Origin of the sequence: Pseudomonas californiensis, assembly GCF_021147775.1 — a bacterium.
In the GTDB taxonomy this organism is placed as follows: Bacteria; Pseudomonadota; Gammaproteobacteria; order Pseudomonadales; family Pseudomonadaceae; genus Aquipseudomonas; species Aquipseudomonas californiensis.
Map to the genome: position 1 here is coordinate 1 of NZ_JAGTPK010000018.1, position 115,343 is coordinate 115,343.

Below are 115,343 nucleotides of genomic sequence, written 5' to 3' on the forward strand. Positions count from 1 at the left end.
CCTCGACGCGCAGAAGAACAGCGCAGCGTATCGAGTGCTGGGATCCACCGGGTTTTGTCTGGCGGTATTGATGCTGGAGGCTTGGAATGTGAGTTCTGAGGCTGAAGGGTTGGATATGACAACTCGAGATAAAGATCGCATGAGGGCATCCGCAGGCATCATTTCTGCAGTTCTCGATTTGGTCATAGCAACAGAAGCATTAGCCTTCAAACTTTCCGACAACCATTCCAAGATCCTGACTAGGAAGGTCATTCTAGTTTTTTCAGATGAGACCTTGACCAAATGGTTGGGCACAACGATCGGCTCGATATTGACCAAAGAGCTTTCTAGTCGCCTCGTTGCGCAATTGCTGTCAGCAGGTTTTTTAACAGTATTAAATCTTTATGACTCTTGGCACGCTTGGCAATGGAACGATCAAGCGGTGTACGGCTATCTTCTGATGTCTGTAGGAGGACTGTCAGCTGCCCTGAGCTCTGCATTGACTGGAATGCAGTTATTCGCTGGCTTGAACCCAATTGGCTGGGCGGCTTTACTGTTACTTATAAGCGGAGCCGGTTTAATATTCTGGTTAAGCAGTACGCCTTTTGAGTCTTGGCTAGCAAATGGCCCATTTGGTCAAAACAATACTTTAGACAGCCACCTAAAGAGCCCGCCGGAGGCATTATATAGACTCATAGGCCTGCTCGCTGGAATAACTATTACCATCAAAAAAAAACCCAGTTTACGAGCCACATGCCAAATTCGACTTTCGTGCCCAAATACCTTATGAAATACGCAGCGCAAATACAATTATCCGCTTAGAGAGCAGACTACCTGGACTAATTGACAGCTTTGACAGCCTTAACATTCAGACCGAGTGCAGATTGTGCCGGATAATCGAAAGATCGAACAACCAAGGTATCCCATACAGGGCCAGTACCGAGATACCGGAAAAACCGACATCGCCCAAGGCGCAGCGTACTTACGCAAATGCACTTGAACTCTTTTTCTTTACTCCCAACGGCAGCGTCAGAACGTCTGAGTGGAGCACTACCCAACATTTCAGCTGGGCAGTAAGAGCCCAATTCATTTTCACAAGGAGCAAAGAAAATTATTATTTTCCTGCACCCTCTATCAAAGACCCTACGAAGTTTAGTCAGCAGTGGGCAAAGCCTGACTTCTCAGCAGTAAACCAACCCTTCTGGGCCGACGAAATCACTCATAAAAATTTATCCAATGAACAGATCTAAAGCACACACTTACTATGGCGCTCGGGCTTTTGCGCAGGCATATATACCTGCACAAGCCCCATCGCTGCGTCAAAAGTCGTTTGGGTCACTCTCGGTACGTCTGCCGTGGGGCTCAACCCAGAACATAATACCCACTCGACTTATGGAAGAGTTAAAGCCTAGAAGCATGAGGTATCGGAAAACATTAGAAAAACAAAAAGAAATACAAAAAGCGAACCACACCTATGTGCCTGCGCCCTTTGAAGGTATCGAATTCCACAACAAACAGAATCACGAAATTTTCAAGCACGCTCCGCTTCCATTTAGATCGCAATTCTGGGTGGTGATGCTACAACTTGGGTTGATCTCTACCATATTACTTACTCCCCTTACGATGTTGGCACACATGATTTTGCTCTCGAACACGCGTGATTCCTGGCAAGTCGTCACCATCGACATGGTGCTCCATGTATATCCAATATTCGTGGGCATACCCATTTTTTGCTGGCTAATCGGACACATAGTCGTCAACCACTTCCCTCGCATCTGGCTTCGTCCACCCAAAGGCCCATCGTGGGAGCTGAACCGTCGAACAGGCCTGGTGACGATATTCGGCTACAAAAACTTCAAGAAAACGGGTGTGATTGATGAGTTTGTAGCACCGTTCTATGAATTTGACGCCTACATGATCAAAGCAGTGGATCGCCACGGCCCTTCGTATGGGCTGTGGCTTCGCCACCGCTACGAAGATCAGAAGATCAATTTCCACATACTAGTAAGTTCTGATGAATCCAAACAACGCCCTTGTGCCTGGTGGGATTTCTTCCAGAACTACATGGACGTCAGCCTTCCTCTTCCAGACATCCCGCTGTTCGAACCCCATCGGCATCTGGACCCGGTGACCGCGAAATACGACAAGGAAAACGGCCGTAATCCGCGTTACTGGATCGACATGGACGACGACGTATTCAAGGCCGAAGTGAGCGCAATGTGGAAACGCATCTATGACATCAACACGTTCAGACGGGCAAATCTGATGGCTCGGTACGTGACTTATAACGACTGAAAAAAAGCGCCTTGTCGGCCTGTTGCCAGTAGACCAGACGCGGTTCGGCATGCCGAACCGCGTCTCCGTAATAACGCCGTCAGGCCGTTACTGAAGAGCCGAGACCAGTGCTTTGTTGAATCCTGTTGGATCTTCCATTTGGGGGGCGTGCCCCATGCCTTTGAATTCCACCAGTTTGGCGCCCGGAATCATTTCGGTGACCTGCTTGCCAAGCACTTCGTACTTGCCGATTTTGGCTTTTACGTCCGGCGGCGCGATGTCACTGCCGATGGCGGTGGTGTCTTTGTTACCGATCATCAGAACAGTCGGCACTTGCAGGTTGGCGAACTCGTAAAATACCGGCTGAGTGAAGATCATGTCGTAGATCAGTGCCGAGTTCCAGGCAACGATTTTCTGGCCCGGGCCCTTGTTCAGTCCTGCCAGCATATCGACCCACTTGTCGTACTCCGGCTTCCAGCGGCCGTCGTAATAGGTCTTCTTTTCGTACTCGCGAATGCCCTCGGCGGTGGTTTTCAACTCCCGCCCGTACCATTGATCAATGGTCCTGTAAGGCACGCCGAGTGCTTTCCAGTCTTCCAGGCCAATCGGATTGACCATCACCAGCCTGTCGGTCTGTTTGGGGTACATCAGCGCGTAACGGGTGGCCAGCATACCGCCGGTTGAATGGCCCACTACCGACACCTTGTCGATGCCCAGTTTTTCGAGCAGCGCGTGGGTATTCAACGATAGCTGCTGAAAGCTGTACTGGTAGTTTTCAGGCTTGGTAGAGGTGCAAAAACCGATCTGGTCAGGCGTTATGACTCTATAGCCTGCCGCGCTGAGCCCTTTTATCGTGTCTTCCCAGGTTGCAGCGCAGAAGTTCTTGCCATGCATCAGCACGGCGGTACGGCCGTTGGCCTTGCCGGTCGGCGCGACGTCCATGTAGCCCATCTCCAGTGACTTGCCCTGGGACTGGAAGCTGAATTTCTTGAGCGCATGCGGGTAAGTGAAGCCCTCCAGTTGCTGACCGTAACTGGGCGTTTCGGCCAGTGCGGTAAAAGGCAGCGTCAACGTCATCAACATACCGGCAATCTTTGCAGCCCGCATACGGGGCACCTCCTCTAGGGTTCAGGTTGAAGTCTGCGGCTTTTCGGTCGCACGCCGCAGGCCTGCAAGTAGACCCCAATTCGTACCGCAGATTCGCCCTTTTCCTACCTGGAAAAACGTAAGAAGACGTTTCCCGAAGGCCCTCCCAAGCGCCGCCTGACGGGGCAAAATGCTGGACGCCCATGGCCTGGCTTCCCTAGACTGAGCCCTACTGTATGGGCGCCATCCGGGTGATATGTCTGATGCCAAGGAATCACAATGAATCGCAATGAACTGCGCAAGGCTGACATCAATCTGATGGTGGTCTTCGAGACCTTGATGCAAGAGCGTAACGTCACCCGCGCAGCTGAAAAGCTGTTCCTCGGTCAGCCCACCATCAGCGCAGCACTTAGCCGACTCCGCACGCTACTCAACGACCCGCTGTTTATTCGGGTAGGGCATCGCATGGAGCCAACGGCCCGTGCTCATGAGATTCTCAAACATCTGACCCCTGCTCTGGACGCCATGTCCACAGCGCTAAGCCTGTCTACCGATTTCGATCCGTCGGTCAGCAAGATGACCTTTCGCATCGGCATGTCAGATGACGTCGAGTATGGTTTGCTGCCCGCCATGCTCAAGGCCATTCGCAAGGAAGCACCAGGTGTCGTGATCGTAGTCAAGCACGTCGACTACCTCAGTGTTTCCGAGGTGCTGATGTCCGGCAACATTACTGTCGCGATCTGTCTGACCCGAGAATTGCCCGCCAATGCCAAACGCAAGTTGTTGCGCAACATTCAGCCGCGATTGATAAGGGCCGACAAGCCGACAGCGCCCATGACAATAGACGAGTACTGCGCGCGCCCGCATGTAGTGGTTTCGCACGTCGCCAGCGTCAGCAGTTTCGCCGATGAATGGCTGACCGCCGTAGGCCGCAAGCGGCATGTGGTGTTGTCGGTGCCGCAGTTCACCACCCTGCCCGCCTTGATGGCCGGTACCGATATGATTTCCGGGTTGTCTGACTATGTAGCGAGTGCCATGAGTGCGCTGGGGTTGGTGTACGACGAACCCATGCCGTTCACGACACCTGGGCTGGACCTGTCGATGACATGGCTGAGTGTGATGGATAACGACCCTGCCGAGCGATGGCTGCGCAGCAAGATCGAAGAGTATATGGGCGAGCACCGGGAGGCGCCCGCCCTGGCTGGCTGATCAGCCGAAACGACCGGTGATGTAGTCTTCGGTCTGGGTCTTGGAGGGCTTGGTGAAAATGGTGTCGGTGTCGCCATGCTCGATCAGCTCACCCATGAACATGAACGCGGTGTAGTCCGAGCAACGTGCTGCCTGCTGCATGTTGTGCGTCACAATGATCACAGTGAACTGCTCTTTCAGCTCGGTAATCAGCTGTTCGATACGACCGGTAGAGATCGGGTCAAGGGCAGACGTTGGCTCATCGAGTAACAGGACCTGCGGGCGCAGTGCGATGGTGCGAGCGATGCACAGACGCTGTTGCTGACCGCCGGACAGGCCAGTGGCGCTCTGCTTGAGCTTGTCCTTGACCTCGTCCCACAATGCAGCGCCACGCAAGGCCTGCTCGACGCGGTCTTCCATCTCACGACGTGACAGTTTTTCGTGATGTTTGATGGCGTAGGAGATGTTGTCGTAGATAGACATGGGGAACGGCACTGGCTTCTGGAACACCATGCCCACGTGGCTGCGCAGACGGTTCATCGAATAGCCCGGCGCCAGGATATTTTCGCCATTGAGCAGCACTTCGCCGCGCGCTTCCTGTTTCGGGTACATCGCGTAGATACGGTTGAACACACGCAACAGGGTCGACTTGCCACAACCCGATGGACCGATGATCGCGGTAATGCGCTTCTCGGGAATGGTCATGTCGATGGACTTCAGCGACTTCTGGTTGTTATAGAAAAACTCCAGACCGCGCACTTGAATCTTGGTTTTTTCGTTGGCCAGGGAAAGATTGTTCATCAGGACGCCCTATTGCGCAGAAGAATTAAGCGAGAAAGCAGACTCAGTATCAGTACGAACAACGTCATGACCAGCGCACCGGCCCATGCCAGGGAATGCCAGTCTTCGAACGGGCTCATGGCGTACTGGAAGACCACCACCGGAACACTGGCGATCGGTTTGAGCAGATCACTGCTCCAGAACTGGTTGCCGAATGCGGTAAACAACAGCGGCGCGGTTTCGCCGGTGATGCGCGCCAATGCCAGCAGCACACCGGTAACCACACCCGCTTTGGCGGCGCGCAGAACGATTTGCAGGGTCAGCTTCCATTGCGGAACACCCAGTGCCAGCGCAGCTTCGCGCATGGTAGAGGGTTGCAGCTGCATCATTTCATCGGTGGTGCGAACCACTACCGGAATCACCAGCAACGCCAGGGCCAACGCACCGGCCAACGCAGAGAAGCCAACCTGGTGCCCGGTGACTGCGTTGAGCGGCAGCACCACAACGGTGTACACGAACAACCCGAGTACGATCGAGGGCGCCGACAGCAGGATGTCGTTGATGAAGCGCACGGCGTTACCAAGCTTGGTGTAACGGGCGAACTCTGCCAGCCAGATACCGGCCATCAGACCGATCGGCGTACCGATCAACAGGCCGATGCCGGACATCAGCACGCTGCCGTAAAACGCGTTGGCCAGGCCGCCTTCGGTACCAGGCGGCGGAGTCATGCCGGTGAACAACTGCAGGTTCAGGGCGTCGATGCCCTTGATGATGGTGGTCAGCAGAATCCAGACCAGCCACAACAGACCGAATGCCGTGGCGCCGCAACTGAGCACCATCGCCACTTTGTTCTTTAGGTTACGAACCCGGTAAAGGTGCTCGCTGCCTGTCACGTCCTTACTCATAACCCCTCCTTGCGCGACAGTCGCGACAACATCAAACGTGCAAGAGCCAGCACGATGAAAGTGACGACGAACAACAGGAAGCCCAGTGCTATAAGCGCCGAACGGTGCAGATCGGTGTAGGCCTCGTTGAATTCGTTGGCGATGACCGAAGCAATGGAACTGCTTGGCATCATCAGCGACGCCGAGAACTGGTGCGCGTTGCCGAGCACGAAGGTCACTGCCATGGTTTCACCCAGCGCACGACCCAGCCCCAGGAACACACCGCCCACGACGGCCGAACGGGTGTAGGGCAGGACGATGTCCCAGACCACTTCCCAGGTCGTGCCGCCCAATGCGTAGGCCGACTCTTTGAGGGTGGTAGGCACAGTGCGGAAAACTTCCTGCATGACCGAGGTAATGAACGGCGTGATCATGATGGCCAGCACGATACCGGCCGTCAGCATGCCGATACCCAACGGCGGCCCCTGGAACATCGGCCCGACAAGCGGCAGGCTGCCAAGGTTTTCAGTGATCCAGGGTGAAAGGTGTTCTGCCATGAACGGGCCGAACACAAACAGCCCCCACATGCCATAAATGATCGAAGGAATCCCCGCCAGCAGTTCGATGGCCGAGGCGATCGGCATACGCAACCAGGGCGGAGCCACTTCCGTCAAAAAGATCGCGATGCCGAAACTCACCGGAACGGCGATCAGCAACGCCAGAAAAGAGGTAACCAGGGTGCCGTAGATCGGAACCAGAGCGCCAAACTTGCCGGCGTTGACGTCCCACTCGGTACTGGTCAGAAACTCAAACCCGAAAGTTTGAAAGGCCAGACTGCCACCCCAGAGGGTCGACAGGGCAATACAACCCAGCAACGCAAGCACCAGCATCGCCGCCGCCTGCAATGAACGCTTGAACCACAGATCGTGCCGATGATCCCGCTTGGCGCGTTTCTCGCCTTCGGTCTCGACAGTGTTGGCGGTAGCGGACAGATATTGGGTGTTTTCAGTCATGGTGAGTCCACTCGCAAGGAAAAGCCCCTGCCATCCGACCGATATCGCGGTCGATGACAGGGGTGATACAGGCCTTGAATCACTTACTTAGTGAATTCAGTTTTCCAGTAGTTTTCTACGCGATCGACCAGCGATTTCGGCAACGCTACATAGTCCAGGGACTCGGCCTGTTTCTGGCCGTTTTCCAGGGACCACTTGAAGAAGTCAAAAGCTGCCGCGCTTTTCTCTTCGTTCTTGGCTTTCTTGTACATGATGATCCAGGTGGTCGCGGTGATCGGCCATGCACCTTCGCCCGGAGCGTTGGTCATGATCAGGCCGAAGTCCTTGGCGTTTGCCCAGTCAGCAGTGTCAGCAGCAGCCGCGAACGCCTTGGCTGTCGGCTCGATGAACTTGCCAGCAGCGTTTTTAAGCTGGGTGTAAGAAAGCTTGTTGGTTACAGCGTACGAATACTCGACGTAGCCGATCGAACCCTTGATCTGCTTCACGTAGGCAGAAACACCTTCGTTGCCCTTGCCGCCTACGCCCGCTGGCCACTGAACCGTCGAACCGAACTTCAACTTCTCGTTCCACTCAGGGCTGACTTTGCTCAGGTAGTTGGTGAAGTTGTAAGTGGTGCCCGAGCCGTCCGAACGGTGAACAACGGTGATGGCGGTTTCTGGCAGCTTGACGCCTGGGTTAAGCGCGACGATGGCTGGGTCATTCCACTTCTTGATGTCGCCCATGAAGATCTTGGCGATGGCGTCGCCATCCAGCTTCAACTTGCCGCTTTCAATGCCTTCCACGTTGATGATCGGAACAATACCGCCGATCACACTCGGGAACTGGCCAAGACCGGCAGCCTGCAGGTCTTCAGCAGACATCGGGGCGTCGGAAGCGCCGAAGTCAACGGTCGCTGCCTTGATCTGGGCAATGCCGCCACCCGAACCGATGGACTGATAGTTGATGCGGTGCGGGGCAGTCTTGCTGTAGTCCTGGGACCACTTGGAAATAACCGGGAAGACGAAACTCGAACCAGCGCCCGTTACGTCAGTCGCGTGGGCTACACCGCTGAGGCACAGCGAAGCGATCAGAAGCGACAAGCGTTTTTTATTCAGCAGAATCACGTTAATACCTCAGTCCAGGAGATTGTGTGGTGGTCCACTTAAGGAGGCCCGAGGCGGATTTAAAACCTGAAATGTTTCTGTTTAATGACAAACAGTTGAACTGAGGCAGATTCAGCCGTTTTTTGTGGGCTATTTCTTACATCCATCACTCAACCATTTCTCCCAAACCCCAATGTTTACTGGGGCCAATGCCAAGAAACAGGCGAGTAGCCAACTGCCATCTAAACACAGGTGGCGCAGGGCCATCTGCGTTACATAAATGTAAGAATTTGTTCCATGTAAGACTCAGATGAGCCTGCATGCCTACCCTGCTATAACCAAATGACCTGAAAACTAACGCCGCGTCTCTCTTGATGACGCTTTTGTGTCTGGCGCGGATCACCGGTTAACGATGCGCGGATAAATGGGGTGGTATTAATATCTTGCTTCCTCAGCTACCGTTCGTCGGGATCAGCGGCACCTATGGCCACTGGCCAATGACCAACGTGGGTACTTAATCAGTATTCAAAAAAACGGAGTAAGCATCATGATCAAGACCAAACTGACTGCCCTGACACTTGCGGGCCTGATGGCAGTTGCTTCAGGTGCTGCATTTGCCGAGTCGACCACTACCCCTGCCACCCCAATCAACAAGAATGCGATGAAGCTGCCGGGCAGCGACGCCCCGCCGGCTGACCGCAACTCTTCGAACACGCCGGGCGCGCAGACCACCCAACAGAACGGTACCGGTTCGAAGTCGATGACGCATGACAAGAACACTCACGGTCAGTCACATGACAACAGTGGCGTCACCGAAAAACCAAAGACCAACTAAGGGTCTTCGCAGGTAGATCAGCGATACGGGACCAAACGTCTCGTCCGCTGGTCGGACCGACCGCACCTCTGTCTGCAATCACCACCCAATGACTGTTATTTGCACACTCATATGAGGTTTGCACCATGACACGAAATCGAATGCAAAGCCTGACTCTCGCCATGCTGTTGGCCGTTGCCAGCACCAGTGCACTGGCAGGGTCGACTGGCCCGACCAACCCTGCGACTGGCGGCCCTAAAGTGCCAGGCACCGGTCTTGAGAAAAACACCGACGGCACCACTCCAGGCGCTCCTGGAACCAGCCCAGGCGTCAAAGGCATGGACCCTGCTCCTGCCGCGCCGACCGGTAATGAAACTCTGCGAGACAAGAAGCACGAAGCTGGCAAGGCTGGCATGGGTCGCAACACAGACCAGGATGACGACGACGATACCGCGCCTTGAGCCATGGCGTGACCATGAAGTGATCGGCAAGATCGCGAGGCGGTTTGTTCCAGCATCAGCAACGCAGTCAGAGCCAGAACCGCCCCGCAACTGATTCAACTCCCTGGTGAACAGCAAAGTCAGGCTTGAGCCATGACCCCGTTCACTGCTACAGCTTCACCCTCGCCGTCTATTGCCCACTGCACGTAACAAACCTCGACAGGCATACCGTGTTCGGCGCAAAAATCCAGCCAGCGCAGTTGGTTGTCCTGTAGCCGATCACCCGGCCCCTTCACCTCAACCATTCGATAGCGGCGCTCTTCTGGGAAAAACTGGATCAGGTCCGGCATCCCCGTGCGGTTGGCCTTGATGTCCTGCAACAGACGTCGGAACCAGTGGCGCAGATGCTCGGCAGGCAGGCAGTCAAGTGCCTGCTCCAGTAACGGCTCGCTCACTGCGCCCCAGAATACAAAGGGTGACTGAAGGCCGTATTTACTGGAGTAGTGTTGGCGAATGGTGGTCAGGTAGGCGTCTGAATCCAGCTGAGCCAGGCAGTCGTCAAACAGGGGCGCACGGCGCTGGTAGAAGTCCGGGCTGTAGAGGTCGCTCGGCGCGCTGTGAAACGGGTGAAAGAACGCGCCCGGTACCGGCGCGAAGATCGCTGGCCAGCAAAGCAGCCCGAACAATGAATTGATCAATGTGTTCTCGACGTAGTGCACCTCCCCGCCTTCTTCTTGCAACTGAAGACGAATCAGTTGCTCGACGCCAAGGCCCGGCAGTTGCGGCACCTGCAGGTCCAGGCGCGAAACCACGCGCGCTGGCCGCTTGCGCTCGGTGGCCAGTCCCAGTTTACGTTGCAGACGGGGCAGCACTCGTGACAGATGCTGCACCTCGGCATCGCTTTCCGGCGCCAGTCTCGCTTGCTCCAGCAGTACCATGGCTTCGACGTACTCGGCGTTGCGCTCCAGTACCCGGATCTGCCGGGAACGGGCACCGGGATAACTCGATTGGCGATACACCGACAGCGCCAGGGCCCAATCCTGCAAGCGCTCGGCCTGCTGTCCGATACGAAACAGCAACTTGGCGCGGCGCATCTGCAGCCAAGGGTTAAGGCACTCAATGGCTATCGCCCGAGCAGCCAGGTCATGCAGCTCGGTGCTGGTTTCCAGCGCTTCCCGGCATGCGTGCAATTGCACGCAGACATCGATATCGGCGCGCTGACTGATGCCACGCGAATCCAGCGAGAACTCGACTTTTTCGTAACGATAAATACCCAGATCAGCCAGAACGAACTCCGACCACTCTTGGTAGAGGTTGCCGAAATACAGCAGCCGCAAGCGGTCGCATAACGGCATGATCGTCAGACAAAACGCCGCATCTGGCAGCTCTGGATGCCATTCGTCCAAGGGCAAAGCAGACTCATAAAGCGGCTGCAGGCGCTCAAACCACTCGTGTTTACGCTCAGGCCCCTTGACCCGGTGAGCACTGAAGCAGTGGCCAAGCTCGTCCTTGCGCAGCAATTGAAACAGCTCATCGAGCCTGAGCGCAGGCCGGGCGTCGACCCACCCCGATTCAAGCAATGGCAGCACTGCCTGGTGGGGGTCTCCAATTTCTTCATAGCTAAGCTTGCTGGCCCGAAATAACGAACCTTTGCGCATCACCATGCGCACCAGCAAGCCTTGTGAAGAGACGGGCAACCGCGCGAACGCTTCGATAAACGCGTGCTCGGATTCATCCAGCAGATCGTCATAACGCTGGGCGATCCAGCCAAGCACCTGCCGGAAGTTTTCCAGATAGTAAAAAGGATTGTCGAGAGGTGAGGTATTCAAGGCCAACGGTCACACGGCAAATAGGCAGACTGAGCAAGGATACTGTCTATCCGTACAGATTCCAGCCTGAATGTACACTTTACGTCCGTGCGCCGATCAATGGTGCTGTTGGCCCGCAGGCTCTAGACTTGATGGCTGCACTCTGCCCTGAAACCTCGACAGGAGAAACGACATGCACGCGCCACTGGTTTATCTCGCAGGCTTCGATGTATTGCGCAAGGATGCCGTGGACTACGGACACTACCTCAAGGCACTTTGCACGGCCCACGGGCTGGAGGGCCTGTACCCGTTCGACAACGAGGTCCCGCAAGGCCTTGCGCCCCAGGAAACGGCCAGGCTGATCTGCACCATGAACATCGCCATGATCCAGCGCTGCAGTGCCGTGCTCGCCAACCTGAATGTGTTTCGCGGATTGGAGCCAGACTCGGGAACTGCCTTTGAGATCGGCATGGCAGTGGCGCTCAACAAACCGGTGTGGGCCTATTTCGAGCCAGCGACCTCACTGCGCGAACTGGTTCCACACGACATCGACGGCTTCGATCCTGAAGGTTTTCTGGTCGAGGACTTCCAACTGCCGCGCAACCTGATGCTGGCCTGCACATGGGCCGGGACCAGCTCCACCGTCGAACTGGGCGCCGAGGCTCTGGCTCGGCATCTGAAGGGAGACTGAGCCGGCTCTGCAGTTCTGCGCCAGCCACGTCGATCAACCCAGCGTTGATGAGCCGATGTCGCTCGTCAGTGTTGGATCAAGCTTGTCCGCGTCGACGAAGTCATCCAGTCCGAGGATGTCGAGATCCAGATAGGCTTCCGGGTCGCGGTCCTCATCGGCATCGGAGTCATTGAGGGGCGACTGGTCACCGCCAGACAAGTGCGTATGACACTGAAGATGTTGCGTCCGGCTGGCAGTAGACTCAAAAAGTAGCGATATTTGCATGAAGGAGGCTCCTGTGGCGTTCATCAAGACCGGACACATTCCGCGTGCCCACTGACTCAAGGCTAACTCAGCCCGGTATAAAAGCGAGCAGGTTCAGTCGCAAAAACCTAGGCCCACACCAGAAAGTCGCCGCCGTTGTCTCGCAACATCTGCACCATGCCCTGCGCCGCTGGCGACAGATAACCACCACTGCGTAGCGTCACACCGACCGTGCGCTTCATGGTGGTCTGTTCGAGCGGGACTTCGCGCAGATGCTGCATGGTCTTGCCGAACTCCAGAGACTCGCGCGCCACGAAGCTCAGCAGGTTGCTCTGAGCGATCAATCCCGGCAGCAGCGATATCGAATTGGCCTCGATCTGTACCGTAGGCAAGGGCAACCCATGCGCGGCGAAGGTCGCGTCCAGCCATTTGCGGGAGGACACGCTGACGGGCGGCAGCACCCAGCGATAGGCGCACAGGTCGCTCATCTGCAGCGGCGTGTTGAAGATGGGGTGCTGTTTGCTGGCGATCACGACCGCCTCGTCCTCCAGTACAGCAAAACTGGTGACGCCTTCGCTGTCCGGCGCAAGCCCGCAGATAATCATGTCCAGTTGCCCGGAACGCAGCGACTCCCGAAGCAGGTCGTCCTGGCCGATCACCAGCTTGAAGGTGACATCAGGGGTGCGCTGCAGCAACGCCGAGGTGAGCTTGGGCATAAGGTATTCAGCCATCGTGGCAGCGCAACCCACCCTGATGTTGCCCACCATGCCGCTGGCAAAATCACGTACTTCTCGCTGAGTCTGGGCGATGCTTTGCTGCAGTTCTTTACCGCGAGCCTGAAGCAACTCACCCACCGGCGTCAGCTTGATACGCCGCCCATCGCGCTGAAAAAGACGCGTGCCAAACGACTCCTCCAGGCGCTGAATACTTTTGGTCAGGGCTGGCTGGCTGCGGTTGAGCTTTTGCGCAGCTCTTCCGAGATGACCGAGTTCGGCGATGGTTTCAAAGTAGTTCAGGTCACGCAGGTCCATATTCATCAACCAAAGTTATCAATTCATGATTATTAGAAAATAGACTTGATGGGTTTCGATGTCGATAATTAATGGCATCCGATTCGGCCTGCTGGCCGAAGCAATATCCGGGAGAACCTCCTTGTCTCGTGTTTCAAGCATGTCGCTCACCACCCTTCCCCCCCTCGCCCAGTGGGCCGCACTGATTGTGATCGCCGGTACCGCTGGGCAACTTCTCAAACTGCTCAACATGCCCGCCGCACTTTTTCTGGGGCCGATGCTGGTTGCGATCGGCTTCGGTGTTTCGGGGGCGACGATCCGCATGAACAAGCGAGCCTTTCAACTCGGTCAAGGCACAGTAGGCGTGTTGATCGCTCACGCCATGTCAGTGAGCGTTCTGCTGACCGCGTTGCAGTCCTGGCACGTCATGCTGCTGGCCACATTGCTGACGGTAATATTAAGCGCTGCGGTCGGGCTGATGCTGGTGCGCTTTGCGGGTATCCCGAGCAACACAGCGGCCTGGGGCACATCGCCCGGTGCGGCCTCGGCAATGGTCGCCATGTCGGAGGACTACGGCGCCGACTCGCGGATCGTCGCGACCATGCAGTATGTACGAGTGGTCTGTGTGGTCGTGATCGGTGCGCTGGTCAGTCATTTCATCGGCTCCACGGGCAGCGGCGCCGAAGTGCACAGCCAGGATGCGCTGAACGAGAGCCTGAGCATCCCTGATCTGGCGCTCAGCCTGGCAGTGATCGTGGTGGGCGTTGTGTTGGGGGCGCGGCTTCCGGCAGGTGCATTGCTGGTGCCGTTATTGCTGGGTGGCGCGTTACAACTGAGCGGTCTGTTGCAGATCACCATACCCGACTGGTTGTTGCCGCTGGGCTACGGTGCCATTGGCTGCTATGTGGGCCTGCGCTTTGACCGGCCAACCGTGTTGTATGTCTGGAAAAGGCTGCCGATGATGATTCTGGCATCGCTGCTGCTGATCGTGCTCTGCGCACTGTCTGCCGGGTTGATCGCGCTGCTGATGGACAAGGACTACCTCTCGGTTTATCTCGCCACTAGCCCCGGCGGGCTTGATACCATGGCAATCATTGCCATTGATACTCACGCCGATGTCGGTTTCGTGCTGGCGATGCAGACCCTGCGCCTGTTTGGCGTGATCCTGACCGGCAGCTTCCTGGCCCGGCAGATTATCCGCCTGACCGACAAAAGCGTGCCGTCACACTAAGCCTCGACGCACATCAGGAACTCGCCCTTGAATAAGGGCAAGTCTGCTTCAGCCCATATCAGCCAAGCCACTCGCCAGGCTTACATCCAGCGGCAGCACCGGCAGCAGGGTCGCCTGGTAGGCGTGATACAAGTCCGGTTTACCCGGCCAGATATCCTCGCTGGGTACGTTGTGTTCATTCAACTCGTGTCGCCAGCTGCCATGTTCATGGTCGATGAACAGGGTCTCGTTGAACTCCCAGAAGCAGCGGTACCAGTCTTCGTATTGCTGCTCGCCAGTACGCTGCAATAGCGAGGCGGCCGCCGCAGCGGCTTCGCAGTGGGTCCAGTGCAGACGATGACGAACCACCGGGTTGTTCTCCCAGTCGAGCGTGTAGACGATACCCGGCGCACCATCGACGTCCCAGCCAAACCGGCAGGCATTGGCGAACAACTGCCGGGCATCATCCAGTAGCCAGGACGGGCTGGAGCGACCTGCCCGACGGCGCGCCGCTTCGAGGTGCAGCACCAGACGCGCCCACTCGAACGCATGCCCGGGGGTCGTGCCAAACGGACGAAACCCGTCGGCCGGGTTTTCGCGGTTGTAATCGGGCAGCGGTTGCCAGTCCTGCGTAAAGTGCTCGACGACCTGAAACTGATTGGCCCCGGCATGCTGATGAATGACCCGCTCGACAATGCTCAACGCCCGATCGAGCCACTGCGCATCGCCGGTCACGTCCGCCAGGGCGAGAAACGCTTCGGTACTGTGCATGTTGCTGTTGGCGCCCCGATAGGACTCTTCACCGCTCCAGTCACGGGCAAAGGATTCGCGCATGGCGTTTTCCTGCTCGCTCCAGAAGTGGCCTTGAATGACCTGGATCACATCAGACAGCAGCGCCTGCGCGCCAGGTCGGCCAGCGACCACGGCTGAACTCGCCGCCAGCGCGACGAAGGCATGCAGGTAGGCTTGTTTGTCTGTACTGCCACCGTCTTCCAGTGCGGCGCTGAACCAGCCGCCGTGCTCTATGTCGCGCAGCGGGCCGCTGAGCGCTTCGATGCCGTGGTCGACCAGCGCGGCGCAGCCTGGAATACCCTGTATATGAGCCATGGCGAAACAATGGGTCATGCGCGCGGTGTTCATGGTTTCGGCGGTTGCACCCACCATGAGACGACCGTAATCGTCGAGGCTGCCAAAACCGTTTTGCAGTTTGGCCGCTTTGGCGAAGGTCAACAGACGCCTGCCCTCCTGAGCCAGCCACTGATGGTGTGAGGGCGAGCGCAGCCAACTGCTGAAGGGTTGCTTTTTATTGTCCATGACGTGATGCCGCCTCCATCGATAAGGAGTTTATCCAGTCTGTATCGGAGGTCATTCCGACCGGGGGCAATAATGCGCGCCCGGTCGGTCAACGGCAAGCGAACCCAAGCGCTATTGACGAGCGTTATTCAGACTTGAAAGCGTGCCACTACCTGGTTCAGATCAGCCGCCAGACGAGACAATTCATGGCTGGATGCGCTGATCTGGTTGGCGCCCTGGGTCGATTGCATGGACAGATCACGAATGTTGACGATATTGCGGTCGACTTCGCGTGACACTTGCGCCTGTTCTTCTGCGGCGCTTGCGATCACCAGGTTGCGTTCGGAAATCTGATTGATCGACGAGGTGATTTCATTCAGCGATTCGCCTGCGCCCTTGGCCAGCGACAAGGTGGAGGTCGCACGGTCACGGCTGGTGGTCATCGACTCCAGCGCCTGAGCCGAACCCGTGCGCATGGCCCCGACCATCGAGTCGATCTCAAGCGTCGACTGTTGGGTACGGTGCGCCAGTGCGCGCACCTCATCGGCCACCACTGCAAAGCCCCGGCCCGATTCACCCGCACGTGCAGCCTCGATGGCAGCGTTGAGGGCCAGCAGGTTGGTCTGCTCGGCAATCGAGCGGATCACGTCCAGCACTTTGCCAATGTCCTGCGAACGGTCAGCCAGGTTCTGCACCAGCGCAGACGTTGCCTGGACGTTGTCGGTCAGTGTCTGGATCGATTCAACGGTTTCAATCACGCGAGCAGCACCGGCTTTTGCCGACGAGCTGGAATGATTGGATGCATCGGACGTGGACACCGCGTTGCGCGCAACTTCTTCCACCGCCGAAGTCATCTCGTTGATAGCCGTAGCTGCCTGGTCGATTTCGGCGTTCTGCTGGTGCAGACCACGGTAGCTGTCTTCGGTGACCGAATTGAGCTCGGTGGCCGCCGAGGCCAGTTGGGTCGCGGAGCTGCCAATGTGGCGCATGGCATCACGCAGGTTGCCCTGCATCAGTTCCAGTGCGCGCAACAGACGAGTGACTTCATCCTCGCCATCCACTTCAATGCGGTGAGTCAGGTCGCCCTGAGCCACGTGCTCGGCGGCGGTAACGGCGCGCTGCAACGGACGCACGATGCTGCGCGTGAGCCACCAGGCCAGGCCGATGGTTGCCAGCGCAGCGAGAATCACGAAAATCATTACGATACTGCGCGAGTTGTAATACTGAGTTTCTGCAGCCTTGCCCTCGGCGTCGACCTGAGTAACGTAGAAATCAGCCAGATCACTGAGTTGTTTACCGGAACCGTCGACGATCTGCTTCATGTCAGCCAGCAGCAGTTTGTTCAGACCAGCGCTGTCTTTCTGGGCAGCAAGCACGAAAGAACGGTCCAGGGCATTGCGATATTGGCCCATGGTCACGAGAAACTGATCGGCCAGAACTTTTTCCTGAGGGGTGTCGACAAACGTATTGAGCACTTCCAGTTTTTTACTCAGGTCGCCAAGGCGTACGTCCATCTGTCCACGATAGGTCGCAATGTTCGCGGGATCAGGGTCCAGGGCCATGCGCAGGGAAATGGTGCGAATGCGCAGCATGATTTCCCGGACGTCATTGACCACTCGCATGCTCGGTAACCAGTTGGTCTCGACGGCCACTTCGCTCTGGCGAATGGCCGACATCTGTACCAACGCGAACCAGCCCAATAATGCCACCAGCAGAGAAATCAAGGTAAAACCCAATCCCGCACGACGGGCAATAGTGAGTTTGCGTAAATTCATGGCCAAGGCTCTTTTATAGTTGGAGTGCAGTGCCGACAGTTGTCAGACAACCCTCAGCGTATCGACATTGTCCAACAATTCTTTAGGCGCTTTCTTCTCGACCTTCCGCCCGTCGTGATTGCGACCCGCTGATATGCGTAAAACCCGCCACTGACTTGTCTACACCTGCATTGCACACGTATCAGGCTTGCACAGCCGTGGAGGTTTGCCATGCATCTGGAAGGTTCCTGTCATTGCGGCGCCGTTGAGTTCAGCCTCACCAGCGCGCACCCCTGTCCCTATCAACGCTGCTATTGCTCGATCTGTCGCAAGACTCAGGGCTCCGGCGGCTACGCCATCAACCTGAGCGGCGATGCCAGGAGCATGAAGGTCAACGGTCGGGAAAACATCTCTATCTATCACGCGAAAATGCGCAAAGACCACCATGTCGACATCAGCAGCGCCGAGCGGCATTTCTGCAAACACTGCGGCAGCGGTCTGTGGTTGTTCAGCCCGGACTGGCCGGAGCTGATTCATCCGTTCGCCTCGGCCATTGATACGCCGCTGCCCACCGCGCCCGAGCACACTCACATGTTGCTGGACTCGAAAGCGTCATGGGTGGAAGTGGACAAACGCGAAGGGGATCAGCAGTACGACGGTTTCCCTGAAGAGTCGATTGCCGACTGGCATGAACGGCTGAGGTTGGTGCGCTGACCCAGCTCGTGTTCGCGGGCGGATAACCCGCCCGTGAACAGTGGATGAGTAATCCGGGACCGGCTCAGCGTGCCGCCAGTTGCCAGACCCGCGCCACGTCCCGTGCCCGATCATGTAACAGTTGGCTGGCGTTGCGGCAGGCCTGATCAAGGTTCATCGGGCCACTGGTCAGCGCAAAAGCGGCGCTGATGCCATGTTGATACAACTGCTCGTAACCCTCACCGAGCGTCCCGGCGAGCACAATGACCGGGACGCCTTGACGTTGCGCTACCCGCGCAACACCCAGCGGCGTTTTACCGCGCAAGGTCTGGGCGTCGAAGCGCCCTTCTCCGGTGATCACAAGGTCTGCGCCAACCAAGGCTTGTTCCAGACCGGTCAGGTCGGCGACCACCTCGACGCCCGCCCGGAACGAAGCATTCAGATAAGCTTTCGCCGCAAAGCCCATGCCGCCCGCCGCGCCACTGCCCGGGCTGTCACGCAAATCGCGTCCTAGCGTTCGTGCAGAGTGATCGGCGAAATGCCCCAATGCGGCATCAAGCGTCAGCACCTGGTCGGGCGATGCGCCTTTTTGCGGGCCGAAGATATGAGAGGCTCCATTGGGACCGCACAACGGGTTATCGACATCGGCAGCGATTTCTACCCTGGCGTCCGCCAGTCGTGGATCAAACCCGCTCAGGTCAATACGCGCCAGATTGGCCAGTGCCAGGCCGCCGGGCGGCAATGGCTGCCCGTCGGCATCCAGAAAGCGCGCGCCCAATGCTGACAGCATGCCGCTGCCTGCATCGTTGGTCGCGCTGCCGCCGATTGCCAGAATGACCCGCTGCGCACCCGCGTCCAGTGCAGCGAGTATAAGTTGCCCCGTGCCTTCGGTGCTGGTCAGGCAGGCATCGCGCTGTTCAAGGGTAAGCAGTTGCAAACCGCTGGCCATGGCCATTTCGATGATTGCCGTTCGGCTGGGGGCCAGCCAGCCCCAGTGGGCCTGAACAGCAACGCCCAGCGGCCCGCTGACATGTGCTGTCATCAATTGTCCGTCACACGCATCGAGCAACGCTTCGATAGTGCCTTCACCGCCGTCGGCCATAGGGCACTTGACCAGCTCGGCATCAGGCCAGACTTCAGCAAGCCCCGTCGCGATGGCATCGGCAACTGCCTGAGCGCTCAGGCTGTCTTTGAAAGAATCGGGGGCGATGACTATTTTCATTGTTGTTCTCCATATCCGATACCGGATGTTCTCATCCCGCACCGGCTTTGCCGCCTGCCCTTCGCACAATGTTTGGTTCGGGTTATCGGGCATTTGAACAAAAACAGTCGGTCAACCGGAACGCGCCAGCATCTGCACGCCGAGGTACAAGCGCAGCAGATCGTCGGTCTTGTACGGATCGCACCCTGTCAATTGCGCAACCTTTTCCAGCCGATAGCGCAGGCTGTTGCGGTGGATGCCCAGTGCCTCGGCACAGGCCTGACTTTCGCCGCTGTAGTCGAACCATTTGCACAGCGTGTCGAGCAATTGGGCGTTGTTGTGCAAACGGCCAACGGGCTCGGCGACTTCTGCGGCGAGCCAGTCATGACGGTAACGCCAGAAAAGCACTGGCAAACGGAACGTCGCCAGGCGCAGCAGCTTTTGCTCGGGGCGGGCCTGACTGGCGTAATCCAGCAGATCCCGTGCCGCTGCACAGGCGTGGCGCAGCGCAGGCAGGTCCGCCGATTGCTCGACAGTGGCCATGCGCATTACGGGCCAGCCATTCTCCACGAACTGTTTGAGCAACTGCGTATCGTCGCGCTCCTTGCCGACCGCACGGCACCAATACAACAGCGTTGGCTCACGCAGCACGCACCAGCTATCGGCGTAGCGCGCATTCAACCAGACGGCAATCTGGCTGACCGCGACGGCTTGCACATCAAGCTGGATCAGCACCACCTGACGCGGCAACTGCGGTTGCAGCCCGAGCTGTCGCGCTTCCTCAACAAGACTGTCCGGGCAGTCTGACAACAGCAAGCGAGCCAGAAGGTCTTCGCTGCGCTGTAGACGCCATTGCCGATCTGCCTGCTGGCGCCGGTGCTCCATCAGCATCTCGGCGGTCATTTTCACCAGTTCGCCATAGACCCTGACTTCGTCCGGCTCACCCGTAATGCCGAGCACACCCACCAGTTGGTGATCGAGCATCAGCGGCAGATTGACTCCAGGCTTGACGCCGCCCAGGCGCAATGCGGCCTGCGAATCGATCTCCACCACCCTGCTGTCGGCCAGGACCAGCTGCGCGCCTTCGTGGCGGGTGCACAAACGCTCGGGATCACCGCTGCCAATGATGATGCCCAGATAATCCATGACATTGACGTTGTAAGGGAGAATGGCCATCGCGCGGTCGACGATGTCCTGAGCCAGTGCCCGGTCAAGTGCGAACATCGAAGCCTCCCGGCGCAGCGAAAGACGTGGAAAAGGTCGGCATGCGGATACATTTTGTTGAAGTTATTGAGCGTCCGAGTGTGCCTGAAAGTGGTAGTCAGTGCGATGCGCGTCGCACATTGCTCGCTTGCGACGGTCCCACACCGTAGAGGTGAAGTGGGTGGATGCCTGCATGATCGCTTACTCAGCCGCTCCATCAGCCAACAAGGCCTTTGAACTTGATCAGATCGCGACTCGCCAGCCTGCTTTCATTGTTGACCCTGCAAGCCTGCACCTCGATGGCCGAGGGTGAAAAACCCGAAAACAGCTTCGAGATTTACCGTCAACAGACGGTAGCCATGATGCGCGAAAAGCGCGCCTTTCAGACGCCGGACACTGAAACCGAACTGGGCTGGAACGCACCACGACAGTGGAACCCGAGCGGCGCCGTCAAAGGGGGCGTTCTGCTGGTGCACGGCCTTGGGGATTCGCCGTGGTCATTCAACGACGTGGGCCAGCGGCTGGCCGATCAGGGGTTTCTGGTCAGGACAGTGTTGCTGCCCGGTCACGGTACCCGGCCTGAGGATATGCTCGACGTCCGCCTGGAAGAGTGGCAACGCGTGGTGCGCGAGCAGGCGCAATTGCTCAGTCGCGAGGTGCCCGAAGTCTATCTGGGCGGCTTTTCGACCGGTGCCAATCTGGTGCTGGATTACGCCTACCAACACGACGACATTGCCGGGCTGCTGCTGTTCTCGCCGGCCTTTCGCTCCGACAGCATTTACGCATGGCTGACGCCGTGGATCGGCTGGGCTCGTCCATGGCTGGCCGCACCCAATGACGGTCTGCGCCCGATGCAGACCCCTGTGCGCTACATGAATATGCCCACCAACGGTTTCGCCCAGTTCTATCGCAGCAGCGTGCTGGCCCAGGACCGGCTGAGTGAGCGCAAATACGAAAAGCCGGTGTTTGTCGCCATCGCTCGGCACGACTCAGTAGTGGACACGGCTTACGTGCTGGAAAATTTCCAACAGCGCTTCAGCCATCCGGCCAGCCGATTGATCTGGTACGGCGACCTGCCGGCCAAAGCTGCCGATAACGCGCGTATCGAGGTGCGCAAGGACTATCTGCCTGAATACCGTATCAGCCGCTTTTCGCACATGGGCCTTTTGTTTGCGCCCGGCAATCCGCTGTACGGCGTGGCAGGCAGCCAGCGCATCTGCTGGAACGGCCAGTCGACTCCGGACACGGCAAAATGCATGGCTGGCGAGCCGGTATGGTATTCAGACTGGGGCTACAACGAGCCGGGCAAGATCCATGCACGACTGACCTTCAACCCCTACTTCGAATGGCAGACGCAGGTCATGCTGGGCGTCATGGGCCAGGCGCAATAAAGCGCGGCTGCCGAACGCGCGGATTATTCGAGCGGCACCAGTCGCTCCCGGCTGTTGCTCAAGTGGGTCCACATGGCTGCACGTGCAGCGTCCGGATCCTTGCGACGGATAGCGCTGAGCAGGGCCTCGTGTTCCAGATTGGCCAGATAACCGTGATGCGCGAGGTTATTGCCGGCCCGCTCGCTCGAAGCGATGCGGCTGCGCGGAATGACCGCGCTGCCCAGATGCTGCATGATCTCCAGAAAATACGGATTGCCCGTGGCTTCTGCGATCAGCATGTGGAAGCGCTTGTCGGCCTCGACGCAGCTGTCTTCGTTGGCCAGCAGGTCCTGATAGTCATCCAGCGCCTGGCGCATCGCCGCCAGTTGCTCATCAGTCCGGCGCACCGCAGCCAGCGCGACCGCCTGGGTTTCCAGGCCAATACGCAGTTCGATGATGTCACGCACCCGCGAGACGGTTTCGACCTTCAGCCGCAGGCCTGTCTGGTCGCGACGCTCCAGCACGAATGTACCGATGCCATGCCGGGTCGCCACCAGCCCTGAGGCCTGCAGCTTGGAAATGGCCTCACGCACCACTGTCCTGCTGACACCGTGCTCCCGGACGATCTCGTTTTCCGAAGGCAGCTTCTGGCCCGGTGCAATCTTGCCCAACAGAATACGCTGACTCAACTCCGTCACCAGGTCCGTGGCGAGGCTGTGCCGGCGGAGTTTCGGCGCTGCGCTGTCGGGTGTCTGCATGGGGTGGCCGTCCTGAGGTTCAACTTGTCTGAATACGCGGCGCTTTGGTGCCGCGACGGCGCGATCATAGCACTGGAGCCGCAGCAGGCCTGCGTTGGGCAAGCCAACAACTTGTCCAGCTTGTAATACAAGTTGTTTTGGATCGTCAATCGCCGGCTCGAACCACAGTGTTTTTTTCGATGCTGCACTGAGAAAGGAATCCCCCGAAGAACCGGTTCAGCACGAACGAAATTTCTTATATTCCCTTTATAAAACAGATAAATGGGATCATTTCCAGGTATTCGCTCCGGGCCACCAACCGCGACGCCTTTTGTCGTACGCCGCAAAAAAAGACCTTTTTGGCGCATATCAAAGGGCTTGCGCGGACCTTTTTTACTTGTATGATGACCGACAATGCGAGGGACACACCTCGCTCATACCCGCATAAAAACAACGAGTGGGAGTTCCAATTGTGAGCACATCCAGTTCCGGGATGGCGAACGGCGCAGATTCGGTTTTGAGTTCAGCCGTTTCCAAAGTCAAACGTCATGTCCTGCCGCTTTTCGTCATCATGTTTATCGTCAACTACATCGACCGGGTGAACATCGGCTTCGTGCGCTCGCACATGGAGCACGACCTGGGCATCGGGGCGGCTGCTTATGGCCTGGGTGCCGGGTTGTTCTTCATCGGCTATGCACTGTTTGAAGTACCGTCCAACATCCTTCTGCAGAAAGTCGGCGCACGTATCTGGCTGACACGCATCATGCTGACCTGGGGTCTGGTGGCCGCCTGCATGGCGTTCATCCAGAACGAAACCCACTTCTATATCCTGCGTTTTCTGCTCGGCGTCGCCGAAGCTGGCTTCTTCCCCGGTGTGATCTACTACTTCACTCGCTGGCTACCGGGCGTAGAGCGTGGCAAAGCCATCGCCATCTTCCTCAGTGGCTCGGCCATCGCGTCGCTGATCTCGGGTCCGCTGTCGGGGTTGCTGCTGCAAATCACAGGCTTTGGTTTGAAAGGCTGGCAGTGGATGTACTTCATCGAAGGCATGTTTTCGGTCGGCCTGTGCTTCTTCGTCTGGTTCTGGCTGGACTCCAAACCACACGATGCCAAATGGCTGACCCGCGAAGAACAGGATGCCCTGGTCAATGCCATTGATGCCGAACAGGCTGCACGTGAAGCGGCAACGCCGGTCAAGGCGTCCATTGGCCAGTTGCTCAAGGACAGCCAGATCATTCTGTTTTGCCTGATCTACTTCTTTATTCAACTGACGATCTACGCAGCAACGTTCTGGTTGCCCAGCATCATCCGGAAGATGGGCAGCATGACCGACTTCGAAGTCGGCATGTTCAACTCGATCCCTTGGCTGCTGTCGATCATCGGCATGTACGCATTCGCCTCGCTTTCGGCCAAATGGAAACGCCAACAGGCGTGGGTGGCCGTCGCTCTGCTGATCGCTGCCGCCGGGATGTTCATGTCCACCACCGGCAGCCCGATCTTCGCCTTCGTGGCTATCTGTTTCGCGGCACTGGGCTTCAAATCGGCCTCCTCGCTGTTCTGGCCTATTCCGCAGGCGTATCTGGACGCACGCATCGCCGCTGCGGTGATCGCGCTGATCAATTCGGTGGGCAACCTCGGCGGCTTCGTGGCGCCCACCACGTTCGGCCTGCTTGAAGAACACACCGGCTCGATTCAGGGCGGCCTGTATGGGCTGACGGCCACGTCAATCCTCGCTGCGATCATCGTCTTCGCCGCCCGCAATAAGCCCAAACCCGGCGCGACACCTGTGGCTGCTGTGCAAACGCTAGCCGCCCACTGACCCACGCCCGTTAAATTTTTTTCAAGGCTATTTTTGAAGGATCTGATCATGAATACTCAGCACTCCAACATCACCGGCAAGGCCCCGATCATCACTGAAATGCAGGTGGTTCCGGTCGCTGGCCATGACGACATGCTGCTTAACCTGAGCGGCGCACACGGCCCCTACTTCACCCGCAATATCGTGATACTCAAGGACAACGCCGGTCACACCGGCGTCGGTGAGGTGCCCGGCGGCGATCTGATTCGTCAGACCCTGGAAGACGCGCGCTCGCTGGTTGTGGGTAGCAGCATCGGTACGTACCAGAGCATCCTGAACCAGGTGCGCAAAGCGTTTGCCGAGCGCGACTCGGGCGGCCGTGGCCAGCAGACCTTCGACCTGCGCATCACCATTCACGCCGTCACTGCACTGGAAGCTGCGCTGCTCGACCTGCTCGGCCAGCACCTGGACGTTCCCGTCGCCGCGCTGCTCGGCGAGGGTCAGCAACGCGATCAGGTCGAAATGCTCGGTTACCTGTTCTATGTCGGCGATCAGGGCAAGACCAACCTGCCCTATCGCCGTGAACCGGATGCCGACAACGACTGGTTTCGCGTGCGCCATGAGGTCGCGCTGACACCCGAAGCCGTGGTCCGTCTGGCCGAAGCAGCTCATCAGCGCTACGGCTTTCAAGACTTCAAGCTGAAAGGCGGTGTGCTGTCAGGTGATGACGAGATACAGGCCGTTACCGCATTGGCGGAGCGCTTTCCCGAGGCCCGCATCACACTGGATCCCAATGGAGCCTGGTCTTTGAAAGAAGCCATTCGTCTGTGCCGTGACCAGCACCATGTGCTGGCCTACGCCGAAGACCCGTGTGGCGCAGAAAACGGTTTCTCCGGTCGGGAAGTGATGGCCGAATTCCGTCGAGCCACAGGCCTGAAAACCGCCACCAACATGATCGCCACCGACTGGCGTGAAATGGGTCATGCCATTCAGTTGCAATCCGTGGACATCCCATTGGCCGACCCCCACTTCTGGACCATGCAGGGCTCGGTGCGCGTCGCACAGATGTGCAACGAGTGGGGCCTGACCTGGGGTTCGCATTCCAACAACCATTTCGACATCTCGCTGGCAATGTTTACCCATGTCGCGGCTGCCGCACCGGGCAACATTACGGCCATCGACACCCACTGGATCTGGCAGGACGGCCAGCGCCTCACCAAAGCACCGTTGCAGATTGTCGGTGGCAAGGTCGCGGTGCCGAAGAAACCGGGGCTGGGCGTAGAACTGGACACCGATCAATTGGCCAAGGCCCACGAGCTCTACAAAGGCATGGGCCTCGGGGCGCGTAACGATGCCGTCGCCATGCAATTTCTGATTTCAGACTGGAAGTTCAACAACAAGCAGCCTTGCCTGGTGCGTTGAGTCTGCAGTCGACAACATTGAACACTCGCCACACCGTTGGCACACGGCGCACAACCCCCTTGTGCGCCGTTTTTTCAAAGCGCATCAGGGCATGCTACTGTCTGGCAACACTTGGTAACGACTAGCCCGCATGCGCCATATCGCTCACACGCATCCTCGTTTGACTGTCTCGGCGCTGGTAGGCCTGCTGGTTGGCTGTGCATCGGTGTGGTTGATCCCCACTGCCTCTGTTACTCAGCATCTGCTGATTGGCTGGGACCTGGGCGTCTGGCTGTATCTGGTGCTGATCTTTATTCGTACGTTGCATAGCACCGCCGATGACGTGCGGCGGGTAGCGCTGATGGAAGACGAAAAAGCTGGCGGTATCCTGCTGACCGTGTGCATTGCAGCACTGGCCAGCCTGGCAGCTATTATTCTGGAAATCGCTGGCAGCAAGGGTCTGTCGCCCCATCAGCAGCTCCTGCATCACGCGTTTACCGGTGCCACCGTCATTGGCTCATGGCTGATGATCGGCGTGATCTTCAGCCTGCACTACGCCCATCTGTTCTACACCTCCAAAGGCAAGGAACCCCCATTGACCTTTACCGGTGGCGAGAAGCACCCCGACTACTGGGACTTTCTGTACTTTTCCTTCACCCTGAGCGTTGCGGTGCAGACCTCCGATGTCGGTGTGGGCACGCGCGAAATGCGCAAGATTGTGCTCGCGCAATCCTTGATCTGCTTTGTGTTCAATACCGCCATTCTAGGGCTTTCAATCAATATCGCAGCCAGCCTGTTCAACTGACGGAAACGAAGCCCTTCCAACCCGACACGAGGAGACCCACGCTCATGACTCAACTGAAAATCGCAGTGCTCGACGACTGGCAGAACGTAGCCAGCGGCGTTGTCGACTGGTCTGCACTCGACGCCGTAGGGACGGTCAGTTTTCTGCATGATTTTCCGGCCGACACCGCAACCATGGTCGAGCGACTGCAACACTTCCAGGTGATATGCGTGATGCGTGAGCGAACCCTGTTCGATGATGCGCTGCTCAGTCAGTTGCCAGCGTTGAAACTGTTGGTGACCGGCGGCATGCGCAACGCTGCTATTGATGTGCCTGCTGCGAAACGACTGGGTATCGTGGTATGCGGCACGGAGAGCTACAAGCATGCGGCACCGGAGCTGACCTGGGCACTGATAATGGGTGTAACCCGCAATCTGGTGGCGGAGGCCAACGCCTTGCGTGACGGCAAATGGCAGGTAGGGCTGGGCAGCGACCTGCATGGTAAAACGCTGGGCATTCTGGGGTTGGGCAGCATTGGCAAGTGGATTGCCCGTTACGGCCAGGCGTTCGGCATGAAGGTCATCGCCTGGAGCCAGAGCCTCACACCTGAGGCCGCTGCTGAATCAGGCGTTACCTACGTCAGCAAACAGGCCCTGTTCGAACAGGCAGACGTGCTGTCGGTGCATCTGGTGCTCAGTGACCGAAGCCGCGGACTGGTAGACGCTCAGGCGCTGGGCTGGATGAAGCCGAGCGCGTATCTGATCAACTCATCACGCGGCCCGATCATCGACGAGGCCGCGCTGATTGCAACCCTGCAACAAGGCCGGATCGCAGGCGCGGCACTGGACGTCTTCGACACCGAGCCATTGCCTGCGGATCACCCGTTCCGTTCGCTGGACAATGTGCTGGCGACCCCGCACATCGGCTATGTCACCGAGAACAACTACCGCACCTTCTTCAGTCAGATGATCGAAGACATTCAGGCGTGGCACGCGGGGTCGCCCGTTCGGGTCTTCGCCTGACACTACAAGGTGTAGGCAATCCCTACCTGTACCGTACGAGGCGCGCCGGGGTACGCATAGACGTTGCCGAACGCGCCTTCTTCGTACTCGGTGTCAAAAACGTTCTTCAAGTCGAGGTTGAGCTTCACGTGCTCGTTGACCTTGTAGAAGGCCAACAGATCGAACACGGTGTAACTGTCCATCGAAAATGCCACATTGGCAGTCTGCCCGGCACGCTGGTCGACATAACGACCACCGGCGCCAAGACCAAGGCCGCGCAAGGCACCGTCCTGGAATTCATACACGTTCAACAGACTGAAGGTCTGCTCCGGGATATTCAGCAGGCGCGTGCCAGAACGCAACGTGTTGTCTTTGGTAACCTGCGCATCGACGTAGGCGTAGCTGCCCATCACGCGCCACTCCGGCGTCAGGTTGCCGACCACGTTCAAGTCCAGCCCGCGACTGCGGACTTCGCCCGCCGCAACGCTGAAGGTCGAATCGACCGGGTCGGTGGTCAGTACATTCTGTTTCTCGATCTGATACAGAGCAGCATCGACGCTCAACTGGCGGTCCAGCGCTTCCCACTTGACGCCGACTTCGTAGGACTTGCCCTCTTCCGGTTTGAAGCCGCCGCCCAGACGGCTGGCGCCGGTATTGGGCTTGAACGAGCGTGCGGCATTGGCGTAAACCGCCACGGTGTCGGTCAGGTCGTAGATCAGGCCCAGACGAGGTGTAGCCGCGTTGTCGCTGTTGGTGAACGGTACGCCGATCCCGAAGGTGTCGTAGTCATGCTCGAAGCGCTCGAAACGCACACCCGCCAGCACCTTGAGGCGTTCGGTCAGGGCCACCTGATCCTGCACAAAGGCTGCATAGGTCTTGAGGTTTTCCTTGTCGTTGGTTGTAGTGCGCGTCAACGCCGGGCGAGCCTGACCGTACACCGGATCGAAGATGTCGATCGTATAAGCGCTTGCCGCACCACTCGAACGCTGAATGATCGACTTGTAGTCGTAATCCTCATACTCGACCCCCGCAAGCAGCGTGTGATCAAACCCGCCCGTGGAGAAATGCCCGGTGACGTTCAATTGCACGTCTCGGTCGGTCCATTCCAGCTTGCGGTAATTGAAGTTGCGCCCCAGCGTACGCCCATCGGCGGCCAACCCATTGGCCTCTATCGCATCGCCCTTGAGGCTGCCGTCGAGAAACTGCCCGCCACCGCCGAGCTTCCAGTCGGCGTTCAGGTCATGATCAAAGCGCACTTGCGCCATATTGTTATCGTTGTGCAGTTTGCCCACGTCTTTTTCACCGAAAAACGTATCCCGCGAAGCGGTGCGGGTCTGAGCGGCATAGCGCGTCAGGCCCCTGTCCAGCGGCGCGTTATTGCGCATGAAATCACCCTCGAAGGTGATGCGTGTGGCGTCATCCACCTGCCAGCTCAACACTGGTGCAACCCCGTAACGCTCGGTCTCGACGTGATCCCGGAAGGTATCGCCGCCCTCGCCCACCAGGTTAAGGCGATAGGCAAAGCGCCCGTCATCGTCCAGCGGACCCGACGCATCCAGGGTGCCACGCTTCATACCCTGATCGTTGAGCTGGCTGCCCAGCGTGACCAAACGCTCGGCCAGCGGCTGTTTGGAAACCACGTTGAACGTGCCGCCCGGGTCGCCACGGCCGTATAGCGTAGTTGCCGGACCACGCAGTACTTCAAGACGCTCGATGGTGTTGGCGTCAGGCATGTTGGGATAACCACGGTTGATGGGAAAGCCGTTTCGGTAGAACTCACCCGTGGTAAAGCCGCGTACGGTAAAAGTGGTCAGACCCTGGCCACCGAAGTTATTGGCGCGCCCGACGCCGCCTGCGTAATCAAGGGCGTCCTGCAAGCGCGTCGCACCGATGTCTTCGACCGCTTCGCGGGTGACCACACTGACTGACTGTGGCGTTTCATGCAGGGATGTGTCGGTACGGGTCGCGCTGGCGGAGCGCGTCGCACGGTAACCCTGAACAGGCCCAAATGCAGTCTCGACAGTGGCAGCGCCCTGAATATCAATATTCTGCAATTCTATAGAGGGTTTTTCGGCAGTAACCTGTTCAGCCCAGGCAGCCTGGGAGATGGCTTGAATAACGCAAAGAGAAACAAAAGTACGACGCATCGACGTGCAGCCCTTGTCAGAAACCAGACCTCTTGGGACCCGGCAGGATTTTTCGCGAATAGTACAGATTCTTATTTATGTTTGATACAAATTCCCAAATACACCGCTGAGCACGCATAGCACTTGCTGGCCGCAGCCAGGAAAACGCTGTCTGTCATCACTATGGACCGGGACCAGAGCACCTATTTGTCGGGATGAAGACTTCGTTTTGCCAACCCGTTCCTACAATGCTCAATAGGCTGCCGAGACGGCGAACGACGGCGCAACGCGCCTGTCTGAACCATCGGACCGGTGGGTCCACCTCATCTCTGGCGCGAAGGAAGTTGTATGGACAACGAAGCAGATGGCAAGACCCCCGGCCTGTCAGCCGAGGAAGAGCGCGAGATCGATGAGAAGCAACCGCCCCGTGCGGCGGTCCTGCATGAAACCATTCGAATCCAGGGCGACCATGAGCTGGAGCGCAGCGTTGCTGCCCTGTGGTGGTCAGCGCTGGCAGCCGGTTTGACCATGGGCCTGTCATTGATGGCGATGGGGCTGTTCAAATCTCGCCTCGAAGGCATCCCTGGCGCCCATGTGATTACCAGCCTGGGTTACTCGGCAGGTTTTCTGGCTGTGATCCTGGCGCGCCAGCAACTGTTTACCGAAAACACCATCACCGCAGTGCTGCCGGTCATGAGCAAACTGAACCTGGCCAACATCTGGCGTTTGCTGCGTCTATGGGGCGTGGTGCTTGCAGGCAATCTCGCAGGCACGCTGCTGGTGGCATATGTGATGCTGCACCTGCCGATTTTCGATACCAAGACCGACGAGGCCTTTCTGGAGATAGGTCGTAAAGTCATGGAAAATGATGTCAGCCAGATGTTTTCCAAAGGCATCGTGTCAGGCTGGATGATCGCGACCATGGTCTGGATGATCGCCTCTATGGAAAACGCCAAGATCGCGATCATTGTGCTGATCACCTACCTGATGGCGCTGGGTGATTTCACCCACATTGTGGTCGGATCAGCGGAGGTGTCCTATCTTGTATTCGCAGGCGAGCTGGGCTGGAAAGAGTTCTGGTTCATATTCGCCGGACCGACGCTGGCAGGCAACATCATCGGCGGCAGCTTCATTTTCGCCCTGATCAGCCATGCACAGATCCGCAGCGAAAAAGACACCACGGCCAAGATCGAGCGGGACAAGAAAAACAGGGCCGAAAAACTGCGCCTCGAAAGAGAGCAGAAGCTCAAGGACGAAGACGCTGAGGCACAGAAAGACATATGATCTCCATCATTAAACTTTCTTTCAGGAAGCGAGCCAGCGTTTAGATGCAAACTACTGCTTTGACTGCACCCACTCAGGCAGGGACCATGACTCGAATTCTGGCAATCGAAGATGATGCCATCACCGCAAAGGAAATTGTCGCGGAGCTCAGCAGCCACGGCTTGGAAGTGGACTGGGTAGACAACGGCCGTGATGGCTTGGCGCGTGCGGTCAGTGGCGACTATGACCTGATCACGCTGGACCGCATGCTGCCGGAGATGGATGGCCTGACTATCGTCACCCACCTGCGTGCGCAGGGTATTTCGACGCCGATTCTGATGATAAGCGCGCTGTCCGATGTGGACGAGCGCGTGCGCGGATTACGGGCCGGTGGCGACGACTATCTGCCCAAACCTTTCGCGTCGGACGAAATGGCGGCGCGTGTCGAGGTGCTGTTGCGCCGCAGCAACCCGGTCAGCGCGGCCAAGACGGTGCTGCAGGTTGCCGATCTTGAGCTCAACCTGATGAGCCGCGAGGCCTGTCGCGGTGGCCAACCGCTTACCCTGCTGCCAACAGAATTCAAACTGCTGGAATTTCTGATGCGCAACAGCGGCCAGATAATCACCCGCATGATGATTTTCCAGGAAGTCTGGGGCTATCACTTTGACCCAGGTACCAACCTGATCGACGTGCACATTGGTCGTCTGCGTAAAAAAATCGATCAGCCCGGAACCGCGCAGTTGATCCAGACCGTGCGAGGTTCGGGTTATGTTATTGCCGAACCCGTCTAAGGGCTGGCGTTCTTCCACAAGCCGATTGCTGGCGCTCTACAGCTCATTGTTCGTGGCGTGGAGCGCCATTTTACTGGGTGTTCTCTACTGGGAAGTCACCTCCTACCTGGACAACCTGGCCCGTCATTCGCTGACCCAGCGCCAACAGCTATTCTCGAAATTCGAAGGCCAGGCCCTGGTGGACGCGCTCGCCACCAGCATGACCTTCGACATGCGCGCCGTGGACGCTTATGGCCTGTTCGACGAAGACTTTCGTCCCATCGCCGGCCCTATCACTCGAATCCCTGACGTATTACCGGTCGACGGCCAGATCCACGAGTTGAGCAACTGCATCGACTCCGATGACCCGGGTCTGCCGCAAAACAGCTGCGATGCGGTCGTTACCCGGACCTCCGACGGACGCTTTCTGGTGCTGGTACGCGAAAACGGCTCGCTGTTTGCTGTGAGTACGCTGATCCTGCATGCCCTCCTCTGGGGTATTTCACTGACCATTATCCCCGGCGTGGCGGGCTGGCACTTGTTGCGGCGTCGCCCTTTACGACGTATCAGAGCCATCCAGGCAAGTGCCGAGTCGATCATCGCCGGCGACATGGCGGGCCGTCTGCCGGTGTCGAACCGGCGCGATGAGCTGGACATGCTGGCGGTCATCGTCAATGCCATGCTCGACCGTATCGAAAAGCTCATGAACGAGGTCAAGGGGGTTTGCGACAACATTGCCCATGACCTGCGCACGCCTTTGACACGTCTGCGAGCCCAGCTTTATCGCATTCAGCAACAGTCCGACTACGGCTCGGTCCATGATGCGCAGATCAGTCAGGTCATCGCCGAGGCCGATACGCTGATGGCGCGTTTCCGTGGCCTGTTGAGAATCTCTGAACTGGAAGATCGCCAACGTCGCTCGGCGTTCGTCCAACTTGAGCTGCGGCCGCTGCTTCAGGAACTGCACGATTTTTACCTCCCGCTCGCAGAAGAAGCGCAGATTACCTTGCTGCTGGAACTGAAAGAGCCGATTCCAACACTGGTCGGTGACCGCGCCCTGTTGTTCGAGGCTCTCACCAACCTGCTGGGCAACGCGATCAAGTTCACACCTGCAGGCGGAACCGTGATGGTCAGCGCCTACTCGTGCAAGGACGGCAACAGCCCTTGCATAGATGTACAGGATTCCGGTCCCGGCATTCGCGCAGAAGAACGCGTCGCAGTGTTCCAGCGCTTCTATCGAAGTGAAGCTGGCAACGAGCAAAGCGGCTTCGGGCTAGGCCTCTCCGTGGTGGCGGCCATTGTCAATCTGCACGGCTTCAATCTGGAAATCGGTACCAGCGCACTCGGCGGTGCCAGCCTCAAGCTGGAATGTCGTCCGGTCCGCGCCCTGGCGTGAGCCACACCGATCACCTTCAATCCGGCTGATAGAGCTTTTCCTACAGCCAGCGCCCCTCTTTCCTATCAGAACCGGCGCAATAGCGCCGTATATAGAGCACCGCGCATCAGCGATCCTGTGTCCGTCGATTCAGCCATATCCCTTCGAATGAACGGCAGGCCCGTCCCGCTCTCGTGACCCCAATCGCGAGCGGGTCTCAGGGACTGCGGGGACTGCACGCCAAAAGCACGGGGATATGGCTGCTCGACACCATCGCTTCTCGAATCAACGGAAAAAGGACTTCCCGGATGATTGACGCCACAGCTCGGGCAACTACCCGATTTACCCTGAAGCTGCCTGCCATCCGTCACGACTTCCAGGTTCTGGCATTCGAAGGCAGCGAGCAGATCAGCCATCCCTACGAAATCACCATACAACTGGTCAGCGAACAAACAGATCTGCCACTGGAAAGCCTGCTTCATCAATTGGCCTTTCTGTCTTTCAGTGCGATCGGCACAGGCATCCATGGACAGGTCCACAGCGTCAGTCGCGGTGGATCCATCGGTCACCTGACCCGCTATGAACTGAAACTGGCGCCGCGCATCGCCTATCTGCAACACAGCTGCAACCAGCGCATTTTTCAGCACAAAAGTGTGCCGGAGATCATCGCCCAAGTGCTTGAGGCTCACGGGATTCTGCAAGGTGCCTATCGTTTCAATCTCGGACCTGCCAGCTATCCGAAGCGCGAATACTGCACGCAGTTTGACGAAAGCGACCTGAACTTCATTCAGCGCCTGTGCGCGGTCGAAGGTATCCATTACCACTTTGAACACGAGGAAACCCGCCACGTGCTGGTCTTCGGTGACGATCAGACATTCTTTCCGAAACTGCAGCCAGGCCGATTCCAGCCCGACACAGGAACCGTACCGGATGAGCCCACTGTCAAACAGTTCAGCGTGCGCCTGCAAGCCCGTGCATCAAAGGTTGCACGACGCGATTACCAGTTCACAAAGCCACACCTGCGCATGGAGACCACATTCGCCGGGGAGCGTCCGGCTTCAGGCGTGAGCGAGCCCGAACTTGAAGACTACCGCTTCCCCGGCTCATTCGAAGACGAGCAGCGCGGCAGGTTATTGGCCAGACGCGCCCTGGAGAGATTGCGCGGCGACTACCAAGTGGCAGTCGGTAACAGCGATATGGCAAACCTGGCGAGCGGCCATTTCCTGCCCCTGCATGCCCATCCGATAGCTGAGAACAACGACCTGTGGCTGCTGACTCGTGTCACCCACAGCGGCAAGCAGCCGCAGGTGCTGGAGGAAGCAGGGGTCGGCCAATCCGACGACAAGGACACTTTCTTTCACGGCTATCGCAACACCTTCGAAGCCACTCCGTGGAAGTCCCATTTCCGTCCGCCCATGAGTCACCGTACGCCCTGCGTACAGGGCAGCCAGTCCGCAGTGGTCACAGGCCCGGCGGGGGAAGAAATCCATTGTGACGAGCATGGTCGCGTCAAGGTTCAGTTCCATTGGCACCGGGAGGGTATGGCCGATGAGCAAAGCAGTTGCTGGATGCGCGTCGCGTCCAGTTGGGCCGGCGATGCGTATGGCGCCGTGACCATCCCGCGAGTTGGCATGGAAGTCGTTGTGTCGTTCTGGGAAGGCTGCCCTGATCAGCCGTATATCAGCGGTTGTGTGCCCAACAGCCGCAACCGTGCTGCCCACACCCTGCCTGCCCACAAGACCCGAACCGTTTTCAAGACCCTGAGCTACCCCGGTGGCAAGGGCAGCAACGAACTGCGCATCGAGGACCGCAAGGGCGCCGAACACATCTATCTGCACGCCGAGCGTGACTGGCAGCAGATCGTCCGCCACAACCAGATCGTCAATGTGGGCCACGAGCGTCACGAGAGCGTGGTCGCCAACAGCTATAGCCTGTTCAAGGCCGAAGAACATCGCACCATCCAGGCCAGCCGTATGGTGAACGTCGGCGGCGATGATCATCTCGATATCGGTGGCAGCCTGTACCTCAAAACCGGCCTGAATCATTGCCTCGACGCCGGCCAGGAAATTCATTGCAAAGCTGGCAACAAGGTGGTTATCGAAGCGGGCACTGAGCTGACGCTGTCCGCAGGCGGCAGCACGCTCACGCTCAATCCCGCTGGCGTCTGGCTGAACGGCGCGAGCATCGCCTTGAACAGCGGCGGTACTCCGGCAACCGGTGCTGGCATCCAGTTGCTGGCCGCACTTTTCCCCGAAGACACCAATGGCCATGTATCCGGCGCACCGCCTGCCCCGGCGCTGGCCAATGCCCAGGTCAACTTGATGAAAGAAGCCACCCGACACGGCGAGAGCCGCTGCCTGATCTGCGAAGCGTGCCGGGAAAACGCCTGCTCGCTGGAACAGCCAATGGCTTGAAAAATACTGCCCTGACAGGCGCCCTTCAACTATTGGCAATGGAATCTGCCTTATGACGCTTCAACCCTCGCAGTGGCTGGCTGAGCAGTACCGTCGCAAGCGCCAACTGGTACTGACCGTCGATACGCTGGCCGCACCCGATGCAATCGCCACTCTGTTCAGCCTCGCTCCCATTCGTGATTACCTGCGCCTGTTTCAGGGGACGGAGTTCGATAGCCTGCTGGCCCAAAGCCCCTGGTTGATAAGAATTGACCCGTCGACGACGCCCGCTATCGAGCGCCTGTTACAACATCCAGAGCAGAACTGGGGCTGGATCGGCAGCGCAGACAATCTGGACCTGGCGGAGCTCGCACGGCATTGGCGTGACCGCATGGTGATCCGCGACGCTGACCAGCGTTGGCTCTATCGTTTCCAGGACAACCGGGTCATGGTCCGCCATCTGAGCGCACTGGATGCCCACCATATTCCGCTGCTGCTGGGTCCGCTGGCGCAAGCGCTGTGCTGGGACGGCGAAGCATGGCTGCAGTTCGAGAACAAGCGCCCTGCCCTCTATCTGCCACCCTTTGCTACCCCCTGGACGCAGGTGACCGAATCAAAGGCAGCCAGCCACGCCATCGAACTGCGTGCGCTGGAAAACTGGTTGTGGCAACACCACCCCACATCCACTGCGCGACTGCCTGTCAACACAACCCTCAACGTCTGGCTGACAGATCAGCTCGAACTCGCCACCGGGTGGGGATGGAACGCGCCCGAAGACATTCTGTTTCTCGTACAGAACAGGCTGGATCCGACGCTTGCCGCCCATGGACTTTGGCACCCGATCCAAGGCGAAACACCCGAGCGGCACCTTCAGCGCGTCAGACACAACATCGCAACACTTACCGTCATGGAAGAACACACATGAATACATCCATGCGTGCCGCACTGCTCGGCATCGCAATCGTTTCGTCAGGTGGCTGTCATTTTGCCGGAAGCCTGGCCAAGGAAGTCGTCGTCGCCGCGTCCTCTCATCGGGGCTGGGACACGTTTACATTCAAAGGGCAGTTGCCGGCTGAATTCGGAATTGACGTCTACGCGTTGTACGGCCCCGAAAACCCGGACAGCCCAAGTTGTCAAAGCCCTACGTTCACCCCAGGCGAAACCGTCACCCGCAGCCACTCCCAACATTACACAGAAGACATCAGCGACAAACCCCAATCATTCGATTTCGACATACCCCTGAGTTACACCAAAGGGTTGTGCCCAATGAAACTGGGAAGACTGTCGTTGGAAATCAATGCGCGCCACGGACCGCTGGAATGGCAGAAAGCGTATGGGAGGGGAAATTTCTATATAAGTAACAAACCCTCATCTGACTATACAGCGTTCCCTGCTTCCGGAATCCTGAACGTTGAAACTCAATGCGGTTTTCTTTTCCAGGAAAGCAGAATTTACATTGGCATCGATAAACGCTTGATATGCAACAGCAGCGGCGCCTATCTGAACCGTGACGAGTTAAAAAACAAGACACTGAATCTTATAGTGGATTCGAATGTGGAGGAGAAACCTGCACGACGTGATACTTGGATAAAGTTCTCTAACGGATGGAAACCCTGCCTGCCTAAAAAAGGCTATCAACGTTGCCAGGTACCCGCCCTGTTCAAGACTTTCCATATGGACGGTCAGACCTGTTCTATTTATCCAGGCTGCATGGAGTAAGCCTATGAGTATCAACGGACCAAGCGTTCAGGAAACATGTCCTTTAAAAGGAAACTGGGTCAGTTTCAGATTGGTTGACGAGCATGGCAATGGCGAACCCTACACCAGGCTGGACTACACACTTCATGACGCACAAGGTCAAACCTACGACGGTCAAACTGACGAAGAGGGATATGGAAAATTAGCCACCTGTTATGACGGCCCTGTGTTTCTCGACATAAGCGCCAGGAACAATGGACGCGGGGACAGTTGGTACGAAGAACTGCAGATTCGTGAAGCCTTTCCACTGCCCCTTTCAGCCCTTCAGGTGGCCGCCGAACAACCTCCCTCAGCGCACCGAAAACCTTCAGACCCGCACCTGCCGCGCGAGCGCGCAGAACGCGAAAAGGCGGTCTTCTATCACGTGCAGGTTCGTGACTTTGTCCCCAAGGGCGAGGCTGCACATTTGCCCGAGTTTGAAATAAAAGAACATCGTCCCAGCCCGTTCCTGATCGCCACCGTCAACGATATTTTGAAAAGGCATGGGAAAGACCACCTGCCTGGCGTGCCGCTGGAGCCGCGCCAGCACCATGTAATTGAAGTCAAAGCGCTACGTGCCTACAACCCGGTACTTTCGACAAGCGCATCTTTTTGCGCACTCAATAACTACCAACTGTCGATCATGAGCACCTTCTCATACGGACCGTTCAACAAAAAACGCAAATCGGAAGAGCCTCCGACTCTACCGCCTTATTTACAAAAGGGTTCTATCGGCCATGTATTGCATAACCAATTGGCCCACCTGGAAAAACCGACGTTATTCAACAGTGCAGGACCTTATCATTTACTTTGGGAGGAAGTGCCATACTCCAAACGTCTGGAAATTGTGCCCTATGACCCTGAGCGTTACGTTAAAGAAAAAGCCAACGGCTGGGACTGCCCAGAAAATGTCCACTTCCTGAATGACAAAACCGACACACAAGCGTTTATCACTCACAACGACAGTGTCGTTCTGATTGCCATACGCGGAACACAGGAATTCCTGCCCGACGCACTTCGCGATGCAGATGCGCTGCAAATCCCGCATGAGGATGGGCTGGGGCAGGCACATCGCGGCTTCCATCAGGCATTCGTTTCTCTCAAAAAATTTATCGACGACTACCTCAAGGCTTTTTACACCCGGGAGCAAACCATTCTTGTCACCGGCCACAGTCTGGGCGGCGCCATTGCCGTGCTTGCCGCAGAATGGATCCGTCGGATGTCGGCGCAACACAAGGTCGTGCTCTACACCTACGGCGCGCCACGCTCGGGTGACAGCGCCTTTGTGCGAGCCGCCAAGGACCTCGTGCATCACCGGATTGTCAACCATAACGACCCGGTGCCCGGCGTACCCTCTACCTGGATGGACGGCAACTGGATGACCCTGCTGCCAGGTACCGCGATGATGGTCGCCTCCATAGGCACACCGCTCATGGCGACTGCAGTACTGCTGGGCGGATTGATGAATTTGCGCGGTGACAATTACGAGCACCATGGGGAACAACGCCACTATCTGCCGCGCAAGAAAAACGCAGACGGCTACAGCGCGATTCTCTGGCAACCAGGCTGTGCAGCCATCGGCAAAAAAGCCTGTGCGCAATTGGCCGGGGACATTGATCTGAAGGGCGACATGCCAGACAGGCAGTCGATCCTCAGACAGATTCTGTCGGCCGGCGAGCACTCGAGCGACGCCGGCTACAGCCGCGCGGCACTGACGACGCTGATCCGATGGATCGCCGCCATACGTGAACGCAACGGCGCCTTGCTGACCGAGCAGGAGCGCAAGCAAATCAGCAAAGTGATTGATCCGCTCGAAGACAACCTGCGCCAGTGGAAGCCCGAGTCGTATACCCGATTTCGCCATAATCTGCGCTCACACCATGACAAGCGCTTCTACCGCCTGACCGAAACGCAACTGCGTCACTACTACCGAGACAGCCATAACGGGATTCTCGCCATGCAGCGCGAACAGCGTTCAGACCTGAGCCAGGCCCAAAAGCGCTTGAGAGCCCAGGCCACTGTAGCCATAAGCCTGGAGGATGTTTTCGGCGATCAGTCCAGTCGGTCTGATCTCGATGCGTTGGTCAATGCATGGTTGCAACTGGCGGACATCCAGCACGCCGCAAGAATGGCCAATGTACAACAAGGATCTGTACGCCAAACCGCCTGATCACTGATATCGCAAGGAGCGTGTTTCATGATCCATTCATCGTCTGCCAGCACTGGCAACATTTATGAAGACCTCAGTTCCTTGATCGGGCCAGATGCAGCTCTGGCACGTTATACCGATCTCGACCCTCGTTTTTACCTGCGTGACACCCGCAAAGCACCGCTGCGGGCCAACCAGCACAACCCACTGGTGGCGGCGGCCTCGCGACTGCTGTCCACCTTGGCTCGCCTTGAACCGCATGGAGACCCAACAGCACTGGCTAAATTGCGAGTGCGACTGGGTAAGCGTATTTCAGGTTTCGCCCGCGAGGCGATCGACGCAGGCGTCGAGCACGCAGAGGTAAAAGTAGCGTCCTATCTGCTGTGCAGCCTGGCCGATGAGACCGTTCTGACCCGCGATTGGGGCCGAAACAGCAACTGGGCAACCAACAGCCTTTTGCAGGACTTTCACGATGACAGCCTCGGCGGCGAGAAATTTTTCCTGCTGCTTGAGCACTTTCTGAGTGCCCCCGCCCGATATATCCATCAACTCGAGCTGATCTATCTGTGTCTGGCATTGGGCTTTGAAGGCCGCTATGCCGCGTCGGCGGAAAGACGCAATCAGTTGCGGCAACTGCGCCATGAGCTCTATCAATGCCTCAAACGTGTGCGCGGCGATGCATGCCGATCGGTATCACGCGTCCAACCTGCGACCAGCCAGATCAAGACCCGAACGATTATTCGAATACCGGCAGTGCCATTGTTGGGTGCGACGCTCCTGAGTCTGTGTCTGATTTACATGGGATTTGCCTGGAACCTTACGCAGCAGCGCGAAGCTGCTCTTGTGCCGTTCCAGTCGCCTGAGCCGAACGCGCACTCCATCGGCGCGGAGCCTGCGCCATGATGCCCTTTCTGATCCGACTGGCTGCTGTGCTGAAATGGCCTGAAATCTGGAGCCTGCTGTCGATAGCGGTTATCGGCCTGCTGACATGGATCTTCGGATCGAGACTGGCATTCGATGGCGTACAGCCGCTGGCGGCTTCATCCGCACGACTGGCAACTGTTACAGGACTGGTCCTGGCATGGGCTCTGTTCTGGCTATCGCGTATGTGGCGGACTTCGAGACATGCCAACCGGGACAACGAGTCGGTTGATCAGCTCGAAATTGATCAGAGCGGATCAACTGCCCAGCAGGACAAGCACGCCGTCATCGCGTTACGCATGGCATTCCGACAAGCCATGCGGACCCTGGCCAAAACACCTCTTTATCACCGCCGCGACGAACGCTGGCGCATGTCTCTTCCCTGGTATCTGGTACTGGGTCCGCAAGCCAGCGGCAAGACCAGCCTGATTGAATACTCGGGCCTGGACCTGCCACTGAACCTTCGGCAGAGCAAGGCCAGCAGGCCGCCCGAATCGACCGGCGATTGTCACTGGTATTTCGCTGAACAAGGCGTATTGCTGGACACCCCTGCACACTGCCTGACACAGGAAACCCGAGGCGCTGCCCAGACGTGGCAAACACTGCTCAGCCTGATTGCAAAGCGTCGACGCGGTATGCCAGTAAATGGCGTGCTGGTTACCGTACCGATGGATGTATTACTGGCCAAGGACCAGGCACCACTCATTGACCTTGCCCAGCATGTTCGCAACCGTCTGCTGGATATTCAACAACGCTTGGGTTGCCAGCCGCCCGTATACATGGTGCTTAGCAAGGCAGACCTGCTTCGCGGATTCGACTGTTTTTACGACAATCCAGGGCCGGAGCAAAGCGAGCAGGTTTTTGGTGTCGCCTGCAGTGATGGCGCTCATCTTGATGTGGCAACGCTTGAGCAGCAAATTGCCGATCTGCTGAGTCACCTGAGTGAGCAGGTGATAGAGCGTGCGCAGTTGGCAAAGCAGCGCAGACGTGTGGGACACATCATCGATTTCCCACGTCAGCTGGAAAGGCTGATCGCTCCGTTGAAGACATTTGTAGAGCACGCTTTCAGCGCAAACCGCTACCAGCCTGCAAGCCTTCTGCGCGGAATTTATCTATGCAGCGTCACGCATTCTGAGGCGCCTGCATCGCCTGCCCCGATCAGTGACGGTCCGCTTGATTCGACCGCCTTGTATCAAGAGGGCGAACGAAAGGAAGCGCTGATTGGCCAGACGCGCTTTGTGCATGACGTATTCACCAGGATCATATTCCCCGAGGCTGGCCTGGCAGCCCTTGATCACAGGCAGGTCAGCCGCATCCGCTGGAGACAACTGACGTTGTGCGTCACCCTGCTGGGCTGTTCCGGGTTGCTGACGCTGCACTGGGCCGCTGATCATGTACGCCACAGCGAGCGTCTGATGCAACTGAACAGCCTGGGCAAACAACTGACACACGCCAGCCGGTCAACCCCGACATCCCAGCATGTCCTTGCCCTGCTCCCTCGTCTGGAAACCCTGCAAGCTGCACGTGAAACCATCGACCGGCGTGGCACACCGCTGGACACGCTTGGAATGGCTCAGCGTGCGGCAGCCCTCCCGGTACTGAACGACGCCTACCAGGACGAACTCCAACATCAGCTCTTGCCGCTGGTCGCGCGCCAACTGGAAGTTGGCCTGCGCGACAGCATGAACCACCCCGAGCAACTGCTCGATAGCCTGCGCGCTTATTTGATGCTCGATGATCTGGCCCGCCGTGACGAAACATTCCTGACCCAGCAGTTGACCTCGCAATGGCGTGCCACGCATGTAGTGCCGCCCGACATCCTGGCAAAGCTCGCCAGCCACCTGAAACGCCTGCTGCAAGCACCCGCACGTATTGGCCTGGATCAGACACTGCTCGCTGAGGCACGTGCCGCGTTGGGCGCCTGGTCGCTGGCCGAGCGGTCTTACCTGGCGCTCAAGGAACAGGCCCGCAGCTTGCCGGACTATCATGTGAATCGTCGGATTGATCCGCACGGCACCTTGTTCAGCGATGTCGGGCCAACAGTCCCGGGGCTGTATACCCGTGATGCCTATCAACAGTATTTTCTGATTCAGGGAGCGATGTTGATCCACGCAGGCTCACATCATGATTGGATCATGGGCAAAGATCGGTTGTCACAAGGGGCCGATGCGCAAGCCGCAATACTGGAACTGGAGCAGCTGTACCTACGGGACTATGCCGATCACTGGAACGAGGTTCTGGCGACGATAAATCGTGCGCCGTCGAACACGATCTCCCATGGTGCAGAACAGATAGCGCAGCTCACTGGTGCTCAATCGCCGCTGCTCAAACTATTGGCAGAACTACACCAACAGACCCGGTTGCCAACCGCACCCAACGACTCGACACCGGAAGTTTCGTCCTCCACGGCGCAGCCTGGTTTACTCGCTCAAAACGCCCGCAATACATTGCAACGTCGGTTCGAGCCTTTGCATCGATTGCTTGATGAAAGCGGCCAGCCTGCCGCAGAACTGGCTTACGTGCTGCACGCGCTGAATGACATCAATCTGCAGCTGACGTCGCTGGGCCGTTCAAACCAGACAGAAAAGGCTGCATTCGATTTCGCCAAGTCACGCATGGGCGGACAGTCTGATGCGCTTTCCAGGCTACGCAATGGGGCATCCCGACTGCCACCTCCACTTGGCGAATGGTTGGACGATCTGGCAGATGACATATGGCGGCTGGTGCTGGCAGATGCCCATCGACACATCAATAAGCGGTATCAGCACGAATTGTTTCCGGTTTACAAAGATACGCTGGCTCAGCGCTATCCCTTCGCCATGGACAGTACCAGCGACGTGGCAATCAACGATTTTCAGGATTTTTTCAAGGCACACGGAACCGCAGCACGCTTTTTCGACAGTTACCTCGGACCGTTCGTTAGTGGCTCACCTGATCACTACGCGCTGACCAGCATGGATGGTCGCCATCTGCCAGTTGCTCCTGCGACGATTCGACAGATCGGCCGAGTGCACATGATTCGTGAGCGTTTCTTCAGCGAAACCCCAGAAAGACCGCTCATCAAGTTCCGCCTGGAAGCCTTTTCACTGGACCAGAACCTGACTCGTGCTGACTTTCGAGTGGGCCATGAACAGCTGGCATACCGGCATGGACCGATCACACCGCTTGCCCTGCGATGGCCGGACGCCAAGGCTGATCACGTCGCAAGCCTGGTCGTCGAGCAACCAGGCGGCCGTCGCGTGGGCTATCAGGAAAACAGCGGGCCGTGGTCGCTGTTTCGCTTGATCGAGCGCATGGACAGCGAGGTCCATCACGGGCGCAACGCGCTGATGCTCAAGGCCGACATTGAAGGCCACCAGGCTAATTACCTACTCACGAGCCAGCGCTCGCCCCACCCCTTCGAATTCAAGCTGTTTCGTGAGTTCCGGTTACCCGCCGCGCTTTAGTCGGTTGCGATAGTCCTGCTTGCCAGGGCTATCGACGGCGACGTTTTACTTGATCGACTTTGCAATGCCATGACTGCTTTTTGACAAAGCTGGAGTGTCTGACTGGGGGCTTTCAGCGTTTCGATAATAATCTGGCGCGTACTGCCAAGCGCTAATTTGTAACTTTATGTTTCAAAAACAGCGCTGGCTGGACCGTTTCAGCCAGCACAAGTTCCTCTCAATACGTGAGCTTTTTCAATCGGAACGGGCATTTTTCAGCGAATAAGACAGATTACTCGGATGGACATCCCAACGTCGTCAGAGCGCGAATTGTGAACGGTTCGGCATTTTTGTGGCGCCAGTGACTTGTCGGTCCAGTCACTCTGGGTTCTCTATGGCACTTGGATTTCTGTTTCCCGATGCACCCATAATAAAAAACTCATTGGATTTCGCCGCAAACCGGGCGAGGCATTGGCATGGCTGCCAATGCAGAGAACGCTGAACTAATTTCGTAGGATCGACATCGGCTGGGAGGCTGTCATGGGCGCGCAATCAACTATTTCAAACGTAGGGAAGTACAAGGTTTACACCGAAACTTACTGGCAAGGCAGCCATGTAAAAACCATCTTGCTGGTCAATGGCGCGCTATCGACTACTGGCTCTTTCGGGCAGACGGTCAAGTACCTGCAACCGCACTACAATCTTGTCCTGTTCGATCTTCCCTTTTCGGGGCAGTCGCGGGCACACAACTCCGATGACATGATCGTCACCAAAGAGGACGAGGTCGGCATCCTGCTCCAACTGATCGAGCGTTTTCAGGTCAATTACCTGCTTTCCGTGTCCTGGGGCGGTGTATCGGCGCTTCTGGCGCTTTCGGAATGCCCTGCATCGGTTGAAAAGGCGATCATCAGTTCGTTTTCACCGGTCCTCAATGAGCCGATGCTCGACTACATTGACAAGGCGCAGGTTTACCTAGCAGCTCGCGAAAAACGCAAGATCGGTGCTCTGCTGAATGACACCGTCGGCAAGTACCTGCCCCGGCTGTTCAAGCTGTATAACTACAAGCACCTGATCAGTCTGGCCGAGCACGAATATGGCCAGATCGACTTTCACATCAGCCAGATTCGCCAACTAAGCGCCAGCAACTACGTGGAGCGTTTTTCATCTATCAAAATCCCGGTGTTATTCATTAACGGCGAAAAAGATGAATACACCACCGTTGAAGATGCTCGGCTTTTTTCTGACTACATCCCTCGAAGCAGTTTTAACGTAGTTCCGGACACCGGGCACTTTCTTGATCTGGAGAGCAAGGCAGCCTGGCACCACTCGCAAAAAAACGTGCTGGCATTTCTAGGCACGCAAGCCTGCAATGAGGAATGGCCCAGCGCTACCGCAATGGCCTGATCCACCCAAACCGACGCCCGGCAGGCCCACAAGGCTTTGTCGGGCGAGCGCTGCGCTGTTTTCCCGAGCAATGGCCAACCACGTTGATGACTTTCCCCCTTGCATGTGTTTTGGGTTCGTACCGTCGTGCCCGCAAAAAAGTCCTGTACCCGCCTGTTCTTCTGATAGCCCAGTGTCGCGTGTCGTTGGGTTGCGCGCTGGTCGCGTCGTCGCTCGTCACGGGCGGCTGTTCTGCGTATAAACAACCGGAAAAGGCCCAGGTGCGTGTCGCTGTCCAAGCGGTAGCATTGCTGGACGTTTCCACGAGCGTGGTGCTGAGCGGCGACATTCAGGCACGCAAGGTCACCGATCAATCCTTTCGGGTGTCCGGCAAACTGATCAAGCGGTTTGTCGATGTGGGCGACCGTGTCCGGGCCAATCAGGTGCTGGCCAGGCTCGATCCTCGGGAGCAGAGAAGCGACCTCGAATCAGCGAATGCTGAAGTCGCGGTACGCGCCTCTCGGCTACGCCTGGCTGAGCAGAACTTTCAGCGTCAGCAAGTATTGCTTCCCAAGGACTATACCAACCTCAGCGAGCACCAGCAGGCACGCTCCAGCCTGGAGAGCGCGCGCGGGGATCTTGCTGCCTTCACCGCGCAGCAGGCCAACGCACGTGAGCAGGTTGGCTACACCGAACTGGTGGCAGTTGCGGATGGCGTGATCACCGCGCGGCACGCCGAAGAGGGCCAGGTCGTTCAGGCGGCTACCCCTGTATTCAGCCTTGTCCATGACGGCGAGCGCGAAGCCGTATTTGCAGCCTACGAATCACTGCTGGGCGCAGACCAGACTGGCGGTGGTGTCACAATCAGTTCCTTGGCCCGACCGGATGTCGAACTCTTTGGGACCATTCGCGAAATCACCCCGATTGTGTCCGCTTCCAGCGGCACATTACGGGTCCGCGTCTCATTACCCGATTCGACCTCGGTACCAATGCTGGGTACGGCTGTCAGCGCTCGTCTGCACAGTCGCTCGCAGCGAGCCTTTGCACTGCCGTGGTCAACGTTGAGTAGATCCCGGGGCCATCCGGCTGTCTGGCGGGTGGACGATGAGTCCAGAGTCAGCCTGCAGGTCGTCACGGTGTTGCGCTATGAGCAGGGTCAAGTGATCGTCTCGCAAGGCCTGCAAGCAGGCGATCGAGTAGTTTCGCGAGGCCTTCAGTTTCTGTATGCCGGGCAACGAGTAGAAGCGGTCGAAGAAACAGTCCTCGCGATGACTTCATCGGAGCGCGAGCCATGAGCTGCCGGGGCATTCCATCAAACACGATCAACGCATACTGGCTAATCGGCGCGCTGCTGATCGCCCTGCCAGGCTGTCGCGACAAGCCGCTTCGCGAATCCGTTGGGCGGCCCGTACTGTTCACCGAGATAGTCGATCAACACAGTACCTCATACGGACGATTCGCTGGCAGCATCCAGCCCCGCTACGAAGTGGCTCTGGGGTTCCGCGTGGCAGGCAGGATGGCCACACGACATGCACAGATCGGTAACCGGGTGCACAAGGGCGAACTGCTGGCGACGCTTGAGCCGAGCGATCAACAGCACCAACTGCGGGCACGTCAGGCGCAACTGAGCAAGGCCCAGGCTTCCTGGCTACAGGCTCGCGATGAGCAACAACGCTATCAGCAATTGTTCGAACGCGGCGTCGGCTCGCGCGCGCGTCTGGACCAACTGGGTAACGATATGCATACCCAGGAGGCGATTCGCGATCAAGCCCGAAATGCCGTGCAACAGGCGAATGATCACGTTTCCTACACGCGTCTGCTGGCAGAGTTTGACGGACTGGTAACCGACTGGCACGCCGAAGTCGGCCAGGTCATGGCGACGGGCCAGCCGGTAGTCAGCCTGGCGCGTCCAGACAGCCGTGAGGCCGTCGTGGACCTGCCGGTCGACCGCGTGACTTCGTTGAGCGGCGTCCTGCATATACGGGTGATTTCCCAGTTGAACGACCAGGTTTCAGTCGGCGGGAGCATCCGTCAACTGAGCCCGCAAATCGATGCCAGTACGCGCACCCAGCGCGTACGACTGGCGCTGCAGAACACGCCCGACAGCTTCCGGCTGGGCTCGACCGTGACGGTCGAAATCAGTGGTGCCCGCCCGGAATTCCGTACGTTGCCAAAAAGCGCAGTACTGGAGCGTGATGGCCAGACGCACGTGTGGGTCATCGACCCGCTCACCTCGACATTGCACTCGCGCGCGGTCCGCGTACTGGCCCGCGCAGAGAGTCATGTGCACGTCAGCGGCGATCTGCAAGAGGGAGACAAGGTCGTGATTGCCGGAGTCAACGCCGTACAGGCCGGACAGAAGATTCGTATGCAACGAGAGGTCGGCTTGTGAAGGAGCGTTTCAATCTGTCCGCCTGGGGGCTCAGGCATCGCACGCTGGTCTGGTACATGATGTTCGTTTCGCTGCTGATGGGCAGTTGGTCCTTCATGAATCTGGGCCGCGAAGAAGACCCTTCATTTGCCATCAAGACCATGGTCATCCAGGCACGCTGGCCGGGTGCGACCTTGCCGGACACGTTGCAGCAAGTGACTGATCGCCTGGAAAAGAAGCTCGAAGAAATCGACGCACTGGATTACGTGAAAAGCTACACGCTGGCCGGTGAGTCGACTATTTTCGTGTTTCTCAAAAGTGAAACCCGCAGCGCAGATATCCCCCAGGCCTGGTATCAGGTGCGCAAGAAGATCAGCGATGTGCGCAGTGAATTGCCAAGTGGCATTCAAGGCCCGGTGTTCAACGACGAGTTTGGCGATGTGTTCGGCAGCCTTTATGCCTTCACCACTGACGGCCTGTCCTTTCGCCAGTTACGCGACTACGTGGAGCAGGTCCGCGCCGATATTCGCAGCGTGCCCAACCTGGGCAAGATCGAGTTGCTCGGTGCTCAGCGCGAAGTCATCTACCTGAATTTCTCGATTCGCAAACTGGCTGCGCTGGGCATCGACCAGCGCCAGGTACTGCAGAGCCTTCAGGCACAGAATTCCGTGACGCCAGCCGGAGTCATGGAAGCCGGACCGGAACGCATCGCAGTGCGCGCCAGTGGGCAGTTCACCAGCGAAGATGATCTGCAGGCGGTCAATCTGCGCTTTGGCGACCGTTTCTTTCGCTTGAGCGATCTGGCAACCATCGAGCGACGCTATGCCGACCCGCCCTCTTCCCTGTTTCGTTTCAATGGCCAACCGGCCATTGGTCTGGCAGTGGCCATGAGACAAGGCGGCAATATCCAGACCTTCGGCACTCAGTTACAGCAGCGCATTGATGAGCTGACCACAGAATTGCCGCTGGGCATTGATGTGCATCTGGTGTCCAGCCAGGCCGAAGTGGTCGAAAAAGCCATTGGCGGTTTCACACGTGCACTGTTCGAAGCAATTCTGATTGTGCTGGTCGTGAGTTTCATCAGCCTGGGGATCCGCGCAGGGCTGGTCGTTGCATGCTCCATTCCGCTGGTCCTGGCGCTGGTGTTTGTGTTCATGGAATACAGCGGCATCACCATGCAGCGCATTTCGCTCGGCGCGTTGATTATTGCTCTGGGTTTGCTGGTGGACGACGCGATGATCACTGTCGAGATGATGGTCACGCGCCTGGAAGGCGGCGATTCACTGCAACAGGCCGCGACTTTTGCCTACACCTCGACAGCGTTTCCGATGCTGACCGGCACACTGGTCACGGTCGCTGGTTTCGTGCCCATCGGCCTGAACTCCAGCTCGGCGGGCGAGTACGTATTCACCATGTTTGCCGTAATTGCCGTCGCGCTGCTGCTTTCCTGGCTGGTCGCGGTTCTGTTTGCGCCGCTGATTGGCGTGCACCTTCTCAAAGCATCTGCAAAACATGCCCCACCCGGCCGCTGGACACGGGCTTTCAGTCGATTGCTGATACGCGCGCTTGAATACCGGTGGTGGGTGATCGGTATCACCATCTTGACGTTTATCGCCTCCCTGTTCGCCGGTAAGCTGTTGCAGAATCAGTTTTTCCCTGACTCCGACCGGCCGGAAATTCTCGTCGATATCTACATGCCGCAAAACGGCTCCATCGATGGCACTCGCCGGACCATGGACCGCTTCGAAGCCACGCTCAAGGATGACCCTGATGTGTTGCGCTGGAGCTCTTACGTCGGTAAAGGAGCGGTGCGTTTTTACCTGCCGCTGGACCAGCAACTGAGCAACCCTTTCTACGGCCAACTGGTCATCGTCAGCCAGGGCGGTGAGCCGAGAGATCGCCTGATCGAACGCTTGCGCCAGCGGTTGCGCGACGACTACGTTGGCGTTGGTGGTTACGTTCAGCCATTGAACATGGGGCCGCCAGTAGGCTGGCCCGTGCAGTACCGAGTCAGTGGGCCCGACATCGAGCAGGTACGCAGCCAGGCCATGGCGCTGGCCGCCATTCTCGACGCCAACCCGGCTATTGGTCAGGTCATCTACGACTGGAACGAGCCAGGCAAAGTGCTGAAAATCAACATTGCGCAGGACAAGGTTCGCCAGTTCGGCCTGTCTTCCGAGGACGTGGCACAGATTCTCAATAGCCTGGTCAGCGGCACGACCATTACCCAAGTGCGTGACGATACCTATCTGGTCGATCTGGTGGGCCGCGCCGACAGCGATGAGCGCAGCTCGATACAGACGCTTAGCAGCCTGCAAATCCCTACACCGGGTGGCTCGACGGTTCCTTTGCTGGCATTTGCCAGCCTCAGCTATGAGCAGGAACAACCGCTGGTCTGGCGCCGTGACCGCCTGCCGACCATCACGCTCAAGGCCAACGTAATCGGCAAGTTGCAGCCAGCGGCATTGGTCAAACAGCTCAAGTCTGACGTGGACGCCTTCCGTACGCGCCTCCCGGTACGCTACTCGGTAGCGACCGGCGGCGCAGTCGAAGCCAGCGCCCGTTCACAAGGCCCGATTCTAAAGGTCGTGCCCTTGATGTTGCTGCTGGTAGTGAGTTTTTTGATGATCCAGCTGCACAGCGTCAAAAAGCTCCTGCTGGTGGTCAGCGTAGTGCCGTTGGGGCTGATCGGCGTGGTCGCCGCGCTGTTGATTTCAGGCTATCCACTGGGCTTCGTGGCGATTCTCGGAGTATTGGCGCTGATCGGGATCATCATCCGCAACTCGGTGATTCTAGTGACTCAGATTGACGAATTCATGGCTGCGGGTGAGAGCGCATGGACGGCGGTGATCAAAGCCACCGAGCATCGCTGTCGACCGATTCTACTGACCGCAGCCGCCGCCAGCCTGGGCATGATCCCGATTGCCCGAGAAGTATTCTGGGGTCCCATGGCCATCGCCATGATCGGCGGAATCGCAATCGCCACGCTGCTGACGCTATTCTTCCTGCCCGCGCTGTACCTGGTCAGCTACCGGATCAAGCCGCCAATGAGCTAAGCCGTCAGACCACCCCTGGCGACTCGACAGACGCAAAGCCGAACGGCTAAGTATCAGGGTGCCCAAATGCCCTCAATGTTGAAATTGATCATCACTAACGGAAATATCTTGTATCACCTCGCCGTGCCTACTTAATCCACCGCAAAACCGTTAGCCTTTCTTGTCTGCACCTCTGATCTGCCGGCCGCACGTTCGGCAGACGACTGCCCAGCCCTTTGTCCAAGCGAGACTCATATGCCTCACTCATCCCCCGCTTCGCACAGCGCGGTCACCATGACCCGAAGTCTGGTGATGCTGTTTGCGTTCTGCTGCGGCGCGATCGTCGCCAACATTTATTACGCGCAGCCGATCATTGAACTGATTGCCCCGGACATCGGGCTTTCCAGTACCGCTGCCAGCCTGATCGTGTCGCTGACACAGATCGGTTATGCGCTGGGGCTGTTTTTTCTGGTGCCATTGGGTGACCTGCTGGAAAACCGCAGACTGATGCTGATAACCACTGGCGTGGCGATTTTCAGCTTGTTGGGCGCCACGTTTGCCCAGCAGCCCAACCTGTTTCTGCTGGTCTCGCTGCTGGTTGGTTTCAGTTCGGTGTCGGTGCAAATGCTGATTCCGCTGGCAGCGCACCTTGCGCCGGAAGAATCGCGCGGGCGGGTGGTCGGCAGCATCATGGGCGGGCTGCTGCTGGGTATTCTGCTGGCCCGGCCCATTTCCAGCCTGGTCGCCGACCATTTCGGCTGGCGAGCGGTGTTTGGTTCAGCGGCAGTCGTGATGCTCGGCATCAGCGTTGTGCTGGCAACGACCGTGCCCAAGCGTGTGCCGGATCACCGTGCATCTTACGGCCAACTGCTGTTTTCGCTGTGGACCCTGTTGCGCACCCAGCCGGTGCTGCGTCAACGGGCGTTTTATCAGGCGTGCATGTTCGCTACGTTCAGCCTGTTCTGGACGGCGGTGCCGCTGGAGCTGTCGCGCAATCATGGTCTGTCGCAGACGCAAATCGCGATCTTCGCGCTGATTGGTGCCATCGGTGCCATTGCCGCCCCGATCAGTGGCCGCCTTGCGGATGCCGGGCATACCCGAATCGCTTCTTTGGGCGCTCTGCTGTTCGGCGCCTTGAGTTTTATGCCCGCGTTGATTCATCCCGCCTACAGCGTCATCGGCCTGGCCGTGACAGGTGTGCTGCTGGATTTCTGCGTACAGATGAACATGGTGCTGGGCCAGAGAAAGGTCTACGCCCTGGACGCCGCCAGCCGCAGCCGACTGAACGCTCTGTACATGACCAGTATTTTCATCGGTGGCTCGATTGGCTCGGCGGTGGCCAGTCCTCTCTACCACCACGGCGGTTGGGCCTGGGTGGTCATCGCCGGCAGCGCGTTGCCCTTGATCGCACTGCTGGGGTTTCTCAAGAACTCGGCCAGTGACCGACGTGCGCAGGTCAGCGAGGGCTGAGGTGCAAACAGCGCTCTGGCAAACCTGTCGGGCACTTGCCGGAGAACGAAACGCTGCACTTTCTGAATAAATTACAGGATACTGGCGCGGCAGTGGCACTGCCGCTGCCCTTCTGTCTCCATGACGCACCCCTCAAGGCTCGCCTGTCCAGTTTTCTGGATGAGTGCGATTGAACACGGATTGTACAAACGCCTTCCCTCAAAGGCCCTTCACTCTGCCGGGCTGTCGATCAGACGCGCCGGCACGCACTTCCCGAACTCGAACAAGGCAAAACAGCAATGGACGCGGCACCACCCAACAGCAAAATTTCCGCCATCTTTACTAAAATTTCGGCCGGTATCGTCAGCATGCTCGGCATTCTCTGGGGCATATTTACCTACCTCTTTCCGGACCCCAGCGTCTTCGGCCTGAACGTCGATTTCATCAACTGGAAGACGCTCATCGCGATCGTCAGCACCCTGACGCTACTGGGCGCGCTGGGCATCGCGATTCTGGCCAGAAAGTTGCCAGCTATCCTCAAGATAATCGTATGGTTTTCCCTGTCGCTGATCCTGTGCGCTGTATTTTTCAGACTGGGGGCGGAATACGCCAAACCTTCCGTAGAGTTTGCCCGCAGCCAGAAGCTGTTCGTCGAGAATGACGGTACCAACGTGTTCGGCAAGCGCGCCGAGACCGTCGACAACCTCAGTATTGAGCTGCTGGACTGTGACCAGAATGGCCAATCGCCTACCTGTACGCTGGAGCTGATCAATAAAAGCGCAGACCGCGATTTCCGCTTTCTGAACCCGATCAGTCTGTTCGAAGAAACCGGCGGCGCATTGAGCCTGTCTCAGATGCGGGTCGGCGACGCGAAGTTTGATCGCTGGGACTCGTTCCAACTGATTCGCAATGTCCCGACGCGGGTCACGCTGATTTTCGAGGCCACCAAAGGCCGCGTTAAAAAGTCCCCGGCGTTGAAACTGACGTTCCGCGACCGCGAGAGCAAAGAAAACGTGCTCAAGTTCAACGACGTAAAGGTCAACTGAGTACACGCCGGGCACCGGGCCGAGCGCCTGCTGCCCGGTTCAGCCAAGCGAGTTGAAACGCACGCTGCCGGGTCGAAAACCACCGACCCGGCAGAGGTCTACTGCGCCGACTGCTTCAGCCAGTCGGCCAGGTCGTCGATCTCCTGTTCGTTGATGCTGTGCCCAAGCCCTTCGTAACTGTGAAATTGTGGTGCAAGGCCCAGCGTCTTCAGCGCCGCTTCGGCGTCAGGGCCACTGGCATAAGCAACTTGACGATCCTGCTTGCCATGACCGATGAACACCTTCAATGCCTTGAGGTCATCGCTGGTCTTGACCTCGGATTTCACCACCGGCAGCAAGCGACCGCTCAATGCCGCTATACCACCAACCAGGGTCGGTTTTCGCAACGCAACTTCATAGCTCATCATCGCGCCTTGGCTGAAGCCCACCAGAAACACTTTGTCAGGCTGAGTGTGAAATTTCGCGGTGGCTTGAGTGATGAAGGCCGTCAGTTTTTCGCCGCTGCTTTTCAGGTCTGCCGTGACGCCGTCGTAGTCCGCCACGCCAGGTTTCTGGGTGAACCATTTGTAGCTGTCGGGGCGCAACTCAACGGGCGCCTGAACTGACAGGTAGTTATAGTCCGCTGGCAGGCGCTCCTTGAGCCCGAACAGGTCCGCCGCATTACTGCCGTAACCGTGCATGAAAATCACCAACGGCTTATCGGGGGTATCTGCGTTGGCCTGAGCCAGATAATTCAACGGCAGGTCAGTGTGCAAGGTGTCCTGCGCCTGAGCCATACCGCAAACAGCCAATAGCAAGGCAGCAAAGAATTTCAGCATGTGTCCATGACCTCTGTTGTACGCCGCCCGAGGGCAGCGTCGTGGGTGGGCGTTACATGAAAGCTGCCAAACCTGTCAGTAGCGTACGCTGGTTGGCGAGACTTGCGGCTTGAGCAGTTGCATCTGCTGGCGATAGTCATCGGTGACCTGACGCGCCTGGCTGCTGCTGGTGATGACACGCGGCGTGATCAGCACAATCAACTCGGTTCGGTCCTTGGATTTACTGGTGTTGCCGAACAACCATTTCAACCCCGGTATACGTCCCAGATAAGGCACAGCGCTGACCGATTCGGCATTGTCCTGCTTGATCAGGCCACCCAGCAATACAGTCTGGCCGCTTTGGGCTGCGACTTGTGTCGCCACCGAACGTGTCGAGATGCGCGGGTTGCCGTTGGCGTCTGCCGCGCCACTGCTGTCGGCATCGCTGACCTGCTGTTGAATGTCCATGTACACCAGGCCGCCCGGATTGATGCGCGGCACAACGTCGAGGATCACACCAGTCTGCACGTATTCGACACTGCTTAGCGTGGTGTCAGAGGTGTTGGTGTTGACCGTGGTCTGGCTGATCGGGATGTTGTCACCCACCTGAATCTGCGCCTGCTGGTTGTTCATCACCACCAGCGAAGGAGCAGACAGCACTTGCGTGCGACCGTTGGTTTCCAGCGCATGCAAGGCGATCTGCAGATTAGTGCTGACAAAGGAATAGAACAGCGAATCATTGGCGCCCAACCCCGCACCGCCACCGCCTAGCGCACCCTGGCTGCCAGCGGTGTTGGCGACAGTGGTGCTGGCAGAATTACCCGCCAGGCGCCCGAGGTACCACTGCACCCCCATGTCCAGTTCGCCGGTGAGTTTGACTTCCAGAATGCGCGTCTCGATCTGTACCTGCAGCGGCGGATTGTCGAGGCGTTTGATGGCCGACTCGATTTCCTTCCATTGCGCGGGGCGCGTGCGCACCAACAACTGGTTGCTGCTCTTCTGCGCAGTGATGCGGGTGCTGGAATCCAGTGACTTGCTGTTACCGTTGCCGCCACCCGCTTCATCGCTGGCAGCATCAGGATCGCCACCGCTCTGATCGTCGCCCTCTTCGCTGTCATTGCTGCTCTGATTGTTCATGCCTTGGCTGTTGCCAAAGCCACCACCATTGCTCATGCCCATACCGCCGCTGCTGTTACCGCCCAGCCCGGTGGAACCATTCATGCCGTTCATGCCGTTCATGCCGCCACTACCGCTGCCATTGAGCGACGACAGCGTGGCGGTACGCAGACCTGGCGCCACCTTGGCAGGCGAATCGTCCTTGATCGCGCCCGTGCCGTAGATTTGCCGCAGGTACCTGGCGAGGTCGGTAGCCTTCATGTTGCGCACGTCGTACACGTACATTTGCGGCTCGTTGCCGCCGCCTTCGTCGATGGTGTGAATCCATTCGCCGACTTCGCGCAGGTATTCCGGCTGCGACGAAATCGCCACCACCGAATTGGTCCGCTCGATGGGCAGGAAGCGCACCATCCCCGCCAATGGCATGCCGCTTTCCGGGCCGAACATCTTCTGCAGCTCGGGCATCAGCTCACTGACGGATGCACGCTGCAGGCCGAAGACGCCGACCGACATTCCTTTGAGCCAGTCCACATCAAAGGTATCAATGGTGTCCTGGTAATTGGCCAACTCATCAGGCGTACCGGCAAGGCTCAGCACATTGCGCGCCGGATCGACCAGCAGGAAAGCGTTCTCCCGGGCGAACGGTTTGAGCAGTTTCTGCATCTCGGTCGCCGAAATGTAGCGCAGCGGGAACAGCCGCGCCGACATGCCGGCCGACGGTTGCGCCACAGCCATTTCTGGCACCAGTTTGCCGGCAACCGCCTGATTGGACGGCAGGATCACGTAGCGGTTGCCCTGCTTGATCATCGCGTTGTCTGTCCAGGACAACAGCGTTTCGAGGATCGACAGTGACTGCTGCTTGTTGACCGGTTTGGAGGTGGAAAAGCTCACATCGCCCTTCACGCCTTGGGCGATGGTGTAGTTCTCGTGCAGCAGGTCGCCCATGATGCTGTTGATCACGGCCTGAATCGGCTGATTGGTGAAATTGAAGACGATGTCACCTGCCTCACTTTCGCGAGGTGCCGGGGCTGCCGTTGGCTGTCGGATGAAGCGCTGATTGCCCTTGATGATCTGGCGTTGTGGCGAGGTCGTCGCTGGTTGGGGATTGGTCCCGACGGGTGGCTGTTCACTGCGCGGGTCTACCGGCGGACGCTGTGAACCGGTTCCCTGGAGCGCTTCCTGCAGCATGCCATTGTCGGGGTCGAGAGTGTCTGGCCGTGACGCGCAGCCGCCAAGGGCGACGGCGGTGGCCAGGCAAAGCAAGGGTGTGCGCAAGGTAGCGATGGCGGAAACTCCAGAAAAGGTACCCATCACAGGGTGGAATCGTTGGTTAAGGTAATCGGGGGCGTGCTCGAAGGCGGCGGCAGGCGCGGCGCGGGCAAGCGCAGGATCTGAGTGTTGCCATCGAGGCTGAAAGTGGCTTGCATCGGTTCCAGGGTGTCGAGGGTCCAGCCATTGGCCAGACGCTCACCCTGCCTGACTTTCAATGCCGGACCGCTGGCCTGCCGGATCAGCGCTACACGCATCGACCCATCCAGAATCACCCCTGTCAGTGTCAGACCAGCCAGGCTGGTGGCCTGCGCATCGGCCTTGCGGATGGCAATGTCCGGGCGACGATCAGGGCTGAACAAAGGGGTTTTCCAGGTATTCGACAAGCTGTCCAGTGTTGCGACCGGAGCGCTACGCACCTGCGCTGACTGATCGGTGGGGTTGCGCGGTGCCTGTTCGGGCAGCCAGTCGGGCGAGTGCGCCACGCCGCTCAGGATCATGGCGACAAGGCCCGCCAGCAACGCAGCCAGACCCAGCAACGACCATTCGAACGGGCGCAGTGAACGGATCATTGCTCTGCCTCCCCGGCACTGGCCGGTTGCAGATAACCCCGTACCAGCAGGTGCGCCACCAGCTTGCCTGCGCCGCCACTGGCAGGTGCATTGGTGTCACGGCGCAGGCTCATTTCATCAATGAACAGGAACGGACGCTGGTATTCGAGTGCGTGCAGAATGGCGGTCAATGGCTCGATGGCGCAGTTCAGGGTCAGGCTGACTTTGACTTGTCTATATGGCTCGGCGCTGTCCTGTTCAGGTGTGATCGGCATGCGTTGCGTCAGTGCGCAACCGCCGCCGGTGTTGGCCTGGCTGCTGATCAGATCGGCAATGCGCTGCATCAGATCGGCGGCCACGGCACTGGGGTCGTCGCCGGGCAACAGGCTGGTGCTGCTGGCAGGGTCACGCCGTGCCTGATCCAGTTGCTCACGCAAGATGTCGCCCTGCTGCAACAGACCGGCATAGCGCTGCTGTTGCTCACGCAGTTGATCGGTCTGCTCGCTGATATCGCGCAACGGTCCGGCGAACCAGCTGTCGATCAGCAGCCAGTAAGCGAGGTACAGCACCAGCGCCAGAATAATCAGCGCAGCGCCCCGCCGTTCGCGGCTAGTCAGTGGACGACGCATCGGCGCTCTCCTGTTGCGGGCTCTGCTCACGCTGGGTCTGGCCCTGATGAAGGTGCGCACGCAGTGAGTACTGGTCCTTGCCGGTTTTCGCGTCAGGCTGGATGACGCCCTGGAACTGGGCGTTGTCGAGGCTGCGACAATCCTTGGCACGGGCGATCAAGGCGCTGGCCTTGGCGCTCTGACCCGAGAACGCAACGTCGGCGCTGTCGCTGATTTCCAGATGTTCGATCCAGGTGTCGGCGGGCAGGCAGGCGGTCAGTTCGCTGAGCAGCGCGGACAGTGGCGGTTGTGCGGCCTTGCGTTGCAGCAGGTAGTTGGCCGCGCCACGGGTATTGGTCAATTGCTGGCGAAGTTGCTGCACTTCGCTGACCTGGGCCTTCTGGGCCTGGACGCTGGCACGCATGTCATCAAGCAGGCGCTGTCGGTCATTCAGCCACAACAGCATGGCGCTGAGCAGCAGACCGACACACAGCCAGACCAGCCAGCGCTGCAAACGGTGGCTGGACCGTGACTGTTGCGGGCGTTGCGCAGCAGGCATGAGATCAATGCCCATGCGTTGCCCGGTCTTGCCATCGGCCATCGTCTGGTTCAGGGCCACATCCACTGCATCCGGGCGAAACCCCAGCGCAGTGCAATCAATCAGAATGCGGTCCAGCCGCTCGCGGGCAATCGCCACCAGCGTGACCTGGATAAAGCTCGACTGCCGACTGTCCTGGCGGGCGACAAAATACAGTTGGCTCGCATCGAAAGGCGTGAAACGATCCAGCTCGTAACCGACCACGGTCGACAGGTTGCGCGCAGCCGCGGCTGGCAATTGCAGGCTCTGAACCAGCACCTGCGAGTGCGGCAACAGCAGAATACGGCGCACGTCGGCAGCCGATGCTTGCACCGGCCCGGCCAGCGGCCAGGTGTGGACCTGCTCGATATTTTCGTGGACCAGCCACTGGCGCAGCCGAAGCGGCAGACAGGCGCGCAGCTCTGCGACCCACCATTGCCAACCACGCTGCGCGGGGCTGCCACGCCATTGCTGGGCAACGCGCTCACGCAATGCGGCGACAGGCGCCAGACGTGCTGAAACGGATGAATTCATTCTTGCCAACGCAACACCCGATAGGGTTGTGCGCCTCCCTCCGATGGGCTCAATAAAACAGTGGTTTGTAACAGGGCTGTCACCCCGCCCGGTCGTTCTGCGCGGCTGTCGATGGTCAATACTTCGCCGGGATCGGCGCCCACCGCGCTTTGGTTTGGCAAGTTCAAAGCCCGGCGCAACAGCGCTGAGGCATAGGCGGCATCCGGCCGGTCCAGACCGCTCCACAAGGTCACTTCGGGCAGCATTTGGGCGTATAACGCCTGATTCATGCCGGGCAATTGGCGCACCTCTTCAATCACTCGCAATGGCGACTGACCGTCATCCCGTTGCGCCTCCAGGGCCTGGGCGATATTGCTGGCCAGACCTTTGGTCGCTCCGCAGGCCTGCAGCAGACGAGCAACGTCGGCAGCTGCCGCGCTATTAAGATCAAGCTTGCCGCGCTCACTGCGCACGCTGACGAGCAGTTGCGTATCGTCCAGTCGCAGCGCTACCGATCGGCCATCAGCCACCCAACGCTTGCGCTGCGCAGGGTCGAGCAGGCCTTGCACCGCCATGTTCAAGCCCCCTTCAGCAGCCAACAGCGCTTGCGTGTGTTGCCGCAACCAGAGCGCCTGTCGACTTTCCAGCTGGACCCAGCCTGCCATCCCGCCCAGCAACAGACTGAGCAACGCGAGCACCCAGAGCACCAGCAGCAGAGCCACGCCCTGCTGGCGGTCAGCAAAAGACTTCACTGGCCGCCTGCCCCACCGGAAAGATCCAGTCGCAAGGCGACCACTTCACTGACCCAAGGCACCGCACCGTTGACGTGCATATCAATGCGTACCGCACCCGGCAGGCGATTGGGCCATGGCCAGTTGTTCATCCAGCCGGTCGGCTTGCGTTCAGGCGACAGGCCCCGGTAGCTGAAGCTCAGCGACTCCACACGCTGTAGCAAGACCTGCGGCTCACCCCAGGGCTTGAGCACAATGCCATTTGCCGAACTCTGGATCTGGGCAAACATCACTTCAAGCGCGCGCCGCCCCTTTGGGCCCTTGAGCTCGATCACATGGCGTTGAATCCCGCCGCCCAGCTCACCGGGCAACGTCGCGACAAACGCCAGACGCTGCTCGGAACCCTCGAAAAATCCGCTGTTTTCGTCGTCTTCAGCAGACGGGTCCAGCGGCAATGCCTGCCCGATAGAAGAACGCAGAAACGCCTGCGCCGCGCGTGTTTCATCAAGGCTCACCGTGTAACGCTCAGCCTTGAGCACCGCACGGTTAGCCCCCAGCAATGCACCTGCCACCAGCACCAGAAGCACACCCAGCAGACTGATCACCAGCAATATTTCCAGCAGCGTGAAACCACGCTCGGCGCTTCTCACGTTCCAGCCCCGGTCACTGCGCCACGCAGGCGCAAGGTGCTGAACCGGGCACGCCGTTGATGCTCGTCCAGCGTCAGGTCAAGGCGAAACAGTCTTGCCTGCCCATTGCTGCCTGAGACCTGGCGGATGTCCAGCGTCCAGTCGATGCCGGCCAATGATCCCTGACGCGTCCCGTTTTCCAGCGGACCAGCGCTTTCCTGATCCAGCACTGTGCGGGCGGCGTAACTCAGCCGATCACTGCGCGACACCTGTTGCAACGACCGCGCGCTCTGTCCGAATGCCACCAGCAGAACCCCACTGCATACCGCCATGACGGTCAGCGCAGCGAGCATTTCCAGCAGAGTGAACCCTGCCTGCGAGGTTTTCATTACAAGGACCGGACCTGGACACTGCCGGTCAACCAGCCAATATCAATACGCCAGCGATGGCTGCCATCAGCCACCAGCACGTTGCCGCCACTCGACCCACCGTCAGGGTAAAACTCCACCGCAGAGCCCAGATCGGAGGCGGTCTGCAACGTCACCCGCAAACGCTCGGGCCAGCGCTTCTCGCGTTTGCCCGGTGCCCTGAACGTCATGTGATGCAGATCGAATTCAGTTCTCGCCGGCTGGCCGGTGACGATGGCGCGTACCCGCGTAGCACGTAGCGCTTCGACCATCTCGCCAACGGCGCGACGTTCGCTGGCCGCACTCAAACCCTGTTGCAGACCGAAACCCACAAGGCCGATTGCGATGCTCATCAAGACCAGCACCACCAACATCTCCATCAGGGTAAAACCACGGTTTGCGACAGGCGCTCTCATGCCGGTACTTACTCCCAGTTGCCCAGGTCAGCGCTATAACCTTCGCCACCCGGCTGACCGTCCTGGCCGTAGAAAATCAGGTCAAAGCTGCCGTGCTGGCCAGGGAAGCGGTAGCCGAACGCATGGCCGAACGGGTCTTTGAGGTCCGAAGGCTTGGCGTAAGGACCATTCCAGCCCGACACGTTGCCGGGTTTTTCACTCAACTGCTGCAGCGTCTTGGGCGGCGAACCGACGTCCAGTGCATAGCTCTCGATTTTCATGCCAAGGCTGGCCAACTGCGCCTTGCCTGCACCGTACTTGCCTTTGTCGACATTACCGCCGACCTGACGCACGACAATGGTCGCCACGATGCCCAGCAGCACGATAACCGCGAGCATTTCCAGCAACGTGAAACCGCCCTGTCGGCGTGCAGTCTTGAAGTGTGTACGGCTGGAGCGTGTACGGCTAAAGCTCATCGGGATGGTTTCCTCGTTCATGAATTCAGATATTGCTGGTCAGGCTCATCAGCGGCAGCATGATTGCCAGCATGATTACCGCGACCATGCCCGCCATCACGACAGTCAACGCCGGAACCAGCGCGGCGAGCATACGGTCGATGCCGCGCTTGGCCTCGACGTCGAACACATCGGCCACCTTGAGCAGCATGCTGTCCAGCTCGCCGGCCTGTTCACCGACCTCGATCATTTGCAACGCCAGGTCCGGCAGCAGAGGTTGTGCGCCGAAGGCACTGGCCAGAGTGCCGCCGCCTTTCACCGATTCGGCGGCCTGCTCGACCTGTGCCTGCAGGGCGCGATTGGTGCAGACCTGACGGGCGATCACCAACGCTTGCAGCAGCGCGACTCCATTGCTCAGCAGCGTGCCAAGGGTCCGGGTCAGACGCGCCGCTTCGATACGCTGCAATAAAGGGCCAATAACCCGGATACCTAGCAGCCGGCGATCACGTCGCTCGCGGCGTTGCGGGTCGCGCATACGAATCGCCATGCTCCAACCCAGTACAATCAGCCCGGCAAACACTGCCAGACCGTAGTTACTCAAAAACTCACCCAGATTGAGAATGACCTCGGTGATTAACGGGATCGGTACACCAAGGTCTTTGAAAATCGGTACGAACTGCGGCACTACATAGGCCAGCAACAAGGCCAGCGAGCCCAGCACGCCTACCACCAGAAACGCCGGGTAAATGAGCGCATTGATCACCTCACCGCGCAACAACTGGCTGCGTTCAAGGTAATCGCTCAACTGGCGCAGGGTGCTTTCCAGCGCGCCACCCGCCTCACCGGCGCGAACCATGCTGATGTATAAGGGAGAGAATTGGGTGCCCTCTTCCTCCAGCGCGACGGACAGCGGCTTGCCAGCTTTGACCTGTTCGCGGATACGCTCGATCAACGCCCTGGTCTGCGGTTGTCCAGGCTGTTTGAGCAGAATTCCAAGAGATCGTTCCAACGGTTGCCCTGCACCGAGCAATGTCGCCAGCTGTTGCGTAAAGCTGACCAGCGTCGCCCCGTTCAATTGACCGCTGCCCAGCGCACGCCGCAAGCCGCCCAGACTGGCGCTGTCAATCTGCAGCACCATCAGGCCGCGCTTGTGCAGCGCCGCAACGGCCGCTTCCTGATCGCGCGCTTCGAGCGTGCCGTTCTGAGCAGCGCCCTGCGCGTCCAGCGCGCGGTATTTGAACAGGCTCATGTGCCGTCACCGCGTGTCACACGAAGCACTTCTTCCAGCGAAGTCACACCGGCTACGGCCTGTCGCAGACCTTCTTCATGCAGCGTACGCAAGCCACCACGTCGCGCGGCCTCTTCCAGCGTCGAAGCATCGGCGTGACGCATGAGCAAGCTGCGCAATTCTTCATTCATGACCAGCAATTCAGTGATCGCACTACGACCGCGGTAACCACCCCCGGCCGCATCTGCACGCGGGCGGTACAGGCGAATCGGACGCTCATCGGTGAAACGTTCCAAGCCATGCTCGGCAATCAATTCCGGCGGCGCATCGAAGGCTTCGCGAGTCGCCGGGTCCAGTCGACGCACCAGACGCTGGGCCAGAATGCCGTTTACCGTCGAGGCGATCAGGTAGCTTTCTACGCCCATGTCCAGCAAGCGGGTGATACTCGCCGCAGCGCTGTTGGTATGCAGCGTCGACAGTACGAGGTGGCCGGTCAGCGAGGACTGGATGGCAATGCGGCAGGTTTCAAGATCACGCATTTCGCCGATCATGATCACGTCCGGGTCCTGACGCACGATCGAACGCAGCGCCCCGGCAAAGTCCAGCCCTATGGAAGGCTTGACCTGAATCTGGTTGATGCCTTCAAGCTGATATTCCACCGGATCTTCAACGGTGATGATCTTGCGCTCGGCAGTATTGAGTCGCGACAAGGCGGTGTACAGCGTAGTGGTCTTGCCGGAACCGGTAGGCCCGGTCACCAGCAGAATGCCGTGTGGTCGCTCCAGCACATCGAGAAATTCGCTCAGCCGCTCACCATCAAAGCCGAGGCTGGGAAAATCGAAATTGATTGTCTGCCTATCCAGAAGACGCATCACCACCGACTCGCCGAAGCTGGTCGGCACCGTCGAAACCCGCAGGTCCAGCTCCTTGCCCTGGATGCGCAACATGATTCGCCCGTCCTGAGGCAGGCGACGCTCGGCGATGTCCAGCCGGGCCATGATCTTGATCCGGGAAATCACCGCTGCCGATGAACTGGACGGCGGCGCTTCAGCTTCGTGCAACACGCCGTCGATGCGGTAACGCACCTTGAGCTGACTCTCGAACGGCTCGACATGAATATCCGACGCACGCTGTTCGACCGCACGCTGCAGAATGAGGTTGACCAGTCGAATGACAGGCGCCTCTGACGCCAGATCTTTAAGGTGCTCGATATCTTCCAGCGAGCCGCCTTCCTCATCGAGATTTTCAATCAGGGTGCCCATGGCCGACCGACCCTGACCGTAATAACGCTCAATCAGGGTTTCAACTTCATTGCGCGGGCCGATGGAGACGCGCACCGGAACTTCACAGGTATAAGCGATGGCTTCAAAGGGGTACAGCGCGGCTGGGTTGGCGCTCAGCACCTGAAGGCCGTGTTCGCTCCAGCCTACCGGCACTACCTGATAATGACGCATGAAACGCTCGGTCAGCGGCGGCAGCGGGTCCAGCAAAGGCGGCACCGCATCGGCCATCAACAGCGGAGCCTGCAACAACGCAGCCCAGGCCCGCGCCAGTTCAAATTCCGAAACCAGCCCGAGGCGCGTCAACAGCCCCAGCAGATCCGTGCCTTCAGACTCCTGCTGCAAACGCTGCGCACGCTCAAGGTCCTGGGTTTTGAGACCGGCATTCTCCATCAGCCACGCACACACCTGCCCTGCATCGGGGAGCAGTATTCGAGCGGCATCGACGGGAGCTGACGGTATGGAAAAGGACATCGTTACTACTTGGAGGGACTGGCTGGAAGGGACCGGACCACCACGCCTCAGACAGAGCGCATGGTGGTCAGACGCATCAAACGGTCAATTGGACCCTTTTTGAGGCGTTGCGTTCTGCGGACGGCCACCTTTTGTGGTTTCAGTTTTCTGTTTTTGCGCTTTCTGCACCGCCTTGGCGTCGGTGGTCTGCGTCATTACCGTCGAATCGGTTGCACCGGATGTTGCATCGGCGTCGGTCGCTTCGGCCGCAACTACAGTGCCACACATCGCAAGGCCCAACACAAAACCTGCACTCATGACAGACAACTTCATAATAATTACTCCACTCAATAAAACAAAAGGCCCGCTCAAAAAGCGCACCCGGGAACAACGTGAAGGGCAAAAAAACCGCTTACCGCTTATGCAACTTAAGGCATGAAGCCAGCACGCAAAAACAAGAAAGCAGCCCTGCCGTAAAAACACTAAACCAATCGACCAGTAGGTTTAGCAAGAGTTCCCGTTCTGTAAGTAAAAAAGACAAAAAAACAGAAAAATACGCTTTTATTTGACATTTATGCCTGTTTTTCGACCTAATTGTAACGCTTTGCAAATTCAAAGTGCCATCAAGTAATAGCTTAGTGATGCCACTTTAAAAGTAAATATAACTTAATAAAACCCATAGTAAACGCTATTAAAACGTCAAATTTCGCACTCGCCTAAACAGTGAGAAAGCGATTATGGATAACTATCACCCAAAGAAAATAACCGCGTAACACCGTTAGACCGGTGCCTTTAAACAGGCGGCGGTTTTTTATTGATTGGGAGTTGGAGAGCAGTATGAGCACACGAAAAATGTTGGGCGCACAGTCAGCCCTGGCCTTGTTGGCACTGGCCGTTTCTCAGGTCCACGCAGCCGATGCTTCAGTACAGCAGGCACGCGAAGATCGAGCCGAAAAAGCGGCGCAGAAAACCCTGGAAAAAATGACTCAGGAAGAGAAACTGACGTACATCGGCGGTACCGGTGGCTGGGACGTGAAGCCGCTGTCCAACTACGGCATCCCCCAGATCCACGGCGCTGATGGTGGCGTCGGCGTGCGCTATACCAGCGAAGGTAACGCCCAGGGCGTGGTCTATCCGTCCGGCCCCAATCTCGCTGCGACCTGGAACCCCCGTCGCGCCATCGACCTCGGCCGCGCACTGGGTTATGACACCGCAACGGGCGGCTATCAGTTCATCACTGGCCCCGGCGTCAACTTGTATCGTATGCCCTATGGCGGCCGCGCGTTCGAATACCTCTCCGGTGAAGATCCGTTCCTGGGTGCCAGCCTGGCGCCGGGCGTCATCAACGGTATCCAGTCACGCGGCGTGTGGGCCAATGCCAAGCATTACGCGGCGAACGACCAGGAAAGCAACCGTTTCAACCTGAACCAGATCATGGACGAACGCGTCTTGCGCGAAATGTCCCTGCCCGCGTTCGAGTCATCATCCAAGAACGGCAACGTTGCGATGATGATGTGTGCCTTCCAGAAGGTGAACGGCGAATTCGCCTGCGAAAACGAGCACCTCATCGGCCAGATCCTTAAAAAGGAATGGGGCTACAAGGGTTTCGTACAGAGCGACTACAACGCAGTGGTCCAAGGCTTCAACGCCGCACGCGCCGGTACCGATCTGGACATGATGGGCTTCCAGATGAACAGCACTGTGCTCAAGCCGTATCTGGACAGTGGTGAGCTGAGCGCTGCGACCATCGACGACAAGGTGCGCCGCATTCTCAAGCAGATCTACCTGTACAAGTTCGATAGCAAGGCGCCGCTGACCACGCACAACATGAACAGCGCGACCAGCAACAAGGTCGCTTTGAACGCTGCACGTGAAAGTATCGTGCTGCTCAAGAACCAGGACAATCTGCTACCGCTGGACAAGCAGAAGGTCAAGAAAATCGCTGTGGTCGGCAACCTCGCCAAGTACGCGCCACCGACCGGTTTCGGCAGCGCCAATGTCATGGCCAGCCACTACATCAGCGAACTGAGCGGCCTGCAGCAGATGGCGCCCAATGCCAAGGTCGAGTTCATCGACGGCCTGTCGCTGGACCCGAGCACCACCGCCTGGACCAGCACCGACAAGGCAGGCAACGACATTCAAGGCCTGAAAGTCGAGTACTTCAGCAATGCCGACTGGTCGGGCGACGCTGCTGTCACGCGCACCGAAAAACACGTCGACCTGGACTGGGCCAACGACAAGAATCTGCCGTTCGAAAGCAACACTTCGACGTCCGATCCCTACACCAGCAAGGGCTCGACGGCCGGCTCGCTGAACGGCGACACGTCCTCTACCTCGATTCGCTACAGCGGTCGCATCACACCGACGCAAAGTGGCGAGCAGGTGTTCAAGGTTCGTGCTGACGGCGCTGTGCGCCTGTGGGTCAATGGCAAGAAAATCATCGACAACGGTGAAGGCAAGCCGCTACCGGGTAACAGTATCCCGCCGACCATTCCGGAGTTCGCCAAGATCGAACTGCAAGCAGGCAAAGCTTACGACGTGAAGCTCGAGTACTCGCGCCGTGCCGGTTACCTGTCGACCATGGGCGGCCTGGTGGGCGTACAGATGAGCTCGGCGTCGCTGACCGCCCCGCAAGACCTGTCTGCCTACGATGCAGTCGTGGTGGCAGTTGGTAACAGCAGCGAGTACGAAGGCGAAGGTTTCGACCACAGCTTCGATCTGCCTGAATACCAGAGCCAACTGATCCAGAGCATCGCCAAGGTCAACCCGAAGACCGTGGTCACCATGTTCGGCGGCACGGGCCTGAAAATGAGCGACTGGATCGATCAGGTTCCAGTGGCCATGCACGCTTTCTACCCAGGCCAGAACGGCGGTCAGGCACTGGCCGAGATTCTGTTCGGCAAGGTCAACCCGTCGGCCAAGCTGCCGATCAGTATCGAACGCAACATCGAAGACAACCCGATATACGCGACATTCCCGAAGTTCGACAACCAGAACTCTCTGGCTGAAATGAGCTACAAGGACGACCTGATGCTGGGTTATCGCGGCTACGAGAAAAAAGGCATCAAACCGCTCTACCCATTCGGTTATGGCCTCTCGTACACCACGTTCGGCTATAGCAATATCAGCGTGACGCCGGGCGTTGCCGTCGGCAACACGCCGATCAAAGTGTCGTTCGACCTGACCAACACCGGCAAAGTGGGCGGTTCGGAAGTGGCGCAGTTGTACGTCGGCCAGCAGAACCCGAAAGTCGAGCGTCCGATCAAGGAACTCAAAGGCTACAAAAAGGTGTTCCTCAAGCCGGGTGAAAGCAAGCGCGTGACCATTGAGCTCAATGACCGCTCGCTGGCCTACTACGACACCAAGAGCAAGCAGTGGGTGGTCGACGCCGACACCTTCAACCTGTCATTGGGTGCCTCGTCGCAGGACATTCGCCTGAACGCCAAGCTGGTCAATTCGTTCCGTCAGGAACTGTCGACCACAACCAGCAACCCGCTGCCACGTTCTGCGCTGAACTCGGTAAATGTTGAAAAGCCACCGGTGAAAACCGGCGGCGTGTTCGATCAGACTGTCGAGTGAGACCCTGTCACTCGCTGACTGACTGAAGCACGGACAGACACAGGCTCACGGACGAGCCCTTACCGCCGCATCGACCTGCGCAATGTAGGTGTCGAAACACTCGACCAGATCCACCTGCTCGGGAAAGCGCAACCACTGAATCTGCAACCCGTCCATCATTGCCAGAATCTGCTGAATGATTTTGGGCAAATCCACGTCTGCCCGCACCTCTCCGCTGTCCACCAGCCGCTCGAACTGTACAAGCAGGTGCGCATGAATACGCTCGTAGCGTGTCTGGAACCACGTATAGGCCGGCTGGTTGTCCAGAAGGCTTTCAGTGTTGAGGATCGAAAAGGCACGCACCACCCCAGGCGCCGTCGAGTTGGATCGATTGATGGCGCGCAGGCCATCGAGCAGGCCGGTCAGTGTGGTGTTTTCGGTACGCACTTCAGCGGCGATTCGGCCATTGACCTCGTCACGGCGTTCCAGCACGCCCATCAACAGGGATATCTTGCTGGGAAAATGGTGCAGCAAACCCGCAACGGAAATACCCACGATCGCTGCCACTCTGGCAACCGAAGCTCCGGTGTATCCTTCCAGCGAGAAGACTTGCAGGGCGGCATCAAGCAGCTCTTCGCGACGTTTTTCACCTTTCGGCGCGCGTCGCTGCCGCGTCACCGGTCCCGCTTCCACCGGGTCATGTTGAGTCATATCAGGTTCCTTCTTGATTAGCCGCGTACCCTACCCATTCAGGCAAAAGCCCGCAATGCTATTGAGCAGCGTCCGGGCAGGACATGACAGTCCTGCGGCAGTAGCCATCAAGCAGAACCGCGACCATCAGCACCGCGCAGCTGATACCCAACGACAACCATAACAATCCACGATCGCCAGCGCTTTGCTGAACCCAGGCAAAGAACCAGGGCGCTGCTGCTGCCAGCACGAAACTGGGTGCCAGCAAGCGGCCTTGCAGCCGCGCATATTGCCCTTCTGCGAACAGTACGAACGGCAGATTTGCACGCAGCAGCGTCGCCAGCCCGTTCATCGCGCCGTAAACAAAGATGAACACGCAGACCAGCCCGATCACGCCATGGCAGCACAGGGCCAGGCTGAAACTCAGCACCATGCCGACCGCAACCCATATGTGCAGACGCAATGCGGTCATCGAACCAGCCAGCAGCCCCTGCAACAGCCGTCCCCCGGTCTGTCCGACGCCCAACAACGCACCCACCGCTACAGGCATACCGAAACCGACCAGCAGTGCAGGCAGATGCGCTGAGAAGCCCGTTCCCATGAAGGTCAGCAACGCCATACTCAGGGCATAGCCCCATTGGCGGGGTCTGGGCGTCGTAGGGCCGGACTCCGACACGGCGTTGGCAGAGCTGACCGGGCGCGCGATCGCATTCGGCAGCCCGCTCAACAGCAAGCCGCTCATCAACGCAAGCGCACCATAAACCGCAACCGCACTGCGCCAGCCAATCAGGCCCTGCAAACCGTTACCCATAGGCCAGAACACTGCAGAGGACAAACCGGCCACCAGCGTGATCTGCACCATCAAAGGACGCGACTGCGGCCCCAATAGCCCGACCAGCGCGGCGAAAAGCGCGTCGTACAGCGTCAAGCGCATGCCGACACCGAGCAAGGCCCAGCCGAAAAACCAGGCCTGTGGTGTTTCGCACAGGGCCAGTACGCAACAGCCTGCCGCATTGAACCCGGCGCCCAGCTGCATCATCTGGCGGGCACCCAGGGATTGGAGCAAGCGCGCAGTGACGAGGGAAACCAGCCCCATGACCAGCAAGCCAGCGGACAGACCGGCAAACACCTGCTGCCCGCTCCAGCCCAGATCCTCGGCGATAACCTTGCCGAACGCGCCCGGCAAAAAATAGGTCGTCCCCCAATTGGTCAACTGTGCGATACCCAGCTTGAACACCGTCAGTCTGGACAATGTCTGCCTGGAAAACGCCGCGTCACTCATGTGAATCAGACCCCCCGTTCAGAGGGCGTACTGCACGAGCCGTCGCCAAGCGTCCGCTGCATCAGAACAGTATCGACCCAACGCCCATGCTTGAAACCCACCGACTCGAAAACCCCGACGCGACGAAAGCCATGACGTTCGTGCAGACGAAGCGACGCCGTGTTTTCGCTATTGCCAATCACCGCTACCATCTGCCGCCAACCACCCTCCTCACAGCGCTGCACCAGTTGGCCCAGCAGCGCCTGCCCGATGCCCAAACCACCCAGGCCGTCACGCACATACACCGAGTCTTCCACCGTAAACCGGTAGCCAGGGCGCGGCCGGTAAGGTGTGACGTAGCCATAGCCGACCACCTCGCCGTCACGCTCGGCCACCAGATAAGGCAGGCCGTTATCGAGCACACTCGCCCGGCGGCGCAACAGCTCGTCAACACAGGGCGGCTCGAGTTCGAAGCTGGAAATGCCGTGCAATACATGGTCGGCATAGATCGCCTGCACGGTAGGCATATCGTCTTCGCGAGCGTCGCGCAGGGTCAGGTTCGGGTTCATTTAAGGGCTCTGAACAAAAGGCTGTGAATAGCCCAATGATGCCGCTCGCCAATCCATTAAAAAAGCTATGATTTATCATCCACAGCATAAGAAATACTTTGACATGCGCCGACTCAACCTCAATCACCTGCACACCTTCTCGCTGGTCATTGCGCACGGCAGTTTTTCGGCAGCGGCCGAGCACCTGCACCTGACGCAGCCGGCGGTCAGCCTGCAAGTGCGCCAGTTGGAGGGTCAGTTGAACCTGCAGCTGATCGAGCGTGTAGGCAAACGCCTCAAGCCGACCTCAGCAGGCACCACGCTGCTGGAACACATTCTGCGCATCGATGCAGTGGTCGAAGAGGCACTGCTGGATTTGTCCAGTCATGCCAGCGGCGTTGCCGGGCAAGTCGCCATAGGCACCGGGGCCACAGCCTGCATTCATCTTCTGCCACCCATGCTCCAGGCGCTGCGCCAACGGTTTCCGCAACTGGACGTACGGGTCAGCACTGGCAACACCGAAGGCATGCTCAAAGCCGTGGAAGAAAACCGCCTTGATCTGGCTTTGGTCACATTGCCCGCTGCGGGCCGCAGCCTGGACGTGACGCCATTGCTCAAGGACGAGTTCGTCGCCATATTCGCCAACGACCACCAACCGATCCCGGAGCAACTGACACCCCATTACCTGAGCACGCTGCCCCTGGTGGTGTTCGAAGCTGGCAGTGGTACGCGCTTGCTGATCAACGATTGGTACGGACAGGCCGGGATACGCATCAAACCTGTGATGGAACTGGGCAGTATCGAGGCCATCAAGGAAATGGTCGCGGCAGGTCTGGGCTACAGCATTGTGCCGCGCATGTCGGTGGCGGCACTGCATCATCGTCGTGGTTTGCAAGTCCATGCACTGACGCCGGGACTGAGCCGAACCCAAGGGATCGTCCTGCGGCAGGACAAGCCCGTCAGCAGAGCCATGCGTCAGGTGCTCGAAGCACTTCGAACGCTCGAAGGGTCATAAACATCGGCTATCGTCATGGCTTCACCAAAGCTTGCCTATAAATAGAAGCGACTGCCTTTCGAGGGTTACTGGCAGTGAGCAAACACCGTCCGGCAGTTGCGTCGGCAGCGAGTCAGGTTGTACGATGACTGCCCACTGATTCATGAACAACGATTGTCGGCCTGCTTTCAAGTGCCGCAACCTGCACAATCCGTAAAGCAACTCGGCAACCCACAAGGAGCGTAAGCCCCGACACTCTCGGCGCCCGCCTCCAACGTCAAAACAACAGGAGATACCGATGCCTAACATTCTCGGCCAGAACTTCATCGCTGGTGGCCGCAGCGCCCTGGGCCAAAGCCTGCAGAAAAGCCTGGACGCCACCACTGGCGAAGAACTGCCGTACAGCTTTCATCAAGCCACAGACGGCGAAATTGACGCCGCAGCCCAGGCTGCCAAAGCTGCATTCCCTGAATACCGTCAACTGAGCCCGGCCCGCCGTGCCGAGTTCCTCGATGCGATCGCCGACGAACTGGATCAGTTGGGCGATGATTTCGTTGCCATCGTTTGCCAGGAGACGGCGCTGCCACAAATGCGCATCCAGGGTGAACGTGGCCGTACCAGCGGCCAGATGCGTCTGTTCGCCAAGGTCCTGCGTCGCGGTGACTTCGTAGGCGCGCGTATCGATCTGGCCCTGCCAGACCGCAAGCCGCTGCCACGCGTCGACCTGCGCCAGTATCGCATCGGCGTAGGCCCGGTTGCCGTGTTCGGCGCCAGTAACTTCCCGCTGGCGTTCTCCACTGCAGGCGGTGACACCGCTGCAGCACTGGCGGCCGGCTGCCCGGTTGTGTTCAAGGCGCACAGCGGTCACATGGCGACTGCCGACCTGGTCGCCAGCGCAATCATCCGCGCGGCTGAGCGCACCCAGATGCCAAAAGGCGTGTTCAACATGATCTTCGGCAACGGCGTTGGCGAGGGTCTGGTCAAGCATCCGGCTATCCAGGCAGTCGGCTTCACTGGCTCGCTGAACGGCGGCAACGCACTGTGCAAAATGGCCGCAGAGCGTCCGCAACCAATCCCGGTATTCGCCGAGATGTCCAGCATCAACCCGGTCGTTCTGTTGCCGGGCGCACTGGCGGCACGCGGCGAGACCGTGGCCAAGGAACTGGCCGCATCGGTGGTCATGGGCGCAGGCCAGTTCTGCACCAACCCTGGCGTCGTGATCGGCCTGCGCTCGCCTGCCTTCTCGGCATTCCTGGAGCAACTGACTGAACAAATGGGCGGTCAGGCACCTCAGACCATGCTCAATGCCGGCGGCCTGCGCAGCTACAGCAAAGGCGTCGAGCACTTGCTGTCGCACCCGGGCGTAACACACCTGGCGGGCAAACCGCAGGAAGGCAAACAGGCTCAGGCCCAGCTGTTCAAGGCGGATGTCAGCCTGCTGCTCAATGGCGATCAACTGTTGCAGGAAGAAGTCTTCGGTCCAACTACGCTGATCATCGAAGTTGCCGACGATGCACAGCTCAAAGACGCGCTGCAAGCCTTGCGCGGCCAGTTGACCGCGACGCTGATTGGCGAACCGGATGACCTGAGCCAGTACAGCTGGCTGCAACCGCTGCTGGAAGAAAAAGTCGGCCGTATTCTGGTCAACGGCTATCCGACCGGCGTTGAAGTGTGTGAAGCCATGGTTCACGGCGGCCCATACCCGGCGACTTCGGATGCACGCGGCACATCGGTCGGCACTCTGGCAATCGATCGCTTCCTGCGCCCGGTCTGCTATCAGAACCAGGCAGACAGCCTGTTGCCGCCAGCGCTGCAAAACGCCAACCCACTGGGCCTGCGTCGCCTCGTGAACGGCGAGTGGAGTGATCAGCCTGTCGTGTAACGGCTGAAAGCGGACATCAAAGCGGCGCGACCCGATAAGGGACGCGCCGTTTTTTTTGCGCGTGCTTCAGTCCCTCAACAGGATTCAAGACCTTCGGGCCTGCTTTGGGCGACAGCGGACGCTGACGAATCCGGACACCGCTTGGCGCTCAAAAAGCCAGCAGCAGACCAAAAATAAATTTCCATTTTGTGCCCGCCATCGCGCAGAAATCGGTGTTTTACACGCCAGCAAACGGCACTATCGAGTTCTGAAACAAGCGCTGTTCATAAAATAACCACACCGCTGGAGACCACGCAGAACAAGGGTTTCAAAAAGTTACCCACAGACATACCCACGATTTCCGTGGACAACTTTTGACGAATTTCGGCACTTATAAATGCTGAGGAGTGCAAGTCAAAAATCTTCAAGCCGATGCAATTTTTTTCCGCCCTTCGCCTGTCAGCATCAAGGCATATCGATATGCGAAACTGGCTGTTGATGGCCGGCAAGCCTGGCGCTGAAATGGACACTTTTTGCGGGAAGACCGACTTATGGAGCAACGCTGCGAGGTAGCAGTCCTTGGGCTTGGAGCAATGGGTGCTGCCACCCTTTATCAACTGGCCAGCGCCGGAGTAGACGTCATCGGTGTGGACAGGCACCACCCACCCCACACACAGGGATCCAGCCACGGTGACACACGTATCACACGGTTGTCGGTAGGCGAAGGTTCGCAATACCTGCCGCTGGTGCGCGACTCGCACCGCATCTGGCGAGAGCTTGAAGCGTTGACCGGCGAATCGCTGTTCGAGCAATGCGGCGTACTGGTGATGACATCAAGCCCCGACTACGACCCTCACAATCCGGACGACTTCACCCACAGAACGATCGCACTGGCTCGCGAGTACGGCGTGGAGCACGAAGTGCTATCAGCAGCCGCCATTCGTGAGCGATTCCCGCAGTTTTCGCCAACCCTGAGCTCGGCCATTGGCTATTTCGAACCCGGTGGCGGCTACGTAAGGCCGGAGCGATGCATCGCTGCACAGTCAAGGCTCGCGCAACTGCATGGCGCACGTATACGGACAAATGAAACTGTCATTCGCCTGCAAACCCATGGCGATAAGGTCCATATCATCACCGACCACGGAGCGATCATCGCCAACAAAGTGGTGGTGAGCGCAGGTATGTGGTCATCCGAACTGCTGGGCGCACCTTTCAATCGACTGCTGAGAGTCTGTCGACAAAAGCTGTTCTGGTTCGAACTGCAGGAAAACGCCGCTTTTGCGCGGGTATCGCCCAGCTTCATCCTGACCCATGGACCGGGCGAAACAGACCACAGCTACGGTTTCCCGCCTTTGCCTGGCGAGCGCAGCATGAAAATTGCGACCGAACAGTATCTGGAGGCAACGTCAGCCGCCGCACTGGACCGCACAATCACCTCGCAGGAAGGTCTGGACATGTTTCAAGCCCAGGTAGTTGGCAAGGTTGCAGGCCTCACACCCACCGTCGTCAAATCATCGGTCTGCGCCTACACCGTCACGCCGGATCACCATTTTATTATTGACGACCATCCACAGCTGAAAAATGTGACAGTGGTTTCTGCTTGCTCAGGGCATGGTTTCAAGCATTCCGCAGGGCTGGGGCTGGGGCTGGCATTGGCTCAACGCTGTATCCGCGGAACGAGCGATGTGGATCTGTCGGCTTTTTCGTTGAAACGATTTGAAAATGGCTGAGCGCCGCAAAGAGCGCTTATTCGGCGACTCGCTCCAGGTTCAGAAGGTCGCCGTTGGGTAAACGCGTTTGATAACGTTGATCACCCAGACGACTGAAGTGGACCAGTCCGGAGCCATCCTGCCGGGTAAAAGCCAGGCCATCTGGCGTGGGAAACCAGCCCGCTGGCGTGCTGCTCAGCCAAGCTGAAGCGCAGGCAAAATCGCCACTCAGTTCAGGCGTTTGAGTGGCAAGATGCAGTTCACAGAACTCACTCGCCCGAGACTGAACGAACAGCCGCCAGTTGCCGCTGAGCTCCGCAGAGCTCTGTAGCTTCAAGCTCATCGCCATACTGACTCCACAAGCCCCCGCCAACGATGCAAACACAGCCCGTTTGAGTAACGAAGGATGATTGAATTTCATGATGATTACCGTCCAGAGCATAAGCGACTCGCTTGAGCCGCCCATCCTCTAAGGGGTTAAACCAGAATATCGGTGGCAGTCGCCTGCCCTACCAGCGCAATTGAAAAGTCTCCCTGCCCCTGGCCCGAAAAGTCGATGGCAAGACCGCCAACGTTTCTGCTCTGGTTGTAGCTCAGTATCGCTTCACCTGCCTTGCCACTGAAGGTATTGACAAACTGCAACGCCGTCAGTGAGGAAATGGCTGAAACATCTATCTTGTCCTGACCGCTGACGAAGTCAAGAATGGTGTCCTGCGCTGCACGGTTGGAGTCCGAAGCAGCACTGAACACAAAGATGTCAGCGCCCGCACCGCCGGTGAGCAGGTCAGCACCGCCGCCACCGAAGATAATGTCGTTACCGGCACCGCCTTTGAGAATGTTGGCCGCCCCATTGCCAATCAGCAAATCGTTACCCGAACCACCGATGGCGTTTTCGATCACGACACCTTTGGCGATCGAGACATTCCCCACCATGCCGCCCACATCGGAGAAGGATGCTGCGTTGAGATTGATTTTCTGGTTCTGAGTAAAGCCGGAGAAATCCAGTGTGTCCTTGCCTCCGCCGTCCCACACCGAAAACACCACTTTGGAAGAGGCAGACGTTGCACTGTAGAAATCGCGCCCGGAATTGGAGTTGAATCCGTACACAGTATCGCCGGCACGGGTAGCCATATTAGCGCCGTAAAGCTGCTGGATAGCCGCAATGTCGTCCATCAGCGGTGCCGAGGAATAAGTCGGCGAGCCGCCTTTGACAAAGCTCTGACCCGTGTTGGACTCGCTCCAGTAGCTCATCACGCTGTAGCCGCGAGTGTCCTGCGCGTACGTCACGTCGCTGTAGGTAGGGTTGCCCTCCCCAGCGTTGTAATCGCCAGGGTGTGACAGCCCCAGAGAATGACCAATCTCGTGGGTCAGAGTCTGACGACCGTAGTTGCCGTTATCGGGGGTCTTGTTGACGGTGTAAGAATTGTTGGTGAGGTACTAGGACTGGCCATCGTAACGGCTGCCGCTTGGCAGATAGGCGAATGCAGCGCCGCCGCTGCTGCCGTCGCTGTAATTGCCAAATGTCATGTGACCATCACCGCCTGAAGCAGACTGCGTGAACGTGACCTTGGCAACATCGGCCCAGGACTGCATGGCCAGAACGGCCTGAGCTTTCTGCTGAGCATTGAACTCACTGAACGTCCCCAGCGAGTTGTTGAACGTGGAAGGCTTTGCCGTCAGGAAGGTGTAAGTGAGATTGATGACCCCATTACCATCACGATCCACCCAGGCCGCGTCGTCGCGAAGCAGATAATCGGCGGCCTGATCGACCGAGTAAGAGGGTTTGCCGTTGATGGTGACGTTGCCGCCACGGTCGTAGGCGTGAGCAAACGAATCAATCTGAGTGAACGCGTTACTTGCAGTGGCCGCCAATTGAACGGCCGCTGCCGGAGTTTCTACGACTTTAGACATGTCACATCCTTGTCTACACACTGAACAGATTAATGAGCCAGCCGCCCTCTCTGTAGCGAGAGAGTCCTGTCACTCGCTGTTGAAGCGTAACCAAACTGACACATCAGGAAATAGGGTGTCCATAGCGTAACAATGATGCCAAATCGCCCATTGTGGGAAAGTGCCTACAAACAAAAGGGGAAGAAGCCTAAAAATAATTTGAACACGCGCAAAAGCCCGATCAGCATGGCTCTACGTTACGGGGACCTTGATAAAAATGACTGATCGGTCAGGAAAAAAATGCCAGATGCTGGTCATACTTCCGGAGCGCCAGAAACGAAAATGCCCCGACAAGCCGGGGCATTTTTTATATCGTTGCTACATTCGTATCCAGACCGCCTTCAGCCAAGGCACCGCAAGCGCGTCATCAGTCATCACGGCTCATGATGCCGAAGATCTGCAACAGGCTGATAAACAGGTTGTAGATCGATACATACAGGCTGATCGTCGCCATGATGTAGTTACGCTCGCCGCCATGAATGATGGCGCTGGTCTGGAACAGAATGCAGACCGACGAGAACAGTACGAAACCTGCGCTGATCGCCAACTGCAAACCGCTGATCTGGAAGAACATGCTCGCCAGAACCGCACCCAGCAGGACGAAAAAGCCTGCGGTGATGAAGCCACCCAGGAAGCTCATGTCCTTGCGGGTCATCAGCACGTAAGCCGACAGACCACCAAACACCAGCGCGGTCATGGCAAATGCGGAACTGACGACTTCAGCGCCGCCTGCCATGCCCAGATAACGGTTGAGGATAGGGCCTAGCAGGAAACCCATGAAACCGGTCAGTGCGAATGTGGAAACCAGACCCCAGACCGAATCACGCAGTTTGGCGGTGAGGAAGAACAGGCCATAAAAGCCGATCAGCACCACGAAGATGTTCGGATAGCCGACACGCATCTGCTGCGCCACGAACGCCATTACACCGCTGAATGCGAGGGTGAGCGCCAGTAGACCGTACGTGTTGCGCAGGACACGACTAACCTCTAGCTGGTCGGCCTGCATGCCTGTTTTAAGGGTGTAATCCTGTTCGCGCATGGCGAAACTCCTTACTGTTGAAATGTTGAGTTGCAAAGATCATAACAGAGACGCTGCAACTGGCTAGCCACAGAGTTTGACAGCGTGTTTCATTCCGGTATTATGGCGCCCGCAATACAAGTGGAGGTATGGCCGAGTGGTTTAAGGCAGCAGTCTTGAAAACTGCCGACTGTAACAGGTCCTAGAGTTCGAATCTCTATGCCTCCGCCATATTTGGTAACGCAAAGCCCTGATCTTTCAGGGCTTTGTCGTTTCTGGGGTTTGATAATACGCGTCGCCTACCGCGCCGCAGAGAGACTCACATCCTCGCCCCAAAGCCCTGCGAGTCGTCACTGCGGATAATCCGGAACCCTGCAGCGAAGGCTGGCTGGCGATCATCGCGCGCGGCAAACTCACACGCTCAGCGCTGAACTCTTTATCATTACGCATGTTTTGCTGGCAGAGCCGATAATGAAATTCGCCATTTCCCTTTTTTCCGCAGGCCATGCGCCTTCCTCGCGACGTGCGCTGCTGTTTGCCCAGGCAGTGCTGGCGGGTGGACACGAGATTGTTCGGCTGTTCTTTTATCAGGATGGTGTACACAGCGCGTCCGCCAATGCGGTGATGCCGCAGGACGAACAGGATATGGCAGCGCTGTGGCGCGACTTTATTGACGAGCATCAGCTTGACGGCGTGGTGTGTATCGCCGCAGCTCTGCGTCGTGGCGTGCTCAATGCTGAAGAAGCCGAGCGTTATCAGCGCCCGTCGGCAAACTTGCTGCAGCCTTGGGAATTATCGGGCCTTGGTCAGTTGCACGATGCGGTGCAAGCAGCCGACCGACTGATTTGCTTCGGAGGACCTTGAGATGCCCAAATCACTTTTGATCGTCAGCCGCCAGTCACCCTGGTCTGGCCCCGGCGCTCGAGAAGCGCTGGACATCGTGCTGGCTGGCGGCGCATTCGATCTGCCCATCGGCGTCCTGTTTCTGGATGACGGTGTTCTGCAGCTGCTACCACAGCAGGTTGCGGCTGTACTTGAACAGAAAGACCTGACCGCCAATCTCAAGGCGCTGTCGATGTTTGGTGTCGAAGACCTGTACGTATGCCAGCAAAGTCTTGCAGAGCGAGGCGTACCGGCCGACGTTGTCAGCGAAGAGATCCGACCTCTGACAGGCCAGTCCGAACTCTCTGCGCTGTTCGAGCGCTACGACCAGGTAATGACAATCTGATGAGCACACTGCATGTTCTTTCCCACTCCCCCTTCACCGACACACGTCTCGGCAGCTGTCTTCGCCTGCTCGGGCCTAGCGACGGCATTCTGCTCTGCGGCGACGCCTCATATGCGCTGATGCCTGCCAGCGCCGCCCTCGAGACACTGCGGCAGTCAGGGCTGGAAGCGCTGTATGTGCTGGACGAAGATCTCAAAGCACGCAATCTTGCTTTGCCTGCCGGCTTCGTCAGCGTGGATTACCCAGGGTTCGTCGAGCTGTCGATCCGCTTTGAAAAGGTCAATACCTGGCTATGACACAGTTGATCGTCGCCGAGCGCACCCTTGAGTTGGACAAGGACGGGTTTCTCAAGGACCTGAACGACTGGACCATGGATGTTGCTCACGCCCTGGCTGCCCGCGAAGGTATCCCTTTGAGCGAAGATCATGTGGAAATTCTGCAGTTGCTCAGGGCCTTCCATGCCGAGTTTCAGCTATCCCCGGCAACGCGCCCGCTGATCAAATACACTGCCTTGAAGCTGGGTGTCGAAAAAGGCAACAGCATGCACCTCAACCGCCTGTTCAATGGCACCCCCGCCAAACTTGCCGCCAAGCTGGCGGGCCTGCCAAAGCCGACCAATTGCATATGAACGAATACGCCCCTCTCGTCACCGAAACGCCAGCAGAACACCCTTTCGCTCAGTTCGTTCGCATTCTGGGCAAGGGCAAACGTGGCGCACGCAACCTCACGCGTGAAGAAGCCCGCGAAGCCATGGGCATGGTGCTTGATGAAAAGGTCGAAGACACCCAGCTCGGCGCGTTTCTCATGTTGCTGCGTCACAAGGAAGAAAGCCCTGAAGAGCTGGCGGGGTTCACTGAGGCGGTGCGTGAGCGTCTTGATGCACCGCCACTGTCAGTTGATATCGACTGGCCCACTTACGCAGGCAAGAAGCGTCATTTGCCCTGGTATCTGCTGGTGGCCAAATGCTTGGCGCAAAACGGCGTCAAGGTCCTGCTGCACGGGGGCGGAGCGCATACCGCCGGGCGTCTGTATACCGAACAATTGCTGGATCTGCTGAACATCCCGCTGTGCCGTAACTGGTCACAGGTCGAGACCGCCCTTGCGCAGGGCAATCTGGCGTTCATACCGCTGTCGGATTGGGCGCCGCAGCTCCAGCGCATGATCGACCTGCGCAATACGCTGGGCCTGCGCTCGCCGATTCACTCGCTGGCGCGGATTCTCAACCCATTGCAGGCGCGTTGTGGCTTGCAGAGTATTTTCCATCCCGGCTACCAAAGCGTGCATCGCGACGCCAGCAGTCTGCTGGGCGACAACGCCATCGTTGTCAAAGGTGACGGCGGAGAAATCGAGATCAACCCTGACACCATCAGCCATCTGTACGGCACCACAGGCGGCCAGCCGTGGGATGAGGAGTGGCCGGCCCTCTCGCCTCGTCGCCACGTCAAACCGGCAACACTCGATCCCCAGCAACTACTGGCCTTGTGGCGCGGAGAGATTGAAGACAGCTACCCGCAACTGGCATTGCTTTCGACCATTGCGCTGGCCCTGCGCGGCCTGGGTGTCCCGCGCGAAGAAGCCTTTGAGCAAGCAGCTGTTTATTGGGAGCGTCGCGACAAGCAGGCGTGACTGATCTGCTGATCCGATCAAAATCAGCCACTGTTTGCGTCTTTCGGTCGAACTGATGCGATCAGACTGATCTCCAAGTTGTTTCAACCTGGAAATGGGAGTCACGCATGGGCCTTCTGATTGAAGGACGCTGGCATGACCAGTGGTACGAGAGCAGCAAAGACGGCGCATTTCAACGCGAGAACGCCCAACGCCGCAACTGGGTCACCGTCGACGGCAAGCCGGGGCCCTCGGGCGAAGGCGGTTTTACAGCCCAGGCTGGCCGCTACCACCTCTACGTGTCGCTCGCTTGCCCTTGGGCGCACCGCACGCTGATCCTGCGCAAGCTTAAAGGCCTGGAAAACCTGATCGACGTTTCGGTGGTCAGTTGGCTGATGCGAGAGGACGGCTGGACTTTTGACCAGCAGAAAGGCTCCAGCGGCGACTCGCTGGATAATCTGCAGTTTCTCCATCAGCGCTATACCGCTGACGATGCCCGCTACACGGGACGCGTCACCGTGCCTGTCCTGTGGGACAAGCAACAGCGACGCATTGTCAGCAACGAGTCGGCAGAAATCATCCGCATGTTCAACTCGGCGTTCGACGAACTGACCGGCAATCATCTGGATTTTTACCCGGCGTCGCTGCAAGCAAGCATTGATGAGCTCAACGAGCAGATCTATCCCAACGTCAACAACGGGGTTTATCGAGCGGGTTTCGCGACGTCACAAAGCGCCTATGAAGCCGCATTCGACGACGTGTTTGCCGAACTGGATGAACTGGAAAAGCTGTTGGGCGAAAAACGTTATTTGGCCGGCGAACACCTGACCGAGGCCGATGTACGCTTGTTCACGACCATCGTGCGCTTTGATGCCGTGTATTACAGCCACTTCAAGTGCAACCTGAGGCGCATTGCGGACTACCCGAACCTCAGCAACTGGCTGCGCGAACTGTACCAATGGCCGGGCGTTGCGGAGACTGTGAATCTTGAACACATCAAGAGTCATTACTATGCCAGCCACAGCACCATCAACCCGACCGGGATCATTCCCAAGGGGCCAGCGTTGAATCTGGAAGGCAGCCATGACCGCGAGCGTCTTTCGGGCCAAGGCGTCTGGAACAAGTAGCATCGCGATATGAAGAACAGGATGGATAGCCCCGACGGGCTATCCATTGAGCGCTCAGATAGTTGCCTGGGCGCCTTCGAACCATGCCAGTTTTTCACGCAGTTTTACCACTTCGCCGACAATTACCAGTGTTGGAGCATGAACCTCATGCTCCGCCACCAATTGCGGCAAGTTCGCGAGCGTGCCGGTAAACACGCGCTGATTGGTAGTGGTGCCTTGCTGAACCAGAGCAGCAGGCGTATCGGCCGAACGACCATGCCTGATCAACTCCGCGCAGATCACTGGCAAACCAATCAAGCCCATGTAAAACACCAGCGTCTGAGCCGGCGCGACCAGGTCAGACCAGGGCAGGTCCGTGGTGCCGTCTTTCAAGTGACCGGTAATGAAGCGAACCGACTGAGCATGATCGCGGTGAGTCAGCGGAATACCTGCGTAAGCCGCACAACCGCTGGCAGCAGTGATGCCCGGAACAACCTGAAACGGAATACCATGGGCAGCCAGCTCTTCGATTTCCTCGCCACCCCGACCAAAGATGAACGGATCGCCGCCCTTCAATCGCACCACGCGCTTGCCTTGCTTGGCCAGTGCAACCAGTTGCTGATTGATCTGGTCCTGCGGAACCGCGTGTTCCGAGCGACGCTTGCCGACATAGACCCGCTCTGCATCACGCCGACACAGATCGAGAATGGTCGGCGCGACGAGACGGTCATACAGCACAACATCCGCTTGCTGCATAAGACGTAACGCCTTGAACGTCAACAGGTCAGGATCACCGGGACCGGCACCTACCAGATAGACTTCGCCGGTTTCCGGCGGCGCCTCACCTGCGATCTTGGCGATCAGTAAACGCTCGGCCTCGGCACCCTGCCCTGCAAGCTGACGATCGGCAATCGCACCCTGGAAAACATCTTCCCAGAATGCGCGGCGCTGCTGCACATTCGGAAACAGGCCTTTGACCTGATGACGAAAACGCGCAGCCAGCCCGGCCAACTGGCCATACGTAGAGGGAATCCAGGTTTCCAGTTTGGCGCGAATCAGACGGGCCAATACCGGCGCATCACCACCACTGGACACCGCGATCACCAACGGCGAGCGGTCGACAATAGCCGGGAAGATCACAGTACACAGTGCCGGTGCGTCCACCACGTTGACCGGCACGCAACGCAGCCTGGCATCGTGAGAAACCTGGGCATTGAGTGGCTCATCATCGGTTGCGGCAATAATCAGTACGCAGCCATCCAGATCATCTTCGTGGTAGCCACGCAGAATCAGCTCACCGCCACTTTGAACGACCAGTTCACGCAACTGGCTCTCGATCTCTGGCGCGACGACTCTGATGACAGCCCCGGCCTCAGCGATCAGCCGGGACTTGCGCAAGGCAATCTCACCGCCGCCGACCACAAGCACTCGGCTGCCACGCAGGTTATGGAACAGCGGCAGGAATTCCATTCAACCAATGACCTCGATACCGCCCATGAAGGGCTTGAGCACATCCGGAACGCGAATCGAGCCGTCGGCTTGCTGATAGTTCTCAAGCACCGCCACCAGCGTGCGACCTACCGCCAGCCCAGAGCCGTTGAGCGTGTGAACCAGCTCAGGCTTGCCGGTTTCAGGATTGCGCCAGCGAGCCTGCATGCGACGCGCCTGGAAATCCCCGCAGTTGGAGCACGAGGAGATTTCACGGTATTTGTCCTGGCTCGGGATCCAGACTTCAAGGTCGTAAGTCTTCACGGCGCTGAAGCCCATGTCGCCGGTGCACAGCGCCAGCGTGCGATAAGGCAGCTCCAGCAATTGCAGAACACGCTCCGCGTTTCCGGTGAGCGACTCAAGGGCCTCCATCGAAGTCTCGGGGGCAACGATCTGTACCATCTCGACCTTGTCGAACTGGTGCTGACGGATCATGCCGCGTGTATCACGCCCCGATGCGCCAGCCTCGCTGCGAAAGCACGGCGTATGGGCGACAAACTTCAGCGGTAACTGCCTGGCGTCGAGGATTTCTCCCGAGACGATGTTGGTCAACGACACTTCGGCGGTCGGGATCAGATAAAGGTCTGCTTCGCCTTCGCGAGAGATCTTGAACAGGTCCTCTTCGAATTTCGGCAACTGGCCAGTGCCCTGCAGCGCAGGCGCCTGGACCAGATAAGGCGTGTAAGCCTCTTCGTAGCCGTGCTCGTAGACATGCAGATTGATCATGAATTGCGCCAAGGCACGATGCAGGCGCGCAATCGGTCCACGCAGCAGTGCGAAACGCGCGCCGGACAACTTGGCAGCAGTTTCGAAATCCAGCCAGCCGAACTTTTCGCCCAGCGCGACGTGATCCTTGACCTCGAAATCGAACTGGGCAGGCGTGCCCCAGCGTCGAACCTCGACGTTGCCTTCCTCGTCTGCACCCACGGGTACGGATTCATGCGGCAGGTTCGGGATGTTGAGAACCAGCGCATCCAGTTCTGCCTGAATATTGTCCAGCTCGACCTTGCCCTCGCTCAGCTCGGTGCCCATGCGCTCGACATCGGCCATCAACGGCGCAATGTCTTCACCGCGTTGCTTGGCCTGCCCGATGGACTTGGAGCGGGTGTTGCGCTCGGCCTGCAGCTGTTCAGTGCGGGTTTGCACAACCTTGCGCTGAGCTTCCAGCGATTCAATACGGGCCACATCCAGTTTAAAACCACGGGACGCCAGGCGATCCGCTACGTCCTGAAGTTGAGTACGTAACAGTTTGGAATCGAGCATATCGTTCTCTCGTCTATCAAAGTCTGGTCAGTGACAGGCCAACCCAGGTCGCGAGCAGCCCGCCGAACACGCTGATACCGGCATAGCCCAAGGCCAGCGGTACCTGCCCGCTTTCCAGCAGGCGAAGCGTGTCCAGTGAAAAGGATGAAAAGGTCGTCAGACCCCCTACAAAACCGACGATCAGGCCGGCACGAATCTCAATAGGCACTTCCGGGCGCAACAAAAACACGCCGTACAGCACGCCAATGATCAGACAACCCACGATATTGACCGCAAGGGTTGCCGTGTAGAAATGTTTCGGCCAGTTGGCGCTGACCCAGGTGCCTGCAGCAAAGCGCAACAATGTACCAGCGATACCGGCAATCGACACCGCAAGAATGGTCTGGATCACTACTTTCTCCGCTGACGAGGGCTGGCCGCGTCCAGTGCGGTCAAATGCTTGAGTTTTTCACCGATCTTCAATTCGAGCCCGCGGGGCACCGGCTGATAATACTGCCTGGGCTCCAGTTCGTCAGGGAAGTAATCTTCACCGGCTGCGTAGGCTTCCGGCTCGTCATGGGCATACCGGTATTCTTCGCCATAGCCTAACTGCTTCATCAGTTTGGTGGGCGCGTTACGCAGGTGCAGCGGCACCTCCAGCGAGCCGTGCTCGGCTGCTTCACGCATCGCGGCCTTGAACGCCATATAAACCGCATTGCTTTTGGGAGCGCACGCCAGATAAACGATGGCCTGAGCCACCGCCAGCTCGCCTTCAGGGCTGCCGAGACGCTCCTGCACATCCCAGGCAGACATGCACAACGGCAAGGCGCGCGGATCAGCATTGCCGATGTCCTCGCTGGCCATACGCACCACGCGACGCGCCAGATAAAGCGGATCACAGCCGCCGTCGATCATGCGCGCAAACCAGTAAAGCGCTGCATTCGGATCAGAGCCACGAATGGATTTGTGCAAGGCAGATATCTGGTCGTAAAACGCTTCGCCGCCCTTGTCGAATCGACGCCGACTGTCACCCAGCAGGCTTTGCAGCAGCTCGACGTCAATCTCACTGCCGTCTTCTGCGAGGTCGGAGGCGTTCTCCAGCAGGTTGAGCATGCGCCGACCATCGCCATCGGCGGCAGCCATCAGAATAGTGAACCCTTCGTCGCTCAGCGTCAGATGGCGCTGCCCCAGACCGCGGTCCTCGGTCAGAGCGCGGTGCACCAGCTTGCGCAACGCGGTCTCGTCCAGACTCTTGAGCACATACACGCGGGCACGAGACAACAACGCGTTGTTGAGTTCGAACGAAGGGTTTTCGGTGGTCGCGCCGATGAAAATCAGCGTACCGTCTTCCACATACGGCAGGAACGCGTCCTGCTGTGACTTGTTGAAGCGGTGTACCTCATCAACGAACAGGATCGTGCGCTTGCCGTATTGCCCAGCCTGCTGCTTGGCGACCTCGACCGCCTGACGGATCTCCTTGACCCCGGCCAGCACCGCCGACACCGTCTCGAAATGAGCATCCGATACTTTGGCCAACAACCTGGCCAATGTCGTTTTACCGACGCCGGGCGGCCCCCAGAAAATCATCGAATGCAAAGCACCCTGCTCAAGGGCCTCACGCAACGGCTTGCCGTGCGCAAGCACATGCTCCTGACCGACGTACTCGTCCAGATTGGTGGCACGCAAGCGAGCAGCGAGGGGTTGAGCTATGGGTTCGCGGCTGAACAGGTCCATGGTTTCGGGATTAAGCCTTTTTTACTCTTGAATGACGTCAGCGCCCTTTGGAATCTGGAACTGAAACTTGCTGGCGGCGATTGGCTCGTTGGCCTTGACGCCAGTGAACAGGATGTTGGTGCGCTGGCCGACGCTGTCGATCAACTGCATGTCGTTGATCACACCGTTACGGAACGACAGACGCAGGTTATCGAACAGCGTGTCCTTGGTCTTGGGCTTGAGCACGAAATCGATCACACCGCCGGCTTCCTTGGCCGTGATATCAAAGCTCTCACTGATTTTGGAAACGTCACCCGACAGCAGCAATGCAGGGGTCTGGGTCAGTCGCTGATCCAGTGTCTTGATTGTGACCTGCTCAAGATCCGGGTCCCACAGCGAAACCTTCTTGCCGTCCGAGACCATCAGTTGCTCTTGAGGCGCATCAGTGTGCCAGTTGAACAGGCCAGGACGTTGCAAGGCCATTTCGCCTGACGTTTCCTGCAACTGAGTGCCACCGCCGTCCAGCGTCAGCTGAGAGAAGCGTGCCGTCAGGGTCTGGGATTTTTCCAGCAACTGCGTCAGGCGTGCCACGTCCTTGCTGTCGGCATATGCCGGGATTACGGACAAGGTCAGTGCAGTTGCCAACAGCATGCGGATAAGACGCATGGGATTCCTCATTGGAGTCAGTAATGTAACGACAGCGAGCGATGCCCGCTGTCGATGCTGTCCGGGGCGATAAATCAATCGCGCATCGGGGCTGGCGCGATCACCTCGCGCGAGCCGTTGGTGTTCATGGCTGTCACGACGCCGGCATGCTCCATGGTTTCGATCATGCGTGCAGCGCGGTTATAGCCAATCTTGAGTTTGCGCTGCACGGCCGAAATCGATGCACGACGGCTCTCAAGCACGAATTTGACAGCTTCATCGTAAAGCGCATCGCTCTCGCTGTCGTCACCGCCTTCACTGCCGCCGTCGAAGCCACTGCCCGCCTCTTCCACACCGGCAAGAATATCGTCGTTGTAATCCGGCGTACCACGTAATTTCCAGGCTTCCACCACACGGTGGACTTCCTCGTCAGACACAAACGCGCCATGTACACGAATCGGCAGACTGGTGCCTGGCGGCATGTACAGCATGTCGCCGTGGCCGAGCAACTGTTCGGCGCCACCTTGGTCGATGATGGTTCGCGAGTCGATCTTGCTCGACACCTGAAACGCCATACGGGTAGGAATGTTGGCCTTGATCAGGCCGGTGATCACATCCACCGAAGGACGCTGAGTTGCAAGAATCAGGTGAATACCTGCCGCTCGGGCCTTTTGCGCAATACGTGCGATGAGCTCTTCGACCTTCTTGCCAACGATCATCATCATATCGGCAAACTCGTCCACCACCACGACAATGGTCGGCAGCTTGGTCAGCAGCGGCGCTTCGTCATGGATGCTTTCACGCTTGTACAAAGGATCGGCAAGCGGCTCGCCCGCGTCCTGTGCGTCCTTGACCTTCTGGTTGAAGCCGGAAAGGTTGCGCACGCCCATCTTCGCCATCAGCTTGTAGCGACGCTCCATCTCGGCAACGCTCCAGCGAAGCGCATTGGCAGCGTCCTTCATGTCAGTCACGACCGGGCACAACAGGTGTGGAATGCCTTCGTAGATCGACAGTTCAAGCATCTTCGGATCGATCATGATCAGCTTGGCGTCTTCCGGGCCGGACTTGAACAGGATCGACAGGATCATGGCGTTCACACCTACCGACTTACCGGAGCCCGTGGTACCGGCCACCAGCAAGTGCGGCATCTTCGCCAGGTCGGTAATCACCGGTTTGCCGCCGATGTCATGTCCCAGTGCAAGGGTAACAGGCGACTTGGCATTGTCGTATTCAGGCGTCGACAGCACTTCGGAGAAGCGCACGATCTGACGGTCTTCGTTGGGGATTTCGATACCTACCGTGGTCTTGCCTGGAATGACTTCGACCACCCGGACACTGGTCACCGCCAGCGAACGCGCAAGGTCCTTTGCCAGATTGGAAATCCGGCTGACCTTGACGCCAGCGGCTGGTTGAATCTCGTAACGCGTGATCACAGGACCTGGGTGAATGGAGTCCACTGTCACTTCGACGCCAAATTCCTTGAGTTTGATTTCCAGCAGATGACCGACTGCGGCAAGAGACTCAGGGGAATAGTTGAGCTGTTTCTTCTCGGCCGGATCAAGAATGGAGATCGGCGGCAAGGTGCCTTCGACAGCACTGTCGACAAACAACGGGGCCTGCTTTTCCTTCTGCACACGCTTGCTGGGCTCAGGAGACTTCGCAGGCGCTGGCGCGATGACTGCCGGCACATGCTTCTCGCGCGCAGCCATATGCTTGTTCAGCGACTCTTCACGCTCGATCAGCCGCTCTTTGGCCCTGGCCTGCTCACGACGGTCGGGAACCACGGGTGCCACCACATCGTTGACGCGCATGTCGACTTCGCGCAATTGCGCAACCATCTGCTTGCGTTCGACACGTGCGCTCCACCAGCGATTGGCCGCACCCTGGAACAGCTCCAGCAGGTCCAGCGTGATCTTTCCCGTGATGTCCATGACCTTGAACCATGACAGATCGGTAAACACCGTCAGGCCGAACAGAAACAACGCGATGAACAGCAAGGTGCTGCCCTGAATGTTCAACGCTTTCTTGGCCAGATCACCCAGTACTTCGCCCAGAACGCCGCCCGCAGATCCGGGAAAGCCGGCCGAGAAATGGAAGTGGATATGCGCCAGCGCGGCACCGGCCAGAATCAGAAATACCAGACCGATCAGCCGCCACGAAAACAGCCAGCCGCTCCATTGCCATGGCTCGTGCCGATGGCGAAAGACCTGCCAGGCCTTGATGGCGAGCAACAACGGAAAGATATAGGCAAAGTAGCCCAACACCATGAACAGGATGTCGGCGCAAAACGCTCCGGCCCGGCCAGCCGCGTTCTGAACCTGAGAGGCGCTGCTGGTGTGGCTCCAGCCTGGATCGCTCTGATCGTAGGTCAACAAAGCCATCATCAGGTACAGGCACATGGCCCCGAAGGCGATCAGCGCACCTTCCTTGAGCCGATAATGCAATTGCTGCCGCCAAAGCGGAACAGCGCTGGGAGTTGGGATGGATTTCTTCAAAACGCTTTATTTCCTGCGCTGGAGCGCGAACATCTGAATGATTGACTGAAAAAGACTGCAGGACGCTCTCGACCACTCCCGATAAAAAGGGGATGCCCCGGCGTTTGAAAGGCCCGTCTGGCAGTCACTTGAATGATAACGCGCGATGCCGACATTGTACGTGCATACAGGCGCTGAGGTCTGTACGAAAACTCGCTGTATCGCTTCAAGGCCAGATAAAACCCGGCCTGAATTACGGAATGACCGACAATGTTCAATTTGATCATGCATTCTCTTTGCTGACAAAGACTTATGACGAGATGCTGCCCTCAACTCAAAGCACTCCGCCCATCCGCCTCATCGCACCTGCGCCCTACCGAAAGCGGCAGGCAAGCGCCATAATAACGATCGCTTGTGACCATGTTTACGCAACAGAGTTGCACGCTGCGTCAAAGCTGCCCTCCCCTTCCGCAAAGTTGTGATGCCATGCTGACCTGGTTACAACGTGACAGTCTTGATTTTCCACCTCTGGAAAAGGCACTCCGCGAACCCAACGGACTGCTTGCAGCCGGAGGCGATCTCTCTGCCGACCGCCTGATAAGCGCCTACCGCCACGGTTGCTTTCCGTGGTTTCAGGAAGGTCAGCCTATTCTCTGGTGGTCGCCCGACCCGCGCACCATTCTGCTTCCCAAAGAACTGCACGCCTCGCGCAGCCTCAACAAGGTGCTGCGCCAGGCACGCTACCAGGTGACGTTCGACCGGGACTTCGCGGCAGTGATTCAGGCGTGCGCAGCACCGCGCAGTTATGCCAACGAGACCTGGATAACCGGCTCGATGCAAAAGGCGTATCTCGAGCTTCATCGACGCGGTCACGCACACAGCGTAGAAGTATGGGAGCACGACCAGTTGGTCGGCGGGCTCTACGGCCTGGCAATGGGGCAGCTTTTTTTCGGTGAGTCGATGTTCAGTCGTGCGGACAACGCCTCGAAGGTCGGGTTTGCGACGCTGGTACAGCACCTGCAGGCCTGGGGGTTTGTCCTTGTCGATTGCCAGATGCCCACGCAGCACCTGCAAAGCCTTGGCGCCCGATCGATACCTCGACAGGCATTTGCCGATTACCTCAACCAATACCTGGATGGTCCGACTAACGCAGACTGGTCACCTAGGCGAGTTTGACAGGCTGGCATACACTCAACGCTAGAGATATTGAAAAAGGGGGGCAATCATGACAGAGCTGGCGCGGCTTAAGTTTTATGCCACTCAACCCCATACCTGCAGCTATCTGCCCGAAGAACAGGCAACCACCCTGTTTCTCGACCCCAGCCAGCCTATGGACGTTCAGGTTTACGCTGACTTGTCCGACATGGGCTTTCGCCGCAGCGGCGATCACCTTTACCGGCCTCACTGTCAGAACTGCAGCGCCTGCGTGCCCGCTCGCATTCCGGTAGCTCTGTTTGTTCCTGACAGACAGCAGAAGCGTATCCTTAAACGCAACGCCGACATCCAGGTCAACAGCACCAAACCCGTCTTCACGCAGGAATACTTCGATCTCTACCAGCGCTACATCGAGCAGCGACATGCTGATGGCGACATGTTCCCGCCCAGTCGTGATCAGTTTTCGACGTTCCTGGTCCGCGACTTGCCGTTTTCCCGCTTTTACGAATTTCGACTCGACGGCCGCCTTGTAGCCATCGCGGTCACCGATCAGTTACCCAACGGCCTATCAGCGGTTTATACGTTTTACGATCCGGCCGAAGAGCGCCGCAGTCTGGGGCGCTTCGCAATTCTGTGGCAGATTGCCGAAGCGGCTCGGCTACAGCTGCATGCGGTGTACCTCGGGTACTGGATAAAGAACTGCAAAAAGATGAATTACAAGACCCAATATCGCCCCATCGAGCTGCTGACCAATCAAAGATGGGTCACTCTGTATTGAACCCCTTGGCTTAAACAGGTTTTTTCGGGCACAATGCACGCCGCTTTTGCCTGGCGCCACTTGCACCGGGCCACTCATTTGTATACCGAGGGCTTTACTGCATGTCGAAAGAAGACAGCTTCGAAATGGAAGGCACTGTCGTCGACACCCTGCCCAACACCATGTTTCGTGTGGAGTTGGAAAATGGGCACGTCGTAACCGCGCATATCTCCGGCAAGATGCGCAAGAACTACATCCGTATTCTGACCGGTGACAAGGTGCGTGTAGAGTTGACGCCCTATGACCTGAGCAAAGGGCGCATCACCTACCGCGCTCGTTAATCAGGCATCAACAAAAACGCCCGGCATATGCCGGGCGTTTTTGCATGCTCGAAAGAATAACCGACGCTGCGCCCATTACCAGGCGCAGCGCGGCAGGCTACTGTATCAAGCCATTTCTGCCGTGGTCTCGAAGTCAAAGGTGATCTCACCATCCTTGATATCGATATGCACCACACCGCCGTGCTCGGACAATTCACCGAACAGGATCTCTTCGGCCAGTGGCCGCTTGATCTTGTCCTGAATCAGACGAGCCATCGGTCTTGCCCCCATTGCAGCGTCGTAGCCGCCCTGAGCAAGCCAGCTCCTGGCCGCATCCGACACTTCAAGCAATACACGCTTGTCTTCCAGCTGCGCCTGAAGCTCGGTGAGGAACTTGTCCACCACGCTCTTGATGACCTCGTGGCTCAGACGGCCAAACTGGATGATCGTGTCGAGACGGTTGCGGAACTCCGGCGTGAAGCTCTTCTTGATCACCTCCATCGCATCCGAAGAGTGGTCCTGATGCGTGAAGCCGATGGAAGCGCGCGCAGCAGATTCAGCGCCCGCGTTGGTGGTCATGATCACGATCACATTGCGGAAGTCAGCCTTGCGCCCGTTGTTATCGGTAAGCGTACCGTGATCCATCACCTGCAGCAGCAGGTTGAAGACTTCCGGATGGGCCTTCTCGATTTCGTCGAGCAGCAGAACACAATGAGGTTGACGCGTGATCGCTTCGGTCAACAAACCGCCCTGATCAAAGCCGACATAGCCAGGTGGCGCACCAATCAGGCGAGAAACCGTATGACGCTCCATGTACTCGGACATGTCGAAACGCAACAACTCCACACCCAGCGCCTTGGCCAACTGGCGAGCCGCCTCGGTCTTGCCGACACCGGTAGGCCCTGCGAACAGGAACGAACCAACTGGCTTGTCTGGTGACTTGAGGCCCGCACGCGACAGCTTGATCGCAGTCGACAGCGAGTCGATCGCGGCATCTTGGCCAAACACCGTAAGCTTCAGATCGCGTTCCAGATTACGCAGCAGCTCTTTGTCGGAGCTGTTGACGTGCTTTGGCGGAATACGTGCAATCTTGGCAACGATGTCCTCGACCTGAGGCACCTCGATGCGCTTCACACGCTGCTCGACCGGCTGCAGACGCTGATAGGCGCCCGCCTCATCAATCACATCAATGGCCTTGTCGGGCATATGACGATCATTGATGTAGCGCGACGCAAGCTCGGCCGCAGCACGCAGCGCCTCATCACTGTACTCGATACTGTGATGCTGCTCGAAACGACCTTTCAGGCCGCGCAGGATACCGATCGTGTCCTCTACCGAAGGCTCGGAGACGTCGACTTTCTGGAAGCGACGCGCCAGGGCACGATCCTTTTCGAAAATCCCGCGAAACTCCTGGAATGTCGTCGAACCGATACAACGGATATCGCCCGAAGACAACAGCGGCTTGAGCAGATTCGAAGCATCCATCACTCCACCGGACGCCGCACCGGCGCCAATGATCGTGTGAATTTCGTCGATGAACAGGATGGCATGCGGACGCTTGCGCAACTCATTGAGCAGTGCCTTGAAGCGCTTCTCGAAGTCGCCGCGGTATTTGGTACCGGCCAGCAATGCACCCAGATCAAGCGAGTAGACAACACTGTTGGCGAGCAGATCAGGTACCTGATTGTCGACGATACGCTTGGCCAGACCTTCAGCGATAGCCGTCTTGCCCACGCCCGCCTCACCCACCAGCAACGGGTTGTTCTTGCGACGACGAGCCAGAATCTGGGCAACCCGCTCGACTTCGCTTTCACGACCGACGAGTGGATCGATGCGTCCCTGACGCGCCAATTCGTTCAGATTGCTGGCATAGGCATCCAGAGGATTGCCAGAGGAAGATGCTTCACCGCCCTCATCATCCTGCATATCGTGCTCACCTTCAGAAGAGTGATCGCCGTGCCCCGGAACCTTGGAGATACCGTGGGCGATGTAATTGACGACATCGATCCTGGCAACGCTTTGCTGCTTGAGCAGAAAAACGGCCTGACTTTCCTGCTCACTGAAAATCGCAACCAGCACGTTGGCGCCGGTCACTTCACGCTTGCCGGAACTTTGAACGTGGAAGACTGCGCGCTGAAGGACTCGCTGGAAACCCAGCGTCGGCTGAGTCTCACGATCCTCGTCATGGACGGGGATCAGCGGTGTGGTGGAGTCGATGAACTCCTGCAGATCATGCTTGAGTTTATCGAGGTTTGCGCCGCAGGCACGCAAGACAGTGGCTGCAGCCTCATTGTCCAATAAAGCCAACAGGAGGTGCTCGACCGTCATGAACTCATGACGCTTGGAACGAGCTTCCTTGAAGGCCAGATTGAGGGTGACTTCGAGCTCACGGTTTAACATAGCTTCACCTCATACCCAAGTGGTCGGCGATTAACCGTCCTTCTCGATCTCACAGAGTAGTGGATGCTGGCTCTCCCTGGCGTATTGATTGACCTGCATTGCCTTGGTCTCGGCGATGTCGCGGGTAAACAATCCGCAGACTGCCCGTCCCTCTGTATGGACGGCCAGCATGACCTTGGTAGCCAGCTCACGATTCAGGTTGAAAAACACCTCGAGCACTTCGACGACGAAATCCATCGGGGTGTAGTCATCGTTAAATAAAACCACCTTGTACATGGGTGGCGCCTGCAGGGCCGGTTTGGCGTCCTGCACTGCGATGCCGGCCGAGTCGTCCTCGTGTGACTCCGGACCATCCTGATTGAATGTTAGTCGAATCTTGCTGAATGCATGCATGGAAAGAAGCGTTCGCATAAGTAGAGGGCGGATTGAGCGTTAGTCGCAGTCTGACCGGTTTTCAAATGGACTGCCGCATGACCTTGACTATCAGCTAAACGGTGTTACAAACAATAGAGCCCACATTGGGTAAAAAGGGTCCGCGCAGTCAACCAAAATTTTTTAGGTCAGGCGGATTGAGGTGGATGATACTCCAGACGGAGTCCTTTGCAGAGGGATATGGCTATGCTTAGTGGTAAGGTCAAGTGGTTCAATAATGCAAAAGGTTATGGATTCATCGTTGCCGACGGCAAGGATGAGGATCTGTTCGCTCATTATTCAGCTATCAAAATGGACGGTTACAAAACTCTCAAAGCGGGCCAGCCGGTCAACTTTGAAATCATTCAAGGCCCGAAAGGCCTGCATGCGGTGGAAATCGCCCCTATCGTGCAACCGGTAGAAGCGAAAAATGGAGCCTTGCAAGGCTCAAACGCCCCTGCAGTTCAGAAATCCTCGAATGTCACAGCGTAAGGCAAGCCACCACAAGCGCCAGCCATGAGAGACGGCTGGCCGGGACTGACCAGGCTGGCCGTTTTGAAACGTTGAGTGGCTAAACATGCGCAGTAAGCACATGGCCAAATGCTGGAAAGGACAACAGCTCAGCCGTCCTTTGCAAACGTAAAAAGTCAGACGTCACCGTTTTAGCGGAATTGCCCGTTGGTGACCTTGATGACCCGTTCTCCCGCCTCGCCCGGATTCAAGCCGCGGGCAGTCGCGCGCGAGTCATGAAATCCTCGGTGCAGCCGCCCGGCTGAATATGCCAGCCTTCAAATAAATCTCCGATGACGACGGCGTTACGATCAAGCCCCCGTGAAACGCAGGCCAGACGGACCACCGTGCGACTATCGGCGAATATTCATTATTCGATAGCACGCATAGCATTAATGCTTGTTGCCTAGGGTTTGATATACTCGCGCCGTGACCGCAGAGTCATAAAGGCTGACCCGTCTGATACAGGCTCCTCAGCCGTACAGATGCGTTGGGCCGTTACCTGGCCCCGCAGCTTGACGCTCGACTGATGCACCTAACATCACCGCGAATAAACCTCGACTTATGGCTCATGACCGAACTGTGAGCAAGAGTGCATACCCTGCGCGTATCGAGATTTTGTGCATGCTCAGCAAAACAGAGAGTTAATACGAATGTCCAACCGCTCGAAGATCATCTACACCTTCACCGACGAAGCTCCGGCCCTCGCCACCTACTCGCTGCTGCCCATTATCGAAGCCTTTACAGCCTCCTCCGATATCGACGTGGAAACGCGTGATATTTCCCTGGCAGGCCGTGTTCTTTCCAGCTTCCCGGAGTCGCTTGGCGCCGATCAACAAGTGCCGGATCATCTCGCCGAGCTGGGCAAACTGGCCACTACGCCAGAAGCCAACATCATCAAATTGCCCAACATCAGCGCCTCGGTCCCTCAGTTGAAGGCGACCATCAAGGAGCTTCAGGACCAGGGCTTCAAAATCCCCGACTACCCTGAAAACCCGTCTACCGACGCTGAAAAAGACACCCGCGCCCGCTACGACAAAACCAAGGGCAGCGCAGTAAACCCAGTGCTGCGCGAAGGCAACTCTGATCGCCGTGCGCCGCTGTCGGTCAAGAACTACGCTCGCAAGCACCCGCACAAGATGGGCACCTGGTCGACCGACTCCAAGGCTCACGTTGCGCACATGAGCAACGGCGATTTCTACGGCAGCGAGAAAGCCGCCCAGATCGAAGCCGACAACACCGTCAAGATTGAATTGATCGCTCAGGACGGCACCGCGACCGTTCTGAAAGAGAAAACCGCATTGAAAGCCGGCGAAATCGTCGACTGCTCGGTCATGAGCGCCAAGGCACTGCGCAGCTTCATCGCCACTGAAATCGAAGACGCCAAAAAACAGGGCGTGCTGTTTTCGGTGCATTTGAAAGCAACCATGATGAAGATCTCTGACCCGATCATGTTCGGTCAGATCGTTGCCGAGTTTTACAAGGATGCACTGACCAAGCACGCTGACACGCTGAAACAGATCGGCTTCAGCCTGAACAACGGCATCGGCGACCTTTACGAGCGCATCGGCACCCTGCCCGCTGAAAAGCAGGCCGAAATCAAGGCCGATATCGAAGCGGTCTACGCTGTGCGCCCACAACTGGCCATGGTCAACTCCGACAAAGGCATCACCAACCTTCACGTACCGAGCGACGTCATCGTCGACGCCTCGATGCCTGCGATGATCCGTGACTCCGGCAAGATGTGGGGCACCGATGGCCAGTTGCACGACGCCAAGGCCGTGATCCCGGACCGCTGCTACGCAACCATCTATCAAGCGGTCATCGAAGACTGCAAGAAAAACGGTGCTTTCGATCCAACTACCATGGGCAGCGTTCCAAACGTAGGCCTGATGGCGCAAAAAGCCGAAGAGTACGGTTCCCACGACAAGACCTTCCACATCAAGACCGACGGCGTGGTTCGCGTGACCGACAGCCAGGGCAACCTGCTGATGGAGCAGAACGTCGAGGCGGGCGATATCTGGCGCATGTGCCAGGCCAAGGACGCACCGATTCAGGACTGGGTCAAACTCGCAGTCAACCGCGCTCGCGCCAGCAACACTCCAGCAATCTTCTGGCTTGACCCGTCCCGCGCGCACGACAGCGTCATGATCAAGAAGGTACAGAAGTACCTGGCAGACCACGACACTGCAGGTCTGGATATCCAGATTCTGTCGCCAGTCGACGCAATGAAGCTGACCCTTGAGCGCACTCGTGCTGGCAAAGACACCATTTCGGTGACCGGCAACGTACTGCGCGACTATCTGACTGACCTGTTCCCGATCATGGAACTGGGCACCAGCGCCAAAATGCTCTCGATCGTTCCGCTGATGAATGGCGGCGGCCTGTTTGAAACCGGCGCTGGCGGTTCGGCACCCAAGCACGTCCAGCAGTTCGTGGAAGAGAACTTCCTGCGCTGGGATTCGCTGGGTGAGTTCCTGGCGCTCGCAGCTTCCCTGGAACATCTCGGCAATGCTTACAACAACCCGAAAGCGCTGGTGCTGTCCAAGACTCTCGATCAGGCAACTGGCGAGTTCCTGGACCGTAACAAGTCACCTTCGCGCAAGGTCGGCAGCATCGACAACCGCGGCAGCCACTTCTACCTGACCCTGTTCTGGGCACAGGCACTGGCCGCTCAGAACGACGATGCAGCCCTGAAGGCCCAGTTCACACCACTGGCTAAAACCCTGACCGACAACGAAGACAAGATCGTTGCCGAGCTGAATGCTGTACAGGGCAAGCCCGTGGAAATCGGCGGCTATTATTTCGCCAACCCGGAACTGACCAGCAAGGCCATGCGCCCCAGCGCCACCTTCAACGCAGCCATTGCTGCGCTGTAAGTAGGCTTTAGCGTATAAGCGTCACCCCTGAAAGGCCCCGATCCATGGATCGGGGCCTTTTGCGTCCTGGGAACAGCAAAGTCTTGATGCTGGCTTGCGCCCCCGACCCTCCTGTTACAACGTTGCCGGAGTACCCCATCATGACTTGGCAAGCCCACGTTACCGTCGCCACCATCGTAGAAGATCAGGGCCGCTTTCTGTTCGTGGAGGAATCAAAAGGCGGTCGTATCGTACTGAACCAACCCGCAGGGCACCTTGATCCAAACGAAAGTCTGCAGCGCGCTGCGGTTCGCGAAACTCTGGAAGAGACCGGCTGGGACGTCGAACTCACCAGCGTGGTCGGCATTTATCTCTACACAGCACCCAGCAACGGCGTGACGTATCAACGGATCTGCTTCGCCGCCAGGGCCGTGAGGCATCACGCCGACTATCGCCTCGATGAAGGCATCGTTGGCGCAGTCTGGATGACCCGCGACGACCTGCTGGCCCAGCAGGACCGCTGGCGCAGTGAATTGGTACTGCGCTGCTTGGACGATTATCTGAACGCCGAACATTTCAGTCTCGACCTGCTGCGCGACAAGGCGTGAGACTCGACGCCCTCAGCCTGATAGAATCGCGTCCTTTTCAAGGCCACCCATTGAATCCCCATGCGTGATCCAGCCCCCTCGAACTCAGAAATGAAGCGCGTCATAGTCGGCATGTCCGGTGGCGTGGACTCTTCCGTTTCCGCCGTACTGCTCATGGAGCAGGGTTATCAGGTGGAAGGCTTGTTCATGAAGAACTGGGAAGAAGACGACGGAACGGAATATTGCACCGCCCGCGAAGACCTGGCGGACGCCCAAGCCGTGTGCGACAGGATCGGCATCAAATTGCACACCGCCAATTTTGCTGCCGAGTACTGGGACAACGTCTTTGAACACTTCCTGGAAGAGTACAAGGCAGGCCGTACGCCTAACCCGGACATCCTCTGCAACCGCGAAATCAAGTTCAAGGCGTTCCTCGACTATGCATTGATGCTCGGTGCTGACCTGATTGCTACAGGCCACTACGTGCGACGCCGCGACATCGACGGACGTACCGAACTGCTCAAGGGCCTGGACCCCAACAAGGACCAGAGCTACTTTCTGCACGCGGTGGGCGGCGAGCAGATCGCCAGAACCCTGTTTCCGGTCGGTGAGCTGGAAAAACCGGAAGTTCGTGCGATTGCCGAGAAACACGGCCTGGCTACAGCGAAGAAAAAAGACTCCACCGGGATCTGCTTCATTGGCGAGCGCCGCTTCACTGATTTCCTCCGCCAGTACCTGCCCGCCCAGCCTGGTGAAATAAAGACTACTGAAGGTGAAGTCATCGGCCGCCACAGTGGCCTGATGTACCACACCATCGGCCAACGCCAGGGCCTGGGCATTGGCGGCCTGAAGGACGCCAGCGATGACCCGTGGTACGTACTGGTCAAAGACCTCGAGCACAATGAGCTGATCGTGGGTCAGGGCAACGACCATCCATGGCTTTTCTCTCGGGCGCTGGTGTCATCCGAAATCTATTGGGTCAACCCGATAGACCTGAGCAGCCCGCGCAAACTGACTGCCAAGGTCCGTTACCGCCAGGGTGATCAGGGCTGCACACTCGAGAAAACGGCAGACGGCTATCGCGCCATTTTCGATGAACCGCAACGCGCTGTCACTCCGGGCCAGTCCGTGGTGTTTTACGATGGCGAAATCTGTCTGGGTGGCGGCGTGATCGAAATTGCCGAGCCCTGGACCAGCAAGGACAAGCGTTGATGACCCCGATTCAGGAACAATTGATCGCGCTGGGCGGTGTCTTTCAGGCAGCCGTGCTGGTCGACCGGATCGCCAAGACCGGTCAGGTAAGTGAAGCCGCGCTGAGCTGTTTGCTGGGCAGCCTGCTGGTGCTTGATCCCAAGGACACTCTGGATGTGTTCGGCGGTGACGACCTGAACCTGCATGAAGGCTATCGCGCCATGGCCAGCGCCCTGGAGCGCGACCCTGCCACGCTGCAACGCGAACCACTGCGTTATGCCCTTTCGATGCTGGGTCTTGAACGCCAGCTGGCCAAGCGTGATGACCTGCTGGAAGTGATCGGCAAGCGAATCCCCATCATTCAGTCTCAGGTCGAGCATTTCGGCGTGGCTCACGAAAATGTGATTGCCGCAACCGGCGCTCTCTATGAGGACACGCTGAGCACCCTGCGTCAGCGAATTCAGGTACACGGCGACATGCGCAACCTGCAGCAACCGAACAATGCGTCGAAGATCCGCGCCCTTCTGCTGGCCGGCATTCGCTCGGCCCGTCTGTGGCGACAAGTCGGCGGTCATCGCTGGCAGTTGGTCTTCAGCCGACGCAAGCTGTTGAAAGAACTCTATCCATTGCTTCACGGCTGATCAGCCGAGCCGCAATGACCCTAACCACCACAGGCATGGCGCTATCTACGCTGGTCAGTCCATCTCAATCGGACTGGGTTTTCATGTATGATATGCGCCCCTTTTCGTTGCCCGACTGTCCGAGAGCACCCCATGCAGCTTTCTTCGCTCACCGCGGTTTCCCCTGTTGATGGCCGCTACGCCGGCAAAACCCAGGCCCTGCGCCCTATTTTCAGCGAATACGGTCTGATCCGTTTTCGCGTGATGGTTGAAGTTCGCTGGCTCCAGCGTCTGGCAGCTCATCCGCAGATCACCGAAGTTCCGGCCTTTTCTGCACAAGCCAATGCCATCCTCGACACGCTGGCAGAAGATTTCTCCGTGGAACACGCGCAGCGCGTGAAAGAGATTGAGCGTACCACCAACCACGACGTCAAAGCCGTGGAGTACCTGCTCAAGGAACAGGCTGCCAAGCTGCCTGAGCTGGACAACGTCAGCGAGTTCATCCACTTCGCCTGTACCAGCGAGGACATCAACAACCTGTCCCACGCCCTGATGCTGCGCGAAGGCCGCGACAACGTGATGCTGCCGCTGATGCGCCAGACTGCCAACGCCATTCGCGAGTTGGCTATCCGCTTTGCCGACGTGCCGATGTTGTCGCGCACTCACGGCCAGCCTGCTTCCCCGACGACACTGGGCAAGGAACTGGCCAACGTGGTTTACCGCCTTGAGCGTCAGATCACTCAAATCGCCGCAGTACCCCTGCTGGGCAAGATCAACGGCGCGGTCGGCAACTACAACGCCCACCTGTCCGCCTACGCTGACATCGATTGGGAAGCAAACGCACGCGCGTTCATCGAAGACGAGCTGGGTCTGGGCTTCAACCCCTACACTACGCAGATCGAACCGCACGACTACATCGCCGAGCTGTTTGATGCGATTGCGCGCTTCAACACTATCCTGATCGATTTCGATCGCGATATCTGGGGCTACATCTCGCTGGGCTATTTCAAGCAGCGCACCATTGCTGGCGAAATCGGTTCTTCGACAATGCCGCACAAGGTCAACCCGATCGACTTCGAAAACTCCGAAGGCAACCTGGGTATCGCCAACGCCCTGTTCCAGCATCTGGCGAGCAAGCTGCCGATCTCCCGCTGGCAGCGTGACCTGACCGACTCTACCGTGCTGCGTAACCTGGGCGTCGGCTTTGCTCACAGCGTGATCGCCTACGAAGCCAGCCTCAAGGGCATCAGCAAGCTGGAACTGAACGAACAACGTATCGCGGCCGATCTGGATGCTTGTTGGGAAGTTCTCGCTGAGCCGATCCAGACCGTGATGCGTCGTTACAACATCGAAAACCCGTACGAAAAACTGAAAGAACTGACGCGGGGCAAGGGCATCGGCCCTGAAGCACTGCAGACTTTCATTGACGGTCTGGACATGCCTGCCGAGGCCAAGGCCGAGCTCAAGAAGCTCACGCCTGCCAACTACATCGGTAACGCAGCGGCCCAAGCCAAGCGCATCTGACAGGTTATAACTTCTGCACACGCCCGGCTGTGCCGGGCGTTTTCATTTCAAGGGCTTACACATGAATCCTGATATTCCTCTTCAACTTCTGGGCGGCATGAGCGCGCGTGTTTTTCTGCGTGACTACTGGCAGAAAAAGCCCCTCCTGATCCGTCAGGCGCTGCCGGACTTTCAAAGCCCGATCGACGCAGACGAGCTGGCTGGACTTGCCTTGGAAGAAGAAGTCGAGTCGCGACTGGTCATCGAAAACGGCGAGCGTCCGTGGGAGCTCCGTCGCGGTCCGTTCGCAGAAGACGAGTTCAGCAAATTGCCCGAGCGTGAATGGACCCTGCTGGTACAGGCCGTTGATCAGTTTGTACCGGAAGTCGGCGAGCTGCTGGAAAACTTCCGCTTCCTGCCCAGCTGGCGCATTGACGACGTGATGATCAGTTATGCCGCGCCAGGTGGCAGTGTTGGTCCGCACTTCGATAACTACGACGTATTTCTGCTGCAAGGTCATGGCAAGCGTCATTGGCAGATTGGTCAGATGTGCGACTCCGAAAGCGCGCTGCTGCAACATGCCGACCTGCGCATTCTGGCCGACTTCAAGAAGACCGAAGAGTGGACGCTGGAACCCGGTGACATGCTCTATCTGCCACCGCGTCTGGCCCACTGCGGCGTCGCCGTTGATGAGTGCCTGACCTACTCCGTGGGTTTCCGGGCTCCGAGTGCTGCCGAAGTCCTGACGCACTTCACCGACTTCCTCAGCCAGTTCATTCCGGATGAAGAGCGCTACACCGATGCTGACGCACAACCGGTAAGCGACCCTCACCAGATTCAGCACGATGCGCTTGATCGCCTTAAAGCACTGCTGGCCGAGCACATGAGTGATGAACGCCTGCTGCTGACGTGGTTCGGCCAGTTCATGACCGAACCTCGCTATCCAGAGCTGGTAACAGGCCCGGAACTGTGCGAAGAAGACCTGCTCGACAGCCTCGAACAGGGCGCAGTTCTCATTCGCAACCCAAGCGCACGCCTGGCCTGGTCTGAAGTCGATGATGATCTGCTACTGTTCGCCAGCGGGCAGAGCCGCCTGTTGCCAGGCAGCCTGCGTGAGTTGCTCAAACTGATCTGCGCAGCTGACGCACTGCACAGCGAAAACCTTGGCCAATGGTTGGCCGATGACGAGGGACGCAATTTGATTTGCGAACTCGTAAAACAAGGAAGCCTGGGATTTGCCGATGAATAAAATCACCGTATCTGTCGCTGACTGGCAGAAGAATAATGCCGATATCCGGCGTATTCGAGACGCCGTCTTCATCGTCGAGCAATCGGTGCCGCCAGAACTGGAGTGGGATTCAGAAGACACGGACGCCTTGCATTTTCTGGCCTTTGAGGGTGACTACCCCATCGGCACCGCACGCCTGCTTCCGAACGGCGAGATTGGGCGTCTCTCTGTCCTCAAGGACTGGCGAGGCCTCAACGTCGGCGACGCGCTACTGACTGCGGTTATCAATGAAGCTGAACAGCGAAACCTGAGAACACAGAAACTCAGCGCACAGGTACACGCAGCCTCGTTTTATGAGCGCTTCGGCTTTACGGTCATCAGCGAGGAATTTCTCGAAGCCGGTCTGCCTCACGTCGACATGATCCGCAACTCTTGAGCGAAACCGGTATGTAGGATTGTTTTACAGCACTACATAACGTGATGCCCCATCATTCTCTGCCTCGCACGCCTATGCTGGAGTAGAGAATCACGGGGCGTTTTGCTGCCCATGGATTCAGCTTGCCCCGCCGCTGCCGACAACATGGCAAACTCAGGCTTTACGCGCTTATCGCGGAGAATGGACATGTCGTTACGTAGTTTGCTTGCCTCACTGCTGATTGCCTTCAGCGCCCACGCCTTGGCCGCTACCGAAATAGTGCCGCTCAATTACCGCACCAGCGCCGAATTGCTGCCCGTGGCAAAGTCGTTCCTGGGCGCTGACGGCTCCGTCAGCGCTTATGGCAATCAACTCGTGGTCAATGCAGAATCTCGCAAGATCGAAGAACTTCGCGCCCTTTTGACCCAGCTCGACGTTGCACCCAAACGCCTGCTGATCAGCGTGGACACCAGCGACAGCAGCGCTGAAAGCTCAACCGGATCGCGTGTTATCACCTATGGCACTGCAAGCCGCGAAGGCGGTGTGCAGCAGATTCAGACCAGCGAGGGCACGCCTGCGCTGATCCAGATCGGACAGAGCGTTCCGCTGACGACATCCTCGACTGATGCTTATGGCTATTCCCAGAGCAATACTGAATATCGCAACGTGACTCAGGGGTTTTACGTTACAGCAAGCGTCACTGGCGATAATGTGCACCTTACGATCAGCACCAACCGGGACAGGATGAGCCAGGAGCGTCCGGATACCGTGAAAGTCCAGAGTACCGACAGCCAGGTCAGCGGCCGCCTTGGCGAATGGATCACACTGGCAAGCAACAGTGGGCAATCCATCGCCAACCAGACCGGGATTGCACAACGCTATTCCACCCAGGGTCGGGACGACATGATTCTTCGAGTTATGGTTCAAGCCCTCGAATAAAGCGGGATGGCGTAAAAGCCAGCACCTGCGGGCCTTTTAGTGACTCATCAGTCGCATCCAGACAGTTATGTAGTGGAATCAAAAAAGCACTACAAATTGTTTGACGAGGCAAAAAACGCGAGGCATGATTGCCTCGCTCCCGCTTATCAGAGGCCCTGAAAAGAGCCTTCGAATCGCCGCTCTCACCCACCCACCAGAGCCGATTCGTGTCAGCGCCGCCCACAAGGCAGTTTGACGAGGTTGCGACTGGAACGTAGTTGTCCCGAGGGACGGAAGCGTCAAACGGTAACCTGACAAGGCTTTTCAGCGACGCACGACGGCATCCACGAGCCAGACTGCCAGCCTGAGCGGACGAATCAGTCACCAGCCTACCCTCGGAGCCCATCGTTCATCCGTCGCAAACCGCACACCTGCGGTCTCCCGCAATACCTCCGATCAGCGAGCAGCCATCTACCGTGCCTTTGATAAACAAGGCGTTTTGGCGGAGCAGGACTTTCCAACAAGACCTACTTCTAGAGGTTTATCTCCATGGCACTGACACGCGAACAACAAATAGCGGCTCTCGAGAAAGACTGGGCTGAAAATCCGCGCTGGAAAAACGTGACCCGTACTTATTCCGCTGCTGACGTCGTCCGCTTGCGTGGCTCGGTTCAGCCTGAGCACACCTTCGCAAAGCTGGGCGCTGACAAGCTGTGGAATCTGGTCACTCAAGGTGCCAAGCCGTCTTTCCGTCCGGACAAGGACTTCGTCAACTGCATGGGCGCCCTGACAGGCGGTCAGGCAGTGCAGCAGGTCAAGGCAGGTATTCAGGCGATCTACCTGTCAGGCTGGCAGGTCGCTGCGGACAATAACTCCGCCGAATCCATGTACCCCGATCAGTCGCTGTACCCGGTGGACTCGGTACCAACCGTGGTCAAGCGCATCAATAACTCGTTCCGCCGCGCGGATCAGATCCAGTGGAAAGCGGGCAAAACTCCGGGTGACGAAGGTTACATTGACTACTTCGCCCCCATCGTCGCAGATGCCGAGGCCGGGTTTGGCGGCGTCCTCAATGCATACGAGCTGATGAAAAGCATGATCGAGGCAGGCGCCGCTGGCGTGCACTTCGAAGACCAGCTCGCTTCGGTGAAGAAATGCGGCCACATGGGCGGCAAGGTGCTGGTGCCAACCCAGGAAGCCGTGCAGAAACTGGTAGCTGCTCGTCTGGCCGCAGACGTGGCTGGAGTACCGACCATTATTCTGGCCCGTACCGACGCCAACGCAGCCGACCTGCTGACGTCGGACTGCGACCCGTACGACCAGCAGTTCGTGACCGGTCAGCGCACGCCTGAAGGCTTTTACAAGGTGCGCGCAGGCCTGGACCAGGCGATTTCCCGCGGGTTGGCGTATGCCCCTTATGCGGATCTGATCTGGTGCGAAACCGCCAAGCCGGATCTGGACGAAGCGCGCCGCTTCGCAGAGGCGATCAAGAAGGAATACCCGGACCAGCTTCTCTCATACAACTGCTCGCCGTCCTTCAACTGGAAGAAAAACCTGGATGACGCGACCATCGCCAAATTCCAGCGCGAGCTTTCAGCGATGGGCTACAAGCATCAGTTCATCACCCTGGCAGGCATCCACAACATGTGGCACAGCATGTTCAATCTGGCGCACGACTACGCCCGTAACGACATGACAGCCTACGTGAAGCTGCAAGAGCAGGAATTTGCAGACGCAGCCAAGGGCTACACCTTCGTGGCGCACCAACAGGAAGTCGGCACTGGCTACTTCGATGACATGACCACCGTGATTCAAGGTGGCGCCTCTTCAGTAACCGCGCTGAAGGGCTCGACGGAAGAAGAGCAGTTCCACTGACCAGAGCCTGATCGCATCGAGCAACGCACACTGACCGGAAAACCGCCCAATCGGGCGGTTTTTTTTCGTTCAGTGATCTATCTTGTATTGATACCGGACAACATCGCGCGTGTTCGCCGATGCTAAAAAGACCGAGTTATTAACTCGACTGCGTCACAACTAGCTTGAGGCGAACTAACACAGCCGTTCAAATGATATCAATTATCATTCAAATTACCTTTTATTCCTTTTCATTCAACTGAAACATAATGGGTGAAAACCGCTATGACGCCCGTGTGGCAAGCTCCGCAGCCTCAAAGGCCACTTATAGCCGATTGATTCTTTGAATAAATTTGATGTAGAAAATTTACTTGCCAACTGTTTGCACATAAAATCACTGCGTTGACCGCGCTGCGACATTTCGTCACTGCCTCAACTCTTTATTAAGCACAGAGACCTTTGCTCTCTAACAAGGACTGCCAGCATGCCCGAATCGACAGGTTTGATTGCCCACAACTGGGGCTTCGCCATTTTCCTTTTGGGTGTTGTCGGCCTTTGTGCCTTCATGCTCGGCCTGTCCAGCCTGCTGGGCAGCAAAGCCTGGGGCCGCAGCAAGAACGAACCTTTCGAGTCTGGCATGCTGCCTACCGGCAGTGCCCGGCTACGCCTCTCCGCAAAATTCTATCTGGTCGCGATGCTTTTCGTGATCTTTGACATTGAAGCCCTTTTTCTCTTTGCCTGGTCTGTGTCCGTCCGCGAAAGCGGCTGGACCGGATTCGTCGAAGCTCTCGTTTTCATAGCAATTCTGTTGGCAGGTCTTGTCTACCTATGGCGGGTTGGAGCACTTGATTGGGCTCCTGAAGGTCGCCGTAATCGGCAAGCGAAGCTGAAACAATGAGGCTTTGGCGATGCAATACAATCTCACCAGGATCGACCCGGATGCTCCTAACGAGCAGTACCCCATCGGCAAACGTGAAACCGTTTCCGATCCGTTAGAAGACCAAGTCCACAAAAACATCTACATGGGCAAGCTTGAAGACGTACTGAATGGTGCGGTCAACTGGGGGCGTAAAAACTCTCTCTGGCCTTACAACTTCGGTCTGTCGTGCTGCTATGTGGAAATGACCACCGCCTTTACGGCGCCTCACGACATTGCGCGCTTCGGCGCCGAGGTTATCCGTGCATCGCCGCGTCAAGCGGACTTCATGGTAATCGCCGGCACGCCGTTCCTGAAGATGGCCCCCATCATCCAGCGTCTGTACGAACAGATGCTTGAGCCAAAGTGGGTAATCTCCATGGGCGCCTGTGCCAACTCCGGTGGCATGTACGACATCTACTCTGTGGTCCAGGGGGTCGACAAGTTCCTCCCCGTGGATGTCTACGTGCCCGGCTGCCCGCCCCGCCCCGAAGCGTTTCTGCAAGGCTTGATGCTGTTGCAGGAATCCATCGGTCAGGAGCGTCGCCCACTTTCCTGGGTCGTCGGTGATCAAGGCGTTTATCGCGCCGACATGCCGTCGCAAAAGGAACAGCGCCGCGAACAGCGTATTCAGGTCACCAACCTGCGCAGCCCCGACGAAGTCTGATCCAGCCCGCTCCGCTTATAAAAAAGACAGGAATCGGGCTGATTCTGTACGTTGACCGAAGTGATTGAGACCTATGACTGCAGACAACGCTCTGTACATCCCGCCTTACAAGGCTGACGACCAAGATGTCGTCGTTGAACTGAACAACCGTTTTGGCGCAGAGGCGTTCACCGCCCAATCGACCCGCACCGGCATGCCCGTGCTGTGGGTTGATCGTGCACGTCTGATCGAAATTCTGACGTTCCTGCGTCAGGTGCCCAAGCCCTACTCCATGCTCTACGACCTGCACGGCGTGGATGAGCGCTTGCGCACTCATCGCCGAGGCTTGCCGGGCGCGGACTTCACTGTGTTCTACCACCTGCTTTCGGTCGAACGTAACAGCGACGTGATGCTCAAGGTAGCGCTGTCTGAAAGTGACCTGAGCGTGCCGACCGTGACCGGTATCTGGCCGAACGCCAACTGGTACGAGCGCGAAGTGTGGGACATGTTCGGGATCGACTTCCCCGGCCACCCTCACCTGACCCGCATCATGATGCCGCCGACCTGGGAAGGCCACCCGCTGCGCAAGGACTTCCCTGCGCGCGCGACCGAGTTTGATCCGTACAGCCTGACCCTCGCCAAACAGCAACTGGAAGAAGAAGCCGCGCGCTTCAATCCCGAAGCCTGGGGCATGAAGCGTTCCGGCAAGAATGAGGACTACATGTTCCTCAATCTCGGGCCGAACCACCCTTCGGCTCACGGCGCGTTCCGTATCATCCTGCAACTCGACGGCGAAGAAATCGTCGACTGCGTCCCGGACATCGGTTACCACCACCGTGGCGCTGAAAAGATGGGCGAGCGCCAGTCCTGGCACAGCTACATCCCTTACACCGACCGAATCGACTACCTGGGCGGGGTGATGAACAACCTGCCCTACGTGCTTTCGGTCGAGAAACTGGCAGGAATCACGGTGCCGGACCGCGTCAACGTGATTCGCATCATGATGTCCGAGTTCTTCCGTATCACCAGCCACCTGCTGTTCCTGGGTACTTATATTCAGGACGTGGGCGCCATGACGCCGGTATTTTTCACCTTTACCGACCGTCAGAAGGCTTATACCGTCATCGAGGCTGTCACCGGCTTCCGTCTGCACCCGGCCTGGTTCCGGATCGGCGGCGTTGCTCACGACTTGCCACGCGGTTGGGAAAAACTGGTCAAGGACTTCATTGACTGGATGCCCAAGCGGCTGGACGAGTACACCAAGGCGGCTTTGCAGAACAGCATCCTGAAAGGCCGTACTGTGGGCGTTGCTGCCTACAACACCAAGGAAGCACTGGAATGGGGTGTCACTGGCCCGAACCTGCGCTCCACCGGGCTTGATTTCGACCTGCGCAAGGCACGCCCTTATTCGGGTTACGAGAACTTCGAGTTCGAAGTGCCGCTGGCTGTCAACGGCGACGCCTACGACCGCTGCATGGTGCGCGTGGAAGAAATGCGCCAGAGCCTGAAGATCATCGAGCAGTGCATGCGCAATATGCCGGCCGGGCCGTACAAGGCGGATCACCCGCTGACGACGCCACCGCCGAAAGAACGCACGCTGCAGCACATCGAAACCTTGATCACCCACTTCCTGCAGGTTTCGTGGGGTCCGGTCATGCCGGCCAACGAATCCTTCCAGATGATCGAAGCGACCAAGGGCATCAACAGTTATTACCTGACGAGCGACGGCGGCACCATGAGCTACCGTACCCGGATCCGCACCCCAAGTTACCCGCACCTGCAACAGATCCCATCGGTGATCAAAGGCAGCATGGTCGCGGACTTGATTGCGTACCTGGGTAGTATCGATTTCGTTATGGCCGACGTGGACCGCTAAGCATGAGCATGAACAGCACGCTTATCCAGACAGACCGTTTCGCCCTTAGCGAAACAGAGCGCTCGGCCATCGAGCACGAGCTGCATCATTACGAAGACCCGCGCGCGGCGTCCATCGAAGCCCTGAAGATCGTTCAGAAGGAACGCGGCTGGGTGCCGGACGGTGCTATATACGCCATTGGCGATCTGTTGGGCATTCCTGCCAGCGACGTCGAGGGTGTGGCCACATTCTACAGCCAGATTTTTCGTCAGCCGGTCGGACGCCACATCATCCGCGTCTGCAACAGCATGGTCTGCTTCATCGCAGGTCACGAGTCTGTGGTTGACGAGATCCAGAGCTCGCTCGGAATCGGCCTGGGTCAGACCACCGCCGATGGTCGCTTCACCTTGCTGCCTGTCTGCTGCCTCGGCAACTGTGACAAGGCCCCGGCCGTGATGGTCGATGACGACACTTTTGGCGACGTACAGCCGGCTGGCGTAGCCAAAATGCTGGAGGGTTACCTATGACCATTACTTCCTTCGGCCCTGCCAACCGCATTGCGCGCACGGCAGAAACTCATCCGCTGACCTGGCGCCTGCGTGACGACGGCGAGCCGGTCTGGCTTGACGAGTATCAGACCAAGGACGGCTACGCAGCGGCACGCAAAGCGCTGACCCAGCAGTCGCCTGACGAAATCGTTCAGTCCGTCAAGGATTCCGGCCTCAAGGGTCGTGGCGGCGCAGGCTTTCCCACGGGTGTGAAGTGGGGGCTGATGCCCAAAGACGAGTCCATGAACATCCGCTACCTGCTGTGCAATGCGGATGAGATGGAGCCAAACACCTGGAAAGACCGCATGCTGATGGAGCAACTGCCCCATTTGCTGGTCGAGGGTATGTTGATCAGCGCCAAGGCGCTGAAGGCCTACCGCGGGTACATCTTCCTGCGTGGTGAATATGTCACCGCCGCCAAGCACTTGAACCGCGCCGTGGCTGAAGCCAAGGCGGCTGGTCTGCTGGGCAAGAACATTCTGGGCACCGGTTTCGATTTCGAGCTGTTCGTTCACACCGGCGCCGGACGCTATATCTGCGGTGAAGAAACCGCGCTGATCAACTCGCTGGAAGGCCGTCGCGCCAACCCGCGCTCAAAGCCGCCCTTCCCTGCGGCTGTCGGCGTTTGGGGCAAACCGACCTGCGTCAACAACGTCGAAACCCTGTGCAACGTCCCGGCCATCGTCAACAACGGCAACGACTGGTACAAGTCGCTGGCCCGTGAAGGCAGCGAGGACCACGGCACCAAGCTGATGGGCTTCTCCGGCAAAGTGAAGAATCCCGGCCTGTGGGAGCTACCATTCGGCGTGCCTGCACGCGAGCTGTTCGAAGACTATGCGGGCGGTATGCGCGATGGTTTCAAACTCAAGTGCTGGCAGCCGGGCGGCGCCGGTACAGGATTCCTGTTGCCTGAACACCTGGATGCGCAGATGTATGCAGGTGGGATCGCCAAGGTCGGCACTCGAATGGGTACGGGTCTGGCGATGGCCGTAGACGACTCGGTCAACATGGTGTCGCTGCTGCGCAACATGGAAGAGTTCTTCGCCCAGGAATCCTGCGGTTTCTGCACCCCGTGCCGCGACGGTCTGCCATGGAGCGTGAAAATGCTGCGCGCCATCGAGAACGGCCAAGGCCAGGCGGGCGACATCGAAACCCTGCTGGGTCTGGTCAACTTCCTCGGCCCTGGCAAGACGTTCTGCGCCCACGCACCGGGCGCCGTCGAGCCATTGGGTAGCGCCATCAAGTATTTCCGGTCCGAGTTCGAGGCAGGCATATCGCCGGTCGCCTCCAACACGCTCACGCCGGGTAAAAGTCCGACCATGGTCGGTGCATAACAAGACAGAACGGTCGGCGGCCGCAAGGCTGCTGCCCTCGTACCTGCTGACGCCCTTGCGGGTTGAATGATGCAGGTACTACCGAGATTCCATTAGCCACGCCCGCTGACAACGGGCCAACGAAGATCTTTGAACCATGGCTACTATCCACGTAGACGGCAAAGCGCTCGAAGTCGATGGCGCAGACAACCTGTTACAGGCTTGTCTGTCGCTTGGCCTCGATATCCCTTATTTCTGCTGGCACCCCGCCCTTGGCAGCGTTGGCGCCTGTCGCCAGTGCGCGGTCAAGCAGTACACTGACGAAAACGACACCCGCGGTCGTATCGTCATGTCCTGCATGACCCCGGCCACCGACAACACCTGGATTTCCATCGACGATGCCGAATCCAAGGCCTTTCGCGCCAGTGTTGTTGAATGGCTGATGACCAACCACCCGCACGACTGCCCGGTCTGTGAGGAAGGCGGTCACTGTCACCTGCAGGACATGACGGTGATGACCGGCCACAACGAGCGCCGTTATCGCTTCACCAAACGTACCCACCAGAATCAGGAACTGGGGCCGTTCATCGCTCACGAGATGAACCGCTGCATCGCCTGCTATCGCTGCGTACGCTTTTATAAAGATTATGCAGGCGGTACCGACCTGGGCGTTTTCGGCGCTCACGACAACGTCTATTTCGGTCGTGTCGAAGACGGCACGCTGGAGAGCGAGTTTTCCGGCAACCTCACCGAGGTCTGCCCGACCGGTGTTTTCACCGACAAGACGCACTCCGAGCGCTACAACCGCAAATGGGACATGCAGTTCTCGCCGAGCATCTGCCACGGCTGCTCCAGCGGTTGCAACATCAGCCCGGGCGAACGTTACGGTGAGATCCGTCGGATCGAGAACCGTTTCAACGGCTCGGTGAACCAGTACTTCCTGTGTGACCGGGGTCGTTTCGGCTACGGCTACGTCAACCGTACAGATCGCCCACGTCAGCCCCTGTTGGCCGACGGCCAGCGCAAGTTGAACCTTGATGAAGCGTTGGACAAGGCTGCCGACCTGCTGCGCGGTCGCAACATTGTCGGTATCGGCTCGCCACGCGCCAGCCTCGAGAGCAACTATGCACTGCGTGAACTGGTCGGTGCCGAGCACTTCTACAGTGGTATCGAAGCCGGTGAACTGGAACGTGTACGCCTGATTCTCAAGGTCCTGAACGACAGTCCGCTGCCGATTCCGACCATGCGTGACATCGAAGACCACGATGCGATCTTCGTGCTCGGTGAAGACCTTACCCAGACCGCTGCACGCATGGCACTGTCCCTGCGCCAGGCAGTCAAGGGCAAGGCTGAAGACATGGCTGCTGCGATGAAAGTCCAGCCGTGGCTCGACGCTGCAGTGAAGAATATCGGTCAGCACGAGCTGAACCCGCTGTTCATCGCCAGCCTGGCCGAGACACGCCTGGATGACGTGGCAGAAGAATGCGTGCATGCCGCACCGGACGATCTGGCGCGCATTGGCTTTGCCGTTGCACACGCACTGGACGCCAGCGCCCCGATCGTTGAAGGCCTGGACAGCGAAGCACTCGAGCTGGCTCAGCGCATTGCTGATGCGCTGCTCGCTGCCAAGCGCCCACTGATTATCTCCGGTAGCTCGTTGGGCTCGACCGCGCTGATCGAAGCCGCGGCCAACATCGCCAAAGCGTTGAAACTGCGCGACAAACAAGGCTCCATCAGCCTTGTGGTGCCAGAAGCCAACAGCCTTGGGCTTGCGATGCTAGGCGGCGAATCGGTCGACGCAGCCCTGCAAGCGGTCATTTCCGGCAAAGCCGACGCTATCGTGGTACTGGAAAACGACCTGTATCGCCGTGTTGACGCATCGTTTGTCGATGCCGCGCTGACGGCTGCGAAAGTGGTCATCGTCGCTGACCATCAGAAAACGCCAACCAGCGACCGTGCTCATCTGATCCTCCCAGCGGCAAGCTTTGCTGAAGGTGACGGCACACTGGTCAGCCAGGAAGGTCGCGCACAGCGCTTCTTCCAGGTATTCGATCCGACCTATCTGGACGCCAGCATTCTGGTTCACGAGGGCTGGCGCTGGCTACATGCCTTGCGCGCAACCCTGTTGAACAAGCCAGTGGACTGGACGCAGCTGGATCATGTGACCGAAGCGTGCTCGACCAGCACCGCGCAACTGGCGGGCATCGTAGACGCGGCGCCTTCCGCCTCGTTCCGTATCAAGGGCATGAAACTGGCCCGCGAACCGCTGCGCTACAGTGGTCGTACTGCAATGCGCGCCAACATCAGCGTGCACGAACCGCGCACACCGCAAGACAAGGACACTGCGTTTGCCTTCTCGATGGAAGGTTACTCGGGCTCAGCTGAACCGCGTCAACAGGTACCGTTTGCATGGTCGCCGGGCTGGAACTCGCCGCAGGCCTGGAACAAGTTCCAGGACGAAGTCGGTGGTCATTTGCGCGCTGGAGATCCGGGCACACGCCTGATCGAAAGCAAAGGCGACGGTCTGTCCTGGTTCTCCAACGTCCCGCGTGCGTTCTCTCCAGAGCGTGGTACCTGGAAGGTTGTGCCCTTCTTCCATCTGTTTGGCAGTGACGAAACCTCCTCACTGGCCGCGCCGGTTCAGGAGCGTATTCCTCAGGCTTACGTGGCACTGGCCAAATCCGAAGCTGATCGCCTGGGCGTAAACGACGGTGCCCTGCTCTCCTTGAGCGTAGCCGGCAAGGCATTGACCCTGCCGCTGCGTATCAATGAAGAACTGGGTGCAGGCCTGGTGGCACTGCCTGTCGGCTTGCCAGGGATCCCACCGGCGATCTTCGGCCAATCCGTTGACGGTCTGCAGGAGGCAGCGCAATGACCTGGTTCACCCCTGAAGTGATCGACGCGATCATCGCGGTAGTCAAGGCCATCGTTGTCCTGTTGGCGGTGGTGGTCTGCGGTGCGTTGCTGAGCTTTGTCGAGCGCCGCCTGCTGGGCTGGTGGCAGGACCGTTATGGTCCGAACCGCGTAGGCCCGTTCGGTATGTTCCAGATCGCAGCCGACATGCTGAAAATGTTCTTCAAGGAAGACTGGACGCCGCCGTTCGCTGACAAGGTGATCTTCACCCTGGCGCCGGTTGTGGCCATGAGCGCCTTGTTGATCGCTTTCGCAGTCATCCCGATCACCCCGACCTGGGGGGTCGCGGACCTGAACATCGGCCTGCTGTTCTTCTTCGCCATGGCGGGTCTTTCGGTCTATGCGGTGCTGTTTGCCGGCTGGTCGAGCAACAACAAGTTCGCCCTGCTCGGCAGCCTGCGTGCTTCGGCCCAGACGGTGTCCTACGAAGTGTTCATGGGCCTGGCGCTGATGGGCATCGTGGTTCAGGTCGGTTCGTTCAACATGCGCGATATCGTTGAATATCAGGCGCAGAACCTGTGGTTCATCATTCCGCAGTTCTTCGGCTTCTGTACGTTCTTCATTGCGGGCGTTGCGGTGACTCACCGTCACCCATTCGACCAGCCTGAAGCCGAGCAGGAACTGGCTGACGGTTACCACATTGAATATGCAGGCATGAAGTGGGGCATGTTCTTTGTCGGTGAATACATCGGCATCATCCTGATTTCAGCGTTGCTGGTGACCCTGTTCTTCGGTGGCTGGCATGGTCCGTTCGATATCCTGCCTTCGCTGGCGTTCTTCTGGTTCGCTCTGAAAACCGCGTTCTTCATCATGCTGTTCATTTTGTTGCGCGCTTCCATCCCGCGCCCACGCTATGACCAGGTCATGGATTTCAGCTGGAAATTCTGTCTGCCGCTGACCCTGATCAATTTGCTGGTGACTGCTGCGATTGTGTTGTTGAACACGCCGGCAGGCTCGGTTCAGTGAGGATTTGACCTATGTTCAAATATATTGGCGACATCGTTAAGGGTACTGGTACCCAACTGCGCAGCCTGGTGATGGTGTTCGGTCACGGCTTTCGCAAACGCGACACCCTGCAATACCCCGAAGAACAGGTTTACCTGCCACCGCGCTACCGCGGACGCATTGTTCTGACCCGCGATCCTG

98 protein-coding genes, 1 tRNA gene and 2 pseudogenes (1 of these 101 running past the window's edge) are annotated in these 115,343 nt (G+C 58.1%); 60 read left to right on the forward strand and 41 right to left on the reverse strand.

Annotated elements, in window-relative coordinates; genetic code table 11:
* Positions 1-769, forward strand: a pseudogene (locus tag KDX37_RS29555) (hypothetical protein); the annotation flags it as partial.
* 602 nt (positions 770-1,371) lie between these two features.
* Positions 1,372-2,274, forward strand: a complete 903-nt coding sequence (locus tag KDX37_RS17870; RefSeq protein ID WP_231654136.1) for a hypothetical protein — start codon at positions 1,372-1,374, stop codon at positions 2,272-2,274.
* A gap of 87 nt (positions 2,275-2,361) precedes the next feature.
* Here KDX37_RS17870 and KDX37_RS17875 read toward each other — a convergent pair whose 3' ends face one another.
* Positions 2,362-3,360 carry an alpha/beta fold hydrolase gene (locus KDX37_RS17875; protein WP_231654041.1) on the reverse strand — a complete coding sequence of 333 codons (999 nt, stop codon included), beginning with the start codon at positions 3,358-3,360 and terminating at the stop codon, positions 2,362-2,364.
* A gap of 258 nt (positions 3,361-3,618) precedes the next feature.
* Between KDX37_RS17875 and KDX37_RS17880 the strand changes: the two genes are divergently transcribed.
* The gene (locus KDX37_RS17880) at positions 3,619-4,548 is read left to right on the forward strand and encodes a LysR substrate-binding domain-containing protein (protein ID WP_231654042.1); all 930 of its coding nucleotides are present in this window, start codon (positions 3,619-3,621) and stop codon (positions 4,546-4,548) included.
* On the opposite strand, the gene pstB is transcribed toward KDX37_RS17880, so the two are convergent.
* The 4 genes from pstB to pstS all read right to left on the reverse strand — a co-directional run bounded on the left by pstB (position 4,549) and on the right by pstS (position 8,307).
* Entirely contained in the window at positions 4,549-5,328 is a 780-nt protein-coding gene (gene pstB, locus KDX37_RS17885) for a phosphate ABC transporter ATP-binding protein PstB (protein ID WP_002553918.1), read from the reverse strand. It lies immediately after the preceding gene.
* Positions 5,328-6,212: a phosphate ABC transporter permease PstA gene (gene pstA, locus KDX37_RS17890; protein ID WP_231654043.1), complete on the reverse strand. Its 885-nt coding sequence runs from the start codon at positions 6,210-6,212 to the stop codon at positions 5,328-5,330. Before pstA ends, pstB begins: the two co-directional genes overlap by 1 nt.
* Positions 6,209-7,204 carry a phosphate ABC transporter permease subunit PstC gene (gene pstC, locus KDX37_RS17895; RefSeq protein ID WP_231654044.1) on the reverse strand — a complete coding sequence of 332 codons (996 nt, stop codon included), beginning with the start codon at positions 7,202-7,204 and terminating at the stop codon, positions 6,209-6,211. The genes pstA and pstC overlap by 4 nt, the downstream gene beginning before the upstream one ends.
* Before the next feature lie 83 nt (positions 7,205-7,287).
* Positions 7,288-8,307 carry a phosphate ABC transporter substrate-binding protein PstS gene (gene pstS, locus KDX37_RS17900; RefSeq protein ID WP_231654045.1) on the reverse strand — a complete coding sequence of 340 codons (1,020 nt, stop codon included), beginning with the start codon at positions 8,305-8,307 and terminating at the stop codon, positions 7,288-7,290.
* 526 nt (positions 8,308-8,833) lie between these two features.
* Here pstS and KDX37_RS17905 point away from each other — a divergent pair.
* Together KDX37_RS17905 and KDX37_RS17910 are read left to right on the forward strand one after the other, a co-directional pair.
* A complete protein-coding gene (locus KDX37_RS17905) occupies positions 8,834-9,121 on the forward strand; it encodes a hypothetical protein (RefSeq protein WP_231654046.1) in 288 nt (95 codons plus the stop codon).
* Between the two features lie 125 nt (positions 9,122-9,246).
* Positions 9,247-9,561: a hypothetical protein gene (locus KDX37_RS17910; RefSeq protein ID WP_231654047.1), complete on the forward strand. Its 315-nt coding sequence runs from the start codon at positions 9,247-9,249 to the stop codon at positions 9,559-9,561.
* Positions 9,562-9,680: 119 nt separating this feature from the next.
* Here KDX37_RS17910 and KDX37_RS17915 read toward each other — a convergent pair whose 3' ends face one another.
* Positions 9,681-11,369, reverse strand: a complete 1,689-nt coding sequence (locus KDX37_RS17915; RefSeq protein ID WP_231654048.1) for a VRR-NUC domain-containing protein — start codon at positions 11,367-11,369, stop codon at positions 9,681-9,683.
* 172 nt (positions 11,370-11,541) lie between these two features.
* Between KDX37_RS17915 and KDX37_RS17920 the strand changes: the two genes are divergently transcribed.
* A complete protein-coding gene (locus tag KDX37_RS17920) occupies positions 11,542-12,039 on the forward strand; it encodes a nucleoside 2-deoxyribosyltransferase (protein WP_231654049.1) in 498 nt (165 codons plus the stop codon).
* Between the two features lie 33 nt (positions 12,040-12,072).
* Here the strand turns inward: KDX37_RS17920 and KDX37_RS17925 are convergent, their stop codons facing one another.
* Positions 12,073-12,303: a hypothetical protein gene (locus tag KDX37_RS17925; protein ID WP_231654050.1), complete on the reverse strand. Its 231-nt coding sequence runs from the start codon at positions 12,301-12,303 to the stop codon at positions 12,073-12,075.
* 107 nt (positions 12,304-12,410) lie between these two features.
* Positions 12,411-13,313, reverse strand: a complete 903-nt coding sequence (locus KDX37_RS17930; protein ID WP_231654137.1) for a LysR family transcriptional regulator — start codon at positions 13,311-13,313, stop codon at positions 12,411-12,413.
* A gap of 139 nt (positions 13,314-13,452) precedes the next feature.
* Here KDX37_RS17930 and KDX37_RS17935 point away from each other — a divergent pair, with 139 nt between their 5' ends.
* Positions 13,453-14,523, forward strand: a complete 1,071-nt coding sequence (locus KDX37_RS17935; protein ID WP_231654138.1) for an AbrB family transcriptional regulator — start codon at positions 13,453-13,455, stop codon at positions 14,521-14,523.
* Positions 14,524-14,571: 48 nt separating this feature from the next.
* Here KDX37_RS17935 and KDX37_RS17940 read toward each other — a convergent pair whose 3' ends face one another.
* Both KDX37_RS17940 and KDX37_RS17945 read right to left on the reverse strand, forming a co-directional pair.
* Positions 14,572-15,816: a D-mannose isomerase gene (locus KDX37_RS17940; protein ID WP_231654051.1), complete on the reverse strand. Its 1,245-nt coding sequence runs from the start codon at positions 15,814-15,816 to the stop codon at positions 14,572-14,574.
* A gap of 128 nt (positions 15,817-15,944) precedes the next feature.
* Positions 15,945-17,570, reverse strand: coding sequence for a methyl-accepting chemotaxis protein (locus KDX37_RS17945; RefSeq protein WP_231654052.1), 1,626 nt, complete (start codon positions 17,568-17,570; stop codon positions 15,945-15,947).
* A 210-nt stretch (positions 17,571-17,780) separates the two neighbouring features.
* Between KDX37_RS17945 and KDX37_RS17950 the strand changes: the two genes are divergently transcribed.
* Entirely contained in the window at positions 17,781-18,263 is a 483-nt protein-coding gene (locus tag KDX37_RS17950) for a GFA family protein (RefSeq protein WP_231654053.1), read from the forward strand.
* Between the two features lie 64 nt (positions 18,264-18,327).
* Here the strand turns inward: KDX37_RS17950 and KDX37_RS17955 are convergent, their stop codons facing one another.
* Entirely contained in the window at positions 18,328-19,464 is a 1,137-nt protein-coding gene (locus tag KDX37_RS17955) for a glycerate kinase (RefSeq protein WP_231654054.1), read from the reverse strand.
* A gap of 111 nt (positions 19,465-19,575) precedes the next feature.
* Complete coding sequence (locus tag KDX37_RS17960) at positions 19,576-20,667, reverse strand: sugar diacid recognition domain-containing protein (protein WP_231654055.1); 1,092 nt, start codon at positions 20,665-20,667, stop codon at positions 19,576-19,578.
* 278 nt (positions 20,668-20,945) lie between these two features.
* Between KDX37_RS17960 and KDX37_RS17965 the strand changes: the two genes are divergently transcribed.
* On the forward strand, positions 20,946-22,037 hold the full coding sequence (locus KDX37_RS17965) for an alpha/beta fold hydrolase (RefSeq protein WP_231654139.1): 1,092 nt from the start codon (positions 20,946-20,948) through the stop codon (positions 22,035-22,037).
* Between the two features lie 23 nt (positions 22,038-22,060).
* Here the strand turns inward: KDX37_RS17965 and KDX37_RS17970 are convergent, their stop codons facing one another.
* Entirely contained in the window at positions 22,061-22,774 is a 714-nt protein-coding gene (locus KDX37_RS17970; protein ID WP_231654056.1) for a FadR/GntR family transcriptional regulator, read from the reverse strand.
* 472 nt (positions 22,775-23,246) lie between these two features.
* Here KDX37_RS17970 and KDX37_RS17975 point away from each other — a divergent pair, with 472 nt between their 5' ends.
* From KDX37_RS17975 to KDX37_RS17990, 4 genes are all read left to right on the forward strand, one after another.
* Complete coding sequence (locus tag KDX37_RS17975; RefSeq protein ID WP_231654140.1) at positions 23,247-24,572, forward strand: MFS transporter; 1,326 nt, start codon at positions 23,247-23,249, stop codon at positions 24,570-24,572.
* 48 nt (positions 24,573-24,620) lie between these two features.
* The gene (gene gudD, locus KDX37_RS17980) at positions 24,621-25,973 is read left to right on the forward strand and encodes a glucarate dehydratase (protein ID WP_231654057.1); all 1,353 of its coding nucleotides are present in this window, start codon (positions 24,621-24,623) and stop codon (positions 25,971-25,973) included.
* 130 nt (positions 25,974-26,103) lie between these two features.
* Complete coding sequence (locus KDX37_RS17985) at positions 26,104-26,757, forward strand: DUF1345 domain-containing protein (RefSeq protein WP_231654058.1); 654 nt, start codon at positions 26,104-26,106, stop codon at positions 26,755-26,757.
* A 44-nt stretch (positions 26,758-26,801) separates the two neighbouring features.
* Positions 26,802-27,758, forward strand: a complete 957-nt coding sequence (locus tag KDX37_RS17990; RefSeq protein ID WP_231654059.1) for a D-2-hydroxyacid dehydrogenase family protein — start codon at positions 26,802-26,804, stop codon at positions 27,756-27,758.
* A 2-nt stretch (positions 27,759-27,760) separates the two neighbouring features.
* Here the strand turns inward: KDX37_RS17990 and KDX37_RS17995 are convergent, their stop codons facing one another.
* Complete coding sequence (locus tag KDX37_RS17995) at positions 27,761-29,884, reverse strand: TonB-dependent siderophore receptor (protein WP_231654060.1); 2,124 nt, start codon at positions 29,882-29,884, stop codon at positions 27,761-27,763.
* Positions 29,885-30,211: 327 nt separating this feature from the next.
* Here KDX37_RS17995 and KDX37_RS18000 point away from each other — a divergent pair, with 327 nt between their 5' ends.
* The 15 genes from KDX37_RS18000 (at position 30,212) to KDX37_RS18070 (ending at position 53,180) form a co-directional block, all read left to right on the forward strand.
* Entirely contained in the window at positions 30,212-31,147 is a 936-nt protein-coding gene (locus KDX37_RS18000) for a formate/nitrite transporter family protein (protein WP_231654061.1), read from the forward strand.
* 86 nt (positions 31,148-31,233) lie between these two features.
* Entirely contained in the window at positions 31,234-31,917 is a 684-nt protein-coding gene (locus KDX37_RS18005; RefSeq protein ID WP_231654062.1) for a response regulator transcription factor, read from the forward strand.
* The gene (locus tag KDX37_RS18010) at positions 31,895-33,292 is read left to right on the forward strand and encodes a sensor histidine kinase (RefSeq protein WP_231654063.1); all 1,398 of its coding nucleotides are present in this window, start codon (positions 31,895-31,897) and stop codon (positions 33,290-33,292) included. The genes KDX37_RS18005 and KDX37_RS18010 overlap by 23 nt, the downstream gene beginning before the upstream one ends.
* 287 nt (positions 33,293-33,579) lie before the next feature.
* On the forward strand, positions 33,580-35,685 hold the full coding sequence (locus tag KDX37_RS18015; protein WP_231654064.1) for a type VI secretion system Vgr family protein: 2,106 nt from the start codon (positions 33,580-33,582) through the stop codon (positions 35,683-35,685).
* Positions 35,686-35,737: 52 nt separating this feature from the next.
* Positions 35,738-36,589: a DUF4123 domain-containing protein gene (locus KDX37_RS18020; RefSeq protein WP_231654065.1), complete on the forward strand. Its 852-nt coding sequence runs from the start codon at positions 35,738-35,740 to the stop codon at positions 36,587-36,589.
* Complete coding sequence (locus KDX37_RS18025; protein WP_231654066.1) at positions 36,586-37,383, forward strand: hypothetical protein; 798 nt, start codon at positions 36,586-36,588, stop codon at positions 37,381-37,383. The genes KDX37_RS18020 and KDX37_RS18025 overlap by 4 nt, the downstream gene beginning before the upstream one ends.
* A gap of 4 nt (positions 37,384-37,387) precedes the next feature.
* Positions 37,388-39,571 carry a lipase family protein gene (locus KDX37_RS18030; RefSeq protein ID WP_231654067.1) on the forward strand — a complete coding sequence of 728 codons (2,184 nt, stop codon included), beginning with the start codon at positions 37,388-37,390 and terminating at the stop codon, positions 39,569-39,571.
* 27 nt (positions 39,572-39,598) lie between these two features.
* Positions 39,599-40,453 carry a type IVB secretion system protein IcmH/DotU gene (icmH, locus tag KDX37_RS18035; protein WP_231654068.1) on the forward strand — a complete coding sequence of 285 codons (855 nt, stop codon included), beginning with the start codon at positions 39,599-39,601 and terminating at the stop codon, positions 40,451-40,453.
* Positions 40,450-43,917: a type VI secretion system membrane subunit TssM gene (tssM, locus tag KDX37_RS18040; protein WP_231654069.1), complete on the forward strand. Its 3,468-nt coding sequence runs from the start codon at positions 40,450-40,452 to the stop codon at positions 43,915-43,917. Before icmH ends, tssM begins: the two co-directional genes overlap by 4 nt.
* A gap of 519 nt (positions 43,918-44,436) precedes the next feature.
* Positions 44,437-45,300: an alpha/beta fold hydrolase gene (locus KDX37_RS18045; RefSeq protein WP_231654070.1), complete on the forward strand. Its 864-nt coding sequence runs from the start codon at positions 44,437-44,439 to the stop codon at positions 45,298-45,300.
* An 86-nt stretch (positions 45,301-45,386) separates the two neighbouring features.
* Positions 45,387-46,574, forward strand: coding sequence for an efflux RND transporter periplasmic adaptor subunit (locus KDX37_RS18050; RefSeq protein ID WP_406642743.1), 1,188 nt, complete (start codon positions 45,387-45,389; stop codon positions 46,572-46,574).
* Entirely contained in the window at positions 46,571-47,671 is a 1,101-nt protein-coding gene (locus KDX37_RS18055) for an efflux RND transporter periplasmic adaptor subunit (protein WP_231654072.1), read from the forward strand. The genes KDX37_RS18050 and KDX37_RS18055 overlap by 4 nt, the downstream gene beginning before the upstream one ends.
* On the forward strand, positions 47,668-50,706 hold the full coding sequence (locus tag KDX37_RS18060) for an efflux RND transporter permease subunit (protein WP_231654073.1): 3,039 nt from the start codon (positions 47,668-47,670) through the stop codon (positions 50,704-50,706). The genes KDX37_RS18055 and KDX37_RS18060 overlap by 4 nt, the downstream gene beginning before the upstream one ends.
* Before the next feature lie 234 nt (positions 50,707-50,940).
* Positions 50,941-52,155: an MFS transporter gene (locus KDX37_RS18065; RefSeq protein ID WP_231654074.1), complete on the forward strand. Its 1,215-nt coding sequence runs from the start codon at positions 50,941-50,943 to the stop codon at positions 52,153-52,155.
* A 278-nt stretch (positions 52,156-52,433) separates the two neighbouring features.
* Complete coding sequence (locus KDX37_RS18070) at positions 52,434-53,180, forward strand: hypothetical protein (protein ID WP_231654075.1); 747 nt, start codon at positions 52,434-52,436, stop codon at positions 53,178-53,180.
* 98 nt (positions 53,181-53,278) lie between these two features.
* On the opposite strand, the gene KDX37_RS18075 is transcribed toward KDX37_RS18070, so the two are convergent.
* The 13 genes from KDX37_RS18075 to KDX37_RS18135 form a co-directional block, all read right to left on the reverse strand.
* Positions 53,279-53,998, reverse strand: coding sequence for an alpha/beta hydrolase (locus KDX37_RS18075; protein WP_231654076.1), 720 nt, complete (start codon positions 53,996-53,998; stop codon positions 53,279-53,281).
* A gap of 75 nt (positions 53,999-54,073) precedes the next feature.
* Positions 54,074-56,404, reverse strand: coding sequence for a type II secretion system secretin GspD (gspD, locus tag KDX37_RS18080; RefSeq protein WP_231654077.1), 2,331 nt, complete (start codon positions 56,402-56,404; stop codon positions 54,074-54,076).
* Complete coding sequence (locus tag KDX37_RS18085; protein ID WP_231654078.1) at positions 56,404-56,934, reverse strand: general secretion pathway protein GspN; 531 nt, start codon at positions 56,932-56,934, stop codon at positions 56,404-56,406. The genes gspD and KDX37_RS18085 overlap by 1 nt, the downstream gene beginning before the upstream one ends.
* Complete coding sequence (gene gspM / locus KDX37_RS18090; protein WP_231654079.1) at positions 56,931-57,542, reverse strand: type II secretion system protein GspM; 612 nt, start codon at positions 57,540-57,542, stop codon at positions 56,931-56,933. Before gspM ends, KDX37_RS18085 begins: the two co-directional genes overlap by 4 nt.
* A complete protein-coding gene (locus KDX37_RS18095; protein ID WP_231654080.1) occupies positions 57,523-58,632 on the reverse strand; it encodes a type II secretion system protein GspL in 1,110 nt (369 codons plus the stop codon). The genes gspM and KDX37_RS18095 overlap by 20 nt, the downstream gene beginning before the upstream one ends.
* On the reverse strand, positions 58,629-59,363 hold the full coding sequence (locus KDX37_RS18100; RefSeq protein ID WP_231654081.1) for a type II secretion system protein GspK: 735 nt from the start codon (positions 59,361-59,363) through the stop codon (positions 58,629-58,631). The genes KDX37_RS18095 and KDX37_RS18100 overlap by 4 nt, the downstream gene beginning before the upstream one ends.
* Positions 59,360-59,992 carry a prepilin-type N-terminal cleavage/methylation domain-containing protein gene (locus KDX37_RS18105; RefSeq protein WP_231654082.1) on the reverse strand — a complete coding sequence of 211 codons (633 nt, stop codon included), beginning with the start codon at positions 59,990-59,992 and terminating at the stop codon, positions 59,360-59,362. The genes KDX37_RS18100 and KDX37_RS18105 overlap by 4 nt, the downstream gene beginning before the upstream one ends.
* Positions 59,989-60,360: a type II secretion system protein gene (locus KDX37_RS18110; protein ID WP_231654083.1), complete on the reverse strand. Its 372-nt coding sequence runs from the start codon at positions 60,358-60,360 to the stop codon at positions 59,989-59,991. The genes KDX37_RS18105 and KDX37_RS18110 overlap by 4 nt, the downstream gene beginning before the upstream one ends.
* A complete protein-coding gene (locus KDX37_RS18115) occupies positions 60,360-60,794 on the reverse strand; it encodes a prepilin-type N-terminal cleavage/methylation domain-containing protein (protein ID WP_264759299.1) in 435 nt (144 codons plus the stop codon). Before KDX37_RS18115 ends, KDX37_RS18110 begins: the two co-directional genes overlap by 1 nt.
* A gap of 8 nt (positions 60,795-60,802) precedes the next feature.
* Positions 60,803-61,249 (reverse strand): type II secretion system major pseudopilin GspG, encoded by a 447-nt coding sequence (gene gspG / locus KDX37_RS18120; RefSeq protein WP_231654084.1) that lies wholly within the window; start codon positions 61,247-61,249, stop codon positions 60,803-60,805.
* Positions 61,250-61,274: 25 nt separating this feature from the next.
* Positions 61,275-62,477 (reverse strand): type II secretion system inner membrane protein GspF, encoded by a 1,203-nt coding sequence (gspF, locus tag KDX37_RS18125; RefSeq protein WP_231654085.1) that lies wholly within the window; start codon positions 62,475-62,477, stop codon positions 61,275-61,277.
* On the reverse strand, positions 62,474-64,198 hold the full coding sequence (gene gspE, locus KDX37_RS18130; RefSeq protein ID WP_406642746.1) for a type II secretion system ATPase GspE: 1,725 nt from the start codon (positions 64,196-64,198) through the stop codon (positions 62,474-62,476). Before gspE ends, gspF begins: the two co-directional genes overlap by 4 nt.
* Positions 64,199-64,294: 96 nt before the next feature.
* Complete coding sequence (locus KDX37_RS18135) at positions 64,295-64,522, reverse strand: hypothetical protein (protein WP_231654087.1); 228 nt, start codon at positions 64,520-64,522, stop codon at positions 64,295-64,297.
* A gap of 504 nt (positions 64,523-65,026) precedes the next feature.
* On the opposite strand from KDX37_RS18135, the gene KDX37_RS18140 reads away from it, so the two are divergent.
* On the forward strand, positions 65,027-67,768 hold the full coding sequence (locus KDX37_RS18140) for a beta-glucosidase (protein WP_231654088.1): 2,742 nt from the start codon (positions 65,027-65,029) through the stop codon (positions 67,766-67,768).
* Positions 67,769-67,813: 45 nt separating this feature from the next.
* Here the strand turns inward: KDX37_RS18140 and KDX37_RS18145 are convergent, their stop codons facing one another.
* The 3 genes from KDX37_RS18145 to KDX37_RS18155 are packed head-to-tail and all read right to left on the reverse strand — an operon-like array spanning position 67,814 to position 70,267.
* Entirely contained in the window at positions 67,814-68,458 is a 645-nt protein-coding gene (locus KDX37_RS18145) for a TetR/AcrR family transcriptional regulator (RefSeq protein ID WP_231654089.1), read from the reverse strand.
* A gap of 58 nt (positions 68,459-68,516) precedes the next feature.
* On the reverse strand, positions 68,517-69,719 hold the full coding sequence (locus KDX37_RS18150) for an MFS transporter (RefSeq protein WP_231654090.1): 1,203 nt from the start codon (positions 69,717-69,719) through the stop codon (positions 68,517-68,519).
* 5 nt (positions 69,720-69,724) lie between these two features.
* Positions 69,725-70,267, reverse strand: a complete 543-nt coding sequence (locus KDX37_RS18155) for a GNAT family N-acetyltransferase (protein ID WP_231654091.1) — start codon at positions 70,265-70,267, stop codon at positions 69,725-69,727.
* 103 nt (positions 70,268-70,370) lie between these two features.
* Between KDX37_RS18155 and KDX37_RS18160 the strand changes: the two genes are divergently transcribed.
* From KDX37_RS18160 to solA, 3 genes are all read left to right on the forward strand, one after another.
* Positions 70,371-71,261 carry a LysR family transcriptional regulator gene (locus KDX37_RS18160; protein ID WP_231654092.1) on the forward strand — a complete coding sequence of 297 codons (891 nt, stop codon included), beginning with the start codon at positions 70,371-70,373 and terminating at the stop codon, positions 71,259-71,261.
* Positions 71,262-71,538: 277 nt separating this feature from the next.
* Positions 71,539-73,122, forward strand: coding sequence for an aldehyde dehydrogenase (NADP(+)) (locus KDX37_RS18165; RefSeq protein WP_231654093.1), 1,584 nt, complete (start codon positions 71,539-71,541; stop codon positions 73,120-73,122).
* A 530-nt stretch (positions 73,123-73,652) separates the two neighbouring features.
* Positions 73,653-74,831: an N-methyl-L-tryptophan oxidase gene (solA, locus tag KDX37_RS18170; RefSeq protein ID WP_231654094.1), complete on the forward strand. Its 1,179-nt coding sequence runs from the start codon at positions 73,653-73,655 to the stop codon at positions 74,829-74,831.
* Between the two features lie 16 nt (positions 74,832-74,847).
* Here solA and KDX37_RS18175 read toward each other — a convergent pair whose 3' ends face one another.
* The 3 genes and pseudogenes from KDX37_RS18175 to KDX37_RS18185 form a co-directional block, all read right to left on the reverse strand.
* Entirely contained in the window at positions 74,848-75,231 is a 384-nt protein-coding gene (locus KDX37_RS18175) for an AprI/Inh family metalloprotease inhibitor (protein WP_406642716.1), read from the reverse strand.
* 56 nt (positions 75,232-75,287) lie between these two features.
* Positions 75,288-76,721, reverse strand: a pseudogene (locus KDX37_RS18180) (serralysin family metalloprotease).
* 406 nt (positions 76,722-77,127) lie between these two features.
* Complete coding sequence (locus KDX37_RS18185; protein ID WP_231654096.1) at positions 77,128-77,799, reverse strand: Bax inhibitor-1/YccA family protein; 672 nt, start codon at positions 77,797-77,799, stop codon at positions 77,128-77,130.
* 122 nt (positions 77,800-77,921) lie between these two features.
* Here KDX37_RS18185 and KDX37_RS18190 point away from each other — a divergent pair.
* The 7 genes from KDX37_RS18190 to KDX37_RS18220 all read left to right on the forward strand — a co-directional run bounded on the left by KDX37_RS18190 (position 77,922) and on the right by KDX37_RS18220 (position 81,738).
* Positions 77,922-78,009, forward strand: a tRNA-Ser gene (locus KDX37_RS18190).
* A gap of 240 nt (positions 78,010-78,249) precedes the next feature.
* Positions 78,250-78,642, forward strand: coding sequence for a sulfurtransferase complex subunit TusD (gene tusD, locus KDX37_RS18195; protein WP_231654097.1), 393 nt, complete (start codon positions 78,250-78,252; stop codon positions 78,640-78,642).
* A 1-nt stretch (position 78,643) separates the two neighbouring features.
* Positions 78,644-79,006: a sulfurtransferase complex subunit TusC gene (gene tusC, locus KDX37_RS18200; protein WP_231654098.1), complete on the forward strand. Its 363-nt coding sequence runs from the start codon at positions 78,644-78,646 to the stop codon at positions 79,004-79,006.
* Complete coding sequence (gene tusB, locus KDX37_RS18205) at positions 79,006-79,302, forward strand: sulfurtransferase complex subunit TusB (RefSeq protein ID WP_231654099.1); 297 nt, start codon at positions 79,006-79,008, stop codon at positions 79,300-79,302. The genes tusC and tusB overlap by 1 nt, the downstream gene beginning before the upstream one ends.
* Positions 79,299-79,634, forward strand: a complete 336-nt coding sequence (locus KDX37_RS18210) for a TusE/DsrC/DsvC family sulfur relay protein (protein WP_231654100.1) — start codon at positions 79,299-79,301, stop codon at positions 79,632-79,634. Before tusB ends, KDX37_RS18210 begins: the two co-directional genes overlap by 4 nt.
* Positions 79,631-80,632, forward strand: a complete 1,002-nt coding sequence (locus KDX37_RS18215; RefSeq protein ID WP_231654101.1) for a glycosyl transferase family protein — start codon at positions 79,631-79,633, stop codon at positions 80,630-80,632. Before KDX37_RS18210 ends, KDX37_RS18215 begins: the two co-directional genes overlap by 4 nt.
* Before the next feature lie 107 nt (positions 80,633-80,739).
* Positions 80,740-81,738: a glutathione S-transferase family protein gene (locus KDX37_RS18220; protein WP_231654102.1), complete on the forward strand. Its 999-nt coding sequence runs from the start codon at positions 80,740-80,742 to the stop codon at positions 81,736-81,738.
* Positions 81,739-81,792: 54 nt separating this feature from the next.
* Here KDX37_RS18220 and cysG read toward each other — a convergent pair whose 3' ends face one another.
* The 6 genes from cysG to ftsK form a co-directional block, all read right to left on the reverse strand.
* Complete coding sequence (cysG, locus tag KDX37_RS18225; RefSeq protein WP_231654103.1) at positions 81,793-83,187, reverse strand: siroheme synthase CysG; 1,395 nt, start codon at positions 83,185-83,187, stop codon at positions 81,793-81,795.
* On the reverse strand, positions 83,188-84,468 hold the full coding sequence (gene serS, locus KDX37_RS18230) for a serine--tRNA ligase (protein ID WP_231654104.1): 1,281 nt from the start codon (positions 84,466-84,468) through the stop codon (positions 83,188-83,190).
* Between the two features lie 16 nt (positions 84,469-84,484).
* Entirely contained in the window at positions 84,485-84,859 is a 375-nt protein-coding gene (gene crcB, locus KDX37_RS18235) for a fluoride efflux transporter CrcB (RefSeq protein ID WP_231654105.1), read from the reverse strand.
* On the reverse strand, positions 84,859-86,181 hold the full coding sequence (locus tag KDX37_RS18240; RefSeq protein ID WP_231654106.1) for a replication-associated recombination protein A: 1,323 nt from the start codon (positions 86,179-86,181) through the stop codon (positions 84,859-84,861). The genes crcB and KDX37_RS18240 overlap by 1 nt, the downstream gene beginning before the upstream one ends.
* A 21-nt stretch (positions 86,182-86,202) precedes the next feature.
* Positions 86,203-86,826, reverse strand: coding sequence for an outer membrane lipoprotein chaperone LolA (gene lolA, locus KDX37_RS18245; protein WP_231654107.1), 624 nt, complete (start codon positions 86,824-86,826; stop codon positions 86,203-86,205).
* Between the two features lie 74 nt (positions 86,827-86,900).
* Complete coding sequence (ftsK, locus tag KDX37_RS18250; protein WP_264759300.1) at positions 86,901-89,300, reverse strand: DNA translocase FtsK; 2,400 nt, start codon at positions 89,298-89,300, stop codon at positions 86,901-86,903.
* 465 nt (positions 89,301-89,765) lie between these two features.
* Here ftsK and aat point away from each other — a divergent pair, with 465 nt between their 5' ends.
* The 3 genes from aat to infA all read left to right on the forward strand — a co-directional run bounded on the left by aat (position 89,766) and on the right by infA (position 91,532).
* Complete coding sequence (gene aat / locus KDX37_RS18255) at positions 89,766-90,455, forward strand: leucyl/phenylalanyl-tRNA--protein transferase (RefSeq protein WP_231654108.1); 690 nt, start codon at positions 89,766-89,768, stop codon at positions 90,453-90,455.
* 49 nt (positions 90,456-90,504) lie between these two features.
* Positions 90,505-91,212, forward strand: a complete 708-nt coding sequence (locus KDX37_RS18260) for an arginyltransferase (RefSeq protein WP_231654109.1) — start codon at positions 90,505-90,507, stop codon at positions 91,210-91,212.
* A 101-nt stretch (positions 91,213-91,313) separates the two neighbouring features.
* Positions 91,314-91,532, forward strand: a complete 219-nt coding sequence (gene infA / locus KDX37_RS18265; RefSeq protein ID WP_002553999.1) for a translation initiation factor IF-1 — start codon at positions 91,314-91,316, stop codon at positions 91,530-91,532.
* 105 nt (positions 91,533-91,637) lie between these two features.
* Here the strand turns inward: infA and clpA are convergent, their stop codons facing one another.
* Both clpA and clpS read right to left on the reverse strand, forming a co-directional pair.
* Positions 91,638-93,911, reverse strand: coding sequence for an ATP-dependent Clp protease ATP-binding subunit ClpA (gene clpA / locus KDX37_RS18270; RefSeq protein WP_231654110.1), 2,274 nt, complete (start codon positions 93,909-93,911; stop codon positions 91,638-91,640).
* 30 nt (positions 93,912-93,941) lie between these two features.
* Positions 93,942-94,304, reverse strand: a complete 363-nt coding sequence (gene clpS, locus KDX37_RS18275) for an ATP-dependent Clp protease adapter ClpS (protein ID WP_231654111.1) — start codon at positions 94,302-94,304, stop codon at positions 93,942-93,944.
* Between the two features lie 225 nt (positions 94,305-94,529).
* Here clpS and cspD point away from each other — a divergent pair, with 225 nt between their 5' ends.
* The 18 genes from cspD to nuoI all read left to right on the forward strand — a co-directional run.
* Positions 94,530-94,814: a cold shock domain-containing protein CspD gene (cspD, locus tag KDX37_RS18280; protein WP_231654143.1), complete on the forward strand. Its 285-nt coding sequence runs from the start codon at positions 94,530-94,532 to the stop codon at positions 94,812-94,814.
* A 671-nt stretch (positions 94,815-95,485) separates the two neighbouring features.
* Positions 95,486-97,711 (forward strand): NADP-dependent isocitrate dehydrogenase, encoded by a 2,226-nt coding sequence (locus KDX37_RS18285; protein ID WP_231654112.1) that lies wholly within the window; start codon positions 95,486-95,488, stop codon positions 97,709-97,711.
* 140 nt (positions 97,712-97,851) lie between these two features.
* The gene (locus KDX37_RS18290; protein ID WP_231654113.1) at positions 97,852-98,298 is read left to right on the forward strand and encodes an NUDIX hydrolase; all 447 of its coding nucleotides are present in this window, start codon (positions 97,852-97,854) and stop codon (positions 98,296-98,298) included.
* Positions 98,299-98,358: 60 nt separating this feature from the next.
* Positions 98,359-99,489: a tRNA 2-thiouridine(34) synthase MnmA gene (mnmA, locus tag KDX37_RS18295; RefSeq protein ID WP_231654114.1), complete on the forward strand. Its 1,131-nt coding sequence runs from the start codon at positions 98,359-98,361 to the stop codon at positions 99,487-99,489.
* Positions 99,489-100,109 carry a high frequency lysogenization protein HflD gene (hflD, locus tag KDX37_RS18300; RefSeq protein WP_231654115.1) on the forward strand — a complete coding sequence of 207 codons (621 nt, stop codon included), beginning with the start codon at positions 99,489-99,491 and terminating at the stop codon, positions 100,107-100,109. The genes mnmA and hflD overlap by 1 nt, the downstream gene beginning before the upstream one ends.
* A gap of 132 nt (positions 100,110-100,241) precedes the next feature.
* The gene (gene purB / locus KDX37_RS18305; protein ID WP_231654116.1) at positions 100,242-101,612 is read left to right on the forward strand and encodes an adenylosuccinate lyase; all 1,371 of its coding nucleotides are present in this window, start codon (positions 100,242-100,244) and stop codon (positions 101,610-101,612) included.
* Positions 101,613-101,673: 61 nt separating this feature from the next.
* The gene (locus tag KDX37_RS18310; protein WP_231654117.1) at positions 101,674-102,840 is read left to right on the forward strand and encodes a ribosomal protein uL16 3-hydroxylase; all 1,167 of its coding nucleotides are present in this window, start codon (positions 101,674-101,676) and stop codon (positions 102,838-102,840) included.
* On the forward strand, positions 102,833-103,255 hold the full coding sequence (locus KDX37_RS18315; protein ID WP_231654118.1) for a GNAT family N-acetyltransferase: 423 nt from the start codon (positions 102,833-102,835) through the stop codon (positions 103,253-103,255). The genes KDX37_RS18310 and KDX37_RS18315 overlap by 8 nt, the downstream gene beginning before the upstream one ends.
* Positions 103,256-103,435: 180 nt before the next feature.
* Positions 103,436-104,173, forward strand: a complete 738-nt coding sequence (locus KDX37_RS18320; protein WP_406642730.1) for a secretin N-terminal domain-containing protein — start codon at positions 103,436-103,438, stop codon at positions 104,171-104,173.
* Between the two features lie 528 nt (positions 104,174-104,701).
* Positions 104,702-106,027, forward strand: coding sequence for an isocitrate lyase (aceA, locus tag KDX37_RS18325; protein WP_231654120.1), 1,326 nt, complete (start codon positions 104,702-104,704; stop codon positions 106,025-106,027).
* A 463-nt stretch (positions 106,028-106,490) separates the two neighbouring features.
* A complete protein-coding gene (locus KDX37_RS18330; protein ID WP_002554011.1) occupies positions 106,491-106,904 on the forward strand; it encodes an NADH-quinone oxidoreductase subunit A in 414 nt (137 codons plus the stop codon).
* A gap of 10 nt (positions 106,905-106,914) precedes the next feature.
* Entirely contained in the window at positions 106,915-107,589 is a 675-nt protein-coding gene (locus KDX37_RS18335) for a NuoB/complex I 20 kDa subunit family protein (RefSeq protein WP_024646620.1), read from the forward strand.
* A 73-nt stretch (positions 107,590-107,662) separates the two neighbouring features.
* Positions 107,663-109,444 (forward strand): NADH-quinone oxidoreductase subunit C/D, encoded by a 1,782-nt coding sequence (nuoC, locus tag KDX37_RS18340; protein WP_231654121.1) that lies wholly within the window; start codon positions 107,663-107,665, stop codon positions 109,442-109,444.
* Positions 109,445-109,452: 8 nt separating this feature from the next.
* Positions 109,453-109,950 (forward strand): NADH-quinone oxidoreductase subunit NuoE, encoded by a 498-nt coding sequence (gene nuoE, locus KDX37_RS18345; protein WP_231654144.1) that lies wholly within the window; start codon positions 109,453-109,455, stop codon positions 109,948-109,950.
* A complete protein-coding gene (gene nuoF, locus KDX37_RS18350) occupies positions 109,947-111,305 on the forward strand; it encodes an NADH-quinone oxidoreductase subunit NuoF (protein ID WP_231654122.1) in 1,359 nt (452 codons plus the stop codon). Before nuoE ends, nuoF begins: the two co-directional genes overlap by 4 nt.
* Before the next feature lie 136 nt (positions 111,306-111,441).
* A complete protein-coding gene (gene nuoG, locus KDX37_RS18355; protein ID WP_231654123.1) occupies positions 111,442-114,159 on the forward strand; it encodes an NADH-quinone oxidoreductase subunit NuoG in 2,718 nt (905 codons plus the stop codon).
* Entirely contained in the window at positions 114,156-115,163 is a 1,008-nt protein-coding gene (gene nuoH, locus KDX37_RS18360; RefSeq protein WP_004884642.1) for an NADH-quinone oxidoreductase subunit NuoH, read from the forward strand. The genes nuoG and nuoH overlap by 4 nt, the downstream gene beginning before the upstream one ends.
* An 11-nt stretch (positions 115,164-115,174) precedes the next feature.
* Positions 115,175-115,343: the 5' portion of an NADH-quinone oxidoreductase subunit NuoI gene (gene nuoI / locus KDX37_RS18365; RefSeq protein ID WP_231654124.1), read on the forward strand. Its footprint extends 380 nt past the window's final position; only the first 169 of its 549 coding nucleotides appear in the window; its start codon is at positions 115,175-115,177; its stop codon lies beyond the right edge, outside the window.

Coding starts and splice junctions, on each gene's coding strand:
- KDX37_RS17870 (WP_231654136.1), top strand. CDS start 1,372: ATGGAAGAGTTAAAGCCTAGAAGCATGAGGTATCGGAAAACATTAGAA.
- KDX37_RS17875 (WP_231654041.1), bottom strand. CDS start 3,360: ATGCGGGCTGCAAAGATTGCCGGTATGTTGATGACGTTGACGCTGCCT.
- KDX37_RS17880 (WP_231654042.1), top strand. CDS start 3,619: ATGAATCGCAATGAACTGCGCAAGGCTGACATCAATCTGATGGTGGTC.
- pstB (WP_002553918.1), bottom strand. CDS start 5,328: ATGAACAATCTTTCCCTGGCCAACGAAAAAACCAAGATTCAAGTGCGC.
- pstA (WP_231654043.1), bottom strand. CDS start 6,212: ATGAGTAAGGACGTGACAGGCAGCGAGCACCTTTACCGGGTTCGTAAC.
- pstC (WP_231654044.1), bottom strand. CDS start 7,204: ATGACTGAAAACACCCAATATCTGTCCGCTACCGCCAACACTGTCGAG.
- KDX37_RS17905 (WP_231654046.1), top strand. CDS start 8,834: ATGATCAAGACCAAACTGACTGCCCTGACACTTGCGGGCCTGATGGCA.
- KDX37_RS17910 (WP_231654047.1), top strand. CDS start 9,247: ATGACACGAAATCGAATGCAAAGCCTGACTCTCGCCATGCTGTTGGCC.
- KDX37_RS17920 (WP_231654049.1), top strand. CDS start 11,542: ATGCACGCGCCACTGGTTTATCTCGCAGGCTTCGATGTATTGCGCAAG.
- KDX37_RS17925 (WP_231654050.1), bottom strand. CDS start 12,303: ATGCAAATATCGCTACTTTTTGAGTCTACTGCCAGCCGGACGCAACAT.
- KDX37_RS17930 (WP_231654137.1), bottom strand. CDS start 13,313: ATGGACCTGCGTGACCTGAACTACTTTGAAACCATCGCCGAACTCGGT.
- KDX37_RS17935 (WP_231654138.1), top strand. CDS start 13,453: ATGTCGCTCACCACCCTTCCCCCCCTCGCCCAGTGGGCCGCACTGATT.
- KDX37_RS17940 (WP_231654051.1), bottom strand. CDS start 15,816: ATGGACAATAAAAAGCAACCCTTCAGCAGTTGGCTGCGCTCGCCCTCA.
- KDX37_RS17945 (WP_231654052.1), bottom strand. CDS start 17,570: ATGAATTTACGCAAACTCACTATTGCCCGTCGTGCGGGATTGGGTTTT.
- KDX37_RS17950 (WP_231654053.1), top strand. CDS start 17,781: ATGCATCTGGAAGGTTCCTGTCATTGCGGCGCCGTTGAGTTCAGCCTC.
- KDX37_RS17955 (WP_231654054.1), bottom strand. CDS start 19,464: ATGAAAATAGTCATCGCCCCCGATTCTTTCAAAGACAGCCTGAGCGCT.
- KDX37_RS17960 (WP_231654055.1), bottom strand. CDS start 20,667: ATGTTCGCACTTGACCGGGCACTGGCTCAGGACATCGTCGACCGCGCG.
- KDX37_RS17965 (WP_231654139.1), top strand. CDS start 20,946: ATGGCCGAGGGTGAAAAACCCGAAAACAGCTTCGAGATTTACCGTCAA.
- KDX37_RS17970 (WP_231654056.1), bottom strand. CDS start 22,774: ATGCAGACACCCGACAGCGCAGCGCCGAAACTCCGCCGGCACAGCCTC.
- KDX37_RS17975 (WP_231654140.1), top strand. CDS start 23,247: ATGGCGAACGGCGCAGATTCGGTTTTGAGTTCAGCCGTTTCCAAAGTC.
- gudD (WP_231654057.1), top strand. CDS start 24,621: ATGAATACTCAGCACTCCAACATCACCGGCAAGGCCCCGATCATCACT.
- KDX37_RS17985 (WP_231654058.1), top strand. CDS start 26,104: ATGCGCCATATCGCTCACACGCATCCTCGTTTGACTGTCTCGGCGCTG.
- KDX37_RS17990 (WP_231654059.1), top strand. CDS start 26,802: ATGACTCAACTGAAAATCGCAGTGCTCGACGACTGGCAGAACGTAGCC.
- KDX37_RS17995 (WP_231654060.1), bottom strand. CDS start 29,884: ATGCGTCGTACTTTTGTTTCTCTTTGCGTTATTCAAGCCATCTCCCAG.
- KDX37_RS18000 (WP_231654061.1), top strand. CDS start 30,212: ATGGACAACGAAGCAGATGGCAAGACCCCCGGCCTGTCAGCCGAGGAA.
- KDX37_RS18005 (WP_231654062.1), top strand. CDS start 31,234: ATGACTCGAATTCTGGCAATCGAAGATGATGCCATCACCGCAAAGGAA.
- KDX37_RS18010 (WP_231654063.1), top strand. CDS start 31,895: ATGTTATTGCCGAACCCGTCTAAGGGCTGGCGTTCTTCCACAAGCCGA.
- KDX37_RS18015 (WP_231654064.1), top strand. CDS start 33,580: ATGATTGACGCCACAGCTCGGGCAACTACCCGATTTACCCTGAAGCTG.
- KDX37_RS18020 (WP_231654065.1), top strand. CDS start 35,738: ATGACGCTTCAACCCTCGCAGTGGCTGGCTGAGCAGTACCGTCGCAAG.
- KDX37_RS18025 (WP_231654066.1), top strand. CDS start 36,586: ATGAATACATCCATGCGTGCCGCACTGCTCGGCATCGCAATCGTTTCG.
- KDX37_RS18030 (WP_231654067.1), top strand. CDS start 37,388: ATGAGTATCAACGGACCAAGCGTTCAGGAAACATGTCCTTTAAAAGGA.
- icmH (WP_231654068.1), top strand. CDS start 39,599: ATGATCCATTCATCGTCTGCCAGCACTGGCAACATTTATGAAGACCTC.
- tssM (WP_231654069.1), top strand. CDS start 40,450: ATGATGCCCTTTCTGATCCGACTGGCTGCTGTGCTGAAATGGCCTGAA.
- KDX37_RS18045 (WP_231654070.1), top strand. CDS start 44,437: ATGGGCGCGCAATCAACTATTTCAAACGTAGGGAAGTACAAGGTTTAC.
- KDX37_RS18050 (WP_406642743.1), top strand. CDS start 45,387: ATGACTTTCCCCCTTGCATGTGTTTTGGGTTCGTACCGTCGTGCCCGC.
- KDX37_RS18055 (WP_231654072.1), top strand. CDS start 46,571: ATGAGCTGCCGGGGCATTCCATCAAACACGATCAACGCATACTGGCTA.
- KDX37_RS18065 (WP_231654074.1), top strand. CDS start 50,941: ATGCCTCACTCATCCCCCGCTTCGCACAGCGCGGTCACCATGACCCGA.
- KDX37_RS18070 (WP_231654075.1), top strand. CDS start 52,434: ATGGACGCGGCACCACCCAACAGCAAAATTTCCGCCATCTTTACTAAA.
- KDX37_RS18075 (WP_231654076.1), bottom strand. CDS start 53,998: ATGCTGAAATTCTTTGCTGCCTTGCTATTGGCTGTTTGCGGTATGGCT.
- gspD (WP_231654077.1), bottom strand. CDS start 56,404: ATGGGTACCTTTTCTGGAGTTTCCGCCATCGCTACCTTGCGCACACCC.
- KDX37_RS18085 (WP_231654078.1), bottom strand. CDS start 56,934: ATGATCCGTTCACTGCGCCCGTTCGAATGGTCGTTGCTGGGTCTGGCT.
- gspM (WP_231654079.1), bottom strand. CDS start 57,542: ATGCGTCGTCCACTGACTAGCCGCGAACGGCGGGGCGCTGCGCTGATT.
- KDX37_RS18095 (WP_231654080.1), bottom strand. CDS start 58,632: ATGAATTCATCCGTTTCAGCACGTCTGGCGCCTGTCGCCGCATTGCGT.
- KDX37_RS18110 (WP_231654083.1), bottom strand. CDS start 60,360: ATGAAAACCTCGCAGGCAGGGTTCACTCTGCTGGAAATGCTCGCTGCG.
- KDX37_RS18115 (WP_264759299.1), bottom strand. CDS start 60,794: ATGAGAGCGCCTGTCGCAAACCGTGGTTTTACCCTGATGGAGATGTTG.
- gspG (WP_231654084.1), bottom strand. CDS start 61,249: ATGAGCTTTAGCCGTACACGCTCCAGCCGTACACACTTCAAGACTGCA.
- gspF (WP_231654085.1), bottom strand. CDS start 62,477: ATGAGCCTGTTCAAATACCGCGCGCTGGACGCGCAGGGCGCTGCTCAG.
- KDX37_RS18135 (WP_231654087.1), bottom strand. CDS start 64,522: ATGAAGTTGTCTGTCATGAGTGCAGGTTTTGTGTTGGGCCTTGCGATG.
- KDX37_RS18140 (WP_231654088.1), top strand. CDS start 65,027: ATGAGCACACGAAAAATGTTGGGCGCACAGTCAGCCCTGGCCTTGTTG.
- KDX37_RS18145 (WP_231654089.1), bottom strand. CDS start 68,458: ATGACTCAACATGACCCGGTGGAAGCGGGACCGGTGACGCGGCAGCGA.
- KDX37_RS18150 (WP_231654090.1), bottom strand. CDS start 69,719: ATGAGTGACGCGGCGTTTTCCAGGCAGACATTGTCCAGACTGACGGTG.
- KDX37_RS18155 (WP_231654091.1), bottom strand. CDS start 70,267: ATGAACCCGAACCTGACCCTGCGCGACGCTCGCGAAGACGATATGCCT.
- KDX37_RS18160 (WP_231654092.1), top strand. CDS start 70,371: ATGCGCCGACTCAACCTCAATCACCTGCACACCTTCTCGCTGGTCATT.
- KDX37_RS18165 (WP_231654093.1), top strand. CDS start 71,539: ATGCCTAACATTCTCGGCCAGAACTTCATCGCTGGTGGCCGCAGCGCC.
- solA (WP_231654094.1), top strand. CDS start 73,653: ATGGAGCAACGCTGCGAGGTAGCAGTCCTTGGGCTTGGAGCAATGGGT.
- KDX37_RS18175 (WP_406642716.1), bottom strand. CDS start 75,231: ATGAAATTCAATCATCCTTCGTTACTCAAACGGGCTGTGTTTGCATCG.
- KDX37_RS18185 (WP_231654096.1), bottom strand. CDS start 77,799: ATGCGCGAACAGGATTACACCCTTAAAACAGGCATGCAGGCCGACCAG.
- tusD (WP_231654097.1), top strand. CDS start 78,250: ATGAAATTCGCCATTTCCCTTTTTTCCGCAGGCCATGCGCCTTCCTCG.
- tusC (WP_231654098.1), top strand. CDS start 78,644: ATGCCCAAATCACTTTTGATCGTCAGCCGCCAGTCACCCTGGTCTGGC.
- tusB (WP_231654099.1), top strand. CDS start 79,006: ATGAGCACACTGCATGTTCTTTCCCACTCCCCCTTCACCGACACACGT.
- KDX37_RS18210 (WP_231654100.1), top strand. CDS start 79,299: ATGACACAGTTGATCGTCGCCGAGCGCACCCTTGAGTTGGACAAGGAC.
- KDX37_RS18215 (WP_231654101.1), top strand. CDS start 79,631: ATGAACGAATACGCCCCTCTCGTCACCGAAACGCCAGCAGAACACCCT.
- KDX37_RS18220 (WP_231654102.1), top strand. CDS start 80,740: ATGGGCCTTCTGATTGAAGGACGCTGGCATGACCAGTGGTACGAGAGC.
- cysG (WP_231654103.1), bottom strand. CDS start 83,187: ATGGAATTCCTGCCGCTGTTCCATAACCTGCGTGGCAGCCGAGTGCTT.
- serS (WP_231654104.1), bottom strand. CDS start 84,468: ATGCTCGATTCCAAACTGTTACGTACTCAACTTCAGGACGTAGCGGAT.
- KDX37_RS18240 (WP_231654106.1), bottom strand. CDS start 86,181: ATGGACCTGTTCAGCCGCGAACCCATAGCTCAACCCCTCGCTGCTCGC.
- lolA (WP_231654107.1), bottom strand. CDS start 86,826: ATGCGTCTTATCCGCATGCTGTTGGCAACTGCACTGACCTTGTCCGTA.
- aat (WP_231654108.1), top strand. CDS start 89,766: ATGCTGACCTGGTTACAACGTGACAGTCTTGATTTTCCACCTCTGGAA.
- KDX37_RS18260 (WP_231654109.1), top strand. CDS start 90,505: ATGACAGAGCTGGCGCGGCTTAAGTTTTATGCCACTCAACCCCATACC.
- infA (WP_002553999.1), top strand. CDS start 91,314: ATGTCGAAAGAAGACAGCTTCGAAATGGAAGGCACTGTCGTCGACACC.
- clpA (WP_231654110.1), bottom strand. CDS start 93,911: ATGTTAAACCGTGAGCTCGAAGTCACCCTCAATCTGGCCTTCAAGGAA.
- clpS (WP_231654111.1), bottom strand. CDS start 94,304: ATGCATGCATTCAGCAAGATTCGACTAACATTCAATCAGGATGGTCCG.
- cspD (WP_231654143.1), top strand. CDS start 94,530: ATGCTTAGTGGTAAGGTCAAGTGGTTCAATAATGCAAAAGGTTATGGA.
- KDX37_RS18285 (WP_231654112.1), top strand. CDS start 95,486: ATGTCCAACCGCTCGAAGATCATCTACACCTTCACCGACGAAGCTCCG.
- KDX37_RS18290 (WP_231654113.1), top strand. CDS start 97,852: ATGACTTGGCAAGCCCACGTTACCGTCGCCACCATCGTAGAAGATCAG.
- mnmA (WP_231654114.1), top strand. CDS start 98,359: ATGCGTGATCCAGCCCCCTCGAACTCAGAAATGAAGCGCGTCATAGTC.
- hflD (WP_231654115.1), top strand. CDS start 99,489: ATGACCCCGATTCAGGAACAATTGATCGCGCTGGGCGGTGTCTTTCAG.
- purB (WP_231654116.1), top strand. CDS start 100,242: ATGCAGCTTTCTTCGCTCACCGCGGTTTCCCCTGTTGATGGCCGCTAC.
- KDX37_RS18310 (WP_231654117.1), top strand. CDS start 101,674: ATGAATCCTGATATTCCTCTTCAACTTCTGGGCGGCATGAGCGCGCGT.
- KDX37_RS18315 (WP_231654118.1), top strand. CDS start 102,833: ATGAATAAAATCACCGTATCTGTCGCTGACTGGCAGAAGAATAATGCC.
- KDX37_RS18320 (WP_406642730.1), top strand. CDS start 103,436: ATGGACATGTCGTTACGTAGTTTGCTTGCCTCACTGCTGATTGCCTTC.
- aceA (WP_231654120.1), top strand. CDS start 104,702: ATGGCACTGACACGCGAACAACAAATAGCGGCTCTCGAGAAAGACTGG.
- KDX37_RS18330 (WP_002554011.1), top strand. CDS start 106,491: ATGCCCGAATCGACAGGTTTGATTGCCCACAACTGGGGCTTCGCCATT.
- KDX37_RS18335 (WP_024646620.1), top strand. CDS start 106,915: ATGCAATACAATCTCACCAGGATCGACCCGGATGCTCCTAACGAGCAG.
- nuoC (WP_231654121.1), top strand. CDS start 107,663: ATGACTGCAGACAACGCTCTGTACATCCCGCCTTACAAGGCTGACGAC.
- nuoE (WP_231654144.1), top strand. CDS start 109,453: ATGAACAGCACGCTTATCCAGACAGACCGTTTCGCCCTTAGCGAAACA.
- nuoF (WP_231654122.1), top strand. CDS start 109,947: ATGACCATTACTTCCTTCGGCCCTGCCAACCGCATTGCGCGCACGGCA.
- nuoG (WP_231654123.1), top strand. CDS start 111,442: ATGGCTACTATCCACGTAGACGGCAAAGCGCTCGAAGTCGATGGCGCA.
- nuoH (WP_004884642.1), top strand. CDS start 114,156: ATGACCTGGTTCACCCCTGAAGTGATCGACGCGATCATCGCGGTAGTC.